The following is a 115,343-nucleotide window of genomic DNA, read 5'->3' on the forward strand; positions in this document are numbered from 1 at the left end:
AAATGGAAACCGCCGACACGCCGTACCAAAAAAACCGCCGAAACTCCAAAGCCAAGCTCGCCCCCAAGTCAGAAACGAGTTTTGCAACACAATCCACTGAAAAGCGGACATCACCGGATCGGCCCTTCAGTTTCTTCGGTCGCCGGATATAGGGTCACCAGCGGCTCCACCGCACCGAAAACGTCATGATCACCGCCTGCCCTGGCCACCGCCCGGCTCTCGTGCGGCTCGGTGCTCATCGCGCGGGGCAAGCACGGCTTTCCTCGATCTGCGCCATCCGCCTCGCCATCTTGGCATGCGTGAAGTTGCGGTCGCGCTTGTTCACCGCCTTAAACTTGCTGCCGTCGATTGCGACGCTTGGGGTCTGCAACAGGCCCATTTGCCGGCATAGGGCAACGAACTTCGCGCAAACTTTCCGGATCGCCGCGCCATTGTCGTTCCGAAAGTCCGCGATTGTCTTGTGATCGGGAGCCAGGCGCCCGATCAGCCACATCACCTCGATATCGCGGCAAGCCTCACGTTCCAGGCGGCGACTGGATTGCACCCGATTGAGATAACCGTAGATGTAAAGCCTCAGAAGGACTGCCGGATGATGGGAGGGCCGACCCGTCTTCTTGGCGATCACACGCTCAAACCCCAGTCCATGCGGGTCGAGCGCCTCGACGAACGCATCAATCACATGGACCGCGTGGTCCTCGCTTACCCAATCCTCCAGGGAATCCGAAGAGCGTCAGCTGGATCTGTCCGCGCCTCCAACGAAGCGTCCCATCCGTATCCTCCAATCAGGAAGCGGAGGAATAGTAGCCGACTCGTGGCTTTTCACAGCCAGGGTCAATAGCAGCCATACATTTGATAAGGCTCGCGAACAAGCGATTTCGCGACTTCCCGCGTACAGTTGATGAACGCTTCGACCGGCGGGCTGAGCGTTCGATTTTTCAGGAATACGATCTCGGCCGAAATCCGGGGACCAGCGGTTTTTAGCGGCAGAACTTTTAACGCGGCCCGATGCGCGCTCAGTGCCGCTACCGATGCGGGAAGAATTCCGACGAATTGTCCGCTTGCAATCAGCGATACCGTGAGCTGAATGGCGATAGTTTTGACCCGTGGCTTCGGTGGTGAAAAACCATTAGCTCGAAATACCTCGCCGACGATCGCGCCTGGCGCGCTGTCATAAGGCGGCAACACCCAATTGCCCATGATGATGTCCGTGAGGGAGATTCGGCGCTTTCGCGCCAATTCACCGTGGGCCCCCACAACAAAGACAAGGGGCTCATCGAACAAAACTTCGGAATGGAAATCGTCCTTCAGTACCGTGGCTCTCGTAATCAGCAAATCGATCCTTCGCTCACGTAGCTCCAGGATCTGATGTTCGCCCGGATTGGTCAATTTCACATCGAGCTGGACCCCGGGATGTTTCGTCGAAAATTCCCGCACGATCGACGGCACCAGGCTATGCAGGATGATGTCGGTGCACCCCAATCTCACCTCGCCGGAGTTTGGATCGGACAAATGCTCAAGCGAGCGAAGCCCTTGCTGCATCTCGTCGAAGACATTGATGCCGCAGCGAAGCAACACCTCGCCATGGGACGTGAGCTCGGCGCCCTGCGAACCGCGATCGAACAACCGGACGCCGAGCGCGCCTTCGATTTCGGAGATCGCCTTGGAGACAGCGGGATGGGAGATTCCCAGCCTGGCGGCTGCCTTCGCCATGCTGCCGGTATCGGCGATCGCCATCAGGATATGGAGGTCGCGCAACTTGATGCGCTGGCCAATTCGATCCGACCAGTCCATGGCGAGCCTTAACCTTGGGGTTACAGGGATGCCGCAATTTTCGGTCTACCAGATAACACCCCGGTGGACCAGAGTGACAGCGGTTTGATGAGGGCCGGGGCCGGAGACGAGGACGATCCCATGATCACGAAGCGAAGACTCATAGCGCTGGCGTGCACCGGCGGCCTCGCCGCCATTTTCCCCGACGCAATCCGCAGCGCGTCCGCCGAGAGCGCGTCGCGCATGCTGGTGGGCTTCGGCGCCGGCGGCGCGATCGACGTGATTGCCCGAATGCTGGTCGATGGAATGAAGGGATACTCATCTTCTTTCATCGTCGACAATCGCCCCGGTGCCGGCGGCCGGCTTGCACTCGGCGCGCTGAAAACCAGTTCGGCTGATGGCACGGTGATAATCCTGACGCCCGCCTCCAGCGTCGCCGTATTCCCCCATGTTTACAAGTCGCTTGGCTATGACGCGTTCAAGGATTTCGCTCCGGTCACGACCGTCTGCTCCTTTCCATTTCTGATCACCGTCGGCCCGATGGTGCCGGCCGAAGTCAGGACGCTGGCTGACTTCGTGACATGGTGCGCGGCCAATCCCAGGCTGGCGACCTACGGCACGGCGGCGGCCGGATCGATGTTGCATTTCACCGGCGTGAGCCTGGCCAAGGCCGGCCGGTTCGCTTTCGTGCACCTGCCTTATGGCGGCCCGGGCGGCATCCAGGACTTGATCGGCGGTCGCATTGCCGCGACGATCTATCCGATCGGCACCGCGTTGCCACACGTGCAGTCCGGCGCCATCCGGGCACTGGCTACAACCGGGCCGCAGCGATCGCCACAGCTTGCCGATGTGCCGACGGTCCGTGAGGCTGGATATCCTGCGCTGGAGGCCAATGAGTGGATTGGCGTCTTCGTCCCGGCAAACACGCCTGCCGCAACGGTGAGCCGCCTCAATGAGGCGATCCGCACGGTGGTGAACACCGAGGCCTTTAAGATGGCCTTGGCCAAGCTTGCCATGGATCCCGCCGGCGAAACGCCGAAGGAATTTGCGCAGCTGATCAAATCCGATTTCGACCGTTGGGGACCGATCGTGCAGGCCTCCGGCTTTACGCCAGAAGATTGAGGCGCGTCATGGACAACTCGACCGGCATGCGCCGGCACCGGACGCCGGATCAGTTTCTCGGTCCCTACTTCCCAACGGGACATACGCCGGTGATGCAAGCCGACCTGACCTCGGTCAAGGGTGTCGAAGAGCACGCCCAGGGAGAGATCATCGAGGTCACCGGAAGAGTGCTCAATCTCGACGGCGAACCCGTTCGCAGTATCCCCATCACCGTGTGGCAGGCCAACACCTTCGGTCGTTACGCACACGGCAACGACCCCAATCCCGCGCCGCTGGATTCCGGCTTTGTCGGTTGCGTTGGCATTCGATCAGATGACGACGGGGTTTATCGGATCAAGACCGTCAAGCCCGGCGCGTATCCCGCAGGACCGGACTGGATGCGCCCGCCGCACATTCACTTCGAGATTCACGGACGGTTCGAGCGGCTGATCACCCAAATGTATTTTCCTGACGAGCCGCTCAATGCCTGCGACAGACTGCTCAACGCCGTGCTACGCCCGGATTTGCTAATCGCAAAGCCCGTTCCATCGGAAGATGGATGCGATTACCGCGTGCTAAATTTCGATATCGTGCTGTCAAGGGGCTAGAGGCTGCTAAACACTAATACTTCGAAGCTTCACGAGTTTAGGGGAGGACCGGATCTCCGCATCGGGTCATTGGCGTCGATTTGCTCGCTTCTTGCCAATGTCCGGTCTGGCTTCGACTGTCGGCGTGCCGGACACGATGGCGATCTTGGCCTTCGGCGCCACAACCAGACTTCAGGCGACGCGTCAACCTGCTGGCAACCGACGCGAACCAAGCTATAAAGACTGGCATGGATTGCCACTTCGTCTAGCGCTAAGTCTCACTCGGGCTACGGAAAGCGCAACAATAACGCCCGCAGATTATATTTTGGGTCTGGCTCTCGCGCTCGGCCGTGTACCTATAGACCCGGCGGCATCATGCGACTGGTGACTACGTCCGCTTTGCTCCTATAGCGACCAAATTCGTGCGGCAGCGCAGTATGTCGTGATGGGCCATGAGCTGAATTGCGCGGTCTGACAGGTTTGCCGCTGCGGACGTGTTGTTGCGCTATTGCGGAACTCGTGACGTGGTGTGCAACACCATGAACCAACGTCCATCCCGCTTTTCGTACATGTTGGTCGTGAAGGCCGTGAAGCTCACGGCATCCCCGTTCTTGAACTTCCCTTCAGCACTCTCAATTCCGACAATCCATGCCATGTTCTGGGCCACATTAATTTGCGGCTCTTTCATCGACACTGAAATTTCGGCGAAGCGAGCAAAAGTGCCCTCCCAGCTCTTGCGAACCGCATCCCATCCGACAATCAAGACTTTGCTGGATGGATGCACGGCGATGACGTAGGTCTCAGCCGCCCAAACCCTTTCCATCGCATTGATGTCGCGAGCTGAAAGGGCCGTATCGAAGGCAAGATTGGCCGCAGTGACAGCTTCGATGTCGGAGTTCTGCTCTGCGTGGAGATTGACCGTTCCGAAAATGAAAATGAGGCCGGTGGCGATCACCAATTGCCGTAAGGAAAAGCTCCAGATCATTACTTTCTCCTGAAAACGATGCAGTTAGGCCCGGGGGTTCTGCGATCTATCATGCCTGCCCCCGTTGTGCCGTGACAGGTCAAGCTGATACCAATCGATGGTCAAAAATGGACAGGCGTGTGCGCCGTGAAAGGTTTGTCGGAACAGTCGGTATTCGGAGTCGATTACGACAATCCCAAGTTTCCGACGCTTGGCATTGAATCATTGCGCTTGTCTGAGCTTTTAGGACGCGTACCGCCAGCCCACTTTGCCTCGCCACAGCGGCCCAGTTTCCATCTGTTGATGCTATTTACTGCCGGCAGGGGAAATCACTTCCTCGATTTTCGTCGTGTGAGGTGCAAGGCGGGTACGCTTGTCCATGCTCGCCCCGGTCAGGTTCAGCAGTTTGTCCTTGGACAAACACTAGAGGCGGATATCCTGCTGTTCACCTCAGAATTCATCTTTCCCGCGTCTTCAGCGGCGGACGGAGCGGCTTTTGGAACCTTGATCGATGATATCGTTCCTGAAGACGTTACGGACCTACGGCCTGATGCGTTGGAGAGCGTCGTCAGCGTCATGTCGGCCATAAAGCGGGCATATCATAAAGCAGATGGCTCGAAGCTATCGGCCGCTATCCTCGAGCACCTCCTCTACGCAATGCTCCTGACGATCGCAGGCTATTACGGCAAGAGCGACGCGCCCTCCATGACGGATAGTCATCGCAGGACGTTCCGGAGATTCCGTCGAGCTGTGGACGCGAAGTTCGCACAAACGCGGACCGTTGAAGATTACGCGGAAGCTATTGGATGCTCAGCGAAGTCACTCCGCCGAGCTTGCATGATGGCGTGTGGTTCCTCACCGAAAGCTCTGCTAGAGCAACGCCTGATCTTGGAAGCAAAACGATTGCTTGCACACACCGGCCTCTCGGTTGAAGCAATTGCCACCGAGGTAGGGTTCAGTGAGCCAACAAACTTCGTGAAGTTTTTCAGACGGCACGGAGGGATGCGACCGCTTGACTTTCGAGCAAAGTTCCCGGGCGCTCATTCAGGCTGACACCGTCTTTACTGCTCAACGGCTTAGAGGTCCGTTCTGAACCAAAAGCCGCCCTCAGCGCGCTCTGCGACTTCGCACCGAACTGACAATTTCCGATGCAGCGTCCTGAAGTTCTTCGAGATGTCGGGCGGCGAAGACCTCCACCGAAAAGGCGGTCCTGAGCCAGACAATGTTGATCGAGCCCAGAACGCGCGCGCCATCGCGCAGGGGAACAGCAATTGAGATCAAGCCGTCAGCATGCGGCGGCTTGCCATACCAGCCGCCGACATGGGTAGGGTCGCGCGTTGCGTAGCCGCGTGCTCGCACCCCCGCGAAAATCGTGTTCAGACGCGCGGGCTCTCGCGCCAGACGATCTTCGGCCTTGTTCGAAGTCCGCAGCATCTCGATGATCTCCTGCCGCTCCTTGGCCGGACAATAGGCCAGATAGGCTCGTCCAACACCGGTCAGCAACCAGTTCACCTGCAGACCAACCCTCTCCTCTTGCAACAGGATCGGGCTGCGCGCACGGGTGGTCTCTCGGATTTCCATGTGGTCTCCTGCCGGCACCATAAGATCCGACGGCCACGAAACGCGCCGACACAGCCGCTCGAGCACCGGAGCGGCGGCTTCCGCGATCCGATCGCGACGCTCCCGGCGTGACGGCGCGCGCGAAAGCGTCGCGCCGATGCGATAGCGTCCATCCGCAAGCCGCCGGGTGACCACGCCGGACCGCGCCAGCGTGTGAAGAATGCGGAGCAGGCTTGGCTTGGAGATACCAGTGAAGACGTAAAGCTGCTGCAGCGAGGAATCGGGCTGCATCTGCAGAGCCTGCAGGACACGAAGGCCCCGCTCCAGGCTCTTGATGATTTTCGGACCCGCCACCCGCCATTCCCCATTCCACACTGTGGAACACATCGTTCCACAGTGTGGAACATACGTCGATTTTTGTGGCAAATCCAGATAGCGCGTCAGAAGGTGGCGTGCCTGCAGGTTGCACTTTGGAATTGGCATCGAAAATTTCAGCGTTTGATGGAGACTTCCATGAGACCCCACCTGTTCTTCCGCAGCGCCTCATTGTCCGTCGCGACCCTGGCCCTGCTCGCACTCTCAGGATCACAAGTATCAGCGCAGACCTCGTTCCCCACGGGGACGATTCGTTTCGTGGCGCCGTTCTCGGCCAGTACGCCGCCCGACATCATCAGCCGCATCGTCTCCAAGGAGCTGACGGAAGCCGAAGGCTGGCGCGTCATCGTCGAGAACCGGCCCGGCGGCGTGACCACCATCGCGGCGACCGATGTCTTGACCCAGCCGGCGGACGGCAACAGCCTCTATGCGATGTCGGTGCCGTCGGTTGCAGCACCCTCGCTGGTCCCGAACATCTCGTTTAATCTGGACAAGGATTTCGACCCGGTCATCAAGGCGACAGTCTCTTACAACGTGCTGGTGGTGAACCCCTCGGTGCAGGCCAAGACGGTCGCGGACCTGGTGGCATTGCTGAAGAGCCAGCCCGACAAGCTGACGTTCTCGTCCGGCGGCTTCGGCACGCCCGCCCACCTGATCGGCGAGCAATTCAAGCAGCAGACCGGCGCGCGTGCCCAGCACGTTCCCTATGCGCAATTCCCGCAAGCGATCGGCGACCTGCTCAACGGCACCAACGCCTTCATGTTCATCACCATGTTGCCGGTCGTCGACCTGATCAAGACCGGTAAGCTGCGGGCCCTTGCGGTGACCGGACCGAAGCGTGTGCCACTTCTCCCTGATGTGCCGACCATCGTCGAAGCCGGCTATCCTTCACTGGTGGTCGAGGACTGGACCGGCTTCGCGGTCAAGCATGGCACGCCGAAGGAAACCGTCGAGCGACTCAACGCTGCCATCAACAAGGTGCTGGAGAAGCCGTCGGCGCGCGAGGCCCTTGCAAAGATCGGCGCCGAACCGGCGGGCGGCACGCCCGAGCAATTTGGCCGGCTGGTCGGCGATCAGGTTTCGCACTGGCACAAAGTCGTCGCCGACGCCGGCATCAAGGTCCAGTAACGGTGACATCGGATTTTCGCGTGACACTCCTAGGGACGGGGACGCCAATCCCCCGTCCTGATCGTTTTGGCCCGAGCACGCTGATCGAAGCGGGCAGTCACACTGTGCTGATCGATGCCGGCCGAGGCGCGGCCATGCGATTGTTTCAGCTCGGCGTTCCGATCGGCCGGATCGATGCGCTGTTGCTCACGCATTTTCATTCCGATCACACGGTCGGCATTCCAGATCTCTGGCTGACGGGCTGGCTAAGCTCGCATTTTGGCAACCGTCGGCGACCATTCAACGTGATCGGCCCGGTCGGCACAGCGAGGCTCATGCATCATCTGGAAGCAGCCTATGCGCACGATATCGAGATTCGTGTCGAGGACGAAAAGCTCGCCCGCGAGCATGTCGCAGTCACAGTAAAAGAATTTGGTGAGGACGGGGTCGTCTATCAAGCCGGCGACCTGCGCGTCATCGCCTTCACCGTCGACCATGGCGACGCGATCAAGCCGGCCTATGGCTTTCGCATCGAATATGAAGGCCGGGTCGCGGTGATCTCCGGCGACACTCGCTACAATATGAACTTGCTCCGCTACGGCGCGGGCGCCGATCTGCTGGTACACGAGGTTGCGATGGCTCCGGCGGAACTGCTGGGCCAAGCCGACATCCAGCGCATCCTCAATCATCACACCTCGCCGCAGGAAGCCGGATACGTGTTTGCGCAGACACGGCCGAAGCTCGCCGCCTTCACCCACCTCGTCATGCTCGCCAGTCAGACTGTAATTGCCCCGAGCATCGAAGCGCTGATCGCGGCAACGCGTGAAATCTATGAGGGGCCGCTGGAGGTCGGCGAGGACTTGATGAGCTTCGAGATCGGCGAGAGCGTTACGGTTCGAAAACCTGCAATCTAGACTCTGATCGGCTGGCCGATGTCCGCTTCTTCCCCCGAGAAAATGACTATCTAATTCAGCACCGTGCACATACTGCGTGCATATTCGAAGCCGGGTCGACATCTCCCAGCGCGGTCACGCGCGCGGCACGAACGAAGAAACCCGCTGAGGATGGTCGCAGGTTTCAATTCTTGGCGCTGGCATCATGAGTGATTTCTAGCGTGATTTGACGCCTGTCCTCAAGGTAGTGTTTGACGCTATTTTTTCGGCGCGGAGCCGTCCTTTAGAGAAGCATTGTAGTCGGCCTGCGAACTGTTGGTGCTTGATTGGCCACTGGATGTACTGCTTCCGGTGGTAGTTCCTACTGTGCTGGTTGTTTCCCCTAGCGCGTGAGAAGCCGCGCCAGGCTTGTCCTGATTGGCAACATAGCCAGACTCGCCGGAATTGCGGTTTTGATGCCTTTATCGGCTTCAGTTTGCACCTTTTGGTCCACACCAGCCTGGGACGTTGCGCCCGTTTGCTGGGCGGCAGCGGGTATCGAGATGAGTGGAAACACGGCAAGAAACGCCAAAGAAAGCGGTCGCATGGCTGTCCTCCATCTAAACCCTGCCACTGCATCAACGTTCGCACCTCCGAACATTTCCGCGAAGCTGCTGAAAACTTCTGACTGCAACGTTGACATGTTTTAGACAGGAGACGGCATATCGCGTTAGCACACGGTACTCTTTGGGCGCTGGGAATCCCTCAATTTTCACCATGTCCCCGCGCGGGCTCCAGGCAGACAGTCAGAAAGTTCTGCTTGGCACCCTGATGTCAGCGCACTCCCGGTCTGCCATGATAACCAGACGTACTCGGTTTCGGCAGCTCCTTCGTGAAAGATTAAATCCGGTCGCCTCCCGACCTCACTCAATCAGTTCATCGGCCTCTATGAGAATGGATGGTGGTACTGTGAGGCTGAATGCTTTCGCAGTTCGCATGTTGATGACCAGCTCGAACTTCGTCGGCCGCAGGACTGGAAGATCGACCGGTTTAGCTCCGCGTAGGATCTTGCCCGCATACACGCCCACCTGCCGGTAGGCGTCGGCGAGGCTGGCACCATAACTCACTAGCCCTCCGTCAGCCGGAAACTCCCGAATGTGGAAGATGCCGGGCAATCGTTGACGAGACGATAGAGCAATGATCTTGCTCCGCCGAGAGTCGAAGAATGGATCGTTCTGCACCATCAGCGCCCCGGCACCAGCTTATTCAGGGCCGCGAAACCGGACTCGATCTCAGCATCCGATCTTGCGCTCTGCACGATCACCTCGCGGCCGAGCGACTGAGCTGCGCTGACCACCGACCCTCGGAACTCCTCGAAGGCTTCCATTCCGAAGGCCGGGTTGAGCAAAAGCCCCACAACACGAGCCGAAGGGACTAATGTGCAGAGAAACTCCAACCGTTTGGCGCCCAGATCGCCCGTAAAGAAGTTTACACCAGTGGCCGTGCCTGGCCGACTCATACTTGCGACCAGACCGGCGCGCACCGGATCCTGGCCGACGACAAAGACAAGCGGCACGGCGACGCCCGCCGCCTTAGCTGCGAGTGCGGCCGGATCGCCGGTGGCAATGATGATCGAAAGCGGTCGGCTCCGCAGATCGGCGACAAGGGGTCCCAACTGACTGTAATCGCCGTTAGCCCAGCGATACTCGATAGCGACGCTACGCCCTTCAGCATGCCATTTCTTCGAGCCCGCGGCGGAAGGCTTCCATGTGAATCGTCGCTTCTTCAGGAGAGCGCGTACTAAGGAATCCGATCAACGGCTGCGAAGGTACTTGCTGCGCGCGCGCAGCAACCGGCAACGTTGCCGACAGAGCCGCAATTCCTCCAATGAAATCTCGCCGTCGCATTTGTCGCTCCTAGATACGCCCGAGCAATAGGGCAGCGAGCATAATATCAGGACCCGGTTCGAAGGTGAATTCGCGCTGAAGTTTGCAAGCTGTGCATGTCACATGCGGCTCGATCGCCTCGCCCCTGAGCTCGTGATATCCGAGCTACTGCTGCGGTGCCCTGCCCCAATTGACGGGAGCTAATAATAATGGAAGTGGCTGCCCTTCCTCGTAATGCTGGCGAGCACTCGGAATGGCCGCAGTGACTCCTCCGGCAGTTCGGCGTAATAAGGGTCGCAGAAGGTCAGCTTGGGCAAAAAGAGCCCTGCCTAGCTTGCAGGGCCTCCCTTGGGCTCACCTAACGGAAGCAGCCGCTGCTGTATTCTGAGCTAAGTCGGCCCCGGGCAAATCCGGATTAAAGCGCAGCAGACTGGTTTAATCACGTTTAGCTCGGGTCAAGGCTTGGCAACTCTTTGGACCTCAACCTTCTCGCCAGCGCGGACATGCTGTGCCCCTCCAGAAGCGGTCTATTCGATCACTTCATTGGCGCGCGCGAGCAGTGACATCGGAACGCTTATACCGAGCGTGGCGGCAGTTTTGAGGTTGACGATCAGCTGAACTGCCGTGGATTGTATTACCGGCAGATCTGCCGGCTTGTCACCCTTCAGGATCCGCCCCGTGTAAGTGCCCGCCAGACGATAGACATCTTCAACATTTCCCCCATAGCTCACCAGCCCTCCGGCCTCGGCATACTCACGCCTGTCGAAAATCGTGGAAATTGCGTAGCGTTTTGCCAGATCGACGAGTTGGGCGCGCCGGCTGAATAGAAACGCATCCGTGTCGACGAGAAGAGCGCTTCTCCCTCGTTCCCCGAGTTCGGCAAGAGCTACATCGATCTCGCTTTCAGTTGTTGCATTCACCGTCTCGAGTTGCAGCCCGATGCTGCGAGCCGCCGCTTCCAAGGCCCTGGACTGCGTTTTCGCGTTTGGATTCACCGGGTTAACCAGCGCGGCAACAACGCTTGCGTTCGGGAGCAGTTCATGAAGCAGCTCCAGCCGCTTCGAAACCACCTCGACATTCAACGTGACCGCGCCGGTCACGTTGCCTCCGGGTCGGTCCAGGCTGGCAACAAGGCCTAACTCAACAGGGTCACTGCTGGTCGTAAAGACGATGGGAATTTGCGCGGTTGCCTTCTTTGCCACCAGGTTCGCAGGGGTGCTTGTCGCGACGATAACGGCGACGCGCCGGCCAACCAGATCAGCCGCCAGCGCCGGCAGCCGATCGTAGTGGCCTTCCGCCCACCGGTACTCGATCGCGACGTTCTGCCCCTCAACGTAGCCGGTTTCGGCAAGCCCACGGCGAAATGCCGCGACGAAGTGGCCATATCCCTGCGGCGATGTGCCATTGATGAATCCAATGACTGGCATCATCGGCTTCTGCGCCCACGCTGCAAGCGGCCAAACGGCAGCAGCGCTGCCGAGTAACGAGACGAACTCGCGCCGCTTCATGTGATCATCCTGTTGGGATTGCCGGTGACGCAGCACCTTGCGCTTAAAAAGCGGAAAATGGAACAGCTTATAAGGAAAGCCGCGGTTGCGCGGTCCCAAGAAGACGCTTCGGGCCAAACTGCGGAGGGAGTTGGCGGAGCAACTATAGTCCGCCCTCGCCTTCCTAAGCTGACCTCAACGAGGTGCGCGGCTGCTGCGCTGATGGGCCAGAAGCGGTTATCGCGAGACTACGGAAACAGGAAGGTGGACGCGGCTGCGATCGAGATCTTACCATGGCGCCAAATAATTGTTGAAGCGTGGACAATCTTTGAGCGCGGTGCGGGACTTCTACTCAAACTGAATGCGGGCGCCCTTGGCACCGTTGAGTAACCGCTTGAGATGAAATCCGGCCAGCGCGTCGTCGGCATGTAGGCCGACCAGTGCAGCAAAGGCTGGCATCGCCGTTGCATCAACGGCCTCCAGTTTGGCGAAGGCCTCGACATATTGCGCGGTGGAAGGCGCCCTGAATGCCACGTCCTGAAGCGGCTCAAAAGCGCGAAGCGGCTCGCTGCGCCCGCGCAGCATAATCTCACCGATTGGTCGTCCCCGAAAATTCCCCGCGGCTGCGGCAGCCGCTGCGCTGACGCAAATGCGGGTGCCGAGATACTTATTGGCGGCCTCGAGCCGGGCTGCAATATTGATGGTATCGCCATAGGCGGTGTAGTCGAAGAACCGACCGCCGCCAAAGTTGCCGACCAGCGCAGCCCCCGCATGGACACCGATGCGCGTGGCACCAAAATCGACCCCCATCTTTTTCCAGCGTTCTCGGAACATTTGGGCCCAGATGTCGAGGTCATGAGCGCAGCCAATAGCTCGTCGTGCATAATCGGGCTGTTCGCCTGGCGCATTGAACAGCACCTGGATCGCGTCGCCTATGACCTTGGCGACTGTGCCCTCATGAGCGAACACGACGTCGGTCATACCGCCCACATATTCGTTGAGCAGTGCGCCCAGCACTTCCGGGGCTACGGTCTCCACCAGCGAGGTGAAGTTGGTGATATCGGTGAAGATAGTCGCAATCTCCCGCCAGTGCACTTCCATACCGTCGCTGTCGCCTATAGCCGCGAGACGGCTCGCGATCTGTGGCGAAAAATAACGTGATAGCGATGCGTGAGCGCGTTCCGCTTCGAGCTGGCGGCGGCGCGCATCACGCATGGTCTGGACATGACTGAGGGTCTTGTTGATCGTCATTTCAAGGTCGCCGAAATCGATCGGCTTCGTCAAAAAGTCGAACGCACCGCGGTTCATGGCCGTCCGAATGTTGCTCATGTCGCCGTAAGCAGAGACGATGATGGTCGATTTCTTGTCCTCGTGCTCCTGCAGCTTGGCCAGCAGCGACAGCCCGTCCATCCTGGGCATATTGATGTCGGATACCACCATGTCGACATGCGGATGCTGCTCGATCGATGCTAACGCTTCGATGCCGTCATGCGCGAATACGAACGCCATTCCTCCTTCACGGATCTGGCGACGAAATTTCTGCAGCACCAGCGTCTCGAGATCAGGCTCATCATCGACGACCAGGATAGTCGCGGTCATGCAGCTTGACCCAGTCGATTATCGATTTCGATCCGGAGCAGCGCGAAGTCGATCGGCTTGGTCAGCAGGCCGACCGCGCCGTTCTCGATGGCCTTGCGGCGCGTTTCAGCATCGCCGTAGGCGGTGATCATGATCACGGGCACATCAGGGCGCTGGGCACGGACTTTTGGCAACATCTCGAGTCCGCTCATGCCAGGCATGTTTATGTCGGAGAGGATCAGGATCAGCGAGGGGTCTCTGACCTCGGCGGCACGCGCCAGCGCTGTGGCCGCCGACGGGGCAAATTCCATTGCGAAGCGGCCAGATTTCAGATCGCGGCGGAACTGCTGACGGAACATGGGCTCGACGTCGGGCTCGTCGTCCACGACCAGTATGTAAACGCTCAATTTTTTCCTCCGCTAGCCGTCGGTCCGGTCCTGCTTCTGGGCAGCGTAATAACGAATTCGGTAAATGCGCCGGGCTCGGTGGCGACGTCGATTGTACCGCCGTGCTGCTTCACGATGATGTCGTGGCTCATTGACAGTCCCAGGCCGGTGCCTTCGCCCGCCGGCTTGGTTGTGAAGAAAGGATTGAAGATCTTCTTTCTCACCTCGGGAGGAATGCCGGTGCCGTTGTCGCGGAACCGTATCTCTACCTTGTTGCCCAAGCTCCTGGTCACGGCGCTTAAGATGGGCTCGAAGTTTTCGTCACACGTCTCCTTGCGCTTGGCGGCGGCATAGAACCCGTTCGAGATCAGGTTGAGGAAGACCCGAGTAATCTCCTGCGCATAGACGTCGATCTGGCCCGCGGCGGGATCGAGGTCGCGTTCGAGCGTGATGTTGAAGCCCGCCTTCTCGGCGCGTGCGCCGTGGAAGGCGAGATTGAGGCTTTCCTCTACGATCGCGTTGATGTCGGTGGGCCGGTGCTCACCCGAGCCTTCGCGGGAATGCAGCAGCATGTTCTTGACGATCGAATCGGCTCGCCTGCCGTGCTGCACCACCTTTTCCAGGTTGCCCTTCAGCATAAGGGTGAGTTCATCGACTCCCTCGCGGGTCTCGCCATCGAGCGCCGCCGGCTGCAGAAGGTCGTTCAGCTCCCCAATCAATTCCCCCGACAAAGCAGCGAAATTGTTGACGAAATTGAGCGGGTTCTTGATCTCATGGGCGATGCCAGCGGTCAGCTGGCCGAGCGAAGCGAGCTTTTCGGTCTGCACCAGCCGGTCCTGCGCAGTGCGCAACTCCTCGAGCGACCGTGCGAGTTCTTTGGTCCGCGCCTGAACCTCGTCGAACAGCCGGACGTTTTGAATGGCGATAACGGCCTGGTCCGCGAAGGTGGTGATGAGCTCGATCTGCTTTTCGCTGAAGGGGCGCTTCTCCCGCCGCGTCAGGACGAACACGCCTATCGGCACGCCCTCACGTAGTAACGGAACAGCAATCCTGGATTGCGCTGGATCCGGATCTCCTCGCAGTGGCGAAAGACCATCGTTGAGTACTGTCGTTTTAGCTTCGGACAAAGCGCGTCCAACTGCGGTTGCTCCGCCCGGCGTGAAACGATAGCCTTCCAGAAACTTCCGTTTTTTAACGCTAAGCCCGCAACTTGCCGCCAGTCCGAAGGCACCGTCTCTGGGTTGCAGAATGAGCCCTTCATCTGCCTCGCACAGTCGTGCTGCCGACTGCACAAGCGTATCGAGCACCGTTTGTAAATCGAATGTCGAGCGGCTGATGACCTTGAGAACGTCGGCCGTTGCGGTCTGCTGTTGCAGTGCCTCGCTCAATTCCGAAGTGCGCTGCTCGACCTTGTTCTCAAGGTCCGCATAGGATTCCTGAAGCCGCGTACCCATCTTGTTGAATTGATTCGCAAGACTTTCGAGTTCATCGCCGGTCGTGATCGAGATACGCTGAGCGAAATCGCCATCGCCAATTCGTTCCGCGCCAGCGCTTAATGCCCTGATCGGACCAACCATACGGCGGGCCAGAAAAACTCCGGCTAGAATGGCAAAGATCAATGCGCCGGCGAGTACGATGGAAAGGCGCTGCAGCGCCAGATACAGCGACGAATAGGCTTCATTGACCGGTAGCTCTACAAACATGGTCCAGCCCAGCGGCACGATCGGCGCGGACGCTGTCAGCACCTCTTGGCCCTGAATATTCAGCGAGCCCTGCAGCGCATCGGCGTCGTTTGCACTGCCGGCCTGGGCAGCCTGCACCTGCACCAGCTTCGACATGTCGGTGTTACGCAGCACCAAACTGATGTCTGGGTGCGCAATCAGCCGTCCTTCCGAACCCACCACATAGGCATGCCCGCGTTCGCCGACCTTGATTTGCGAGACCACTTCCCAGATGAGCTTCAGATTGACTTCGGCGATGCTGACGCCGGTGTCCTTGCGCGTGCCGGCCAGCGACAGAGTCATGTAGGGCTCCGAGTCCCGGCGGAAGTAGACCGGGCCGTAATAGACCTTGTTGGCAACCGCTTCGGTGAACTTCGGATCCTTGGACAGGTCGAGGCCGGAGTCCACGACATCCATGGCGAGGCGCGAGACCCGCAAACGCTCCTTGCCCGTCGAGTCGATTTGCGACAGTTCGGTAACGGCCGGCACCTGCCGCAGCAGCCTAAGGGCATCAAAACGCCGGTCCTGCAGCGAGCCCGCCGACCACGGTAGCTGCGTGGTCCAGCCGAGCTGGCTTTCGATTTCCTTGATAAATTGGCCGATCTTGGCCGCGGCGGCCTCGGCCTGCTCGTGCTGAATCCGGATCAGGGCCGCCTTGTGCTCGCGGTAATAGAAGAAAACTTCGAAAATCCCGTTCGAAAGCAGCGCGACTCCCACCACCACCACGAACAGCGCGACGTATTTGGCGAACAGGCGGGCACGGACTTTCGGCGGCGCTGACTGCACAGCAGGTGCGTCCGGCCGGGCGGAAGCCGCCAGCGTTGGTCCTTCCGACGTGTCCGGTTGGAGGGAAATGCTCATCCCAGCCACGTTATCAAGAGGAATTGGGATTGTCGTCCGCGGGCCCCACGAAAACGCCTAAGCCGCGACGAACCGACCTGGCCGTTCACCAATAGCTTGGCGGCTCCCACCAACCCGGGAACAATTGCTTTCACTCGAGTACCCCGTCGGCGCGAGCGAGCAGCGCGGCAGGAATTTCGATGTCAAATGTCTTTGCAGTTTTGAGGTTGATGAAAAGTTCAAACTTGGTGGGTTGTTCGACCGGCAAGTCAGCAGGCTTTGCGCCTTTAAGTATCCTATCCACGTAGGCGACGCAGCGCCGGTTGGAGTCGATAATGTCCGCTCCATATGACATCAACCCGCCGAGTTGTACAAACTCTTTTCCCATGGCCATTATAGGAAGCCGATGCTCTGTCGCGAGGTCGACAATGCGCTTTCGTTGATTGAAAAGCATCGGGCTCGGAAATATGAGAAGGGCATCGGCACGCTCTCCGGCAACCGCTGAAAACGAGCGATCCAAATCGTCGGGGACGTGCACAGCAACAAGTCGAAGGTGCACTGCCAAGGTGAGTGCCGCCTCGTTTGCTTCGTTCATCATGTCGTTCATCGTGCGCTCGCCGTAGGCGCCGGGATGCCATAATGCCGCGACTTGCGAAGCCGTGGGTAGCGCTTCCTTGAGCAGGGCTAGGCGCTTAGGGACAAGCTGCGGTCCAAGGAAAGTTAACCCAGTGATGTTCCCTCCCGGTCGAGCGAGACTAGCAACGAGCCCGTCTCCAACAGGATCGCCCATAACCGGAACGACAATGGGAGTATTGCTGGTTGCTTGCTGCACGGCACGCGCGGCCAGCGAATTTGATGCGACGATGAGATCCACATTAAGGCGTATCAGTTCACTTGCGAGAACCGGAAACCGATCGACGTTCAAGTCCGCCGCTCGGACCTCTACGATCACGTTCTGACCAGCGATATAGCCGTATTCGCGCAGTCCCTGATCGAAGGCTTTCAGGATTGCGCGCGCCTCGAGAGATTCAAGCGAACCCGTCACCAGGAAGCCAATTCGCGGTACGTTTTTGGGCTGCTGCGCCCAAACCACGAGCGGCCACGCTGCTGCTCCGCCAATAACACCAAAAACGTCCCGCCGCTTCATGGGCTCCCTCATCGTCGGGAAGCAGCATCGTATCGGCTAAAACGAGTACATTGATAGGCGGAACCCAGCTTCGCTATCCCAAATTGGGACCGCTCACGTCTGGTCAAATGGACGCGTTCACCCGTCGGGAGTGGATCGTTACCGGTGCAGCAACCCGAGCCGGTCCAAAAAATGTTTCGGGGGCGACGCTGCAAACCTGGCATTTGGTCTCGTCCAGCCACTCCCTCTTCATGTCGCTCTGCTTAAGGTCTTCCTTGGACAGGGCGAGATGGTTCGGAACTTCCCGGGCCAGCTCTTGTCATGGTGGCCGATGTGGCGGCCCCCAGAGGGGTAGGTCAGGCTTCTGGCGCGGTCACCCCCGCAGACCGCCGCTGAACTTGCACACGCGACGCCGCGGATTTCGCAACTTTTTTTGCCCGTGACACTTTTTGGAAACTTGCGGCCTAAACTCTATGACTGAGCGGCCGGTCTCCGGCGCGAAATTTCTAGTAAGTTGCCTATACCCCTACCCTCTGTTGCAAATCGGCCCCGTGGCCAACGCAATCAAGCGCTTACGCGCTAAAACAGGCGCGAAGGAAATCAGTGGAAGGCAAGTGGGACAGGCCGCCAAAAGTTGGCGGGCAGTCTCTCGGATGGCCGGAAGATGCTTGCGCCAGTGCTCTAGTTCTAACGTACCTACACTGGCGCACAGCACCAGCTGTGCCAGTCCCCCTAAGGGTGGTACTGGCGCACTGGCGCAAGTGCAAAAAGGGAAATTACTGGCGCACTGGCGCAGGTACTGGCGCAAAGTTATCCTGGCCCAGGGCGGACCACATTTTTCGGGTGACGGCGGTGGTCTTCTTCCTCCCTGACCACCAGCGCTCCATTGGCAATCAGGCCGCCGAGTATCTTCGCGGCATGATCGCGGTCCCCCTTACTCTCGCGGTTCAGCCCGAGGGCGTCCATCACATGGAAGCCAGCCCAACTACTGGAGTTTCGAGCGACTAAGGAGGTCTGGTTTTTTAGCCTAACCAGAATATTTTCCATCTGGTTCGGCGCCACATCGCCGACAGCCTTCTCTGCGGTCTCGGCTCTTGAGGGCCAGTTCCATGGCGTCACAACACCAACATGGTCCTGAGGCTTCTGCAGGCCATCACTATTGCCAAGTCCAACGCTCTCCAGCTTGCGCCAGGTGCGGCGATTGTCTTGCTTCGTCATGTTCGCTTTGCCGCTGATGACATAGAAGTGGCTGGAGGTATCTTGCGGAGGAACGCCCGCCTCCTTCGCCTGCTCCGGCGACATTCGGTTTAGCAGCCTCACAGAACGGGCGGCGCCGATAAGCGCCACAGCTCCTCGGGCATCATCGATCGTGGCTTCTTTATTCTCGTTTAACTTGCGTAGGTGGTGGACAAGCTCAATCGAACAATTCGTGCGATCGGCAATCTGTCCCCACAGCTTCGCGACCCTATCAATCGCGCCGTTGTCGTTTTCATTCACCCTGTGCGATGACACAAACGGGTCGACAATCATGGCATCGATCTTGTTCGCCATGATGTGTTCAACCACCGCCTCCACGATGGGCTGGCAAGGATCGACGCCCCTTCTGGTTTCTTCCATAAGGACAAGCTCCTGCTCCCGGCCGACGTCCAGGAATAGACCAACAATGTCATCCGGTTTCAGTTTGTAATGAAGGCGAGTAGCCTCGATACGCCGCTCCATCTCGTCGCGCGGATCTTCGCCATTGAACAGTGCGACACGCAGCCGTTCTGACAGCCCACCATCGCCATCATACGCCAGAAGCGGCTTGCCGGACACCATCGCCAGCGCCTCAACGATGCTGTTGGATGTCTTGCCCAGCCCGCCGGGCGAGACGGTCACCGAGACATATTTACGGATGTAATGCTGCGCGAACAGCCAATCGCGGCGCGGGAGTTTGGTGGGGTCCCGCGGCACGTATGGGGTTAGGGCGAAGGCAGGCTTGCTGGTGCCGCCGCTGTTGTTGTCGTTGGCGGGATCGGTGGCCGGAGTGGCCTCGGCCTCGACAATATCGCGCGCGGCAATTGCCTGCCTGACAATCTTGAATATCTCGGGATCGATCTCTTCAAATGTGGGATCATCGGCCGTCATGCCGATCGGCTCAAGTGTCGCCGGATCCTTCCACTCAAACGGCGTGATGAGTCTAGCTTGCGAGGCGGGCATTGTGCGATGGTCCATTCACGGTCATGTACTTAATTGTTGCGTCGGCGATTGCCTCGACTGCGTCACGGTCGAAGGCGCATGTACGGCCGTGGTCGTTGCTGAGTCCAAAAACCCGGAATGAGCCATCCACGGCGCGCGATACGCGTAGACCGTAGAGTCTGATGCCGGGTGATGTCTCGACGTCGATATGTCCGACTATTGGTGCTCGCCCGGGTCGGGCAGACAGTATCCTCAAATGTACCTCTCCTCTGTGTATCGGTGCGCACGGCCGCAGATCACTCGCTCGCCGTCAACAGCGTAGAACGCGTACTCCTCCCGGACGACAACACGATCCGGCTCGCGCTCACGTGGCGGGAACATGCGGTAGTAGTCGGCAATCACCTGCTGTCCTGCGGTCATGCACTTCACCTCCGTTGGCTGCGTTCAAGAACTAGTGCGGATCCAGCGGCAAAACACTAAAAGCCGCCCCTTAGCTATTTGGTGGCCGGCGCGGCAAAGCTGCGGGTGCTCTCGGCTAGGGCCGATCGTGCAGTAGGAATAAATACGGCCGGCGAGGAAAATACTCAGGGTGCCCTCAAAAAAGAGGGTCGGGACAAGACCGGCGGCGCCCCTAGACGCGTCGCGCGCGCCAAGGACGGCGATACTTTTCGTCGATAGGAAATTTACGGATGCCCGCGCCTTGAGGCGCGCCAGTAACCGACCAGCGCGCGCCACTCAAACACCACGACTATGATGCCAATCAACGTCGTCCCGAGGCCGGACATTATCAAAATCGTTTCGAGCATCGAATCACCCCGCAATGGGCGAGGTTCCTAAATACAATAGATCGTTGTTCCGAGCATTATCTCGGTGCTTGCAACCCCGGCGAGGTCAGCCACTGGGTCATGTGTGAGCCAGTCTCCGCCTGTCGCGCTCTACGAAGCGCGGCTTCGCGCAGTGGGCCATGGGGGAGTAATTCGGCCTCTTCACGGAGGCGCCTGGCTTCTTCGGCAAGCCGTTCTTCAAGTGAGCTGGTCTGCTTCACTTTGCGGCGCTCTGTCATGGGGCGCTCCTTGAGCCATTAAAACCAACTCCATAACGGCACCATCTACAATCAGTTCCATTAGCGAAACTGCGCGGTGCACCGAGGCCGTCCTCGTTTCGTTCCGCTCAAGTCGTGCCTCGGTTTGAAATTTGACGGCTTCTAAGAAAGTTCGCGGCGGCTTCCGATTGCCTTAGAATCTGCTGGCTTTGCTCTATGATTTGCCGGGTCTGTTTCACCGTTTCAGAGATTTGCTGCGCGGATTGCCGGACATCGAGGACAAGCCTTCGGATCTGTATCGCTTGCCGGTCTTCCTGATCAGCCATAATGAGTTCTCGTCGAGCAACTCGCTAATCCTGCACAGTTTGAGCCGTTCCTATAGGGGGCACGATGAGGCACCCGAACGCATGCGGAACGCCTCGAACGATTCCGGGACTTTTTCCGGGACTCTACGTCTTCAATCCCGGACTTTTGCCCAGTTTTGAGCGGCTTTTGTCCACAGCGTCTCCAATGACCACGCCAAAAAAACCAAGCGATTCAATGGCTTTACGGGTGGAAACACGGCTCACGCGTTTGGTGCGTTCAATCTCTGGAAGCTCGGATGCACCAGCGCTTCCGGCGCGACCGCGAGCACGATCAGCGCGGCGACAGCAAGCGTGCGGAAGGTGATGGCGCGGCGATCGACCATCACCGCGATCAGCACTACCGCGGTCATGAAGAACGACCTTTGCGTCGCGACCTCCGCGCCTGACAGCAGCAGGTAGAACGCAGCGGCGACCAGCGCGGCGGCGGCCGACCATTTCTTGATGGCGAAGCCGGCCGCCAGTCCGGGGATCAGAGCGAGCAGCGCGCGCACCGCGAAGAACACGACACCGGCCACCACGGCCATGTGATAACCGGATATCGAGAGCACGTGGCCGAGCCCGGAGATGAACATCGCATCGTTGACGGGCGTGGTGATCGCATCGCGCCGCTCGGTGAGCAGCGCGGTCGCGATCGCCCGGTTGTCGCCGTCGAGCGTCGCGCGGATGCGGGCATCGATCGCATCGCGCAGGCCTTGCATGAAGGCCGCGTAACGCAGCCGCAAGCCGCCGGTCTCAGGCGGCGGCGCCACCGTGATGGCGCCCATCGCGAAGCCGGAGGCGCCGATGCCCTGGAAGAACATGTCACGCGAAAAGTCGTAGCTGCCGGGCCGCACCGGCGCGAGTGGCGGCATCAGCCGCGCCTTCAGCTGAACGAAGCTGCCGACCTCCGGCGCCGTGCCCTTGCGGACCGACAGGCGCACGCGCTCGAGCCTGACGTCGCTGCGCTGCGCCTCCATCGCGGTGACGCGCAGCACGAACCTGTCGGTACGCTCGCGGATGTCGCGGGCTTCGACGAAGCCCGACAACGATACCGAATAGAGCGACTTTGCCAGCACCGGGTGAGCGATGCGCGCCGTCTTCCAGGTCGCGACGGCAAAGCCGGCCGCGACCGCCGCGATCATGATGGCCGGGGCGAACAGCCGGCTCCGCCGCAACAGAGCCGCGCCAAGCAGGAGCGCGATGGCGGTCGCAGCGACGACCCACAGCACCGGCTCATGATCGGCGGAGAAATAAAGCGCGATGCCGCAGCCAAACGCTACGGGCACCCACGGCAACAGCCGCCCGGCGCCGGCCTCGGCGCGTAGCCACGCGCGGAGGGTCTCGGCCAGCGATGTCCAGAGGTCGAGGCCTGCAGGCGCGAGGCCGCCCGCGGACGCGGCGCGGCCCGCGGGCCACGTCCCCGCAATCCCCTGCGACCGTACTGGCCGGCCCGGCTCCGCCATTCCCTGCACTCGATGATACGCAACGAAGGCCGAAGCTACCGGAACGTGCAGGCGGGCGGATAGCGGTACGGATCAGGAACGAAAGGGCGCGCCCCCTACTTTTCCTCTTCCATCGTCACCGCGACATCCGCCTTGGCCGACAGCCGGACCTTGTTGCCCTCGATGTCGGCGACGAGGCCCTTGTCGATGAAGTGATGATGCCCCTTGTGGCTGCCCTCGCCGCTGTCCTTCTTGGTCAGCTTGATGCGATTGCCTTCGACCTTGTCGACCGTGCCGATGTGGACGCCGTCGGCGCCGATGACTTCCATGTGTTCTGCGATGTTCTGCATGGTGGGTTCCTTGTTGGGCCCACCCCAACGCGCGAGGTGCACATTCGTTCTCTCACGAGAATGACGAAGCCGTGTGCCCCGCTGGTCAGATCAGCGGCGTCTGCGACGAAGCATGGTGATTGACGATCTTCCAGTCGCCGTCCTCGCGCATGATGACCCAGCTCATCTTGACCGAGAAATCGGGGCGTTCGCCGGCGAGATTGAACGAGATGGTTGCGGCCATATTGATGAGATCAGGAGCTGCCTGCGCCGCATACACCTCGGAGAAGACCGCGCTCGGCTGGCGCCAGCGCGGCAGGCCGTTGAATAGTCTGCGACGCCATCCCTGCCCCGATAGAGCTTTGGGTTGGAGCCGAAGAAGAAGGCGTTCTTCGAATACAGAGACGAGAGCGCCGCGGCGTCGAGCCTTGCGAAGCCGGCGCGCCATTTCGCGATGATGGCGGAAACGGTGGCGTCGGCTTCGTCGCTCATTGTGGTCTCGCAGCCCTTTTCAGCCCTTCGCGACTTCCTTCGCGAACGTGTCGCGCAGACCAATGGTCCTGGAAAATACCGGCTTGCCGGGCGTCGAGTCTTTGTCGCGCACGAAATAGCCCTGACGCTCGAACTGCATCGGCTCGGTCGAATTGCTCTCGGCGACCGATGCTTCGACGCGGGCATCAGCTAGAATTTCCAGCGACTGCGGATTGAGATCGGCGGCGAAGTTCGAGGCGTCCGGGCTCGGGTTGGCAAACAGCTGGTTGTAGATGCGGATTTCCGCGGGCACGGATGTCGCCGCCGACAGCCAGTGCATGGTGGCCTTGACCTTGCGGCCATCGGGCGCGTTACCGCCTTTGGTCGCGGGATCGTAGGTGCAGCGCAGCTCCACCACCTCGCCGGCATCGTTCTTGATCACGCCGGTGCATTTGACGAAATAGGCGTAGCGCAGCCGCACCTCGTTGCCTGGCGACAGACGGAAGAACTTCTTCGGCGGGTTCTCCATGAAGTCGTCCTGCTCGATGTAGAGCTCACGGCCGAACGTGACCTTCCGGGTGCCGGCAGAGGGATCGTCCGGATGGTTGATCGCCTCGAGCTCCTCGGTCTGCCCTTCCGGATAATTCTCGATCACGACTTTTAGCGGCTTCAGCACCGCCATCCGCCGCTGTGACGTCCGGTTCAGCTCCTCGCGAATGCAGAACTCGAGCATGCCGACGTCGACGACGCTGTTGGCTTTCGCCACGCCAATGCGCTTGACGAATTCGCGAAGGGCGGCCGGCGGCACGCCGCGGCGGCGCATGCCCGCCATCGTCGGCATGCGCGGATCGTCCCAGCCCGCGACATGGCCCTCGCGGACGAGCTGGGTCAGTACGCGCTTGGACAGCAGCGTGTAGGTCAGGTTCAGCCGCGCGAATTCGTACTGGTGCGGCTTCGATGGCACCGGCAGCTTGTCGATGAACCAGTCGTAGAGCGGCCGATGGTCCTCGAACTCCAGCGTGCAGATCGAGTGCGTGATACCCTCGATCGCGTCCGACTGGCCGTGCGCATAGTCGTAGCTCGGATAGATGCTCCACTTGGTCCCGGTGCGCGGATGGTGCGCATGCAGGATACGGTACAGCACGGGGTCGCGCAGATTGATGTTGCCCGCACCCATGTCAATCTTGGCCCGCAGCACGCGCGCCCCATTCGGGAATTCGCCCGCCTTCATGCGGCGGAACAGGTCGAGGTTTTCATCCACGGTGCGATCGCGGAAGGGCGAGTTCTTGCCGGGCTCGGTCAGCGTGCCGCGCGCAAGACGAATCTCCTCCTGGGTCTGGTCGTCGACATAGGCGAGCCCGTCGCGGATCAGCTGCTCCGCCCATTCGTAGAGGCGGTCGAAATAGTCCGAGGCGAAGAACAGGTTCTTGCCCCAGTCGAAGCCGAGCCAGCGCACGTCTGCCTGGATGGAATCGATATATTCCTGCTCTTCCTTGACCGGGTTGGTGTCGTCGAAGCGCAGATGGCAGCGGCCCGGAAACTCCTGGGCGATGCCGAAATTGAGCGCGATCGACTTGGCGTGGCCGATATGGAGATAGCCGTTCGGCTCCGGCGGGAACCGGGTCACGATCTCCTTGTATTTGGCCTGATCGAGGTCGGCCTGGATGATGTCACGAATGAAATCGCGCCCAACCTCGTTCGCCACCGGTTCTGTCATTACGAAAATCCTGTAGGGAAATCAGCGGCCCTTCTGCCAAATTCGAGCCCCTAGGCCAAGCCCCATGCCCACCGTCCGGTCAAACTTCGGCGATTTTGGCACGCACGCGCTCGATGAAGGCAGCCCGGGATGCCAAGGTGGAGCGATCCATATCGTAGTGCGCCAAATAGAACGACCGAACGCCGGATCCACACATCGGTTTCAGTGCCCTAAGCAACACCTTGCGGCCGGGGTCTTGCATGACGATCCGGCTCAACCACCACGGTGAGCCGTAGCTCGTCACAACGCCGAACAGGCGGATGTTGGTCAGCAGCGGCTTGATGCGCCCACCCTTCAGATCGTGGGCGAACGCCGTACCCGGCGCCCAGACCCGGTCGAAATAGCCCTTGAGCATGGCAGGCATCGAAAACCACCAATGCGGAAAGCAGAAGATAATGCCGTCGACGCGCCGTACGTGCTCGATGAGGCTCGCCACCGCGTCCTCTGCATAGGGGCCGTGATAGTAGCTGCGCCGCTCCGCCTCGGTCATCTCCGGGGAAAACCCCTCGCGGTAAAGGTCAGTCGCGATCACTTCGTGTCGAGTTTTCAGCGTCTCGACGATGGTATGGAACAGTGCATGGTTGTAACTGTCCGCGAGCGGATGGCTATGAACGACCTGGATTAGCATTGGCACAATCTCCCGCGCCTATGATACACGGTCGCCAATCAGCCACCTCCCTTATCCCGCGCGGTCAATGAACACCTCTCCCGTCGTCACCCGCTTTGCTCCCTCGCCGACCGGCTTCCTCCATATCGGGGGCGCGCGCACGGCCCTGTTCAACTGGCTCTATGCGAAGAAGCACGGCGGCAAGATGCTGCTCCGGATCGAGGATACCGACCGGGAGCGCTCCACGGAGGCGGCGATCGGCGCCATCCTCGACGGGCTGAAATGGCTGGAGCTCGGCTGGGATGGCGATGTCATCTACCAGTTCAGCCGCGCCGCCCGCCACCGCGAAGTCGCCGAGCAGCTGCTCGCCGAGGGCAAGGCCTATCGCTGCTACGCCACCGCCGAGGAGCTCACCGCGATGCGCGAGAAGGCGCGCGCAGAGGGGCGCACCCGCCTCTATGACGGCCTGTGGCGCGACCGCGATCCGGCGACGGCCCCAACCGACGTGAAGCCCACCATCCGGCTCCGCGCGCCCCAGACCGGCGAAACCGTGATCGAAGACCAGGTCCAGGGTCGCGTGGTCTGGCAGAACGAAAACCTCGACGATCTCGTCCTGCTGCGCGGCGATGGCAACCCGACCTACATGCTCGCAGTGGTGGTCGACGACCACGATATGGGCGTCACCCATGTCATCCGCGGCGACGACCATTTGATCAACGCGGCCCGCCAAAAGCAGATCTACGACGCGATGGGCTGGACGCTGCCGAGCATGTCTCACATCCCCCTGATCCATGGCCCGGACGGTTCGAAGCTCTCCAAAAGGCACGGCGCGCTTGGCGTCGATGCCTACCGCGCCATGGGATACCTCCCGGCCGCGCTCCGCAACTATCTCGTCCGGCTCGGCTGGAGCCATGGCGACCAGGAAATCTTCTCGACCGAGGAGATGATCGCAGCCTTCGACCTCGCCAGCGTCGGCCGCGCAGCAGCGCGCTTCGATTTCGCCAAGCTGGAAAACCTCAACGGCCACTACATCCGCAATGCCGACGATCAATCACTCGTGAAGATGTTCGAGGACGTGCTCGACCACGTCGTGCCCAGCCGCGACGAGATTAAGGCCAAGTTAAACGACGCCACGCGCGCGCAGCTCCTGAAGGCCATGCCGGCCCTGAAGGAGCGCGCCAAGACGCTGATCGAGCTGATCGACAGCGCCTATTTCATCTTCGCCGACCGGCCGCTGGAGCTTGATCCAAAGGCGGCAGCGCTGCTGACGCCCGAGAACCGCAAGCTGATCGGCCAGCTTCATTCCGCGCTGGAGAAAGTCGAGACTTGGAGCGGCGCCGCCACGGAAGCCGCGCTGCGCGCCTTTGCCGAGGAAAACAGTCTCAAGCTCGGCGCGGTCGCCCAGCCGCTGCGGGCGGCGCTGACCGGACGGACGACGTCGCCCGGCATATTCGAGGTTTTGGACGTCCTGGGACGCCAGGAAAGCCTGGGCCGGCTTAAAGATCAGGCCACGGAATAGGCCGAGGACCGCGCTAAGGACCGGGGCCAAGAACCAGGCTACGACGTAAGTCGACCATGCGTGGCGCCATCTTGCAGCGCACACAGCAATAATATACCCATCTCAGCCGTACCTTCTGGAACATCCGGCCTGCCCCGCGATATCTCATCGGGGCCTCCGGGTCCGGCCCGTTTCACCATACATCGGGGACCTCTGATGGACGCAAAACCAAGCAATAAGACCGCCACACTGACGGTCGGAAACAAGAATTTCGATCTTCCGATCCACAGCGGCAGCGTCGGGCCCGACGTCATCGATATCGGCAAGCTCTACGGCCAGTCCGGCCTGTTCACCTACGACCCGGGCTTCACCTCGACCGCGAGCTGCCAGTCCAAGATCACCTATATCGACGGTGACGCGGGCGTGCTGGAATACCGCGGCTATCCGATCGAGCAGCTCGCCGAGAACGGCGACTTCCTCGAGACCTGCTATCTGCTGCTGTTCGGGGAGCTTCCCACCGCCGCGCAGAAGAAGGATTTCGACGATCGCGTGATCCATCACACGATGGTGCACGAGCAGATGGCCCGCTTCTTCCAAGGCTTCCGCCGCGACGCCCATCCGATGGCGATCATGGTGGCGGCTGTCGGCGCGCTCGCCGCGTTCTATCACGACTCAACCGACATCAACGATCCGAAGCAACGCATGATCGCCTCCATGCGCATGATCGCCAAGATCCCGACGCTGGCTGCGATGGCCTACAAGTACACAGTCGGCCAGCCCTTCGTGTATCCGAAAAACTCGCTGAAGTTCGCCGAGAACTTCCTGCACATGTGCTTCGCCGTGCCGTGCGAGGAGTACAAGATCAACCCGGTGCTGGCTGACGCGCTGGACAAAATCTTCATCCTGCACGCCGACCACGAGCAGAACGCCTCGACCTCGACGGTGCGTATCGCCGGCTCCTCCGGCGCCAACCCGTTCGCCTGCATCGCCGCCGGCATCGCCTGCCTGTGGGGCCCGGCGCATGGCGGCGCCAACGAAGCAGCGCTGGCAATGCTCGCCGAGATCGGCTCGGTCGACAAGATCCCCGAATTCATCGCCAAGGTGAAGGACAAGAACTCTGAAGTCCGCCTGATGGGCTTCGGTCACCGCGTCTACAAGAACTATGATCCGCGCGCCAAGATCATGCAGAAGATGTGTCACGCCGTGCTCAAGGAGACCGGCCATGGCGACGATCCGATGCTGAAGGTGGCGCTCGAGCTCGAGAAGATCGCGCTCAGCGACCAGTACTTCATCGACCGCAAGCTCTATCCGAACGTCGACTTCTATTCGGGCATCACGCTGAAGGCGATGGGCTTCCCGGTCTCGATGTTCACCGTGCTGTTCGCGGTCGCCCGCACCGTCGGCTGGATCAGCCAGTGGAGCGAGATGATCGAGGATCCGCAGCAGAAGATCGGCCGTCCGCGCCAGCTCTACACCGGTGTCACCAAGCGCGACTACGTCGCGATCAACAACCGCAAGTAAGGTCGAGCCCATCACGGCTTTCGAAGCGGCGCCATCTCCGGATGGCGCCGTTTTTGTTTTGCGCCGACACAATCTTGCTGCCGCGCACAACAACAAGTCGGCGCAATGCGTCGGCGATCGCTTGACAGCCGAAATGCTCCGCGCGCATTCTTACACTAAGTAAGAATGCCGACAGGGATGGAAATGCCGGAGCAGCCGAGAAGTCGGCGGCAGACGCGTGCTGCCATTTTGACTCATCTGCTTCAGTCAGGCGGGTCGTTTCGCCCGCCGCTGGCCAAGACCGTGCGCCTGTCGGAAGCGAGCCTGTCGCGCATCCTGTTCGACCTGAAGGCCGAAGGCCTGATCGAAGAAGTCCGGCGCCCTGCCCCTTACGTCGGTGGCCCGACCGGCCTCGTGTCGCTCGATAAAGCGGTGGCGCTCGCGGCGTTTGAGCTGACCACCCAGCGGCTCAGCGTCGGCGTCGGGGGCCTGTCGGATGAGCTGCGCTATACCGGGCATGTGCCGCTGCCGAAGACGCCGACCGTCGCGGCCGTAGGCCAGGCGTTTCGCGAGGCGATGACATTGCTGCGCGAGTGGACGCGGCGCCGACGCATCCCCCTCGCACAGATCGGTGTCTCCATTCCGGGTCTCAGCCGGCTGGGCGCGCCAAGCAATCCGATCATTCCCTGCGACATCGGGCGTATCAACGAGATGTTCGGCGAGGCGTTTGCCGGGGTGCCGGTCGAGTTCACCAATTCGGTCGTCGCGCACGCCATCTTTCACCGCTGCCGCACGGAGAATTATCCCTTCAGCGGCGCACATCTCTTCGTCTTCGTCGGCCAGGGCGTTGCGGGCACCTGGATGGATGATCCGGTCGAGGACGATGCCCTCCAGCCGGTCGAGCTCGGCCACATGGTGTTCGAAGCCGACGGACCAATTTGCCGCTGTGGTCATCATGGCTGCGTCGAGGCCTATACGTCGCTTCCCGCCCTGGCCGAGCTTCTTGGCGTCGCGGAAGCCGAGTTGCTTCAACTCGGCAGCGAATGGGTGACCGCGATACCGCTCTCGTCGCGCGTGCGGCAGGAATTGCGCCAGCGGCTGTTCCGGCTTGGACTTGCGATCGGCAACACGCTGAACGTGAAGCCATGCAAGGGCGTCGCGATCAGCGGCTGGCCGTCGCTCCTCGCCGAGGACGATCGCAGCGCGCTCGTCGAGGGGATCGACGCCTGTCTGTTGGGCGGCCGCAATCACGCGCAAGTGTCGCTCGCTTTCGTACCGCCGTCGAATGGCAACGATCCGCGGGCGGCGCTGGCATTCGCGGCTTTCTGCCTCGCTTGCCGCGGCGGCATGCCGGGCGCATCGATCGAGGCCGCCTGAGACACCTGATGCCGCGCGGCTCTCGCGCGAAAGAGTTCACACCGGGAGGAACTTGCCATGCCGATCACCACAACAAGGCGCCAACTGCTCGCCGGATCCGCTGCTGCCCTTGCGCTGCCGGCATTTGCCCGCGCGCAAGGCGCGATCAAGCCGCGTCTGACTGCGATCTCGCAATGGTCCGCAGGCAGCGATGGGGCCGCCATCACGGCGCTCGGCAAGAAGTTCGAAGAGAAAGGCGGGGTTTGGCAGCACTCGCCCGTCCCCGGCTTCACCACCGAGATGATGAACAAGCTGCGTGCCCAGATCATGGCCGGCGACCCACCGGCCTGCTCGCAGCTCAAGGGCCCCGAGATCGCGGCCTGGTCGAAGATTGCCCCAACCGTCGATCTCGATGCCGTCGTCGCTGCCGCCGGCTACGAAAAGGTTGTCGCGCCTGACCTTGCAAAATTGCACAAACCGGGAGGCAAGTGGATTGCACTGCCGTTGCAGATCTACAGCACCAACATGCTGTTTCTTTCCAAACGCGCGATGGACAAGGCCAAGGCTGACAAGGTCCCCGTCACATGGGCTGAGTTCAACGACCTCGCTGAGAAGATGAAAGCAGGCGGAGTCCCCTATCCCATCGCCAACGGTGGCACCCGCCCGGACGACGGCCAGAAATTCGAGGCCGCTTTGGCAGGCATCAGTCCCGCCGCATACCGCGCAGCCATCATGAATCTCGACAAGAAGGCCCTGGAGGGCCCCGAGATAAAGGCTGCCTTCGTCCAGGTCCGCAAGATTGCCGACTGGATGGACCCCAACGTCGGCGCCCAGCACTTTTCGACCAACCTGAAGCGCTTTGTCGAGGGCGACATGGGCATGATGATCATGGGCGGGTGGGCCCAGGGCGTCTTGCGCAACGCCGGCTTCAAGTTCGAGGACTTCATGATCGCTCCCGGCCCGAGCGACAACAGCAAGCCGGTCTTCCTGTTGAATGCCGATGCCTTCATATTCTGGCAGCGGAAGGAGCCCGACCTGCAGGCCGGCCAGACGCTGATGGCCCAGCTCGTCATGGATCCTGCGATCCAGACCATGTATTCGCAGATCACGGGATCGATCCCCGTGCGCACCGATGTCGATCTGTCGGGCGAAGGCTGGTCGGACGGTCAACGGCGGACCGCAGCAGCCCTCAAAGACGCGATCGCCAGCAATCAGGCCGTCCTCAGTCTTGCGCACAACATGGCGCAGGAAAACGGCATGACCGCAGCGATGATCGACGTGATCACGGAGTACGTGAAGAACAAGACGATCAAGCCGGAGCAAGCGGCCATACGCCTCGCCGAGGCCGTCGAGAGCTCACGTTGACCATCGCCGTCTCGACAACACCGCGCCGGCCGGCGGCCCCTGACTGGGTACGCCGGCTGCCCGAATATTTGACGATCTGGGTGCCGCTGCTGCTGTCCGCCGCGCATCTCATTGCGTTTACGCTGTGGACGATCTGGATATCGTTCACGCCGTCCACTCTGGTCCCGGTCTCGGGCTGGGTCGGTTTGCGTAACTATTCTTCGGTTGCAGCATCGCGGAACTGGCAGATTGCCTTGGACAATCTGCTGCTGTTTGGCAGCGCCTTCGTATTACTGAGCCTGGCGACCGGTCTCATTCTTGCGATCCTGCTCGATCAGCGTATTCGCGGCGAGAACCTGCTGCGGTCGATCTTCCTCTATCCTCTGGCGGTGTCATTCGTGGTCACCGGCACGGTCTGGAGTTGGTTGCTCAATCCCGGCCTCGGGATCCAGAAGCTGGTTCGCGACCTAGGTTGGACCACCTTCCGGTTCGACTGGCTGATCGACCGCGACATGGCCATTTGGACCATTGTCATCGCCGCGATCTGGCAATCTTCCGGTTTTGCCATGGCGCTGTTCCTGGCCGGCCTCCGCTCCGTCGACGCCGACCTGATCAAGGCCGCGCAAATCGACGGCGCCGGACCGATCCGAATGTACCGGCGGGTCATCCTGCCGACCCTTTGGCCGATCACCATCACCGTCATCGTCATCCAGCTGCAGTTCGCGATTTCGACCTTCGACCTCGTCCGCGCGCTCACCAACGGCGGTCCCGGGATCGCCACCCAGCTGCCGGCCCTCGTCGTCTACGACCTCATGTTCCAGCGGAGCCTGCTCGGACGGGGAGCGGCGGCGGCGGTGCTCATGTTGCTCATTCTTCTCGCGGTTCTGCTGCCCTATGCAGCGTGGCGTTATGTCCAGCGGCGGCGGGCGATCCATGCGTGAGCGAACCATCGCGCCAGGCCGGATTCTGATCTATTTCGTGGTGTCGCTGATCGCTGCGGCATGGCTCGCGCCATTGGCCGTTGTCGTGCTGAACTCGCTCCGCACCAACGAGGAGATCGCGCAGGCCTCGATGATCGGCTGGCCGAAGCAATGGGCATGGAGCAACTACGCCGCGGCCTGGAGCGGTTTCTGCGTCGCCGAGACCTGCGCCGGCATCCGGCCGTACATGCTGAACTCCGCGCTGGTCACGATTCCCGCGACGATCTTCTCCACCCTGCTCGGTGCTGTCGCCGGTTACGCCATTTCGCTCTGGCGTTTTCGCGGCGATAGCTGGATCTACGGCATCGTGACTCTTGGCCTCTTCCTTCCCCAGCAGATGCGCTTGCTTCCCTGGACCATCGTGTTGCGCGATACGGGCCTGATGAACACGCTCACGGGCCTGGTCGTGATCCACACGATCCAGGGACTCTCCTTTACCGTCTTGTTCTGCCGAAACTACTACACTGCCATCCCGCAGGATTTGATAAGAGCTGCGCGCATCGATGGCGCTGGGTTCTTTCGCATTTTCTGGCGCATCATCCTGCCGCTCTCGCCGCCTATTCTGGTCGTCACCGTGATCTGGCAGTTCACGCATATCTGGAACGAGTTTCTCTACGGCGTGACATTCACGACCGGTCAGCAGCAGCCGGTCACCGCCGCACTGATCGCGCTATCGGCCGCCGTTGCCGACATCCCGCAGCATGGCGTGCAAAGCGCGGCGGTGATGATCGCCGCCCTGCCAACCCTGCTGATCTATCTGATCGGCGGCAAGTATTTCGTGCGCGGCCTCACCGCCGGCGCCGTGAAATGATCGGATCGTCATGGCAGCCCTAAGCATTCGCGCCCTGTCCAAGCGTTACGCCAATCTGGAGGTGCTGAAGGGCATCGATCTCGACATCGAGAGCGGTGAATTCACCGTGCTCGTCGGCCCATCCGGCTGCGGCAAGTCTACGCTGCTCAACATCATCGCCGGGCTCGACCTCCCGAGCTCAGGCACCGTGGAAATCGGCGGACGTGTCGTCAACGACATTCCGCCGAAGGACCGCGACATCGCCATGGTGTTCCAGTCCTACGCGCTCTATCCGTCGATGACGGTGCGCCAGAACATCACCTTCGGCATGGAATGCCGCCACGTAGCGAAGGCGGAGCAGGAAAAGGCGCTGGCGAATGTGGCAAGGCTGCTCCAGATCGAGCCGCTACTCGGCCGCAAGCCGTCGCAGCTCTCCGGCGGCCAGCGCCAGCGTGTGGCGATGGGCCGGGCGCTGGTGCGCGATCCCCTGCTCTTCCTGTTCGACGAGCCGCTCTCCAACCTCGACGCCAAGCTGCGTGTCGAGATGCGAATGGAAATCAAGCGTCTGCACCAGCGCATCGGCGCCACCATCGTCTATGTCACCCACGACCAGATCGAGGCGATGACGATGGCGACGCGCATCGCCGTGATGCATCGAGGCGTGGTGCAGCAGTTTGCCGATCCGGACACCGTGTATCGCTATCCCGCCAATCTGTTCGTGGCCCGTTTCATGGGTTCGCCGCCGATGAACACGATGCCGGCACGGCTGGAGGCTGACGCCAGCGGGCCGGTGGTCGTGATCGGCGCGGGACGGCCGGACGAGGTCCGCCTCCGCCTTGGCCAATATGATGCGGCGGCCCCCTTTGTCGGCCGAGACGTGGTGGTCGGGATCAGGCCGGAATGCATCGCCGAGGGCAGCCGCGTATTTTCCGCCGATCCGCCCGTCGTCGTCAACGCGCCGGTGGAGATGGTCGAGCCGACGGGAGCCGAAACGATCGTGCTGCTGCGGCTTGGCGGCGAGCCTGCGCTGGCGCGCATCACGCCGGATATCCGCCCCACACCGGGCGCCGCCGCCCCGTTCGCGCTCGACACCCGCCGCATCTGCCTGTTCGACCCCGAGACGGAGCGACTGATCGCATGACAAGAACGAGCTATGCCGGTCTTAGGGATCGCGTGGTGTTGATCACCGGTGGCGCCAGCGGCATCGGTGCCGCCTTCGTGCGGGCGTTCGCGGCGCAAGGAGCGCGCGTCGCGTTCCTGGATCTCGATGAAGCAGCCGGCCGTGCGCTGGTCGCGGAAGTGAAGGCCGCGGCCGGGACCGTACCCTTGTTCGTGCCGTGCGACCTCCTCGACATCGACGCCTTGCGCGGCGCCATGGCGCAGGTGCACGGATCGCTTGGCGATGCCGCGGTCCTCGTCAACAACGCCGCCAATGATCAGCGTCAGGTGCTGGGCGAGGTCACCCCGGCCGAGTTCGACTGGATGATCGGCGTCAACCTCAAGCACGTATTCTTTGCCGCGCAAGCGGTGGTGCCACAGATGCAGGCCCGAGGCGGCGGTTCGATCATCAACATGTCGTCGATTGCCTGGATGCGCGGCGCGCCAGGGCTGCCGGTCTACGCCGCGGCAAAGGCCGCGATCGTCGGCTTCACCAACTCCCTGGCCCGGTCGCTCGGGCCCGACCGCATCCGGGTCAACGCGATAGCGCCGGGGATGGTGATCACGGAGCGTCAGCGCCGGCTGTGGTATCCGGACGACCAGGCGATCGCCGAACTGCGCACCCGCCAGGCCATTCCCGACGCGGTAACGCCCGACGACATCGCCAACATGGCGCTGTTCCTCGCCTCCGATGAGAGCCAGCGCATCACGCGCCAATGTTTTCAGGTCGACGCTGGTCTCGGCTAGAGCGTGTACTGACACACCCGAGCTCCCTCATAGAGGTCCGCTCCGTATCCGATAGCAGTCGGGTTGGCGTATCTCACCTTGGGTCCGAGTTGGGCCACAGGAAGACTAATGCAAGACAACATGATGGCTTGAGCGGAAATCTGGCCTATACTCGCTAGAGCCGCCGAGTTGGCGACGTCGCGGCGGCCCCGGAAGGCTTTGCGCGTCAGGGATATGGGCCCAGACGAGTGGTGGAAGGCATTGGGGATTACCGCAAAACAGATGGTGGCTCGCCGCCCGCTCGCAAGCGGCGCAGACGTTCTTTTGACATTCGCAGTGGCACTCGCCTATTTTCTCACCGCGCGGCTGAGCCTTGCATTGCTGGACCCGGCCGATGGTGTTGCCCTATTCTGGCCAGCGGGGGGGGTGGCTTCGGGGATTTTGATCGCGCTTGGTCCTGCGGCACAGCTGCCTGTCGTGCTCGGAGTGGTCGCTGCAACGATTGCGGCTAACCTGCTAGGCGATCGCAACATCTGGAGTTCGTTGTTCTTTGCTGTCACGAACTCCGGTGAAGTCGTCATCATCGCGGGCCTGATCCACCGCTTTTGTGGATCTCCATTCGAGTTGAATGAACTGCGCAGCGTACTTGCGCTATTTGCCGCGACCGGTATTGCAGCGAGCCTTTCCGGCCTTGGTGGTACGGCAGTATTTGCGCTGTTTCACGGGTCGGCTGCGTCCCCGGCGGTGATCTGGCTTCACTGGGTTTCATCTGCCGCAACAGGGACGATTGCGGTGACGCCGCTCGCAATTGGCCTGGCGTCGCTAGCGCGCGCTCCCCCGCCGCGGGGGGAAGTTGCGGAGGGCGTTCTTGCGCTCGGCGTGGTGTCTCTCATATGCGCGCTGCTGGCTTTCTTGCGCAATGAGCCCTGGACTGCGGTGCTGGCGGTCAGCGCACTTTGTCCACTTCTGCTCTGGATCGCGGCTCGCCTTCGTTCAGCGTTCACGGCGATTGCCACGTTCTTATGCTCGACTACGGTCGTCTGGACGACAATCTTCACCATCGGCATTTTCGGGGACGCACGTCTGTCGATCGAAGATCGCGTGCTGACTGCTCAAGCTACCATTCTGGCGATCACATTAGGTGCTCTTGTTCTTGCTGCCCTGTTTAGCGAGCGGAGGCTTCACCATCACGCCATTCTGGAAAGGGAGTCCCGATTGCAGGGCGCTTTAGAAGCGGCAGAATTAGCCGATCGCGCCAAATCGAGCTTTCTTGCTGCGGCAAGCCATGACATGCGCCAGCCATTGCAGACCCTGAAGCTTCTGCAGGCAGCGCTTGAATCGCTCCATTCAAGCGGTGAAGCGCACAATCTTGTCGCTGACATTCGGAAATCGCTGGATACCATGACCAGCATCCTCTCCAGCCTGCTCGATGTGAACAAGCTGGAATCCGGAAAACTGCGTCCATCCGTGAGTGAATTTTCTCTAGTTGAAATTTTCGAGCCGCTCGCTAGAGACTTCGCCGCGTCTGTGCAGGAAAGAGGACTCCGACTGCGCGTTGCACGTTCCGGGCTCATCGTCCGCAGCGACAGCCGAATGCTTGCGGAGATGATCCGCAACCTCTTATCAAATGCAGTCCGATACACTGACCGGGGACAAATTTTGCTTGGATGCCGACGAGTCGGTGACAAGGTTCGCATCGAAGTGTGGGACAGCGGAATCGGTATCACCGAAGATCAACTTCCGCACATATTCGATGAGTACTATCAGGGGACTGATGGCGCGGAACGGGGCGGATTTGGGCTGGGCCTCGCGATCGTAAGGCGGCTTGGAGAAATGCTGGATCACAAGGTCGAGGTGCGTTCTATCGCAGGGAGGGGCACACGGTTTTTCATCGAGGTTCCGCGCGCTCGATCCGGCGCCAATGCGCCAGAAGCGGCGTCGCTGGTGCCCCCTTGCAGTGGTGCCTTCCTGGGCAGCGTTCTCGCGATAGAGGACGAGGCGTCCCTGCGATCGGCGCTGCAGAGATCGTTGAAGGCAAGAGGGATTGACGCCACCGTTATCGCAACGGCGAGCGAAGCCTTGACCCTGATCAAAGAGCAGGGTCTGCGCCCGGATGTACTGCTGTGTGACTACAACCTTCGTGGCTCATCGGATGGCATCGAGACCATTAAGAGCCTGCGTGTCGCCCTTGGCTTGAACCTACCGGCCGTCGTGATGACGGGCGACATCAGGTCGCAAACGATGAAATTGATCTCCGCGCAAGGTCTCACTGTCCTGATCAAGCCCTTCTCGGCCGACGAACTGCTGGACGCTCTGAGAGGCCAGGAGAAGCTATTAACCACTGCGAGGACATCATCCCATTCAGTTGCTGGGCTACCGCAGCGCCATTGATATTAAGAATTTGGATATCCGCGATGTCCGTTCAGGGGCACGAGTCCTCGACCGGCTGCGCGAGGCAGGTCAGCCCTGGCGCCACAAGGAGACACCGACCTCAATTCTAATGTGGCTTCAAGCTCGGATTAACGCCTCTTTGCCAAATCGGATAGCGAGGGTTTGAATGCTGGAATGGCTGGATCCAAGCGGACTAGGGCCGCTTGTGAGTACACGTCCTAGCTAGCCCGCCTGCCCTTTCGCATCGTCGCCAGCACGATGTCGGCGGCGAGCACGCTCGGCGATTTGTTGCCGGTCGACATGATCGTATCGAGCTGGGCGAACGCTTCCACCTGCTGCCGGCGCAGTGGTGAATCGGTCAGAAGCTCCGAGAGCGCGGGCGCCAGCTTCTCCGGCGTGCAGTCTTCCTGCAGGAACTCCGGGATGACATCCTTGCCGATCACGAGATTGGCGAGGATCACCGAAGAGACGCGGATCGCGCGGCGCAGGATGAAGGCTTCGATCGCGCCGACGCGATAGGCCGTCACCATCGGGATGCCCGACAGCGCGAGCTCCAGCGTCACCGTGCCGGATTTTGCCAGGGCCGCGCGCGCGATGCGGAAGGCGGCGCGCTTCTCGTTCTCGCCGACCACGATCTGAGGCTTGACCGGCCAGTTCGCGATGCCTTCGCGAATACTGGCTTCGAGATGCGGCATGGTCGGCAGCATCAGTTCGAACGCGCGGCCGTCCGTCTGCAATCGGCCGAGCGTCGCGCCGAACACGTCGAGATGGTGCCTGATCTCGCTGCGGCGGCTGCCGGGCAATACCAGCAACACCGGCGGCTCGCCGTCGCGGCGCGCCCGCTCGTCGGCGTTCGGCCGCAACGAGGGCAATTGCTCGATCAGGGGATGGCCGACATAGCTGCATGGCGGACCGCCGAGCTTGCGATATTCCTCCGGCTCGAACGGCAACAGGCCGAGCACATGGTCGACATAGCCGAGCATGGTCCGCGCCCGCCCCGGCCGCCAGGCCCAGAGCTGCGGCGAGACGTAGTCGACGATCGGGATCGCCGGATTGCGCGCCCGCACGCGGCGGGCGACACGGTGGGTGAAGTCGGGGCTGTCGATGATGACGAGCGCGTCCGGCGCGGCTTCGGTCACGGCCTCCGCGGTCTCGCGGATCAGCCGCAGGATCTTCGGCAGTTGCTGCACGACCGCGGCGAAGCCCACGATCGAGAGCTGCTCGATCGGAAACAGCGTCTCCAGCCCCTGGCGCGCCATGGTGTGGCCGCCGACGCCCACGAACTGCACGCCGTCGCCGAGGCGCTGGCGCAGCACCTTCATCAAGGCGCTGCCGAGCCGGTCGCCGGATTCCTCCGTGGCGATCAGGAAGATCTTGCGCTTGGGATCGCGGCCTTGCATCACGCCGGCAGGCCGATGACGAAGAGATATTTGGCGTCGGCGAGCGCGATCATCGCCTCCGGCTCGGCGGCGATGGTGTTGCCGGCAACGACGGCGATCCCGGCCAGCCCTGCGGCGGCGACGCCCTCGAGGGTGCGCGGGCCGATCGTCGGCAGGTCGAAGCGCAGATCCTGCCCGCTCTTTGGGACCTTCACCAGCACGCCCCGCCCGGTGGCGGCGCGGATGCGGCCCTCTTCGCGCAGGCGCGCCACGCGCGCGAGCAGCGCATCGGTGCCCTCGATGTCCTCGACCGCCACCACATGGCCGTCGATCACGACCGCGGCCTGGCCGATGTCGAACGGACCGAGCGCGGTCAGCACCGCGCGCCCGCGCTCGATGTCGGTCTTGCCGGTGTCGCTCGGCCAGGCGCGGCTGATGCAGCCCTCGGGCATCAAGAGATCGGGCGCGACATCCTTGATGCCGACCATGCGAAAGCCGCCCTGCTCGAGAATGCGCCCGACGCCGGACAACAAATGATCGTCGCCGCCGCGGAAAGCGCGGATGACATTGCCGAGCAGCCGGAGCGTCGTGAAGTCGACCCGGACCTCCGAGAGCGAAGGCCGTACCAGCGTGCCGATGAAGATCAGGTCGCGGCAGCCCTCCTCGCGAAACAGCCGCATGGCGCGGCCGAGCTGGCCGACCGAGATCCAGCGATGACGGAATTTCTCCACCCGTGCCGGGTCACAGGCGCCACGAAGAGGAAACAGCACCGGCGTGATGCCGCGGGCGGCGAGCGATTCGGCAACAGCGAACGGCATTGCGCCGCCGCCAGCGACGACGCCGACCGTCGATGAAATTTCCGAAGCCGCCGATGTCATGCCCGGGGCCATCCCATCATCACTTCGCGATGGCGGGAAGACAGAGCGGGCGCTTGCCCTTGCCGATGAAGTCGAGGATTTCACCGATCGCCGGATCTTCACCGGCGAGCGGCCGCGCCGCCTCCAGGCGTTCGGCAAAGGTAGCGGGGCCATGGAAGAGCTTCTGATAGAACGCGCGCACGGTCGCAAGCCGCTGCTTGGTGAACTTGCGCCGCTTCATGCCGATCAGGTTGAGGCTCTCAAGCACCGCATATTGGCCGTTGACCAGCCCGTACGGGATGACGTCGTCGCGCACGCCGCAGACACCGCCAACCATCACATAGGGGCCGATGCGGGTGAACTGATGCACTGCGGACAGGCCGCCGATATAGACGGCGTCACCGATCTCGCAATGGCCGCCGAGCGTCGCCGAGGTTGCGAAGATCACGTTGTTGCCGACCATGCAGTCATGCCCGACATGACTGTTGTTCATGAAATAGCCGTCGTTGCCGACGCGCGTCAGGCCACCGCCCTTGATGGTGCCGACATTCATGGTCGCGCCTTCGCGGATGGTGCAGCCCGAGCCGATCTCAAGCTTCGTGGGCTCGCCCTTGTAGCTGAGATCCTGGGGCGCGCCGCCCAGCACCGCGAACGGCGAGATCACGCAGCCATCTCCGATCGAGGTGTGGCCGATGACGGTGACCTGTCCGATCAGCTTGCAGTTACTGCCGATCACGACATGCGCACCGATGATGCAATAGGGTCCGATCTCGGTGCCCTCGCCGATCACGGCGCCGTCCGCGATCCGTGCGGTGGGATCAATCTTACTCATCAAGCAATCTGACTCATCAAGAAGGTCTGATTAGGTGTTGAAGTCGCTCGGTTTTCCGCTGGTTAGCGCGACTATGCCCGATCTGTCCAGTGACGTATGATCTCTCCCTGTTTCAAGTGCCGGATGAGGCAGCCTTCCCAGTTCGTCATCAAGTTCACGCGGAGCTTCAGGTATCGTGGTCGGGGCCCTGGCACTTCTATTCGCACAGCTCGCCGTCGCGCCGATCGTGCCCGAGACGATCGAGACCGGCGAACACCGCCTCGTCGATCTCAAGACATTCGAATGCCGCGACATTACCCGCAGCACGGTGCTCCATCGGGTCTGTTACGACCGGGCGCAGCAGGCCCTCGTCGTGGCAGTGCACGGCGCTCATGACCGCTATTGCGGCGTGCCGGTCGACACGGTTGAGCGCCTGCTGGGCGCACCGTCCATGGGCCAGTTCTTCAACCAGAACATCAAGCGCGAGGTCAGCGGCGGCCGCTACGCGTGTCCTGCACGCCAGCGCATCCAGAGGAGTTGATCCCGCTCAGTCGGTCAGCATGGCGCCGACATCGGCCTCCGCAACCACCTGGCCGTTGACCTTGGCGTCGCCGTGAAACCACCACATGGCCTTGCGGCGGCCGATCGAGCGCATGTGGTATTCGATGGTATCGCCGGGCAGCACCGGCTTGCGGAACTTGCACTTGTCGATGGTCAGGAAATACACCGCGCGCGGCTTGTCGGTGCCCTCGACCGACTTGATGCCGATCACACCGGCAGTCTGCGCCATCGCTTCGATCATCATGACGCCGGGGTAGACCGGGCGATCAGGAAAGTGGCCCTGGAACGGCGGTTCGTTGAAGGTGACGTTCTTGATGCCGATGCCGCTGTAATCGGTGCGGATGTTGATCACGCGATCGATCAGCAGCATCGGAAAACGGTGCGGGAGCGTTTGCAGGATCATGTTGATGTCCACAAGCTCGAACCTGATCGGTGCTTCGTCCGTCACTCCCGTTCCTCCTGCTTCGGATCGGCCTTGCTGTCGCGCGCCAGGCGCTCGACCGCCAAAATTTCCTTGAACCACTGCCTGGTCGGCTTGGCAAAAAAACCACCCCAACGTCCGTTGGGAGGGACGTCGTCCTTGACGCCGCTCATGGCAGTCACCTGAGCTCCATCCCCGATCTTGACGTGATTGTTGATGCCCACCTTCGCTCCCAGCGCCACGTTGTCGCCGAGGGTGAGGCTGCCGGCAAGGCCGATCTGGGCTGCCAGCAGGCAGTGCCGGCCAATGGTCACATTGTGGCCGATCTGGACCTGATTGTCGATTTTGGTCCCCTCGCCGATCACGGTGTCGCGCAAGGAGCCCCGATCAATGGTGGTGCCGGCGCCGACCTCCACGTTGTTCTGAATCAGCACGCGGCCGGTCTGGGGCACTTTCAGGTGGCCCTCGGGGCCGAAGAAGATGAAGCCGTAGCCGTCCTGGCCGATCGAGCAGCCGGGGTGGATCAGTACGTCGTTGCCGATCAGCGCGCACTGGATGGCGGTGCGTGCGCCGACATTGCAGTCCCGGCCGATCTTGACGCCGGGGCCGATCACGGCCCCCACACCGATCACCGTGCCACTGCCGATCTCCACGTCAGGACCGATCACGGCCAGGGGATCGACGATCACGCCGTCCTCAAGCCTGGCGGTGGGGTCGATGATGGCCGACGTCGCGATGCCGTCGTTGCCGGTCCAGGATTGCGGCCGGAGCGCATCGCCATGCCACTCCCGCGCGATCCTGACGAAGGCGCGGAACGGCTGTGGCGCCCGCAGCACGGTGACATGCGCGGGCACCCGGGCCTCGAAGCGTGGGCTCACCAGGCAAGCACCGGCCTTGGTCGCCTTGAGCTCATCGGCATATTTGAGATTGTCGAAGAACGTCAGGTGCATCGGGCCGGCTTCGTCGAGCGAAGCAAGGCCCCTGATGATTTGGCCGCCCCTGGCGGGATCGACCAGCTCCGCCTTGGTCAGCGTGGCTATGTCGGCCAGCGCTGAGGCGGGCGGCTGTGTGAAGAAGGTCGGCTGCGCCATTCCACCCCGTCGCGGTCCGGCTTCGGCATGAAGCGGCCAAGCTGCATCATGCCTCATCTCCTGGATTGGCACGATCCCTTTCGGAAACCGGCTCCGGTGGTCCGGATCGTGCCGTGCTGTTCGAATTAGAACGAGGTGCCGCCGCCGAACCGGAACTCCTGCGTACGGTCGTACTTGCCCTTGGTCAGCGGCACGGCGTAGTCGAAGCGCAGCGGACCGAACGGCGAGGCCCAGATCAAGCCGACGCCGACCGACGACCGGACCGCATTGCCGTTGTCATACACCAGGCCGGTGCAGGTTCCAGCCGAAGCTGGATTGACGGTCGACGGCGTGCAGCTCGAGTTCTTGGTCGTGGTCATTTCGTTGGTCACCGACCACGTCGTCGGGCCCTGATAGTCGAACAATCCGCCGGCATCAGCGTAGACGGCGCCCTTCAGACCCACTTCCTTGGGCAGGAACCAGAACGGCATCTGCAATTCGAGCGAAGCACCCCAATATTTGGTGCCGCCAAGCGCGTCCTGCGTACCGAAGGGGTTCAAATCGCGCGGTCCGATGCCGTTCGGGGCAAAGCCGCGGACGAGGTTCGGGCCCATCTGGAAGTGATCGAGCATGCGCAGATCGCTGCCCATCTTGTTCAGCATGCCCCCCTGGATGCGAGCGAGGCCGACGATATCGGACACCAGCGGAGTGTAGTACTTCGCGTCCACCACAGTCTTCAGGTAGGAGACGTCGCCGCCGACACCGGCGAAGTCCTGCCGGAAATCGACCAGCAGACCGTCGGTGGGGTTCTTGTTGTTGTCGAGCGTGTTGTAGCTCAGCGTATAGCCAAGCGCCGAGGTCAGGGTCTTGCCGTTGGCAAGTTCCTTGCGCACCGGCAGCGAGGCTTCACCGTCGCTGTAGCAGCCGAGGCCGTTGGTGGAGCTCAGGTCGATGCCGTTTGCATTGGCGAAGGCCGGGCTCGGATTGAAAGCCGCCGAACCCACATTGTTGTTACAGTTCGCCAGGTAGGACGGCAGCGTGATTTCCTGCCGGTAGATCGAGTAGCGCACCTGCAGCGACAGATCTTCACGCAGCGAGAAACCGAGGCGCGGCGAGAAGCCGAGCGTCTTGGTGCCGTACGAGATGTAGCTGTTGGACTTCTGCTCGCGCTGATAGAGGTCGAGACCCAGCGCGACCCGGTAGTCGAGCAGATAGGGTTCGACGAACGACAGCGAGTAGCCGCGGGCATACTGGCCGTAGGTCACCGCCGCCTTGGCGAACAGGCCGCGGCCGAGCAAATTGCGTTCGGACACCGAGACTTCGGCCAGCGCGCCGTCGGTGGTGGAATAACCACCCGAGACCGAGAAGTCGCCGGTCGATTTCTCTTCCATGTCCACGAGCAGGATCACGCGGTCGCTCGACGAGCCGGGCTCCGTCGTGATCTTCACGCTCTTGAAATAGTCGAGGTTCTTCAAGCGGCGCTCGGCACGGTCGACCAGCGCGCGGTTGTAGGCATCGCCCTCGGAGACGTCGAACTCGCGACGAATCACGTAGTCACGCGTGCGGGTGTTGCCGCGCAGGTTGATGCGCTCGATATAGGTGCGCGGGCCCTCGTCGATGTTGAACACGACCGACACGGTGTGCGCCTCGAAGTTGCGGTCGCCGCCGGGACGGACCACGGCAAAGGCATAACCGCGCCGCGAGGCTTCGATCTGCATCTCCTCGACCGATTTCTCGACCGATTCGACGTTGTAGAGCGAACCGACATTGACGCGCGAATAGTTGCGCATCGAGGTGGGATCGAAGTTGGGAATGCTGGAGCGGAAGTCGATCGAGCCGACCCGGTATTGCGAGCCTTCCTCGATCTTGAAGGTAACGTTGAAGCCCTTCTTCTCCGGATCGTATTCGGTGAGCGCGGCCACGACCTGGACGTCGGCGAAACCGTTCTTGAGATAGAAGCGGCGGATCAGGTCGCGGTCGGCCTCGACCCGATCGGGATCGTAGATGTCGCTGCTGGCGAGGAAGCTCAGCAGGTTCGATTCGTGCGTCTTGATGACGTCGCGCAGGCGGTACGACGAGTACGCGTTGTTGCCGACGAACTCGATCGACTTGACGCCGGTCTTGGCGCCCTCCTCGACCGTGAAGACGAGATCGACGCGGTTGTTCGGCTGCTCGATGACTTCAGGCGTGACGCGGACGTCGTAGCGGCCGGAACGGCGATAGATTTCGGCGATTCGCAGCGTGTCGGACTGCACCATGGCGCGGGAGAAGGTGCCGCGCGCCTTGGACTGGACTTCACCAGTGAGCTGCTCGTCCTTGATCTTCTTGTTGCCCTCGAAGGCAATGCGGCCGATCACCGGGTTTTCCACCACGGAGACGACGATCTGGCCACCGGCACCGCGGTTGATCCTGACGTCCTGGAACAGGCCGGTCTCGATCAACGCCTTGAGGCCGTCGTCGATAGCGCCTTGATCGAGGCGACCGCCGGGACCCGGCTTGAAATAGGAGCGGATCGTCTCCACCTCGACCCTGCGATTTCCTTCAACGGAAATCGACTGCACGGTCTGAGCAAGCGCAGACGAAGACACAAAGGCAGCCCCAACCGGGGCAAGCACCGGCGCGCCGAACATGATCAGGGTTGCGAGCAAGCCCCCCCGGAGTCGCAGTCCAAACTTCATTGCGCAACGCGCCCTTATCATTCCGTACCAGACCCAACCCCGGTCTGGAGATTCCCCAAGTTCAAGCCGCTTGTAGACAATTTCACCGACGCCGCAAACGGTCGAGCGCGCCGTAATTTCATTTTCATTCCAAGACGTTGCCCAAGAGCAACGCCCGACAACGCCACAAAAAAGCCCCTATCAGGATGAGGCCATCCGGAGGATGTCGTTATAGGTCGCAAACACCATCAACATCAGCACCAAGCCGAGCCCGATTCGGAACCCCATCTCCTGAGTCCGCTCGGACAGGGGCCGACCACGGGCGACCTCCGCCGCATAGAACATAAGGTGACCGCCATCGAGCAGCGGGATCGGGAACAGATTCAACAGACCGATCGACACCGACAGCACCGCGCAGAGGTTGATCACGAACTGGAACCCGGCGCTGGCCGCCTGCCCCGACATCTTGGCAATGCCGAGCACGCCGCTGACCTCGTTCGGATTGCCGTTCCCCACGAACAACGAGCCCAGGAATTTGAAGGTGCTGGTGATGATGAACCAGACCTGTTCAACCCCGATCTTGAGCGCTTCGCCGACGCCGACCGGCGAAGTCGAGACTTCACCGGCCTGAGACTTGTGCTCGATGCCGAGCACGCCGAGACGGTGGCTGTTGCCGAAGGGATCCTTGCGCTCGAGCAGCGCCGGCGTCGCGGTCAGCGACACGATGGTGCCGTCCCTCTTGACCTGGAAGGCAAGCGGCGAACCGGCATTCATCGCAACCATGCGCTGCATATCGGCAAAGCTTTCGATCGGCTTGCCATCGATCTGGACGACGACGTCGCCAATCTTGAAGCCGGCTGCCGCCGCAGCGCCGTCGGCGACGACACCGTCGACGCGCGCGATCGTGCTCGGCTTGCCGTAATACAGCGCCATGCCGGCGAAGATCAGCGCGCCCAGGATGAAATTGGCGATCGGTCCGGCGGCAACGATGGCGGCGCGCGGGCCGACCTTCTTATGATGGAAGCTGCCGGCGCGCTCCTCGGCCGTCATGGCCGCAAGCTTCTCCGGCGAGGGCGTCGAAGCCTCGCTCTCGTCGCCGAAGAACTTGACGTAGCCGCCGAGCGGGATCGCCGAGATCTTCCACCGGGTGCCATGACGGTCGTTGAAGCCGACCAGCTCAGGTCCGAAACCGAGCGAAAAAGTTAACACGCGAACGCCTGCCCAGCGCGCGACCAGGAAATGGCCGAGCTCATGGAAGAACACGACGATAGTCAGGACGAACAGGAAGGGAACCGCGTAGCCGAGGAGCCCATGGCTCAACGTATTGAAACTATGGACGAAAAAGTCAATCATCGAATTCCCTCATCCAGCGCCGCAAGGCCCTGGCCCCGAACCATCTAGGATGCCTTTAAGGCAATTTGAGGCAATAGGGCGGCAGCCCTATTTCGCGCAACATGGTCAACAGCGATTGCATCGTCCGCTGACGTCAGCGGGGCTTGATTCCCGCCACGAACCCAGTCGTCCAGCGTCGCCTCCACCAGCCGGGCAATCGCGCCGAACCGGATCTTGCCCGCGATGAAGGCGGCGACCGCGACCTCGTTGGCGGCGTTGTAGACGGTGGTCGCCCCCTTCCCGGTCCGGAGCGAATCGAAGGCCAGGCGCAGGCCGGGGAAGCGCTCGAAATCCGGCGCCTCGAAGGTCAATTGGCCGATCTTGGCCAGATCGAGCTTGGCGGCCGGCCCCTTGATGCGGTCGGGCCAGCCGAGGCAATGCGCGATCGGCGTGCGCATGTCGGGTGCGCCGAGCTGGGCCACGACCGAGCGATCGGAGAACTCGACCATGCCGTGAATGATTGACTGCGGATGAACGAGGACGTCGATCTCGTCGGGCGAGAGCGCGAACAGATAGGAAGCCTCGATCACCTCGAGCCCTTTGTTCATCATCGAGGCGGAATCGATCGTGATCTTCTGGCCCATGCTCCAGTTCGGATGCTTCAGGGCTTGCTCGAGTGTCGCCTGCTCGATGTCGGCAGGCTTCCAGGTCCGGAACGGGCCGCCGGAGGCCGTGATGATGACACGGACGAGCTCGTCGCGATTGCCCGAGGCGAGCGCCTGGAACAGCGCATTGTGCTCGGAATCCGCAGGCAGGATGCAGGCGCCCGCTTTCGCCGCGCGCTGCATGAAGAAATCGCCGGCGCAGACGAGACATTCCTTGTTCGCAAGCGCGACATGCGCGCCGCGGTCGACCGCCGCCAGTGCCGGCTTCAGCCCGGCCGCGCCACTCACGGCGGCCATCACCCAATCGGCCGGACGCGCGCCGGCCTCGATCACTGCGCTTTCACCGGCGCCGCATTCGGTGCCGGTGCCCGCGAGCGCGGCCTTGAGCTCGGCAAATTTTGAGGTGTCGGCGATCGCGACGAAGCGCGCCGAAAACTCCTTGGCGAGCTTTGCCAGCGCTTCGACATTGCTGTTCGCCGTCAGCGCCTCGACACGGTAGCGCTCGGGAGAGGCGCGCAGCAGATCCATCGTGCTGTCGCCGATCGAGCCGGTGGCGCCGAGAACCGTGACGCTGCGGACGGTCGATGCCGCAGCCTTGTTGTTACGCAATGGAACCGCGCTCATATGTTCACCAAACCATAAGACCGCTTCCGGCGCTATGCACACCATGGCGAAGGAAGCCGATAATCCATGCCACCAGGATGGCAGCGACAAAACCGTCCAGACGGTCCAATAGCCCGCCGTGGCCAGGAATTAAATGACTGGAATCCTTGACATCGAAGCGCCGCTTGACCGCGGATTCGAACAGATCGCCGCAGGCCGACACGACCGACAGAGCCGCGGCGACGAGCAGCAATGGAGCCATCTTTCCGATCCCGCAAGCGGCAAAGCCGGCCGCGACCAAAAGGCTTGCGGCAAAGCCGCCGAGCGCCCCTGCCCAGGTCTTCTTCGGGCTGACGCGCGGCCACAGCTTCGGTCCGCCAATGCCGCGGCCGGCGAAATAGCCGCCGATATCGGTCGCCCACACCACGAGCAGCACGAACATCAGCGCGGCGAAGCCGTTCACGAGATCCTTCCGCAGCAGGATCGAGGCCAGTAGCGCCGCCGACGCATAGGCGAATCCGGAGGCCGCCCAGACGAACTTGCCCCGCGCGATCACCGTCACGATCGCCCCGCCAATCAAGCCGGTGATGATTGCGGTCTTCAGCGCGCCGAAGGCAACGCACAAGCCCATCGTGGCGATGACGATCGTTCCCGCCCCGGTCAGCGCGGTCGAGCCTGCGCCCACCACCATCAGCCATTCCGCGAACAGTCCGATCGACACCAGGGTGACGAGAAGCGCCCACAGCCAGCCGCCGGCATAAGCGAGCGCAATGGCGAGCGGCGCCAGCACCAGCGCTGCGAGGATTCGCATCACGAGATTGCTCGGGGCAGGCTGAGAGCCGGCCGGTGCGGAGTCGGGTTCGCTCACGAGGCGGTTTTCGCGACCAGGCCGCCGAAACGGCGCTCGCGCCTGGCGAATTCGGCGATTGCGCCTTCCAGCGCCGCCTTGTCGAAATCGGGCCAGTGAATCGGCACGAAGACGAGCTCGCTATAGGCGGCCTGCCACATCAGGAAGTTCGACAGCCGCTGCTCGCCACTGGTGCGGATGATGAGATCGGGGTCGGGAATGTCGGGCGCGTCGAGATGCGCCCCCAATGTCTCGGCATCGATCGTGTCGGGATTGCGCCGGCCCTCGGCGACTTCGCGCGCGAGCTTCTGCGCCGCCTTCGCGATCTCGTGCCGCGAGCCGTAATTGAAGGCGACGACGAGCGTGAGGCGCGTGTTATCGCGCGTCAGCTCCTCCGCCTCGTTGAGAAGCGCGCAGATGTCGCCCTCCAGCCCGTCCCGCTCGCCGATGATACGTACCCTGACGCCGTCGCGATGCAGGCTCGCCAGATCATTGCGGATGAAGCGGCGCAACAGGCCGAACAGATCGCCGATCTCGCTCGCCGGGCGCGACCAGTTTTCCGAGCTGAAGGAGAAGATGGTGAGATAGCGGATGCCAAGCTCATGCGACGCGCGAACCACGCGGCGCAGGGCCTCCACGCCGCGGCGATGGCCTTCCGCCCGTGGCAAGCCGCGCGCGGCCGCCCAACGTCCGTTGCCATCCATGATGATGGCGACATGCGCAGGCGCATCGGACCGATCGGGTCCTTCCGTTGCGGGCGCGGCGGCGTTGGACATGAGGCTGCCTTAAAGCATGATCCGGAAGAGTGCGACGCGGTTTTCCGAAAAGATCATGCGCGAACAATAACCTAAAGCGCGATCCATCGCGTTTAGACGGTGAGGATTTCTTTTTCCTTGGCGGCCAGCAACTGGTCGATCTCGGAGATCGTGCCGTCGGTCGCCTTCTGCACCTCGTCGGCGTGACGCTTCTGATCGTCCTCGGACATCTCGTGATTCTTCTCGAGCTTCTTGAGAACGTCGAGACCGTCGCGACGGACATGGCGCGCGGCGACTTTGGCGGCTTCCGCATATTTGTGCGCGACCTTGACGAGCTCCTTGCGACGCTCCTCGTTGAGCTCGGGGATGCGCAGGCGCAGCACCTGGCCTTCGGTCGCCGGCGACAGGCCGAGATTGGAATCGACGATCGCCTTTTCCACCGCCTTGACCATCGACTTGTCCCAGACCTGCACCGAGATCAGGCGCGGCTCCGGCACGCTGACGGTGGCGAGCTGGTTCAGCGGCATGTGGCTGCCATAGGCGTCGACCTGCACCGGATCGAGCATCGAGGCGGAGGCGCGACCGGTGCGCAGGCCGCCAAGTTCGTGCTTGAGCGACTGGATCGCCCCCTGCATGCGGCGCTTCACTTCGTTGAGATCGAAATTATCCGTGGCCATCACGTTTCTCCTTCAAAATCCCGGCGACCTCTCCGCACCCCTTCTCTTAGGGTGCAACGACAAGCCGTCAGCCGGCGACAATGGTTCCGTGGCCGCCGCCACGCAGTACAGCGCCGATCGAACCCGGCTCCGCAATCGAGAACACGATGATAGGCAGCGACGTCTCGCGGGCAAGTGCGAAGGCGGTCGCATCCATCACCTTGTAGCCACCCTCGATCGCCTGCGAATGCGTCAAACGGTCGAATCGCGTCGCCGTCGGGTCCTTCTTCGGGTCGGCCGAGTAGACGCCGTCGACATTGGTCGCCTTCAGCACCGCCTGGGCGCCGATCTCGGCCGCACGCAGCACCGCGGTCGTGTCGGTGGTGAAGAACGGATTACCGGTTCCGCCACCCAGCAACACGATCCGGCCCTCGGCGAGGTATTTGTGTGCCGCGGTGCGGGTGAACAGTTCGGAAATCTCGGGCATGACGAAGGCCGACAGCGTGCGCGCAGGCGTGCCCTTGCGCTCGATCGTGGCCTCCAGCGCGAGGCAGTTCATCATCGTCGCGAGCATGCCCATGGTGTCGCCGGTCGGGCGCGACACGCCGCGCGAGGAGACCTCGACGCCGCGAAAGAGATTGCCGCCGCCGATCACGACGGCGACTTCGGTACCGAGATGGCGGGCTGCGATCAGATCGTCGGCGACCCGGTCAATGGTCGGCTGATCGATGCCAAAACCCTGCGATCCGGCGAGATATTCGCCGGACAGCTTGATCACGACGCGACGATAGACCGGATCAGTCATGAGCACTTTCCTTGTCCGGCCGCTGCTTCCGGCGGCACGCCGGGAGGAACGTTCCGGCGCTTACTTCTTTCCGCTGGCCGCCGCGACCTCGGCCGCGAAGTCGCTTTCCTGCTTCTCGATTCCCTCACCGAGAGCATAGCGCACAAAGCCCGCGATCTTCACCGCGCCGCCGACCTTGCCTTCGGCTTCCTTCACCGCCTGCGCCACCGACTTGCCGGTGTCGTGGATGAAGGCCTGCTCGAGCAGGCAGACTTCCTTGTAGTAGGTCTTCAGGCCGGACTCGACGATCTTCTCGATCACGTTCTCGGGCTTACCCTGCTGGCGATATTTGTCGGCGAGCACGTCCTTCTCGCGCTTGACGACCGCCGGATCAAGACCGGACGGATCGAGCGCCAGCGGGTTGGCGGCCGCGACATGCATCGCGATCTGGCGGCCAAGCGTTGCGAGCTCGTCGGCCTTGCCCGGCGATTCCAGCGCCACGATCACGCCCATCTTGCCGGCGCCCTCGACGACCGCGCCGTGGACGTAGCTCGACACCACGCCCTGGCTGACTTCGAGCGAAGCTGCGCGCCGCAGCGTCATGTTCTCGCCGATGGTGGCGATCGCGTCATTGATCGCGGTTTCGATCGTGACGTCGCCGACCTTGGCGGCCTTGATCTTGTCGACATCGGCGCCGACGTTGAACGCGACCTGGGCGATCATCTTGACGAGGCCCTGAAACTGGCCGTTGCGCGCGACGAAATCGGTCTCGGAATTGACCTCGACCACGACGCCCTTGTTGCCCTTGGTGAGCGCGCCGATCAGACCCTCGGCGGCGACGCGGCCCGACTTCTTGGCGGCCTTCGACAGGCCTTTCTTGCGCAGCCAATCCTGCGCCGCTTCCATGTTGCCGTCGTTTTCGGTCAGCGCGGCCTTGCAGTCCATCATGCCTGCGCCGGTCGACTCGCGCAGGTCCTTGACCATCGCAGCTGTGATCGTTGCCATCGTTCAAAATCCTTTTTGCCTGCCGGTTTGCCGCGGCGCGGCCAGATCGCCTCGCCGCGGTCCATCTCAGGAATTCGCGTCAACTGAAATGGTGGCCGGAACTTGTCCGGCCAACCCATCGCTCTTTTTGACTATTCCGCTTCCGCGGTCAGGGCCTTGGCCTTGGCCACCCAGGCGTCCGCGCGGCTCGGCAAGCCGACTTCTTCGCCGATCTTGTGCGCGGTGTCGTGATCGAGCTCGGCCAGCTGCCAGAAGTGGAAGATGCCGAGGTCGTTGAACTTCTTCTCGATCGCGCCCGACACGCCCGGGAGCTTCTTGAGATCGTCGGAGGTGCCACGCGGGCCGGCGAGGCCCTGGAAGCCGCTCGTGGCGGGCAGCTCTTCTGCGACCGGCCGAACCGAAGCACCGACGTCGATGCCGGAATCGCCCTGGGCGCGCGAAATGCCGTCAATCGCAGCGCGTGCGATCAGATCGCAATAGAGCGCGATCGCGCGGCCGGCGTCGTCATTTCCCGGCACCACATAGGTGATGCCCTTCGGATCCGAATTGGTGTCGACGATCGCCGCGACCGGGATGTTGAGCCGCTGGGCTTCCTGGATCGCGATGTCTTCCTTGTTGGTGTCGATCACGAAGATCAGGTCGGGCAGACCGCCCATGTCCTTGATGCCGCCGAGCGAGCGATCGAGCTTGTCGCGCTCGCGCTGAAGCGTCAGGCGCTCCTTCTTGGTGTAGGAGGAGGCATCGCCGCCGGCGAGGACGTCGTCGAGATGACGCAGGCGCTTGATCGAGCCCGAGATCGTCTTCCAGTTGGTCAGCGTGCCGCCGAGCCAGCGCGAATTGACGAAATACTGAGCGCAGCGCTTGGCCGCGTCGGCAACGCCGTCCTGCGCCTGGCGCTTGGTGCCGACGAACAGAATGCGGCCGCCCTTGGCGACAGTGTCGCTGACCGCCTGCAAGGCGTTATGCAGCAACGGCACGGTCTGCGCGAGGTCGACGATGTGGATGTTGTTGCGAGCGCCGAAAATGAACGGCGCCATTTTCGGATTCCAGCGGTGAGACTGGTGACCAAAGTGCACGCCGGCTTCGAGGAGCTGACGCATAGTGAAATCGGGTAGTGCCATCGTTCTAATTCTCCGGTTGGTTCCTCCGGAAGCGTGTGAGCAGAACGGAGCGTTGTCGCCCCGGCTGCCACCGGACGGCCTTGTGAGCCATGCTTCCGTGTGAGATGGCGCGGTGTATAGCGCGATTTCGACCAGAAGCAAGGAAATAAGGGCCTTTCGGGGCGGCTTTCGCCCGCGAAAGGCCCTCTTCCGTAAAGATCACGCTGCGCCCGCGGACCCCACTAGCATTTGGGCTGGTTCGGCGGGCACTTCTTTGCCGCCGGCGGCGGAGCCGGAGGACGCGGTGGGGGCGCTGCTGGGCGCGGCGGCGGCGGTGGCGCGACGGCCATCCGAGGCGGCGGAGGTGGCGCCGGCCGGGCGACCGGCGGCGGCGGCGCGGGACGCGCCATTGGCGGCGGCGCCGGCCGAGCGACCGCGGCCGGCGGAGCCACCCGTGGCGGTGGCGGCGGTGCAATACGCGGTGGAGGCGGAGGCGTCGGGCGCGCCACGGCCTGAGGCCGCGGTGGTGGTGGTGCCGGCGGCCGGGCAGCCTGGGCGGGAGCAGCGGTCGGCTGATGCTGCGGCCGGATCGGCTCCCGCACCGCCGAGGGCGGCGGCGTGACCGGTCGTCCAACTGGGCCAGGAGGCGGAGGCGTGCGGGCAGCCGGCGGCGAGCCAGCCGGCTCCCGGGTCGCGGACTTGCCATGGTCCCCAGGCCCGGTCCCGGGCGGGGCCTGGGCAACCGGCGGCTTCGGCAGTTGGCCGGGCACAGCGGCCGGGCTTGTCGCCGTGGGCGCAGTCGCCGGCGCGCCGGTCGGTGCACCGGGATGGGCTGGCGGCGTGGTGCCGGGAGCAGCAGTCGTCGGCGCTCCCGCAGGCGCTCCCGCAGGCGCTCCCGCAGGCACTCCCGCAGGCACTCCCGCAGGCACTCCCGAATGGGTCGGCAGCGGCGCGCCGGGAGCAGTGGCTGTCGACTGCCCGGGTCTGCCGCCCGGCAGTGGCTCGGCTCCCGCTGACGGTACAGGTGGACCGCCATGGGTGCCGGGAACCGGCAGCGTGTTGGCTTGGGGCAGCTTGGCCGGTGGCGTGGCAGATGGACTGGCAGGCGGAGCGGCAGGTGGCGTACCGGTCGGCGCGGCATTGGCGGGCGTCGCCGGAGGCGTTCCTGGCCTCGCCGTCGGCCGCATCGTCGCGCTCGGCGGCATCGGCGCCTTGCCCTGCTGAATCAGGGCGGCACGCTGCAGGACCGCCTGCGGCATGGCTGGACCAGCCGGATTGGTGCGCCCGGCAATGGCCGGTGTGAGATTACCCGGTCCCGCTCCGGTACCCGCACCCGCACCCACACCCACCGGCGGTGCCGGCGGCTGGTTGATCACTGTGTTGATGACCGTCGTATTATGGATGTTCTGATAGATGATGTTGTTCGGCGGCGGTGCGACATAGACCGGCGGCCTGACGAACACGGGAATCGGCACGAACATCGGCTGCGGCAGCACGAACAGGCCGATCACCGGCATCGGCGGCGACAGCACGACGAAATCCGGCGGCGGCGGCGGCAGATAGTAGACCGGCGGCGGCGGTGGCGGCGCGAAGCCAAAATCCGGATCGCTGAAATACAGTACGGGACGATCGACATAGACCACCTCCTCCGGCGGCGGTGGCGGCACGTCGTAGTCGATCATCGCGAAGCTCGGCGGCGGCTCGGGCGGCGCGGTGAGAATCGCCAGGCGCCGGCGCGCATCCGCCGCATGCGGACCGCGCGGATAGCGACGCAGATACGACCAATAGGCTTCCGGCGTGTCGGTACGATAGGTCCGCCGCCAGGTGATGGCCTCGCGGCGCGCCGCGACGATCACCAACACGCGCTTCGACAGCGGGTCGCCGGGATAGGCGGAGAGAAACTCTTCGTAGGCCGGCAGCGTGTCGCGCGTGAGCGCGGCGGCATAGGCATCCTGCACGCCGAGATCGCGGATCGGCTTGTTGCGGATCGCAGCGACTTGGTCGGGCGCGGCCTCCGGCGGCGGCGCGTCGGGCCCGCGCTCGAAGAACGAGAATTGCGCCGATATCTTCTGCTCGTTCCAGGGCACCTGCGCGCCCTTGCTGGCCTCGTTGACGCGCAGGCGAACGCGGTCGAACACTTCAGGCAGCGGCAGGCCGCCGGTGCGGATCATCTCCGCTAGCGACTGCGCATAGATGCCGTAAGGTCCGGGCTCCTCGGGCGCCACCGTGCCGGGCGCGGCGTTGAACGCGATCAGCATGTTGGCGTCGGGCTCGACCAGCGCAAGTCCGCTCGCGATCTGCTGGCCGCCCTCCACGAAGGGCTGCGCCCGCGCGGCGTCGAGCACGACGATGTTGGCCTTGAGCGGAACGGAGGCGAGCTGGCGGAGATAGTCGCCGATGCGCAAGCCTTCGGTCGGAATGTCGGTGTCGCGGGTGATGTTGGAGTCGACCGGGATGAAATAGTTCTCACCCGCAAGCTGCACGCCATAGCCGGCGAGATACACCATCGCGACGGTGCCCGGTCCGGAGGCCTGCGCCTTCTGGATGAAATCGCGAAAGCTCTTGCGCAGCGTGTCGCCGTCGAGATCGCGGGCGCCGACGACGTCGAAGCCCGCCGCCTGCAGCGTCTGCGCGATCAGGCCGGCATCGTTTGCCGTCGTCGCCAGCGGCGACTTGGCATAAGCGCCGTTGCCGACCACGAGCGCGATACGCTTTTCCTGCTGCTGCGCACGGGCCGGCTCCGGCGCGCCCGCGGCAAGGACCGCGATCGGCAGGAGAAGGCAAATGAAGGCTCTGAGCGTCCCACGCATGGCTTGCTTGCCCGTTTTGTTGTTGAGGTGCCGCCACGCATCAGACGCGCGGCCAGCTGAATGGCACTTGAACGAAAGGCTTCCAAATAGCGAAGGCTTGGATTGAGGCGGCGGCATGGCCACCCCGCTCCGGCGTCAGCTCCGCGTAAGTGACGCGGCGACGCACCGGCGTGAGGCGAAGTCAGCCGGTTCAGCCCTGCGCGATCAGGTCGACCGTTCCCGTCGTGAGCCGATAGATGCCGCCGACGATTTTCAGCTTGCCCTGCTCCACGGCCGCGTTGAGGATCGGCGCCGCCGATTTCAGCTTCGCGACGTTGTCGATGACGTTCTGCCGGATCGCCTTGTCGAGGACGTCCCCGCCCTGCTGCATCGCAGCCTTGGCGGCGGGCGTGATCGCATCGACCAGCGAGGGAATATGGCCCGGCGGCGGCTTGTTGTCCTTGATCGCCTTCAGCGTCGCATCGACCGCGCCGCAAGCGTCATGGCCGAGCACGAGGATCAGCGGCGTATTCAGTACGGCCACCGCGTATTCCATGCTGGCGATGGTTTCGGTGCCGGCAAAATTTCCGGCGACGCGGCAGACGAACAGGTCGCCGCGGCCGGTGTCGAAGGCATATTCCGGCGCGATGCGCGAATCGGCACAGCTCAGCACGGCGGCAAACGGGTTCTGTCCGCCGACCAACGCCTCGCGCTCGTGCTTGAAATCATGCCGCCGCGACACGCCGTCGACGTAGCGCGCGTTGCCTTCCACCAGGCGTTTCAACGACCCATCGGGTGACAGCACGTTCTGCGGCTTTGGCGGCGTCTTGGTCTCTTTGGCGAAGGCATTGCCGGCGAAGGCAAGGCCGAACGCCGCGGCGCCAAACAGCATTGCGGACCGCCGCGACGGCCCGGTATTTCGCTGCAGAGCTTCAGAGCATTTGTCGCACATGTCGCGTTTCCTCCCGGCGAGGTGGACGATGGCATCGCCGTGATCATAGCCGCAATGACGTGACGAAACCACAACATCCGCCGGGAGCACGCAGGACGTTCAGCGCCGATCAGAGCTGCTGCACGTCCACCACGCCGGCGACCGCCTTGATGGCGCCGGCGATCTGCGGCGAGACCTTGAAGCGGCCGGGCAGCTTCATCTCGACCTCGGTCTCGACGTCGAGCATCATGACCAGCGAGACCTCGCCGTCGCCGTTGGAGCGGGGCGCGGTGCCCGGACTGCCGACCTTCGGCGCGGCGCCGTTCGAACCGGCCATGTCGGGACCGGCGAGACGCTTGGCGATCGATTCCAGCGGCTTGGTGTCGCGCACGAAGATGCGCAGGCCCTTCTGGGTCTTGGCCGCGGCCTCGTCCAGCGGTTCGGCGTGGAGCACGCGGGCGCGGACGTCCTCGCCCTGAAGCTCGGCGCCGAGCTGGAGCAGCACCGCGGCGCCCGGCTCCAGCACGTCGCGATATTGCGCGAGGCCTTCGGAGAACAGCACCGCCTCAAAGTGACCCGTGGGATCAGAGAGCCCCATGATGCCCATCTTGTTGCCGGTCTTGGTCCGCCGCTCCATGCGCGACACCACCGTGGCGGCGACCTTGCCTGCCGTGGCGCCGGTCTTCACCGCGCGCGAGAACTCGGCCCAGGACTGCACGCGCAGCCGCTTCAGCACGGTGGCGTAATCGTCGAGCGGATGCCCCGACAGGAAGAAGCCGATCGCGTCATATTCGCGGCGCAGCCGCTCGGCCGGCAACCAGGGCTCGATCTGCGGCAGCATGATCGTCGGCGCGTCGGCCGAGCTGCCGAACATGTCGTTCTGGCCGATGGTTGCAGCTTCGTTCGCCCGCTGGCATGCGGCGAGAATCGAGTCGGCGCCGGCGAAGACCCGCGCCCGGTTCGGCTCCAGGGTGTCGAAGGCGCCCGCAGCAGCGAGGCTTTCGATGATGCGCTTGTTGATCGCGCGCGGCGACACTCGCGCGGCGAAGTCGGCGAGCGAGGTGAACAAGCCGTTTTTGGTCCGCTCCGCGATGATCTGCTCGACGGCCGCAATGCCGACGCCCTTCAGCGCCGCGAGCGCGTAGTAGATGGTCTTGTCGCCGACCTCGAAAGTCGCGCCGGAGCGATTGACGTTGGGCGGCTCGACCTTGATGCCGAGGCGCTGCGCCTCGGCGCGGAATTCGGACAGCTTGTCGGTATTGTTGAGATCGAGCGTCATCGACGCCGCGATGAACTCCACCGGGTAATGCGCCTTCATGTAGGCGGTGTGGTAGGACACCAGCGCATAGGCCGCCGCGTGGCTCTTGTTGAAGCCGTAGTCGGCGAATTTCGCCAGCAGCTCGAAGATGGTATCGGCCTGCCCCTTCGGCACGCCGTTCTTCACTGCGCCTGCGACGAAGATCTCGCGCTGCTTCTCCATCTCGGCGCGGATCTTCTTGCCCATGGCGCGGCGCAGCAGGTCGGCGTCGCCGAGCGAATAGCCCGACATCACCTGCGCGATCTGCATCACCTGTTCCTGGTAGATGATGACGCCGAAGGTCTCTTTGAGAATCGGCTCCAGCACGGGGTGGAGATATTCCGGCTCCTCGTCGCCGTGCTTGCGCGCGCAATAGGTCGGGATGTTCGCCATCGGACCCGGTCGATAGAGCGCGACCAGCGCGATGATGTCCTCGAAACGGTCGGGGCGCATGTCGACCAGCGCGCGCCGCATGCCCTGGCTTTCAACCTGGAACACGCCGACCACCTCGCCACGCGCCAGCATCTGGTAGCTTTCGGCATCGTCGATCGGCAGCGTCGCGAGATCGACATGGATGTCGCGCGGCTTGAGCAGTTTGCACGCGACGTCGAGCACGGTCAGCGTCTTCAGACCGAGAAAGTCGAACTTCACGAGGCCCGCGGGCTCGACCCATTTCATGTTGAACTGGGTCACCGGCATGTCGGATTTGGGATCGCGATACATCGGCACGAGTTCGCTCAAGGGGCGATCGCCGATCACGATGCCGGCCGCATGCGTCGAGGCGTGACGGGTCAGGCCTTCGAGGCGCTGCGCGATGTCGAAGGCGCGCGCCACCACCGGGTCCTCGTCGCGGAACGCCTGGAGCTTCGGCTCGCTCTCGATCGCGGCGGCCAGCGTCACCGGCGCGGCCGGATTCTGCGGCACGAGCTTGGTGAGCTTGTCGACCTGGCCATAGGGCATCTGCAGCACGCGGCCGACGTCGCGCAGCACGCCGCGCGCCTGCAGCGTACCGAAGGTGATGATCTGCGCGACCTGGTCGCGACCGTAGCGCTCCTGGACGTATCTGATCACCTCCCCCCGGCGGTCCTGGCAGAAGTCGATGTCGAAATCCGGCATCGAGACGCGTTCCGGATTGAGGAAGCGCTCGAACAGCAGACCAAACTTGATCGGGTCGAGGTCGGTGATGGTCAGCGCCCACGCAACCAGCGAGCCCGCGCCGGAGCCACGGCCTGGCCCGACCGGAATGCCCTGGCCCTTTGCCCATTTGATGAAGTCGGAGACGATCAGGAAGTAGCCCGCGTACTTCATGCGCATGATGACGTCGAGCTCGAACGCAAGCCGCGCGTTGTAGTCTTCTTCCGTCGTGCCCTGCGACAGCCCGTGCACGCGCAGGCGGTTGGCGAGCCCCTCCTCCGCCTGCCGCTTCAATTCGGCCGCCTCGACCGCGGCGGCATCGGAGCTTGCGGCAGCGCCGACCGTGAAGAACGGCAGGATCGGCTTGCGCGTCATCGGCCGGAACGAGCAGCGCTCGGCGATCTCGACCGTCGAGGCCAGCGCCTCCGGAATGTCGGCGAACAGCACCGCCATCTCGGCGCGGGTCTTGAAGCGGTGATCGGGCGTAAGCTGCTCGCGCTCGGTCTCCGCGATCAGCCGCCCGCCGGCGATGCAGAGCAGCGCGTCATGGGCTTCGTAATCGTCGGTCGCGGCGAAATACGGCTCGTTGGTCGCGACCAGCGGCAGGCCCTTGGTAAAGGCGATGTCGATCAGGCTGCTTTCGACCCGCCGCTCCTTCTCGATGTTGTGGCGCTGCAATTCGACGTAGAGGCGGTCCCCGAACAGGCTGGCCAGACGCTCGCAGCGCGCCGCCGCGAGCTCGCTATAACCGCCGGCAAGCGCCAGCGAGATCGGCCCGTCCGGACCGCCCGTCAGCGCGATCAGGCCTTCGGTCTCGCCTTCGAGCCAGTCGAACTTGATGTGGGGAGCATGAGTGTCGGGCGTCTCCATGAAGGCGCGCGAGTTCAGCCGCATCAGACTGCGATAGCCGCGCTCCTGCGCGGCCAGCAGCACCACGCGCGAGGGCAGCAGCACGTTACGCGCAGTGGGATCCTGGTCGCCGAACTCGATCGCGATCTCGCAGCCCACGATCGGCTGGATACCGGAGCCCGCCATCTTGTCGGAGAACTCCAGCGCACCGAACATGTTGTCGGTGTCGGTCAACGCCAGCGCCGGCTGATGGTCTTTCTTGGCAAGCTCCGCGAGCTTGGCGATCTTGATCGAGCCCTTGAGCAGCGAATAGGCCGAGTGAACGTGAAGGTGGACAAATCCGGCGCTCGGCATGGTCGCGTGACGGCCTCTTGCAGATGAGATGGAGCGGTCACCGGCACGGGAGGCATCCTGCACTCGCCCGGCCGACTCGCCTCATAATGGTGGGGCGTCACGCTGCCAGAGTCCACGCCAGAGCGGCCAATCGGCCGCGTCGTCCTGCTTTTCCCCAACCTGGCCAGCGCCTAGAGCTGCGGGAGCACCTGGGCCCAGATCGCGATCATCCCGACAAACAGCGCGATCGAGGCTAGCGCGGCGGCTTCTTCGACGAAAATCCTGAACATGGCTTACTCCATGGTGAGAACGTATGAAGAACATTGTTCTCATTTCGTTCTCAGGAGTCAAGCCATCTCGACCGTCTCGAAACGGAATGGTTAACCCGCTGAAGTCCAACAACAAAAAAGCCCCGGCCGATGGCCGGGGCTTTCGCCGACCGCTCGAAGTCGAGCGATCGATATCAGGCATCTACTCAGTAACGGCCGAGGCTCGGGCCGCCGAACTTGTAGTTCAGGCGGACGAGGCCCATGTCGACGTCCTGACGGATGCGATCGGTCGAGGGCACCAGCGCGAAGGTGACGTTCTTGTCCTGCAGGAAGATGTGGTTGTACTCGACGCCAACCGACCAGTTCGGGGCGAAACCGTACTCGAGGCCGGCACCGATCGTGCCACCCCAACGGGTCTGATCGTTCGAGGACAGCAGCGCGCCGCCAAGGGTCGAGACTTCATACTTGCTGCCGGCGACAGCCGCACCGCCCTTGGCGTAAACGAGGACGTTGTTCCAGGCGTAGCCGATCTGACCGGTGATGAGACCGAACGAGTCGATCTTGGAGCGGTTGCGCGTCGCAAACAGCGCGCTGACGTTGTCGCCAGAGAAGTCAGCCCAGTTGCCCTGACCTTCGATGCCGAACACCCACTGGCCCGACTGCATGCGGTAGCCGATCTGGCCGCCGACCGTGCCGCCGGTCGCATCGTGCGAACCCTCGCGGCCACCGCCGACGAGATCCCAGGTCGAATGGGCGGAACCGCCGCCGCCGTTGATACCGATGTAGAAGCCGCTCCAGTCGTAGATCGCGGCAACCATCGCCGGCGCCTTGGTGTAAGGCCGCGCAGCGAGGTCAGCAGCCAGCGCCGGTGCGGTCGCGCCGAGCGCGACAAGGCTCACAGCAGCAAGCAACAGATTCTTGTTCATTTGATTCCCGTTCCAGTTTCGTCGTTAGGCCCCCGGGCCGTGGCGTCGTCATACCAGCGCGCGACGGAATTGCTGTAACCTCGACGCCACAGTCCGCGCCAAAGGATCGCGCTTCATTAATGAAGATTTACCAGCGCGCGCTGGAAGCCCTTTGAAACAAGTGTTTTCACGAGTTCCATTGTCGATTACACGACATCTGCGGCACACGCGCGTGACAACGTCGCGCGCACGTTCGCGTGATTGGAGAATTGAATGCGCAGACGAATTGCCCTCCCCATTGTCGCCATATTTTCGCTCGCCCTCGCCACATTTGGGCTCACGCTCAGCGCAAGCGTGCCTGCGCGCGCGTTCGGGACCCACCATGCCTTCTGCCTGACCGGCGATGAATGGCCGGGGCTGAGCAATTGCACGTTCGACAGTTACGCGCAGTGCCAGGCGAGTTCGTCGGGCCGCGCCCTCACCTGCATCGCGAACCCTTATTTCGCAGGTCAGAGCGATGACCCCTATGCGTATCAGAACAGGCCGCGCGCGCAGGTGCCGGGTTATTCACCCGGTTACTACGTGCCGCGCTGAGATGCGTCGCACTCGCCTCGCGCTCCTCGCGATCGGCCTGCTCCTCGCGGGCGCGCCTGCGCGCGCGCAGACCTATGATCCGAGCTATCCGGTCTGCATGCAGATCTACGGCCCCGTTGGCTATTTCGATTGCCGCTACACCTCGCTCGAGCAGTGCAGATTTCTAGCAGTCGGTCGGTCGGCGACGTGCGTAGCGAACCCGTATTTCGCGCAGAAGAAGCCCCCTCGCCACTCGCGGCGCATCAATTAAATCGGGACTCTGATATGCGGCCCGCCTTTTGGATGCGGCCCGAGATCCGGTGGCTTGAGGACGCCTCCTTAACCAGCCATCGTCACGATCAACGGTCCGCTTCGCGTGGCGATCACCGTGTGCTCGTATTGAACGGTCGGCGCCTCGGGGCTGCTGTAGAGCGTCCAAGGATCATCGCCATCCTGTGCCCATTCGGCGCCGAGAGACAGGAACGGCTCGACGGTGAACACGAGGCCTTCGCTCATGATGCGGCGTTCGGAGCGGTCGGGCCATGTTGCGATCTCCGTCGGCTCTTCGTGGAGCGACAGGCCGACACCGTGACTGGCAAGGTTCCTGACCAGGCTGTAACCGTTCTTCCGCGCAAATGTCCCGATGGCCTGACCGATTCCGGCGATCGGCTTGCCGGCTCCAACCTGCTGCAGGCCCGTCCACATTGCGCGCCGGCCATCCCTGCAAAGACGTTCGACCACTCGCGTTGCGGGTGGAACGGCGAACGATGCTCCCGTATCCGCAAAGAAGCCGTTCTTCTCGGCTGACACGTCGATGTTCACGAGGTCCCCACGCGCGATCCGCCGATCGCCCGGGATGCCATGAGCGATCTCCTCGTTCACGCTGATGCAGGTTGCGCCCGGAAAGTCGTAGGCCAGCTCCGGAGCCGAACGTGCGCCGGCAGCCTCCAGCAGTACACGCCCGATCCGATCGAGCTCGGAGGTGGTCATGCCCGGCTCGAGCGCCTTCCCCATTGCCTCCAGGATATTGGCGACGATGCGCCCGATTTCTTTCAGGCGCGCGAGGTCGTTGTCATCCGAGATTGTCATGTCATGCTCTTCCGAAAGCCGGGACATAGCCCTTGTGACGGCGGCTTGCAAACGGGAGAGATCGTTTCCAAAGCGCGTTCAGATATCGTCAAGCAAGCTGCGGACTTTGGCAGCCAGGTCTTCGATAGCGAAGGGCTTCGGAAGCAGATGCTTGCCGGCATCGAGCACGCCATTGTGAACGATTGCATCGCGCGTGTAGCCGGTGGTGAACAGCACTTTCAGCGCCGGGAAACGTCTCGACAGCTCGGCCGCCAGCTCGGCGCCGGTCATGTCGGGCATGACGACATCCGTGAACAGCAGATCCGGAACGAAACCATTTTCGATCGTCCTGATCGCCTCTTTGGCGCTGGCTGCCTCGATGACGGTATAGCCAAGTTCGCGCAGGCTTTCGGACGACATGCTGCGGACGCGCTCGTCGTCTTCCACGACGAGAATGGTTTCGTTCTGATGGCTCGCACCGGCGGGTGTCTCTTCCTGCGACAGATCTGAGCCCGCCTCCTCGCCGGCGAAGCGTGGAAGGTAGATCTTCACGGTCGTGCCAACATCGACTTCCGAGTCAATTTTGACATGGCCGCCCGACTGCCGCACGAAACCATAGACCTGACTGAGGCCGAGGCCGGTCCCCTTGCCCACGACCTTGGTCGTGAAAAACGGATCGAACACCTTGCCGAGCACATCGGCCGGAATTCCCGTGCCGTTGTCCGTCACGGCGACGAGAACGTACTGCCCGGGTGCGAGTGCATACTCGCGAGCATATTTTCGGTCTATCGAGGCGTTGCTGGTTTCTATCGTCAGCCTGCCGCCCTTCGGCATGGCATCGCGCGCATTGACCGCGAGATTGATCACGGCGCTTTCGAGCTGGGCCGGGTCTGCCTTGACCCGCCAGAGGCCCGCCGTCAGCACCGTATCGAGGCGGATTAGCTCGCCAAGCGACCGCTCGAGCAGCTCGCTCATCCCGCCGACCATCTTGTTGATGTCCACGACTTCAGGCGCGAGCGGCTGCTGGCGCGAGAACGCGAGCAGTCGCTGCGTCAACGTAGCTGCGCGATTTGCACCGTCGATGGCGCCCTCGATGAAGCGGTCTATGCTGACCTCTCCCCTGCTGAGCCGCCGCTTGGCAAGGTTCAGGCTACCGAGAATCACGGCCAGCATATTGTTGAAGTCGTGAGCAATGCCTCCGGTCAATTGACCGACGGCTTCCATCTTCTGGGATTGCCGCAATTGCTCTTCAGCTTTCATGCGCTCGGCGATTTCGTCGGCAACACGTTGCTCCAATCCCGCATTGAGCGCCTCGAGCCGGGTCAAGAGCTGGGCGTTATCGATAGCGGTGGCGGCATGGCCCGCAATACCAAGCAATGCGGATTCATGCTCGGTCTGGAATTTACCCGTCTCGGCGTGACCGAAGAAAAGTCCGCCGAAGACTTCGCCGGTGCGCGAGATCACAGGGACCGCCAGATAGGATCGGACCGGAAGATAGCCCTCGGGCATGCCTTTCCGCGGCGCGTTCTTGCCATAGCGGGGGTCCTGCAGAATGTCGTCGGACCTCACCACGCCGGAGCCCTCGAAAGTCGGGCCAAAGAGGGCGGTGTTGCGCGGCATCGGAAAGTTTTCAAACGCGGATGGCGAGGCACCGGACAGCGAATACAGCATATAGCTGCCGCCATCCGGCGCCAGAACGTTGTAGAAAAAGGCGCCGAATTGAGCACCCGTGAGTCCGACGCCGGCATCCGTGACGATCTGGACGATCTTGTCGAGGTCGCGTTCGCGAGAGACCGAGGCCCCGGTATCATTCAGTATTCTGAGATGACGCTCGGTTTTCTTTTGCGCGGTGATATCCAGAACCGTTCCGATGAACCGAACAGCCTGGCCGTCGGCAAAGATGGCTTGACCGGTCGCGGCGATCCAGCGTTCGACCCCATCCTCGATACCAATGGTCCGGTATTCCATGTTGTAGTTTGGCCGAGAGTGCGGCGTCAGCGCTGCGGAGACGGCCTCGTGGGCGCGCTGCCTGTCCTCGGGATGAAGCCCCTTCAGGAACGACCCTTCATAGCTGACTTCGGCGTCCGGTGATAAACCGAACACCTCCTTGCAGCGGCTATCCCATCGAAGAACGTTGTTGACCGGGTCGTAGTCCCAGGTGCCGATACCAGCCGCCTTGTTGGCAAGCGTCAGTCGTTCGGCAGCCTCCCGCGCCGCCTGTTCCGATCGGACGCGCTCGATGTGGGCCCACGATCGCTCGGTCACTTCGGTGAGCAAGGCGAGTTCGCGCGGCGTCCACTGGTGCGGGCCGCGGTGATGAATCGCCATCAGGGCGGTCAGTCGCCCTTCTTTCACCAAGGGCATGCAAATCGTCGAACCGATCCCGATGTTCTGGAAAGTGGCGGCTTCGTCCGGCGCAATCTCCCTTAGATTGTCATTGATGATGAGCGGCCTGCCCGCACTCAACTCTCGCACCGCCTGCTTGCCAAAATCGGCCAGACTGTAGTGACCGATGATATGCATTGCGCCGGGCGCGGCCCAATCGCCGCGTATGGTGAAGCCGTCCTGGTCCGGATCCATGTCGGCGTAGGCGCAGTTCGAGACGCCGAGATGCTCGCCGACCATTTTGGTCGTGACCGCCATCACGCCGTCGGCATCGCGAGTCCTGGCCGTCTCCTTGTTGAGTGCGTCCAGGAAAAGCAGGCGGGCTTCGTTCTCCCGCACAGCCGTTTCCGCACGGCGGCGCTCGACGGCCGTGCGTGTGCGCTCGGCAACATCGCGAATAAGCTCCAGCTCTTCGGGGCTCCATTCGCGCGGCTTGGCATCGTTCAGATAGAGCAGCGCCACGACCCCGTCGGGCTCCGAGATCGGCATGTTGACGAGCGCGCGCGCAGAGATCGCCTCGAGAGCATTGGCACGATCGCCGACGCGAGGGTCTTTCTCCGCATCGGCACAGACGACGGTCTCGCCCCGCTTGAGGTCTTCGATGTAGCTGCCATAGTCGCGAAACTGCAGCACGCCTGCGAGGCTCAGGATGCCCGGTGCGTTCCAGTCGCGGACAATGGTGATGGTCTCGGCTGAGGTGTCGACCGTGCCGTAACCTGCCCTGCTGACGTTCAGGCTGCGGCCGAGCAGCTCCGCCGCGGCGTAGGCGAGATCGTCGGGATTGCTGATCTCTCGGATGTAGTCGCCGAGTGTGGCTAAGACGGAATTGCGATCGGCCGAGCGGACCCCGGTCGCTGTCGTCATTGGTCTTCCCCTGCCACTTCCCTAGCTCCACGAGGAGCCAGCCGTTTGATCGTCCCGCTGCTGTTCGCTTCGACCACAGGTAGCCCGCCTGACTTTCTGAGTGATGCAGCCGGGTCGCGCAAATTGTCTGCGCGATAACCGCATGATGGCATTTAGGTTCCCGTCGTCACCGTCCCCTGGGAGGCTGCCGTTCTGCCTGCTCCCACCTGGTCGCCAGATTACCAATCCAGACGTGGCGGACGGACCCTGGAAACTGGAAAACGAAGCGCGCCCCTTCGTCCGCAAGATCGCGATGCTGAAGAAGGAGAACGGCGCTTCGTTCCGGCCTATGGAGAATGGCGTCTGTCTTGCGAAAGCGGAAAGCGCGTGCCGCTGACATTCGCGGGCGAGATCGACGAGACGGCCGTCGGCAAGAGCACCATCCTGGTGACGGCGAACGCCGCTCCGGACAAGACGGCCGGAGGGTCTGCATTGCGGGCCGGAAAATATGAGGTCTGGCGCGGCAGCATCGATCCCGAGATGGTCAAGGCGATCCTGGCGTCCCGCTCCCTGCATGTCCGCGAAACCATGCTGCTACCCGACGACAAGGCGGACATCACGAAATTCGACATCGACCTGACGGGCCTGACGTCAGTGTGGCCGCAGCTTGCGACGTCATGCGCGGCGGCGACGCCGGCTCCCAAGAGCCCGTGGCCGGCCATTCAGCAGCCGAACGCCAGCGTAACGCCCCCGGCCGCAACGTCGCCATGAGTCAACGTAGCGCAACTCGAACATCGCGCCGACGGTCAGCTCTGCCAGGGCGTGTTGCGGATGCGAGTGCATGCGTTCGGCTTGTGAAATGTGGGGTCGTGATCTTCGATGTAATCGAAATTAACAGTCCCGAACGTGGTCTGCGGCTTCTTCAAGGCTGAGCAGGTTTGTATCTGAAGGAACTCGTTCTTGAAGTCACCGCGCGGAAATGCGGTGGTCACCTGGTCGCGCTGCTCCGGCGTGTACTCATCATAGCCAATCCCCACGACGTCGACCAAAACGCCCGCATTCGTGAGAGCGATTTCCGGCCGCATGTATTGTGGAATTCCAGGCGTCGTATGTAACGCGATCGCCTCCCAAACCAGATCGGCCTTTGGCTCGTCAATGCCGTGTCCCCTCAGAAATTCGCGGGCGGCATCGGCGCCATCAACTTCAAATCGCTTGGTCTGTGTATGGTAATGGTCGACAAGCCCGAGATCGTGGAACAGCGCCGCGATGTAGAGCAGCTCGGAATCGAATTTTAGATTTTGCCGATGTCCCTTGATCGCGCCGAACACAAAGACGCGGACCGAGTGGTTGAACAACATGTCGTTTTCGTACTGGCGCACCAGCTCGGCGGCCTCCCATGCGATCTTACTGTCGGGAATCTTCACGCCGGAAATTGCGATGGTCATATCAAGCTCCTGCCTTGAATCGCCGATTTCTCAGGACATGCCGTCGCAGTCGAAGGCATGTCTGTACCCTCTTGCCGTCTGGCACCGCGGTCAGGCTGCCATCTCCTCCTTCGCGGCCTGTGGCGTATTTCGGAAGCTGATTGCCATGCGATTGTACGCGTTCATCAGGCCGATCGCGATGGTGAGATCGACGAGTTCGCGCTCCTGGAAGACGGCGCGGGCAGCCTCGTAAGCTTGATCCGGGATGCCGGTTTCAGCCACAAGGGTCACCGTTTCGGCCCATGCGAGGGCGGCACGCTCCCGCTCGTCGAAGAGATGACCGCCTTCCGCCCAGGTCTGCACCAGCGCGATCTTTTCGATCTTCTGTCCGCTCTTCAGCAGATCGCGCGTGTGCATGTCGAGGCAGTAGGCGCAGCCGTTGATCTGCGAAATGCGCAGATAGACCAGAGTGACGAGCGTGGCAGGAAGATTGCTCTGCATGACATAGCCGTAGACGCCGCCGAGCGCTTTCATCCCTGCGGGTGCGATGCGGTCGTAATCGAGACGCTTGGCCATTTTCATACTCCATGATCGGTTCTGTTCGGCGGCGGTCGCCGGATACATTCCTTGCCCGATAAATGTCCTCGCACTGGTCTACAAAAAAGCACCAAGAATGGACAAAAATCGTGTACCACGAAGGCATGGTCAAACCGCTGCGGCTGGAGCTCGATCGATCTGCGAAGACGCCATTGGCGGAACAAATCCGCAGAGGTATCGGAGCTGCCATCGAGAGCGGCGTGCTGTCGCCGGGAGCTCGTCTGCCGTCCTGGCAGGATTTGGCGGCTCAGCTGGGTGTCGCGCGCGGCACCGTGCGTTCGGCTTACGAAAAGCTCTCCTCCGCGCAATTGATCGTCGCGTCGCGCGCGACCGGAACGCATGTTGCGGATCGGCCCGCCTTTCCCCCTCGGCAGGAAGCAGCTCCCCACCCCGGCTCGTTCATGGAGATGTACCAGGAGCTCACTGCGGGACCGGCCGTTTTCCAGATGGGTGTGCCCGCTCACGAGACCTTTCCTGCCAAGCTGTTCGCGAGGATGCGCATACGGGCGGTGCGCGCGGAGACGAGCGCACCGGCTATCTACCGGGATCCCCGCGGCGAGCTGGAATTGAGGCGCGACATCGCTGCGTATCTGGCGCTGGCGAGGGGGATCGAATGTGCACCGTCGCAGATCATCATCACCGGCGGCTTCAGCAGCGGGCTCGGACTGGCACTCCGGGTTCTCTGCCTCGAGCAGAAAAAGGTCTGGATGGAGGACCCGGGCTTCCCCTTCACACGGCACGGGCTTGAGCTTGCAAGGTTGTCGATCACGCCGATTCCGGTTGACGCGGACGGCATCGACGTCGGTTACGGCCTGAAACACGCACCTGATGCTGCATTGGTCGTCGTGACCCCGGGACAGCAGGCACCGCTTGGCTCCACATTGTCGCTGGCCAGACGTTCACGCCTTCTCGACTGGGCCGCCCATGAGCGGGTGTGGGTGATCGAGGACGACTATCTGAGCGAGCTTCAGCTGAGGGGCCGGGCCACACCGGCGCTCGCCTCTCTCGATCGTTTCGGGCGCGTCATTCACATCGGGTCTTTCAGCAAGACCCTGACTCCTGCCTTGCGGCTGGGCTTCGTCGTTGCACCCGCCTCTCTGGCTTCCCGTTTTGCCGGGGTTGCGGCATGCCTCGCTCCGGCGCCCGGGCCCTCCGTACAACTCGCAACCGCCGAATTCATCCGCGACGGCCACTATCTACGGCATCTTCGACGCACGAAGCGGGCCTATGCCGCGCAAGGCGATGCGCTGCTGAAATATTTGAAGGCACGTGCCAAGGACATTGCGAAGGACGTTGCGATCGCCGGATTGGCCGCGGTCCTGAGACTGCCGGACGGAACCTCCGACGTCGCGATCGCGCGGGAAGCGGCATCGTTTGGATTGGCGCCCACGCCGCTGTCGCTATGGCATGCGTCTGCGGCCTCGGCGCGATCCGGCCTGTTGCTGGGCGTCGCCACATCTCCCCACAAGAGGATCGAGGCATCCTGCGACCGGCTGCTTCAGATCATCGACCGTCATACATGACGAACTCGGACCCTGTGCTTCCGCAATCTAAACCGGCGTGTAGATCACGAGCTTCAGCGCCGGATCGTCATTGGCCTGAAAGCTGGTGTGCTCGAACCGGAGCACGCCCTTGGTCGGATGGTTCATGGTCTTGAGGCCCGCGGCAGTGCTGCGGATCTCGTGCGCTTCCCACCATTTGACGAATTCCGGACTGCCCTGGCGCAGCCGCGTCAACAAGTCCGTAAAGGCGGGATCGCCGGCCCAGACGTCGTGAGTGGCGCGAAACATCGCGACCATGCTCTTGGCGACGTCGGCCCAGCCGGCACCGTAAAATTTTCGCGTCTGCTTGTTCGTCAGCACCAGCAGCAGCGTGTTGCGGTCCTGCTCGGGCAATTGTCCGAACCCGAAGATCTCCTCGGCGGCGTCGTTCCAGGCCAGCACGTCCCAGCGCCGCCCCGTGACGTAGGCCGGCTGCGCCAGGCTCTCGATCATCCGCCGAACGGGCGGCGGCACGATCTCGCGCGTGAACGCGCGCTTGTCGCCGTCGCGCGCCAGCGCCTTGAGATGGGCGTGCTCGGTCTTGCTGAGGCGCAAGGCGCGGGCAAGCGCGTCGACGGTGGTGACTGAGGGGCTGACGGTGCGGCCCTGTTCGAGCCGGATGTACCAGTCGACGCCGATGCCGGCGAGCTGCGCGACCTCCTCGCGGCGCAGGCCCGCGGTGCGGCGTCGCCGGCCGGCGGGAAGCCCGACCGTCTTCGGCGACAGATTTTCGCGGCGGGAGCGGAGGAAGTCGCCGAATTCGACGCGGCGTGGGTCGGCCATGGTGACGTGCCTCGATGGAGGACTAGGGGAATACTAGGATAATACCAGGCCTTCCCGGGCCTGGAAAGGCGGCGCATATGGGCTTCACTCCACTTTGAGGTGAGATCATGAAAGCTGCCGTATTGAAGTCATTTGGATCGCCGCTTGCGATTGAGGAAGCCGCGGACCCTGTGCTCGGCACGGGCGAGGTCATCGTGGACGTCATCGCAACGCGGGTGCTGTCCTACATGAACGAGGTCTTCAGCGGGGCGCGCAACTATGCGCTCGAGCTGCCGATCATCCCCGGGCCCGGCGGCATCGGCCGGGTGCGCGCCGTCGGCCCGGACGCGACGAAGCTCAGCGTTGGCGACTGGGTGTTCTGCGATCCGACGGTGCGCTCGCGCGACGGCGCCACAGAGCCCGACATTGCCCTGCAAGGACTCACCGCCCCCGGTGCCGGCGCCATGCGCCTGCAACGGCATTTTCGCCACGGCTCGTTCGCCGAGCAGATGCGGGTGCCGACGGAGAACGTGAAACGGCTCGGCACGATCACGCCGGAGGACGCCACGCGATGGTGCGCGCTGGGGACGCTGCTGGTGCCCTATGGCGGCTTCCTTGCCGCCAATCTTCAGCCGGGCGAGACCGTGCTGGTGAGCGGGGCCACCGGCAATTTCGGCAGCGCGGCCGTCTCGGTCGCGCTCGCAATGGGCGCGGCCTGCGTGGTCGCGCCCGGCCGCAACGACAAGGTCTTGGCCGACCTCGTCCGCCGCTTCGGCGATCGCGTCAGGCCGGTCAGTCTCTCCGGCAACGAGGACGACGACCGCGAGCGCATGAAGCGCGCGGCACCCGGTCCGATCGACTGCGTGCTTGATATCATGCCGCCCTCGGTGAGCACCAATGTGGTGCGCGCGGCGATCATGACGGTGCGCGCTTACGGCCGCGTCGTGCTGATGGGCGGCGTCGGCATGGCGGGCGGCGCCGGCCTCGAGCTGCCCTACCCCTGGATCATGCGAAACTGCATCAGCATCCACGGCGTCTGGATGTACCCGCCGGATGCGGCAAGCCGCCTGATCGCGCTGGTGCGCGCGGGACTGCTCAGGCTGGAGGAGTACGAGGCCACAGCCTTCGATCTCGATCATGCCAATGAGGCGGTGGACCATGCCGCCGCCAATGGCGGACCGTTCAAATTGACGGTGATCCGGCCTTGAACGGCTCCAGGAGAGCCATTTTTTTCGTCAATCCGGCCAAGCACTTGGCTACTGTGCATGGGGTTGTTTTCGCGGTTTTTACTCGAGCTCGACCACCTGGCCGTTCGACAGCGACACGCGGCGGTCCATGCGGCCGGCGAGCTCCATGTTGTGGGTCGCGATCAGCATGGAGACCTTGGTCGCCTTGACGAGCTGCATCAGGGCCTGGAAGACGTGGTCCGCGGTGTGCGGATCGAGATTGCCGGTCGGCTCGTCCGCGAACAGCACCCGCGGCGCATTGGCCACGGCGCGCGCGATCGCGACGCGCTGCTGCTCGCCGCCCGACAGCTCGGCCGGGCGGTGCGTGATGCGCTCGCCGAGGCCGAGATAGCCCAGGATCTCCTTGGCGCGCTTGACGCTCTCGGACTTCTTGAGACCGCGGATCATCTGCGGCATCATCACATTTTCGAGCGCCGAGAACTCCGGCAGCAGCCGGTGCGACTGGTAGACGAAGCCGATGTCGGTACGGCGAAGCTGGGTGCGCTCGATGTCGGGCAGTTGCGAGGTCGGCGCGCCATTGACGTAGACCTCGCCGGAGTCCGGCGCTTCCAACAGTCCCGCAATGTGCAGCAGCGTCGACTTGCCCGAGCCGGACGGCGCCACCAGCGCGACGGACTGGCCCGCCCACAGCGCGAGCTTGGCGCCGTCGAGGATCGTCAGCGGCACCTCGCCCTGCAAGTACTGTCGCTTTATCTCGTGGAGATAAATGACCGGTACATCTTCCGCCCCCTGGCTCTCCATCAGCCCCTCACTCGTACCGCAGCGCTTCGACGGGATCGAGGCGCGCGGCGCGCCAGGACGGATACAGCGTCGCCAGGAACGACAGCGTCAGCGCCATGATGACGACGGCCGAGGTCTCGCCGATGTCGATCTCGGCGGGCAGCTTCGACAGGAAATACAGCTCTGGCGAAAATAGCTCGGTGCTGGTCAGCCAGGACAGGAATTGCCTGATCGATTCGATGTTCAGGCAGATCACCAGCCCGACGATGAAGCCGACCATCGTACCGACCACGCCGATCGAGGCGCCCGTGATCAGGAAGATGCGCATGATCGAGCCTTGCGAAGCCCCCATCGTGCGCAGGATCGCGATGTCGCTGCCCTTGTCCTTCACCAGCATGATCAGGCCGGAGACGATGTTGAGCGCCGCGACCAGCACGATCATGGTGAGGATCAGGAACATCACGTTGCGCTCGACCTGGAGCGCGTTGAAGAAGGTCGAGTTGCGCTGGCGCCAGTCCACCAGGAACACCGGCCGGCCCGCCGCCTCCGTCACGGCCTGGCGGAACGCGACGATCTGATCCGGATTGGTGGTGAAGACCTCGATCGAGGTGACGTCGTTGCTGCGGTTGAAATAGGCCTGCGCCTCCGCGAGCGGCATGAACACGAAGCCGAGATCATACTCGGACATGCCGATCTCGAACACCGCCGCGATCTTGTACGGTTTTATGCGCGGTGTCGTGCCCATCGGGGTGACCGCGCCCTTCGGCGCCACCAGCGTGATGCTGTCGCCGGCGTGCAGCGACAATTGGTCGGCGAGGCGCCGGCCGATCGCGACCCCCTGCCCGTCATCAAAGCCCTCGAGCGAACCCTGCTTGATGTTCTTGGCGATCGAGGTGAGGTTGTTGAGGTCGTCGGAGCGGATGCCGCGCACCAGCACGCCGGAGGCGTTCCACGGCGATGACGCCAGCGCCTGGCCATCCACCACGGGCGCTGCGAGCCGGATGCCCTGGACCTGGCTGAGGCGGTCGGCGACGTCCTTCCAGTCGGTCAGCGGCGACTCCAGCGGCTGGACCAGGATGTGGCCGTTGAGCCCGAGGATCTTGTCGAGCAGCTCCTTGCGGAAGCCGTTCATGACGGCCATGACGATGATCAGCGTCGCCACGCCCAGCATGATACCGAGGAAGGAGAACCCGGCGATGACCGAGATGAATCCCTCCTTGCGGCGCGCCCGTAAGTAGCGCGCCGACAGCATCCACTCGAATGGCGCAAAAGGCGCAGTTTGAACGGTTTCGGTCATGGTCTCATCCATCGCTCGATAGTCCCATGATTCGGGGTCAAATGTGGCCGGATTGGCGGCCGCAATCTGGGGCGATGAACAATATTCAGCCGACCAGCCTTATCAGCCCACAAGTCTTGCGACCACGTCCGCAGGCGACATGGTCTCACGGGCGCCGTCACTTCGCCGCTTGAGCTCGACCTTGCCGTCGGCGAGCCCTTTCGGCCCGATCATGATCTGCCAGGGAATGCCGATCAGGTCGGCGGCGGCGAATTTGGCTCCGGCGCGCTGGTCGGTGTCGTCGTAGAGCACGTCGACGCCCTTGGCGGACAGCTCCGCATAGAGCTTCTCGCAGGCCGCATCGACCGCCGCATCGCCCTGCTTGAGGTTGAGAATCGACACGCGGAACGGGGCAACGGCCTCCGGCCATTTAATGCCGGCATCGTCATGGCAAGCCTCGATGATGGCACCGAGCAGGCGCGAGACGCCGACGCCGTAGGAGCCGCCGTGGATCGGCACGTCGACCCCGTCGGGGCCCGCAACCAGCGCCTTCATCGCGTCGGAATATTTCGTGCCGAAATAGAAGATCTGCCCGACCTCGATACCGCGGGTGTTCACCCGCTTGTCCGCGGGCACTTCCTGCTCGAAGCGCGCCGCGTCGTGAACGTCTTCCGTCGCCGCATAGACCGAGGTCCATTGCTTGATGATCGGCGTCAAATCGCTCTCGTAGTCGACGTCCTCGCCCGGCACCGGCAGGTCCAGCACGTCGCGATTAATGAACACGCCGGATTCGCCGGTTTCGGCCAGCACGATGAACTCGTGGCTGAGATCGCCGCCGATCGGGCCGGTCTCGGCGCGCATCGGGATCGCCTTCAGCCCCATCCGCGCGAAGGTGCGCAAATACGCCACGAACATCTTGTTGTAGGCGACGCGCGCCGCGGCCTCGTTGAGGTCGAACGAATAGGCATCCTTCATCAGGAACTCGCGGCCGCGCATCACGCCAAAGCGGGGACGCTGCTCGTCGCGGAATTTCCACTGAATATGATAGAGATTCAGCGGCAGGCTCTTGTAGGACTTCACATAGGCGCGGAAGATCTCGGTGATCATTTCCTCGTTGGTCGGCCCGTATAGCAGCTCACGCTTGTGCCGGTCGGCGATGCGCAGCATCTCGGGGCCATAGGCATCGTAGCGGCCGCTCTCGCGCCAGAGGTCGGCAAGCTGCAGCGTCGGCATCAACAGCTCAAGCGCGCCGGAGCGGTCCTGCTCCTCGCGTACGATCTGCTCGATCTTCTTCAAGACGCGGAAGCCGAGCGGCAGCCAGGCATAGATGCCGGCGGCCTCCTGCCGGATCATGCCGGCACGCAGCATCAGCCGATGCGAGACGATCTCCGCCTCTTTCGGATTTTCCTTCAGGATGGGCAGAAAGAACCGCGACAACCGCATGGCAATACTCGAGGAATCAGTGATGGCTTGCAGTGAAACCGGATTGGGAGCCAAAACACAAGACCGGGAATGAGGAAAACCCGCTAACACAGCGGAATTCCTGTCATTTTTCCGTCGACTTCAGATTCGAGGTGATGTGCCGAAGAGCCCGATTCAGGGCGCCGCCACCTCGAGCTCGTCCTCCAGCGTGATCTTCTCGAAATCGGTCACCAGCGCGTCGATCCGCACATGCCAGCGGCCGGCAAAGGGCAGTTCGACCTTGCGCACGTGCCAGTAGCGGTCCGGCCCGAGCGAGGCGTTCCGCTCCATCGGCTCGATGCCGCGTTCGGGCAGGCTCAGCGTCAGCGTCACCTCCTTGGCCTCAAGCACCGCCCCCTCGCCGGTCATGAGCTGCAGCACGAAATCGTCGACACCCGCCTTACCCGGCGCGACCAGGACCTGGAACATTGCCCTGTCTGTATGGATGTGGATCGCCAGCGGCGTCTCTGGAACGATCGTCCGCGGCGGCGGCGTGAAGCGCCAGCCGGCGACGACGGCGAAGATGCCGAGCGCGATGGCGCATTCGAGCACGATCGAGCGCTTCAGGCTCTGCGCGGCCTTGTGATCCCCCGCCAGAGCCGGAGTCAGGCGAAAGCGGTTGAGCGCGGCAAGCGCCAGCAGCAAGAGGACCAGCGCAAGCTTGATCGAGAGGATTAATCCATAGCGGGTCTCGACCAAAGCAGACGGCTTCTCAAGCTGGACGATGGCGAGCGCGAGGCCGGTCAATGCCAGAACGCCAACGGCCAGCGCGGCGATGCGAGCAAAGCGGTTCACGACGGGCAATGCCGCGGCCGATGTCTTTGACAACAGGGCGACCAGCGGCGCGAGGGCCCCAATCCAGAAGGCCACACCGAGACCATGGAGAAAGATTGCCAGCCGGGTCAACAGTTCGGGCGGTGCCGTAGCGGCGTGCCCAGTCATGGCCAGCGACAAGCCGACGCCGACGAAGGCAATGATCGCCAGAGTGCGCGCGCACCACGCGTTGCCTAGCGCCAGCAACGCGAACAGCGTGGCAGCGATGGCCACGAGCGAGGCCGGGCCCGCGCTGGTCCCGGATGCGACTTTCCAGGGAGCCATCGTCGCGAGAGCGGATAGCGGTAGGCCGAGGAGATCCAGCCCCAACACGCCAATGGACACCACCGCGCTCGTGAGGCCTATGGCGAGCGCCACGCGCGGAACGGTCATGCCGGTCATCGACCACGCAACCCAGCGCGCAAAGAACACGCCGCCGACGCCGACGAACAGGCCAAGATAGAGACCGACCCGCGCCAGCCAAATCAGCACGTTCAATCCGCCATCGGCGTTTGCGGGAGGTTGCGTCCCCGTCGGCGTGCCGATCGAGAAGATCACCGATCCCGCGACGGGATGGCCGTCCTGCGAAATGACGCGATAGCTGACGACGGCCGTGCCCTGCGGCAGGTCCGCCGGCATCGCGACCGAGATGGTCTCGCCCGATGCGTTGACGCGCACATCATCCCGCGCCCTGCCCGCGCCGTCGATCAGCCGGATCGCGCCCGGCGTCACTGTCTCGTTGAAGCGCAACTCCACCGCCTTTGGCGCGCTCGCGAGCATGCTGCCGCTCGCCGGCTCGACCGCGACCAGCGCCGCGTGCGCCGAGACGCCGGTTGCGAAGCCGACGACGAGGAGCAGCGTCGCGAGCGCGGCGAGCAGGCGCATCAGGGTTTCGGCAGGAGTTTCACGCCAGGTGCCGGCGATTTGTTTTCGCGCGAATGCCCGGCCCCCTCCGCTGGAATCTCGATCCAGCGGCTGACGCCGGTCTCGCATTCCTGGACGACGGGGAAGTATAGGATCGTGTTCGGCTTGAGCGTGTCGGTCAGGGCCGTGTGCATGACGAACTCGTCATAGTTCTTGTCCGGCAGCTTGCCGCCGGACCAAGTCACCTCCTTGACGCCGGAGGAGAGCCTGTTGCCGTGATAATCGTATTCGCCGGCGTATTTGCCCTCGACCACGTCAACACTCCAGCCCGCCTTCGGCATCGGTTTCACCGCGATCACGCCTTCCGGGATCTGCACCCGGATTTTCACCGTGGGCGAGCCCGCGCAGCCGTGCGGGACGGCGAAGACGGCCTTGTAGGAAGCACCGACCGTGGCCTGCTTGCCTTCGAGGAAGACGTGCGCGGTCGCTGGCGTTGCCGCAAAGACGCTCAGAACAATCAGCCAGGTTCGCTTCGACATGTTGGGTCTCCCGACGGTCCAGATCATGCTCGTCACATCTTCATTCCCGAATGATCAGGCATTTTCTTCATCATGTGCCCACTGTCGCCGGGCGCCTGCGCGCCGACGCCCTGGACGTCGAGGGAGACGGCGACCTTGCCGGCCTTCTCGAACTGAAGCGTCACCGGCACCTTGTCGCCCTGCTTGAAGGGGCCCTTCAGCTCCTGGAGCATCAGGTGGTAGCCGCCGGGGGCGAACTTCACCGTCTTGCCGGGTTCGATCACGAGGCCCTTGTCGAGCAGACGCATCTTCATCACGCCATTGTCCATCGCCATCTCGTGGACCTCAGCCTTCCCCGCGATATCGGCGGAAACGCCGACCAGCTTGTCGGCCACTGTGCCCTTGTTCTCGATGGTCAGATAGCCGCCGGCCACCTTGGCTCCGCCTGGTGTCGCTCGGCTCCACGCCTGCGAGATGACGAGATCGCCGGCCTTGACCTCGTCGGCCTGCGCGACGGCATAGCCGGTCAGCAACAGTGAAATTGCAAGGAGAGCTCGTCCGATATTCTTCATGTTGATTGCCTCTTTCTCGATTGATCGGGCCGAGAACGGCCCTGCATTCTTCCACGACGACCTTCCGCCGCCGTCAGCATCGGCATTCGGAACGCCAGCCTGCCGCGGAGCCGAACATAGACTCGAGTGCCATTTGCACGTCACCATCGACACCTCATTCCAGCATACACTGCTCTTCCCGTGCCCGGCTCAAACAATGCTGACGTCGCCGTCGCTCGATCGATGATGCTGGCGCTGGCTATGTAGGTCTTGTTCGTGAGATTGCGCCCCTCGATGTAGGCAGACATCGGGCCGCCATTGTCGAAGCCGGCTTTCAATCCCAGCAGGGCATAAGGCTCTGTCGTCAGCGTGTTCATGCTGTCGACGAAGTAGGCCTGTGGCACCCATTCGACGTTGGGTCCAACATAGAAACCGGTAGGGTGCTTGTAGAGAAGCTCCGCGCGCAAATAGTGAGTTGGGGCTCCCGGCAATCGATTGTTTCCGAAGGTCGGATCTTTGTCGAAGCGGAAGTCGTTGAAGGAATAGGCGACATTCAGCCAGATCTTGTCCGGCGCCGGGCCATTGACGAAGATGTCACGAAAGATTGCTGCGCCCGCGCCGGCCTCGATGCCTTGATGGATGGTGCGGTCGGCATTGGTCACATTGCAATTGCCGAAAGCACTATAGAGGCATTGCAATTCGTCGCGAATGTTGGCCCGGTAGGCCGTCAGTTCCCAGGCGTAATCAGGTCGCTTCATGCGAGTCCCGATTTCGTACGTGGTCGCAATCTGCGGGCGGATGCTGGTGAACGGGATCGTCGGAATGCCAGGACCAATCGCGCTTTCGCCGAAGCTCGGCACCTCGGCACTCCGCGAGACATTGGCGAAGGCCTGCCAGGCCGGATCGATTTGCCACAACAGACCGCTTTTCGGCGACCAGAGATTAAAGCGCGTTGCCCCCGATTGATTCCCATCGCTGAGGAAACGATCCTGCCGATTGCGGGTCGCGTACAGAAATTGCGTGCCGCCGATCACTGCAAGATTTGGAAGGACGTAGAAGCTGTCTTCGACATAGGCGGAAGTATTCTCCGACCGATCGATCGAGGAAGAAAGCAGAGCGCCCTTCTGCCCGCCAACGTTGGCGAACTGCTGGTTGTCGATGCTGCCGTTTAGCACATAGACGCCCGCGACCAACCTGTTGCGGAAGCCGCCAATGGTGCGGTCATCCGTGATCTTCGCGAATCCCCCATAGTCCTTGTAACGGTAGTCCAGCCACTGAAAAATCGGATGCATCAAATGGCGATCGACGCCAAAGGCGCCGAATTCGACTTTGGTGTCATCGAAACGAACGGTGGTTTTGTTGGCGAGCCTGACAGTATCGATATTGCGCTGCTGATCCATCGCAACATTCGCGGGTGCAGCAGCTTCCGGATCGGTCAAAGCGGATGTCTTGGTCACGGTACCCGGGATTCGCTGCCGCACTTCGTTGGCATTGAGGTAGAACCGGGTCTCGACATCCGGTGAGAACTGATACCCAACATTACCGCTCAAACGGTTGCTCGAGCCAAAACTGTGATCGCGAAATCCGTCTGCGGCCTGCGTGGAAGCGGTAACGAAACCGTCCCACGGCCCGTTGACGCCTCCTGCGTTCGCCTGAAGTCGTTTGTAGCCGAATCCTCCGACGTCGAAGGACACACCATTCGGAAACGAGTCGCGGCCGGTCGGGGTCACGAAATTGATCGCGCCTCCCAGCGAATTGGCGCCAAACTGAAGCGCGTTGCCGCCCTTGAAGACTTCGACATATTTGTAGGCGCTCGGATCGATCTCCTGGAAATCGCCATAACCATCCGCGGTGTTGATCGGAATGCCGTCCATATAGAGCTGCACGCCGCGCAGATGAAAATTGCGCGACAGGCCGGACCCGCGAATCGAAAGGCGGGTGTCGTCGCCCCATTTGGGCTGGGCGTACACGCCGGGCACGTAATCCAGAACATCCTTGATCGTGTTGGACGGCGTCGAGTTCCTGTACGCCTCGGCCGACACGAGCGCCACGCCGCCCGGAGTATGGTCAATTTCCGCCAGCGCTTGTTGCGCCGTCAGAACCGTCAGGGCACCCGGAGCCCCGGCACTCTGTTCGCTCGCGGTTTGCTGCGGCGATGGGGTCGTTCGCGGGCTTCGCGTGACGCGCGCCGATCGCGCCGTATTGCGTGGCGGGCGGACCGCCGACGCGCGCTTCTGCTGAGGCGCCTCTACAGTGATTGGCGGCAGCACTGCGCTGCTGCTTTGGGCAAAGGCTCCGCTCGACGATGCAAGCAGCGCGGCCTGAATGGCAACGACGCTCACGCCACGGCGGGCATGACAACATAACATGAGGCATTCCTGACGCCGGGCTTTCTCTCCGGCCATTCGACAGCATCAATCGCCTGCGGCGAACCGCGGCGATCACGAGAGTCGTCAGGAAAATTGAGGCGGCGCGCGCGCCTGGGCGTTTGTGCCTTTATAGGCCGCGCCGGCGAATGCCTCCGCCGCGTGCCACACCACGCGCTCGGCATGGCGGAAGGGAACGGAGAGCGCGGCGTGCGGCGGCGAATCGAGCGACGCGCCCACCTGCGCCAGGCAACAGAGGGCGCATGCACCGGCATGTGCGACCGGCGTACCCGCCGGATCGTTCAGGCCGCCCTGCTCGCTCGCGCTGTGGCAGATGACGGCTGCAGAAAGCGGATCGGCCACGGCCTGGCCGGCCGCCAGACAGGCGGCAATCGGCGCCAGCACCTGCATCACCAGGGCGAGCAGGACCAGAGGTAGGAATTTTTGCAGCCGTCCGCGCATCCACCGAACCATTCGTTCGTCTACTAACTAAACACCGCGCGGATGGCCGAGTCGAGCCCGGTTCCGCCGCTCTCTTGGTCCAGCGCAAATTTCCCAGAAACTGTGGTCCGACCGCCCGCGGAAGGGAACCTCCGCCATTTGAGGCAGTCGCACACCCTGGCCCATCCATAGATTTCTTATATTTGTCATATGCTTACGAGCTCGAATGCCCGATCATTTCGTTAATTGCTCGAATTTTGAACATTCGTTGCCGAAAATGATGACAAGTGAGAAAAGTTGATCTAGCATCCTCTTGCTCAGGCTGGCCGCGAGGTCGAAGTCTGGTGGTCCAAGTCTCGGGAGGAGCCCCTGACGCGCAAAATGCAGCGTCGCCCCGCCAATCAAGATCAAATCTTAGAATCGGGGATAATAGGGTCGACACAATTTTCGAGCGGGGCTAGGGCCCCGCTCTTTTTTTGTCTGAATGGCCACGGCGCCGATGAACCTGTCTCCCAATCCGATCGAACAGAGCTTTGAACTTGCAGCCTCGCGCTGCACTGATCTCACGCCACACGTCTATCAGCGGCTGTTCGAACAGCATTCCGAAACGCGGGCGATGTTCCGCACGCAAGGCAGCGAACTCGTGATGGGATCGATGCTGGCTCTCACGATCGATGCGATTCTCGACTTCGCCGGTGATCGCCGTGGGCATTTCCGGCTGATCGCGTGCGAGGTCGCCTCGCACGATGGCTACGGCACGCCGCGCGAGCTGTTCACTGCCTTCTTCGCCGTCGTCAGGGACACGCTGCGCGATCTTCTCGGCGATGAATGGTCGTCGGACATCGCGCAGGCCTGGGACCGACTGCTCATCGAGATCGACGCGTTCGCCGGCGCCCCGGCCTGACGCTTTGCGCTGCACCAACGCGTCTCGCGGCGATCCCGCCGTTGATTGCGGATTGAGTGGCGCCAACTCTTGTGAGACACTTTCGGACATCGGTCGCGCAATCAATGACGCGTCGAAAATAGAATTGTATGGGAGCGAGCGATGTCCGGGACGAAAGATTTCTCGACGACGAGGCGCGATCTTCTTCAGGCGGCAGCAACCGCCGGCGCCGCGACTGCCATCCTCGGCAGCATGGGCATAAACCCCGCCCTCGCAGCCGAAGTCGGACGCAGCGAGAAGCCGCTGAAGGCGGCGTTCTCCAACGCGGGCCTCCAGGCGACCTGGTGCGCGCAGGGCAAGCAGGCGGCGGAATTCTGGGGCAAGCTGTTCAATGTCGAAGTCACCTGGTTCGACGGCCAGCTCGATGCCGTGAAGCAGCGCGCGGCGATCGACAACATGGCGTCGCAGAAATGGGACTTCGTCGCGATCCAGGCTTTTGGCATCGGCACCCTCACCCAGCCGGTGCAGAAGATGATCGACGCCGGCACGCCCGTGATCGACATGGACACGTTGATCGCGCCGCTCGACCAGATCAACGTCCACTCCTTCCTCGCCCCTGACAACGAGTTCATGGGCGCCTCCGTGACGCAGGCGCTGTGCAACGCCATGGGCGGCAAGGGCAAGATCATCATGACGCAAGGAGCCCTCGGCCACACCGGCGCGCAGGGCCGCGCCAAGGGCTTCAACAACGTCGTGAAGCAATTCCCCGGCATTGAGGTGCTGGACACGCAGCCGGCCGACTGGGATGTGTCGAAGACCGCACGTCTTTGGGAAACCTACCTGACGAAGTACCCGCAGATCGACGCGGCGTTCTTCCACAATGACGACATGGCGCTCGCCGCCGCCAATATCATGAAGGCGCGGGGCCGCACCAACATCCTGATCGGCGGCGTGGACGCGATGCCGCCGGCGATCCAGGCGGTCAGCGAAGGCCGCATGTTCGCCACCGTCCGCAATCCGTCCTGCCGCATCCATGGCGGCGCCATTATCGCGGGCGTCTCCGCCGTAGTCGGCGGCGAAAAGAGCGGACAGGGCATTCCGAAGAACGTCGTTACCGACGGACCGGTCGTCACCAAGACCAACGCCGCCGGGATGCAGTGGATGCAGGATCATTTCCTGATCTGAGTCTCCATGCGAGAGGATCGTTCGCCCATCCTGGAACTGCAGGGCATCACGAAGAGCTTCGGCGGCGTCGAGGCGCTTCGTGGTGTTGACTTCGCGCTCTCACCCGGCGAGATCCACGGTCTCGTCGGCGAGAACGGCGCGGGAAAAAGCACGCTGATGAAGATCATCGCCGGCGTGCACACAGAATTCTCCGGCCGCTTCCTGATCGACGGACAGGAGACGCATTTCCGCTCGGCCCGCGACGCGCACAGCGCCGGCATCGCCATGGTGCACCAGGAGCTGTCGGTCGCGCCCGACCTCACGGTCGCGGAGAACGTGTTTCTGGGCAACCAGCCGACCAACCGGCTCGGCCTGGTGCAATGGCGGCGGATGGCGCGCGAGGCCGGCGAGCAGCTCGCCCGCTTCGGCATCGATGTCGATCCGATGAGCAGGCTGGGTGACTTACCGATCGGGCTCCAGCAGCTGATCGAGATCGCCCGCGTGCTGTTCTCCGGCGCACGCATCGTCATCCTGGACGAGCCGACCTCCGCCCTCTCCCCACCCGAGGTCGAGCGACTGTTCGCGACGCTGCGGCGCCTGCGCGAGGAAGGCACGGCGATCGTCTTCATCTCGCATTTCATCGAGGACATCTTGCGCGTGTCCGACACGGTGACTGTGTTCCGCAACGGGCGGAAGGTCGCGGAGACCGCAAGTGCGGCGACCAGCAAGGGCGCGCTGATCGAGGCCATGATCGGTCGCGGCGGCGAAGCGCTCGAGCACAGCTACAGCGACGATCTGATGCTGCCGCAGCCGAGCGACAGCTCGGTGGTCCTGAAGGTCAACCAATTGTCGCTGGCCCGCAGCCTGAAGGACATCTCCTTCGAGGCGCGCGCCGGCGAAGTGCTCGGCATCTACGGCTTCATGGGCTGTGGCCAGCAGGAATTATCCCGCATCCTGTTCGGCAAGCTGAAGCCGGACGGCGGCACGCTCGCGGTCGAGGGCAAGCCCAAGACTTTCGCGAGCACGGCAGCGGCGCGGCGCGCCGGCGTGGCGCTGGTGCCGGAGAGCCGGCGGGCGATGCTGTTTCACCAGGAGCCGGTCTACAAGAACATCTCGATCAGCATCCTCGATCGCATCTCGGCGTTGCTGCTGAAGCCGGCGCAGGAGCGCGACATCGCAAAGCGCCAGGTCGAGCAGCTCCAGATCAGACCGCCGGTGGTCGGCCTCGATCTCGGCATGCTCTCCGGCGGCAATCAGCAGAAAGTCGCGCTGGCGAAATGGCTGACCTATCCGCCCAAACTCCTGGTGCTGTGCGAGCCCACCCGCGGCATGGATGTCGGCGCCAAGAACGACGTCATCAACATCGTCCGCGATCTCCGCGCCAAAGGGCTTGCGATCATCGTGCTGTCGACCGAGCCGGAAACGGTGCTGTCGCTGGCTGACCGCATCCTCGTGCTCAAGCGCGGCGCATTGGTGCGGGAGTTCACGAACGAGCCGGTCAGCAAGGACCGCCTGCTGGAAGCGGCATGACGGAGAAGCATCATGGCGAGCAGTGACACGGCTTTGGCGGCGGGGCAGCGGGCGCGCGGGTTTGCGCCGTTCCTGCGCTCGCAGATGCGCAACATCGCCCCGTTCCTGACGCTGATTTTTCTGTCCGGCTTCTTTGCACTGGCCAGCCCCTCCTTCGCGACGCTGGACAATCTCGGCAACATCCTGACGCAGGTGTCGGTCACGGGAATCATCGCCGTCGGCCTCACCTTCGTGATCCTCTGCGCCGAGATCGACCTCTCGATCGCCAGCATCGCCAACGTCACGGGCATCGCGGTCGCCTACTTCACGCTCCAGGAATCCTACGTCAACATTCCCAACATTCCCCTGCCCGGCGCCGCGGCAATCCTGCTGGCCATTTTGCTCTGCGCAGCTCTCGGCCTCGTCAATGCGCTGGGACTGACCGTGATCGGCATTCCCTCCTTCATCATGACGCTGGCGATGATGCAGATCGCGGCCGGCATCTCGGCGCTGCTGGTGCGCGGCCAGATCGCCTACAAGGTGCCCGGCGTGATTACCACGCTCGGCTCCGGCTCGATCGGCGGCATCCCATGGATCGTCATCGTCGCCGCGATCATGCTGCTTGGCGGCCATCTGGTGCTGACCTACACGCGCTTCGGCCGCTACGTCTACATGGTCGGCGGCAACCGCGAGGCGGCCGAATATTCCGGCCTCAACGTCAAGCTCATCCTCGGCGCGGTGATGGTCATTTCGGCGGTGTGCTCCGGGATCGGCGGCATGCTCGGCGTCGCTCATTTCGGCAGCGCGCAGCAGAACGAGTTCGACACCTATCTGCTCGACTCCATCGCCGCCGTGGTCGTCGGCGGCACCAGCCTGTTCGGCGGCCGCGGCGGCATCGGCAACACCATCGTCGGTCTGTTCGTTCTCGGTGTTCTCAACAACGGCCTCGACCACGTCAACATCGACAGCTTCCTGAAGATCCTGATCCGTGGCCTGATCCTGCTGGCAGCGCTGGTGATCAATGTCTATGCGCAGCGGCTGAGGGAAAAGGCGGTGGAGTAGCCGCCCCTCAAAACCAAAAGCGCGAAAACAACCCCATGCACAGTAGAGACTGTGAGGGACTTCAACGACTTACAAAAACCCGAAATTGTGTAGCAGCGACCGTGGCGGCGTTTGACTCGTCGGGCAAAACAGGAGCATGATGTCATCGTGGCGGTGTGCGCAGGTCGGCTCCGGACAGCGCCCCAACCTCCGTCATTGCGAGCGCAGCGAAGCAATCCAGACTGCCGCCGCGGAAAGATTCTGGATTGCTTCGCTGCGCTCGCAATGACGACGTGACCGCAGGGGCAATCCAGCCTCACCTTCGATCGCGGAGCATGAGACCGCGGCCTAGCTCTCGGCCTACTCATCCGACCCAAGCCGCGAGAACCGGAAATTGCAGTGGCTCGCACCGCCCGCGAGCGTCTGTGTCCTCTCCAGGCGGATGCCTCGCGCTGCGTAGGCGACGAAATCGAGCCCGCAAATATTCGGCAGGATGTCCTTGTCGCCATGGCGCGCCGCGAGCTTGCAGAATCCGCAAGCCTTATAGTTGATGCCGAACTCAAAACTGTCACCCGTATCCGGCTCGACGAAATCGTAGACGAAATCTTCCGGGAACTCGGCCTGATGGCTTTCAGTCGCGCTTCTTGCCGCCTGCTCGCGAAGCAGGGCCTGGTTCTCCGGCGACATGAACTGACGCCCCGAAGCGAGACGTTCCGATTCCGACACAGTCAGCAATTGCGCCTTGTAGGTTTCCCGCTCGATTTCGCCGATCACAGGCACCGGCACGCCGTGGCGCCGCAGCACCCGGCTGATCGCCGTGAAGCCCATCAGACGCATGAAGAAATCGCTCATGCGGCTCGCCGCGCCGCCGACATAGGGCATCTGGGTGAGCACGATTTCGAATTCGTCCATCACCTCCCGCCTGATGCCGTCGATCTCCGAAAGCTGCGCGCGCTCGCGCAACATCGCTTCGGCCAGGTCGAGCCGCTCGCGCATGGCGGCCTCCATTGCACCGCGATGCGCCTCGTAGAAGGGGTGGATGATCTCAGCCATGGGACACCTGATATGATTGGCTCATTGCAAAGTCGGCCGGTTTCACTCGGCGGCGATCGCCTCGATCTCCAGCAGCCATTTGCTGTCGACGGTCTCGACAATCACGACCGTCAACGCGGGCTGGTGTTCGCCCAGCATCGCGCGACGAATGGAGCGGTTGGTCACGAGTTGAGCGCGGTCGGTCAGGAACGTGGTGACCTTGACCAGATGCGCGACGCCAAGGCCCGCGGCGGCGAGCACCTCGATCAAATTGCGCCAGGCCTGCTCGCACTGCGCCTCAAAACCGTCAGGGACGGTGCCGTCGGATCTCTGGGGCACCTGGCCGCTGATGAACAACAGGCGGCGATGCTGCGTCAGTTCAAGTCCCATGCAGTAGCCGCCGGCGGGAGCCTGGACCGTTGCGGGATTGTGGCTGACGATGTGAGCTGGGGACATAGGATTTCTCCGGATTGCAGGTCGACCGTATCCGGCGCCGTCACCGCTTCGCAAAGCATCATCGCTGCGGCTCAGCGCAAGAAAATCTATTGCAAGGCCACAGCCCATCAGTGTCAAAATGGAGACCGATGACCTACATCCTTCCCCCACTCAACGCGCTCCGCGCGTTCGAAGCCGCCGCCCGGCATCTCAGCTTCAAGCTGGCCGCGCACGAGCTACACGTGACGCCCGCCGCCGTGGGGCAGCAGGTGAAGGCGCTGGAGGCGCGCCTCGGCGTGCAGCTGTTCGAGCGGCTGCACAAGCAGCTCATCCTCACCGTCGCCGGTCAGGCCTATCTGCCCGGGGTCTCCGAAGGCTTTCGCCACATTGCGGATGCGACCTCACAATTGAGGCCGGCAGGTGCGGTGCTGCTGCAATTGGGCATCCATGGCAGCTTCGACCTCCGCCGCCTCGATCTCGCGGCGTTTCGCAGCACGCATGCGGAGATCGGCTTACGGGTGCTGCATCCGGCCGGCCTGCACGAATTGGTCGAAGGCAAGGTCGACCTGCTGATCGCTCGCGGCCTCGGCCACCATCCGGGCTATCGCTGCGACCGGGTCGATGAGGGATCGGGTCTGGGTGATTGGCTCGTTGCGCCTGAAGGCACCGCGGACTGCCCGGAGGTCGTCAGTTTTCGCGCGTGGCTGCGTGCCCTGCCCGTCGGGAAGGCGCTCGCAAATCCCCGCCCTCGTCTGGTCGGCGTCAGACGATAGGCTCAACCGACAATCGATAGCCTCGCCGCGACGCCATTTCACATGTCGTTGGCGGATATCGATAGCACCAGACATCATAGGTTCTGGAGAGCCGAAACCGTCGACCGCCTCCGTCGCGTCAGGTCGAAGCCGATTCCGTTCCACGCCTCGCGTGCCAACCAGATTTTCCCTCAACACGACTGCCGCCCATGCACTCCACAAGATAGTCCACGAATACTCGGACGCGAGCAGGCATGTTCGGCCCGCCGACGAAGACGGCGTGGAAGATCTCCTTGTCACCAGGATTGAACGGTTCGAGAAGCGGGACCAGGCGCCCCTCCGCGATCGCGTCCCCGAGACTGAAATTGCCGACACGGGCGATGCCGACGCCGTCGAGCGCCAGCTGGCCCAGTGTCTCGCCACTGTTCGCCTCGATGGCGCCTCGCACCTTCAGGGCGAAGTCGACTCCGTTCCGGCGGAACGGCCAAACCGGCTCGGCCCGGCGAAAACTGAAATTCAGGCAATTGTGGTTGTAGAGGTCTTCCGGCGTTTCGGGCACGCCCCAGCGCGCCAGGTAGTCCGGCGAGGCGACGATGGTTCGGCCGTTCTCGCTGAGGCGCCGCGCCGTGAGCGCGCTGTCAGTCAGCGGACCGCCGCGAACCGCCACATCCGCCTGCCCCGCAGCGACGTCAACGATCCCGTCGCCAAGATTGATGTCGACCACGATGTTCGGATAGCGGCGCACGAACTCGCCAAGCAGAGGCACGATGCAAAGACGCCCGTGGGAGACCGCAGCGCTGACCCGGATGCGGCCGCGCGGCGAACCCTGGTCGGAGATCGCCTGCTCGGCTTCGTCGAGATCGGCGAGAATGCGGCGGGCCGCGCTGAGATAGGCGCGGCCTTCCGCGGTCGGCGTCAACGCGCGCGTCGTCCGCAACAGCAAGCGTACGCCGAGCCGCTGCTCGACCCGGTCCAGAGTGCGGCTCACGGCCGACGGCGTCAGTCCAAACGCGCGGCCCGCAGCCGAGAAGCTGCCGCCGTCGATGACCGCGCAGAACACTTCCAGTTCCCGGGCACGGTCCGCGGTATCTGCTGCCACCTTTGCGCTCCAGTCAAAAATGCTTGGCCTTGGTAGTAGCTAATCCCAACGATCTTCCTCGTCTAGCTTTGCGTCTACGAAAAAGGCCAACACAGGAGATCGCCCATGAACGTCCCCGACCAGCTTCGCCGGTTTGCCCTCACCGGAGCCGCGCTCGCCATCCTGGCCGGCACCGCCGCCGCGTCAGCGGCCGACGGGCCCACGGATTTCCCGAATACCTTCCACACCGAAGAGGTCGCGACCAATGGCACGACCCTCCACGTCCGGGTCGGCGGGTCTGGACCGACGGTCGTGCTGCTGCATGGCTATGGCGAGACCGGAGACATGTGGGCGCCGCTCGCGACGAACCTTGCTCGCAATCACACGGTGATCGTGCCCGATCTGCGGGGCATGGGCCTTTCCGCCCGCGCCGAGGCCGGTTTCGAGAAGGTCAATCAGGCGGAAGACATCGTCGGCGTGATGAACACGCTGCAAGCGCCGCGCGCTGACATCGTGGCGCACGACATCGGCAACATGGTCGCGTTCGCTCTGGCCTCACGGCACGCCGGGCGAGTGACGAACCTGGTGCTGATGGATGCGCCGGTGCCGGGCGTCGGGCCGTGGGAAGAAATCCTGAAGAACCCGTTGCTGTGGCACTTCCGGTTCGGCGGGCCGGATATGGAGCGCCTGGTGGCCGGCCGCGAGCGGATCTATCTCGACCGGTTCTGGAACGAGTTCTCGGCCAATCCGGCCAATTTCCCGGAGGCGTCCCGAGCCCACTACGCGCAGCTTTACGCCGCGCCGGGGCGCATGCACGCCGGCTTCCGCCAGTTCGCCGCCTTCGATCAGGACGCGATCGACAACCGCGCCTGGCTCTCGGCGCACGGCAAGCTGCTCATGCCGGTTCTCGCGATCGGGGGCGGTGCATCCTTCGGCCCGGCAATGGCGGCGGTGATGCAGGCCGGCGCGGTCGACGTGCAGGAGCGGGTCATCGGAGGCTCCGGGCACTGGCTGATGGAGGAGCAACCCGCGGCTACGTCGGCCGCGATCGAGGCCTTCCTCAACGAACGGCCCGTCGCCGCGGAGAACGGGCACCTGGGTCAGACCGCTCTGACGCTGGAGCAGACGCAGGCAATTCCGCAGTCCGGCGCAGGCGTCGGCACCTCCGGAGTTGCTGCTATCCGTACCGTGCTGCTCTCGGGCGACCCCGCCAAGGCCGGCCCGTATGTGCTCGAAATTCACGTGCCGCCGAACACCGCGATCGCATCGCACACCCACCGCGACGACCGCTTCGCCACGGTGATCTCCGGCACCTGGTACTTCGGTTACGGCAGCAAGGTTTCCGACGCGCCGGTCAAGCCATTGACGGCAGGCGGCCTCTACACCGAGCCCGGCGGCGTTGCGCACTTCGCCTTCACACGGGCCGAGGGTGCGGTCGTCCGTCTGACCGGGATCGGCCCCAGCGACACGGCTTTCGTCCCCCCGCCCGCATCCCACTGACCTGCTCCAGAGCACTTCAAATCCAAAGGAAATTCCGATGACGTCCTTCCCCACCATCCGCGATCCCAAGACCGACCAGCTTTTGACCCCGCATAATGCGGCTTTGGTGATCATCGACTACCAACCGGTTCAGGTCAGCTCGATCCAATCGATGCCCAAGCGGACCCTCGTCGCCAACATCACCGCGGTGGCCAGGACCGCGAAGCTATTCGCCCTGCCGACGGTGATCGCTACCGTGAATGTCGCCACCGGTCGCAACCAACCCACCATCCACCAGATATCGGATGTTTTTCCGGATGTCGTGCCAATCGACCGGACCTCGATCAACGCGTGGGAGGACGCGGACTTCGTCGCCGCAGTCCGCAACACGGGCCGCAAGAAGCTGATCATGACGGCGCTCTGGACCGAGGTATGCCTCGTGCAGCCGGCGCTGGACGCGCTACAGGAGGGTTTCGAAGTCTATCCGGTGATCGACGCGGTGGGTGGCACCTCCCGCGAGGCGCACGACGCCGGCCTGCTGCGCCTGGTCCAAGCCGGTGCCCAGCCCACCAGCTGGGTGCAGCTGATCTGCGAACTGCAGCGGGACTGGAACCGCGCGGCAACAGTGACCGGCTTTTCGGAGATCCTGTTCGCGGTCGAAGGCCACTGATCATGATCATGGAGACCGTCGACGCTGCGATGATCGAGCGGACCAACGCATCGCAGAAGCCGCCGGTCATCTTCATCCATGGCCTGTGGTCGAAGCCCAGCTCGTGGGACCGATGGGCCGAAATGTTCGAGGCCGCCGGCTATGCTCCGTTGGCGCCCGGATGGCCGGCGGAGCTGGGCGGCGCCGCGGCACCGGAAACCATCGGCGAGGTGGCGGCGCATTTCGCCCGCATCGCCGGGGCGCTGGACCGCCGCCCGGCGCTGATCGGCCATTCGTTTGGCGGGCTGATCGCGCAGACCCTGGCCGGGCGCGGGCTTTCGGCTGCGACGGTGGCGATCGAACCGGCTCCGTTTCGCGGGATGCTGGAGCTGCCCGTCTGGACCGAGGCTCCCGTCGACGTCGAGGCCGCCGGGCGTGGACCGCTGCTGACGATCTCCGGCGAGCGCGACCACACCGTGCCGCCATCGGTCACCCGCGCCGCCTACGAACGGCAGAAGCGCAATAAGCACCCTGTTACCGAGTTCGTCCAACTTCCGCGACGCGACCGCTCGCTGCCCATAAACAGCGGCTGGCGGGAGGTGGCGCAGACGGCGCTGACATTCGTGAGACGCTTTCTGTGCCTTCCATAGCGTTCAGTCGCTCGTGTTTGAGGGCAGCTCAACTGCTGCTTCTGGCCACGCAGCGGATGGCTCACCAACTTTTCCGCTTCGGTCGCCGCACTCCTTCCTAAAAATGTTCGCCCTCGATCGACACCAACGCCGCCTGCCTCGCAATCTCATCCGCTCGCCAGCATCGCACCGCATGTCCGTCAGCACGCGTCTCCAGCCCCGGCCCGGGCTCGCGGCGACACGCCGCCTCCGCATACCGACATCGCGGACTGAACGCGCATCCGTTCGGCGGATTGAGCGGGTTGGGAAGGTCGCCGCCTGTCGTCGCCAGCGGCGCGTGGCGCAAGGGATCGGGGATGGCGGCGATCAGGGCCTGGGTATACGGGTGCGCGGGCCGCTCGAAGATCTCGCGCCAGTGGCCGTTCTCGACGATGCGGCCGAGATACATTACGGCGACCCTGTCGCTCATGTGTTCGACCACGCCGAGATCGTGGCTGATCATGATGTAGGAGAGACCGAGGGTCTCCTTCAATTCCAGCAGCAGATTGATGATCTGGGCGCGGATCGAGACGTCGAGCGCCGAGACCGGTTCGTCGCAGATGACGATTTTGGGATTGAGGATCAGCGCACGCGCAATGCCGATGCGCTGGCGCTGACCGCCCGAGAATTCATGCGGGTAGCGGTCGGCCTGCTCCGGCCGCAGCCCCACATGCCGCAGCATCTTCGCGACGCGGTCCTCGATCTCGCTCTTGGCCGTGACGCCATGCACACGCAGGGGATCTTCCAGCGTGCGGCGAACGGTCTGGCGTGGATTGAGCGAGGCGTAGGGATCCTGAAACACGATCTGCACGATGCGGGCCAGCGCCTTGCGATCGCCGGATGGCCTGTTCGTCACGACCTGTCCGTCCAGCACGATGCGGCCGCGCGTCGGCGTCAAGAGGCCAAGGATCGACAATGCGACCGTCGACTTGCCGGAGCCGGACTCGCCGACGAGGCCGAGGCATTCGCCGCGCTTCAGGGTGAGGTCGACGCCGTCGACGGCACGGAGCAGCCGACGGCCGCGCCCCAGCAGGCCGCCGCCGAGCGGAAAATGGACCGCGAGATCCCGAACGCTGAGAATGACATCGTCGTCCGGCCGTGTCTCACCCAACCCGTCTTGCGGCTCATGCATGGTGATGACACCTGACCAGACCGCCGGCCTCCAGCAAATCCGCGCCCGGCGCGGTGGTCCGGCAAATATCGGTCGCCTGCGCGCAACGCGGATTGAACCGGCAGCCGTCGGGGAAATTCGTGATGGCCGGGACCACCCCCGCGATCTCCGTCAGCCGGCTGCGGCCAAGCGCAGCGCGACTGCCGAGCCGCGGCAGCGAGGCAACCAGGCCTCGCGTATAGGGGTGCGAGGGTGCCCGGAAAATATCGGCGGAGCCGCGCTCCTCGACGATGCGGCCGGCATACATCACGGCCACGCGGCGACAGACATTGGCGACCAGCCCGAGATCGTGGCTGATCATCAGGATGGCGGTTCCCCGCTCGGCGCACAAATTCCGCATCAGCTCGATGATCTCTGCCTGCACGGTGACGTCGAGTGCCGTCGTCGGCTCGTCGGCGATCAGGAGATCCGGACCGCAGGCGAGCGCGATGGCGATCATCACGCGCTGGCGCATGCCGCCGGACAGCTGATGCGGATAGTCCTTCACGCGCCGCTCCGGCGCGGGAACGCGCACGCTCGCCAGCGCCTCGATCGCCAGTCTGTCGGCTTCCCGCCAGCTCTTGCCCTTGTGCAGCACGAACATCTCGGCGATCTGCCGGCCCACCGGCGAGACCGGGTTCAGCGCGGTCATCGGCTCCTGGAAGATCATGGCGATGCGATTGCCGCGCAGATCCCGTTGCCGAGCGGCTGAAAGGTGCTGGATCTCCCGCCCCTCAAACCGGATGACGCCGCCGCCGATCGACAGCGGCTGCCGCAACAGGCCGATCAAGGCAAGCGCCGTGATGCTCTTGCCGCAGCCGGATTCGCCGACCAGGCCGAAGGTCTCGCCGCGATCGATGCGGAACGAAATGCCCTCGGCCGCCGCAACGCGCCGCGACCCATCGTCGAGATCGATACGCAAATCCTCGACTTCGATCAGCGGCGTGCCGGTCATGTGCGCCGGCTCCGCGATTGAGGATCGAGAATGTCGCGCAGGCCGTCGCCGAGCAGATTGAGGCCGAGCACCGTCAGGAAGATCGCAAGCCCCGGAAACACCGAGAGCCACGGCGCCGTCGTGATCTGATCGCGGGCATCCGACAACATGCTGCCCCAGCTCGGAAACGGCGGGCGCACGCCGAGGCCGAGGAACGACAACGCGGCTTCCGACAAGACCGCGCTGCCCATGCCGAGCGTGCCGATGACGACGATCGGCCCCAGCATGTTCGGCAGCAGCTGGGTGATCATGATGCGCAGATCGCCGTAGCCGAGCACGGTCGCGGCCTGCACATAGCCCTGGCTCCTCAGCGACAGCGCCGAGGCCCGCGCGATCCGGCACGTGAAGGACCAGTTGGTCAAGCCGAGTGCGATCAGCAGGCTGGTCAGCCCGGGCCCCAGCACCGCCATGATGGCCAGCGCGAAGATCAGCGAGGGAATCGCGAGCATGAGATTGGTCAGGCCGTTGACGACATCGTCCCACCAGCCGCCCCAATAGCCGGCGCTCAGGCCCAGCGCGACGCCGATGACGCTGTTGATGAGCTGCGAGACGATGCCGACCGTCAGCGAGACGCGCGCGCCATAGACGACGCGGGAATAGATGTCGCGGCCCTGGTCGTCGGTGCCGAACCACCAGGTCCAGCTCGGAGGCTCTTCCGCGTTGAGCAGATTGGCGTCCAGGACAGGATCGGTATGCGCCAGCCAGGGCGCGAGCAGGCCGACCAGGATCGCAAGCGCGAACAGCGCCCCACCGATGATGAGATTGGCGCGGAGCTTCATGCGTATCTGATCCTGGGATCGATCACGCCGTAGAGCACGTCGATCAGCAGATTGATGGCGAGAAAGGACAGCACCACGACAAGAATGGAGCCCTGGACGGCCGGAATGTCGCGCTGCAGGACACTGTCGACCAGCAGCGAGCCGATGCCCGGCCAGGAATACAGTTTCTCGACCACGACCGCCTGCCCCATCAGCGCGCCGAACTGCAGGCCGACGGTGGTGAGAATGATGACGAGCGCGTTGCGCATCACATGCCACTTCACGACCCTTGTCTCGCTCATGCCCTTGGAGCGCGCGGTGCGGACGAAATCCGCGGTCATGATCTCGAGGACCGCGGCGCGTGTGGTCCGGGCGAACAGCGCCATCGGCGAGACGCCGAGCGTCACGGCCGGAAGGATCAGATATTTCAGTCCGCCATCGCCATAGCCGAAACTCGGCAGCCAGCCGAGCTTCAACGCAAACAAGTACATCAGCACCAGTCCGAGCCAGAATTTGGCGATCGAAAGTCCTGATACCGCCACGACCATGGCCAGCGTGTCGACGATGCCCCCCGGCTTCAGCGCGGCGATGAAGCCCAGGGGAACACCGATCACGACGGAAAACGCCATGGCGGTGAAGATGAGCTGGAGCGTCGGCCATATCCGTTTGGCGATCATGAACGTCACAGGCTCGCGCGTCCGGAACGAGGTTCCGAAATCGCCGGTCGCAAGCTTGGCGATGTAGGCGCCGAAGCGGACATAGACGGGATCGTCGAGCCCGAGCTGCTTCTTCATGCGCAGCTCGACCTGCGGATCGGCATCGTCACTCATGGACGAGACGATGCTGCCCGGAACGACGCTGAACAGCACGAACACCAGGGCCACCACGGCGAGCACGGTCGGAATGGTCTGCAGCAGGCGGCGGAACAGGAAGGAGAGCATCGGCAGTTTTCCTCTCTCCCTCCGCCGTTCATGGCGACGGAGGGAGCCCGAGAGCGCGTGTCACTTCGCGGGCGAGGTCTCGTCGACCCAGAGGTCTTCGACGTTCTGATGGGTGAGTTCCGTCGCGTTCAGCTGAATTCCCTTGAGCCACGGCTGCACCGCCATGACCGCCTTGTTGTAGTTGAAGAACCAGACCGGCGCCTCCTCGTAGAGGAGCGCGTTGGCCTTTTGCAGCAGCTGGGTACGCTTTGCAGCGTCATCGGACTGTCCGGCCTCGTCGATCAGCTTGTCGAACTCGGGATTCTTGAAGTTCATGTAGTTGCAGGCTGATTGCGGCGTCGCCGAGTGGAAGCATTTGAGGGCGGCCTGGGGATCTGGTCCGGTCGCCTGCGAGTAGATGAAGGCCTGGTAGTCGCCGCTGCGAACCACCTCCGCCAGCACCGCGGTCTCGACCTGCTTGACCTTGGCCTTGATGCCCACCCTGTCCAGCATCGGGATCACGGCCGAGACGATCGGCAGGCCCCAGCTCTCGTTCTGGCTGGTAGTCCATTCGAATTCGAAGCCCGAGGGATAGCCGGCGTCGGCGAGCAGCTGCTTGGCCTTGGCGGGATCGAAGGCGTAGGGCTTCATGGCCTTGTCGTAGAGCGGAGAGGTCAGCGGCAGCCAGCTGGTGGCGCGGTAGGCCTTGCCCTTGACCAGCTTGTTGATGATCAGATCTGTGTCGATCGCGTAGTTGATCGCTTGCCGGACCCGCTTGTCGGCGAACGGCTTGAACGCGGGATTCATCCCCATGTAACGGGTGAAGACCTCGGCGACCTCGACCACGGTGCCCTTGAGGTCGGCGTCGTTCTGGTAGGCGACATATTGCGCCGGTCCCAGCACCGAGGTGTCGATCTCCTTGTTGCGGAAGGCGACATCGCGTGCCGCGGCCTCGCCCATGACCGACACGATGATCTTGTCAGCGTAGGGCTTGCCGGGCTTGTAGAACCGGTCCCACCGCTCCAGGACGATGCGCGATCCCGGCACGTGCTCGACGAATTTGAAGGGCCCGAGACCGATCGGCTTCTGGAGAAAACTCTCCTTGGCGGCTTCGTCGGCGGGATAGATCGACGTGATCGCGTTCCAGAAGTAGAAGCCCGGATCGACTTTCTCGGTCAGCTTCATCTCGATGGTGAAGTCGTCGATCTTCTTCAGGCCGGAGATCTCCTTGGCCTGCCCCTTCTCGACCGCCGCCGCGCCCTCGATCACGCGGACATAGCGCGCGCCGGGATAGGCCTTGGTGCCATCCATGATGCGGTTGTAGGTCCAGATGACGTCGTCGGCCGTCATCTTGCGGCCGTTGTGGAAATAGGCGTCGTCGCGCAGCTTGAAGGTGTGAACGAGACCGCCGCCCGAGATCACATCTTCCTTGGCGAGCTCCAGAACCGGCTTGCCTTCCGCGGAATTCCAGATGTAGAGCGACCGGTGCAACGCCTTGGCGTAGATCTCGTCCTGGGCGCGCTGCGTGGTAAGAATGTCCAGGCTGGTGAAACTCGAGCCATAAGGCGCGGTCATGCGGATGGTTCCGCCCTTGCGCGGCGTCTGGGCCTCCGCCGAAGCCGCCAGTGCCAGCCCCAAACCAGCGACGATCGCCACTATCCTGAACATCATGGTCCCTCCGACAACGCAAGCCGTGCTCTGGTCCGAGAGTTGATCATCCGCGGCACGTCGAGCGCAAGCGCCTTGAAGGGGTTGACGTATGCGAGCGTCGCGCGCGGGCCCCGCCGATTTGCGAGGAAGCCCCGCTAGAACTCCGGCTGCCAGTCGCGCGATTGTCGCGCTGCGGCGGTGACATCCGCGATGGTCGGAAACGTCCCCGCCTCCAGCATCATCGTCCTTGCCAGCCGCACGGCGCGTGCTTCGCTGATTGCGCGCCGGCGCGGATCCACGATCAGCTCGAAGTCGATATTGTGGGCGAGACCGAAGATACGGCGGATGGTTTTTGCCGCGGCGAAGCCGACCGTGTCTGCGAACAGCCGCTGCATGTAGGCCTGCCGCTCGGCCTCCAGCCGCGCCGCGCCTGTCTCGCCGGCGAAGAGTGAGGCGGGATAGGCATCGCCTGCGGCGCCGGCGCGCCAGAGCTCGAGGAACTTGCGCGCGAACTCGGTCCAGACCTGCTCGACCGTCTCCAGCACCCAGGCCTCGAACGCACGCCGCTCGCCCGGCACGCGTTCGTGACCGGCGGAGGCAAAATAGGCCATCAGGAGGTTCGCCAGCACGGCACCGACATCGAAACCCATCGGGCCGTAGAATGCGAATTCCGGGTCGATCACCCGCGTCTCGCCGTCCGTGACCATGATCGAGCCGGTGTGAAGGTCGCCGTGGAGCAGCGCCTCGGGGCTCGCCATGAACTTCAGCTTCAGCCGGGAGATCGCGACATGCAGATCCATGTCGTCGCGCAGCTCTGCGGCGAGCGCATCGAGATAGGGCGAGGTCCAGCGGTTCTGCTCGGCGACGCGGTAGGGATCGGTGAAGATCAGATCCTCGGTGATCTTGCACAGTGCATGGTTGCCGGCGAAGGCGGCGATGCCTTGCTTCTTCTCGGCCGCCGACAGCGCAAGGTCGGAGGTGAAGAACAAGGTCCGCGCCATGAAGGTGGTGATGTCATCGACAAAGCGCGGGTACTGAGTCCCCGCAACCATCCCCTTGCGCATGATGATGTGGGGCTCGAGCAGCTCCATCACTGTCAGCGCCAAGGCCTCGTTGTGATGCAGCAGCGCCGGCACGAGGCCGGGCGCGAGCTCGGCCTGCCGCGACAAAGCGAGATATTCGTAATGAGCCCGGGACAGCGGCAGTGGCCAGCTTTCGCCGACGAGGCGGACATAGGGCAGCGCCTGCTTGACGGCGACGCCGCCGCGGCCGCCCTTGACGATGAAGACGAGATTGAGATTGCCGTCGCCGACTTCGGTGATCGACCAGGAGGCCGGCTCGCCACCGAGGGTCCCTGCGAGGTCCGGAACGCCTGCGAGATAATCCCGCAAGTCAGCCTCATGCAGAATCCGATAATCCCCTGCCCCGTCTCCGGTCATGACGATCCCATCCCATCTAGGGGCCGGATCGTTACTCCCGCTCCAGGAAGCTCGAGCCGATCTCGGCCTTTCTTTTGATCGGATCGTAATCACAATAGACGCCGTCCGCCACCAGCGTGTAGCTGGCGCTGACGGTGTATTTGTCTGTCTTGACCGAGTTCAGGCCGATCACCGCGGTGCTCTTGCCGCCGTTCCATTTGAACGGCGTCGAGCTCTTGGCCTGCTCGCAGGCGATCACGGCCTCGTTGAAGACGTAGCCCTCGACGAACGCCTTCAGGGTGCGCACCTGCACGGCCATCTTCCACTCGAAATAGCCGATGGCACCGAAGCCCGCGACGATCAGCACCAGAAGCGCGACGACGATCCTCTGAAAAGTCATTCGTCCCTCAACAAATACAACAGGAAATCTTAAAACGGCATGCCCATCAATTTCGACAGGCGTTCGATCGAGAGATAGCCGGCGTGATAAGCAACCATGGCGATCCCGTAGATGATCGCCGAGATGATGGTGGTCCAGATCAGCTTGCTCCTCATCCGCGTCAGGATCGGTGCGCCGGGGTCGCTGCCCGGCACTCCGACGCCGTCCTCGTGCTGGCTGCGCACGCCGAACGGCAGCGTCAGGAACAGCGCGATCCACCAGATGACGAAGTAGATCGCGATTCCCGTTGAGATCTGGATGGCCATGGCTTCGGCCTATGCCTGCTCGATTTCGACCAGCGCGCCGGAAAAGTCCTTCGGGTGCAGGAACAGCACCGGCTTGCCATGGGCGCCGATCTTCGGCACGCCGTCGCCGAGCACCCTTGCGCCCTCCTTCACCAGCGTGTCGCGCGAGGCGATGATGTCGACCACCTCGTAACAGACGTGGTGGATGCCGCCGTCGGCGTTGCGGTCGAGGAACTTTGCGATCGGCGAGGCCTCGCCGAGCGGCTCGATGAACTCGATCTTGGTGTTGGGCAGCGTCGCGAACACGGTGGTGACGCCATGCTCGGGCAGCGCGACGGCCTCCGAAATCTGGGCCCCGAATGCGGCGCCATAGATCCTGGCGGCCTTGACGGCGTCCTTGGTCGCGATCGCGACATGATTGAGCCGGCCCAGCATGTTTCTCTCCCGTTACACTGTCAGGACGTGTACCAGACAGGGGGGCTTTTTGCCCCAATGTTCGTTGATCACGGAGCGGACAGCGCGGCGCACCGACTCAGCCAGCGCATCCGCGTCGCGACGGCGCGCCTTCGGCAGACCTTCGATGGTGGAGACCACGGCGTCGAAGACGATGTCGTCGAAGGGCTCGCCCGCTTTGTTCTTCTCGGGGATGCCGATCAGATCGACCTCGGGATCGTCGACGAGTTCGCCTTGCTGCGTCATGGCGATGGCGACGAAGGCGCAGCCGGAGAACGCCATGCGGCGCCGCTCGACCACCGCACGGGACTTGGAATCCTCCAGAATCGTGCCGTCCTTGTAGAGACGGCCCGCAGGCACTTGCCCAATGATGCCGGGATCACCGGGGCCGAGCTTCACGAGATCGCCGTTGCGGCAGACCAGCACGCGCGGCACGCCGGCGGCACGCGCGAGCTTGGCGTGCTCGTTGAGGTGCAGGGCCTCGCCGTGGACCGGGATCAGGAGCTGCGGCCGGGTCCATGCGATCATGTCGCGCAATTCGTCGCGGCGGGGATGACCGGAGACATGGACCAGCTGGTCGCGGTCGGTGATGACCTCCACGCCCTGCAAGACCAGGCCATTGATGATCGCGCCGACCGCCTTCTCGTTGCCGGGAATGGTGCGCGAGGAGAAGATCACGCTGTCGCCGCGGTTGAGCGTGATCTCGGGATGGTCGTCATTGGCGATGCGCGCCAGCGCGGCTCGCGGCTCGCCCTGGCTGCCGGTGCAGAGCGCCAGCACCTTGTCCTGCGGCAGATGACCATAGACCTCGGCGGAGCGGAAACTCTGCACGCCATCGAGATAGCCGGTCTCGCGCGCGACCTGCACCACGCGTTCCATGGCGCGGCCGACCACGACGACCTCACGGTCGGCGGCCTTCGCAGCGATGGCAACGGCCTTGAGGCGCGCGACATTGGAGGCAAAGGTCGTGACCGCGACGCGGCCCTTGGCGGCCTTGACGAGCTCGGTGATCGATCTGGCAACCTCGGCTTCCGAGGGCGAGCGGCCGTCGCGCACGGCGTTGGTGGAATCGCCGATCAGGGCGAGCAGGCCCGCATCGCCGAGCTCCCGCAGCCGCTTTTCGTCGGTCGGGCGGCCGATGATCGGGGTCGGATCGATCTTCCAGTCGCCGGTGTGCAGCACCGTGCCGACTTCGGTGTGAATCGCCAACGCATGCGACTCCGGAATCGAATGTGCGACCGGGATGAACTCGACGTTGAACGGACCGATATCGACGCGTCCACCCGATGGCACCACCGTCACCGGGATCTTCGGCGCATTGCGCTCGGCGGCGCACTTGGCCTCGAACAGCGCGGCGCTGAACTGCGTCGCGTAGATCGGGCATTTCAGCTTCGGCCAGAGGTCGATGATGGCGCCGAAATGGTCCTCATGGGCGTGGGTCAGCACCAGGCCCATCAGGTTCTTGCGTTCCTTCTCCAGGAAGCTGACGTCGGGCATGATCAGGTCGATGCCCGGCAGATGCTCCTCGTCGCCGAAGGAGACGCCGAGATCGATCGCGAGCCAAGCGCGCTGCTGGCGGTTGCCGAGGCCGTAGATCGACAAATTCATGCCGATCTCGCCGACCCCGCCGAGCGGTGCAAATACCAGTTCTTCAGGCTTCGCCATCACGCAGCTCCCACGGAGGCGGCCGTGCCGAAGAACACCTCGCCCGCGGCCACCGGCACGCGCCGGCCCTCCGCAGTGCGGACGATCAGGCAGCCGGTGTCGTCGATCGTGTCAAAAATGCCTTCCAGCGTCATCACTCCCGTGTGGATCGCGACCCGCTCGCCGAGGCCGGCGGCGCGCTCCAGCCACAATTTGCGAATTTCGGCAAAGCCGCGACCATTGTCCCAGATACCGCGGAATTCCACCCAGGCGTCCGAGAGCGCCGAGAACAAGTCCTCCGCGCTGATCTGGACGCCGAGCGCGGCCAGTGACACCGCCGGCGTCGGCGTGCCCTCGGGCGCGGCGACGACGTTGGTGCCGATGCCGACGACGATGGCAAGGCGGTCGCCGATGGCTTCGGCCTCCAGGCCGATGCCGACCAGCTTCTTGCCGCTGGCCAGCACGTCGTTCGGCCATTTCAGGGTGTAGCGGGGACGGCCCTCGCCGAGACGCAGTGCAGCCTCCAGGCTGACCTTCTCCAGGGCGGCCTCCTCGGCCAGCCCGGCCGCAAAGCCGATCGTCGCGGCGACAGAAGGGGCGACGTCCAGCACTTCGAGGACGCTGGCTGCGAGGTTACCCTTCGGTGCGATCCAGGCGCGTTGGCGGCGGCCACGGCCGGCGGTCTGCTCCGACGTCACGAACCACATCGGGCCGCGTTCGCCGCCCCTCGCGTGCTCGATCGCCTCGGTATTGGTCGAGCCGGTCCGTTCGAAAGCTGCGAGCTTGTAGCCCGCCGACGCCGCACGAGGACCGAGCGCGAATGCCATCCTAGAACAGCGACTTGGCCGCGGCGGAGGCGACGCTCACCACCGGGCCCGCGAACAGGGCGAAGAGGATGTTGAACAGACCCGCAACCGCCAGCACCGTCTTGACTTCGACGCGCACCGGATCGACCTGCCCGGCCGGCTCGTCGAAATACATCGTCTTGACGATGCTGAGATAGTAGTAGGCGCCGACCACGCTGGTCAGCACGCCGATAACGGCGAGCGTGAACAAATTCGCCTTGATGGCGGCGACGAAGACGTACCATTTGGCAAAGAAGCCGGCCAGCGGCGGGATGCCGGCGAGCGAGAACAGCAGCATCGCGAACATGAAGGCGAGCAGCGGATTGGTCCGCGAGAGACCTGCGAAGTCGCTGATCTGCTCGACCGGCTGACCGTTGCGCTTCATTGCCAGGATGATGGCGAAGGACCCCAGCGTCATCGCGACATAGATCACGATGTACATCAGCACGCCCTGCGCGCCCTCGACCGTGCCTGCGGCGAGGCCGACCAGGGCAAAGCCCATATGGCCGATCGAGGAATAGGCCATCAGGCGCTTGATGTTGCTCTGGCCGATTGCGGCGAACGAGCCCAGCGCCATCGAGGCGATCGACACGAACACCAGGATCTGCTGCCACTGCGAGACGATGCCCGGGAATGCGGTCAGCGTAACGCGGGTGAAGACCGCGAGCGCGGCCACTTTCGGAGCCGAGGCGAAGAAGGCTGTCACGGGCGTCGGTGCGCCCTCGTAAACGTCAGGCGTCCACATGTGGAACGGCACGGCCGAGACCTTGAAGCAGAGGCCGGCCAGCAGGAACACGAGACCGAACACCAGGCCGACATTCGAGATCGTCGCGGCCGCGGCGATGCCTGTGAAGGCGACCGTGCCGGTGAAGCCATAGATCAGCGAGGAGCCGTAGAGCAGCATGCCCGACGACAGCGCGCCGAGCACGAAGTACTTCAGGCCGGCTTCGGTCGACTTGGCATTGTCGCGGTTGGAGGCCGCGACGACGTAGAGCGCCAGCGACATCAATTCGAGGCCGAGATAGAGCGAGATCAGATCGCCGGCCGAGATCAGCACCATCATGCCGAGCGTCGAGAGCAGCACCAGGATCGCGTATTCGAAGATGCGGCGCGACGGATCCGACAGGAACTCGGTCGACAGCACCAGCGTCACGGCCGAGCCGATCAGAGCCAGGATTTTCATGAAGCGGGCAAAATCATCGACGATGAAGCTACCGCCGAAGGTCACGTGCTTGCCCGCGGGCAGCATGTATTCGAGCACGCCGACCACGATCAGGAGCAGCACCGCAAGCGTCGTGACCGTCTTGGTGGTCTCCTGCCCGCGATAAGCGCCGAGCATCAGGAGTGCCATGGCTCCGACCGCGAGCACGAGCTCGGGCAGCACCGGCGCCAGTTGATAACCTGCAGTCTCAAAGCTCATGGCGATATCCTGACCTGCCCGCTCACTGGAGCAGTGCGGCGGCCTTCACGGCCGTCACAGCGGTGTTGTAATTGTTGACGAGTTGCTGGACCGAGGCCGCCGACATGTCGAGCACCGGCTTCGGATAGATGCCGAACAGGATCGTCAGCGCGATCAGCGGGAACAGCGTCAGGCCCTCCCGGAAGGTGAGATCCTTCATGCTCATCAGCGACGGCTTGACCAGCGCCCCGAACACCACCTTGCGGTAGAGCCACAGCGCGTAGCAGGCCGACAGGATCACGCCGAAGGTGGCGAAGAACGCGGTCGGGATCGAGACCTTGAAGGTACCGAGCAGCGTCATGAATTCGCCGACGAAGCCGGAGGTGCCGGGCAGACCGACATTGGCCATGGTGAAGACCATGAAGGTCAGCGCGTAGAGCGGCATCCGGTTGACGAGGCCGCCATAGGCCGCGATGTCGCGGGTGTGCATGCGGTCGTAGACGATGCCGACGCAGAGGAACAGCGCGCCGGAGACGATGCCGTGCGAGATCATCTGGAACACGCCGCCGGCGACGCCCTGCATGGTGCCGGCAAAGATACCCATGGTGACGAAGCCCATATGCGCCACCGAGGAGTACGCAATCAGCTTCTTCATGTCCTCCTGCATCAGCGCCACCAGCGAGGTGTAGATGATGGCAATGGCCGAGAGGGTGAACATCAATGGCGCGAAGTCATGCGAGGCCAGTGGGAACATCGGCAGCGAGAAACGCAGGAAGCCGTAGCCGCCCATCTTCAGCATAATCGCCGCCAGGACCACCGAGCCTGCGGTCGGCGCCTCGACGTGGGCGTCGGGGAGCCAGGTGTGCACCGGCCACATCGGCATCTTCACCGCGAACGAGGCGAAGAAAGCAAGCCACGCCCAGGTCTGCAGCGAGCGCGGCACGGCGGTGTGCATCAGGGTCGGGATATCGGTGGTGCCGCCGTTCCAGTACAGCGCCATGATGGCGAGCAGCATCAGGACCGAGCCGAGCAGCGTGTAGAGGAAGAACTTGAAGGACGCATAGACCCGGCGCGGACCGCCCCAGACGCCGATGATCAGGAACATCGGGATCAGGCCGCCTTCGAAGAACAGGTAGAACAGCACGAGATCGAGCGCCGAGAAGGTGCCGACCATCAGCGTTTCCAGGATCAGGAACGCCATCATGTATTCGCGGACGCGGTTGGTGATCGCCTTCCAGCTCGCGATGATGCAGAACGGCATGATGGCGGTGGTCAGGATCACCAGCGGCAGCGAGATGCCGTCCACGCCCATGTGGTAGGTGATGCCGGTGGCGAGCCAGTTCGCCTTCTCGACGAACTGGAAGTCGGCGTTCGACGCATCGAACCGCATGACCAGGATCACCGACACCGCGAAGGTGATCAGCGTGGTCCACAGCGCGATCCAGCGCGAGTTGCGCCGCGCCGCCTCGTCATCGCCGCGGCTGAGATAGACGATCAGCGCGCCGACCAGCGGCAGGAACGTCGTGACGGATAGAATTGGCCAGGTCGTCATTTACTGGCCTCCAAAGCCGAACATGAACCAGGTGATCAGGCCGGCGGCACCGATCAGCATGGCGAACGCGTAGTGGTAGAGATAACCGGTCTGGATCTTCACGACATTGCGGGTGACATCCAGCACCCGGGCCGAGACGCCGTCGGGACCGAGCCCGTCGATGATGAAGCCGTCGCCCTTCTTCCAGAGCTGGTAGCCAATCCACTTCGCCGGACGGACGAAGATGATGTCGTAGAGCTCGTCGAAGTACCATTTGTTGAGCAGGAACTTGTACAGCATCGGCTGCGTGTTCGCGAGCTCGACCGGCAGATAGGGCCGGCGGATGTAGAACAGGTACGACACCAGGAAGCCCAGCACCATCATCACCGTCGGCAGGAAGGCGATGGTCTCGGGGATGTGGTGCATCTCCTCGATGATGTGCGGGTTCATCTTCACGGATTCGCGGAAGAACTCCTCGATGCCGTGACCGGCGAACAGCTCCTTGAACGGGAAGCCGGCCAGGATGGAGCCGACCGCGAGCACACCGATCGGAATCAGCATCCAGATCGGCGCTTCATGCGCAGCCTCGTAGTGATGCTCGTCATGCGGCTCGCCGTGGAAGGTCTTGAAGATCAGGCGCCACGAGTAGAACGAGGTCAGGCCGGCCGCGATGACCGTCATCAGGAAGCCGTACATCGCGAATGGATTATGCGAGGCGTAGGCGGACTCGATGATCGCGTCCTTGGAGAAATAGCCGGCGGTCAGCGGGAAGCCGGTGAGCGCGAGTGTGCCGACCACCATCACCGCGTAAGTGTAGGGGATCTTGCGCCACAGGCCGCCCATGTTGCGGATGTCCTGCTCGTGGTGCATCGCGTAAATCACCGAGCCGGAGCCCAAGAACAACAGCGCCTTGAAGAAGGCGTGCGTGAACAAATGGAACATGCCGACCGAATAGGCCCCTGCTCCCATCGCCACGAACATGTAACCGAGCTGCGAACAGGTCGAGTAAGCGACGATGCGCTTGATGTCGTTCTGGACGAGGCCGATGGTCGCCGCGAAGAACGCCGTGGTGGCGCCGAAGAACATCACGACGGCCTGCGCGTTCGGCGCGAGCTCGAATAGCGGCGACAGGCGCGCCACCATGAAGACGCCGGCGGTGACCATGGTCGCGGCGTGGATCAGCGCCGACACCGGGGTCGGGCCTTCCATCGCGTCCGGCAACCAGGTGTGCAGCAGGAACTGCGCCGATTTGCCCATCGCGCCCATGAACAGCAGCAGGCAGGTCAGGGTCAGTGCGTCGGCGTGCCAGCCGAGGAAGTCGATGGTCTTGCCGGTCAGGCCGGGCGCAGCATGGAAGATGGTCTCGAAATCGGTCGAGCCGGCCAGCAGGAAGATCGCGAAAATGCCGAGCGCAAAACCAAAGTCGCCGACGCGGTTGACCACGAAGGCCTTGATGGCGGCAGCGTTCGCCGACGGCTTCTGGTACCAGAAACCGATCAAGAGGTAGCTCGCCAGACCCACGCCTTCCCAGCCGAAGAACAGCTGCACGAGATTGTCCGCGGTCACCAGCATCAGCATGGCGAAGGTGAACAGCGAGAGATAGCCGAAGAAGCGCGGCCGGTTCGGGTCCTCGTCCATGTAGCCGATGGAATAGAGGTGCACGAGCGAGGACACGGTGGTCACCACCACCAGCATCACGGCGGTGAGCGTGTCGACCCGCAGCGTCCAGTAGACCTGGAGATCGCCGGAGAGGATCCACGGCAGCAGCGGAATGCGCATGTCATGGTGCATGAAGCCGACATCGACCAGCGTCATCCAGGACAGCGCCGCCGACACGAACAGCAATGCCGTGGTGATCAGCTCGGCGCCGCGCGAGCCCGCCGCGGGCGGCTCGGAGACGTGGTGGTCGTCGTGGCCGTCGCCGGGCTCGTGATGTGTCTCGTGGATGACCGACGCATCCTCATTGATCGTGTCGGACGCATGGGCGTGTGCGCCATGGCCGTGATCATCGTGATGCTCCACCGTGTCGCCCGAGGGGTTGCGGGCATGCGCGCCGAAAAGCGCGATCAAGCCGGCCAGAATGGCGCCCAGCAGAGGCAGGAAGACGATTGCCTGGACCATGATTTAATCTTTCCGCATGATCTGGTCGGAAAACCGGTATCCACTTTTCCGGATCATGCGATCAGCCCTTCATCAGATTGACGTCCTCAACCGCGATCGAGCCGCGGTTGCGGAAATAGACCACCAGGATGGCGAGACCGATCGCGGCTTCAGCGGCCGCGACGGTGAGCACCAGGAGCGCGAACACCTGCCCGACGATGTCGCCGAGGAAGGTCGAGAACGCCACGAGGTTGACGTTGACCGCGAGCAGGATCAGCTCGATCGACATCAGGATGACGATGATGTTCTTGCGATTCAGGAAGATGCCGAGGATCCCGAGCGTGAACAGGATCGCGCCGACCGCAAGATAGTGTCCGAGCCCGATCGTCATTTCACCCACTCCGCCGCGTCAGAATCCTGGAGCCCCTGCCCCGGCGTCACCTTGCGTATCGCCATCGCTATTTCGGGCGTGCGCGCGTTCTGAACGTTGATGTCCTGCCGCTTGACGCTCGCCTTGTGCCGCAGCGTCAGCACGATGGCGCCGATCATCGCGACCAGCAGCACCATGCCCGAGAGCTGGAAGTAGTGGATGTACTTGGTATAGAGCACCAGGCCCAGCGCCTCGGTATTGGAGACGTTGGTCGGGATCGCCGCCGTGATCGTCTTGGCGACGCCGGGGTTGATGACCCAGAAGCCGACCGTGAGCAGCAGCTCGAACAGGAAGATGCCGCCGATCACGAGGCCGACCGGGAGGTACTCGATAAAGCCTTCGCGCAGCTCGAGGAAGTCGACGTCGAGCATCATGATCACGAACAGGAACAGCACCGCAACCGCGCCGACATAGACGACGATCAGGATCATCGCGAGGAATTCGGCGCCCATCAGCACGAACAGGCCGGAGGCGTTGACGAAGGCCAGGATCAGGTACAGCACGGAGTGCACGGGATTGCGCGAGACAATCACCATCACCGCCGAGGCGACGCAGACGCCGGCGAACAGATAGAAGAACAGCGCGGGAAGGATCATGCTCTCATCTCACCGGTACGGCGCGTCGAGTTCGATCGCTTTCGCGATCTCGCGTTCCCAGCGGTCGCCATTGGCGAGCAGCTTGGCCTTGTCATAGAACAGTTCCTCGCGGGTCTCGGTCGCGAACTCGAAGTTCGGACCTTCGACGATGGCATCGACCGGACAGGCTTCCTGGCAGAGGCCGCAATAGATGCACTTCACCATGTCGATGTCGTAGCGCACGGTGCGGCGGGTGCCGTCGTTGCGGCGCGGGCCGGCCTCGATGGTGATGGCCTGGGCCGGGCAAACCGCTTCGCACAGCTTGCAGGCGATGCAGCGCTCTTCACCGTTCGGATAGCGCCGCAGCGCATGCTCGCCGCGGAAGCGTGGCGAGATCGGCCCCTTCTCGAAGGGATAGTTCAGCGTCGGCTTCGGCTGGAAGAAATAGCGCATGGCGAGGAAGAACGCCGAGACGAATTCCGACAGCAGAAGCGAGCGTGCAGTGGCGTTGATGTTGATACCCATGACGGCCCTCACTTCGGCGCGATGCCGGCAAAGTGCAGCACACCTGCCACGACGATCACCATCGCCAGCGACAGCGGCAGGAAGACTTTCCAGCCGAGGCGCATCAGTTGATCGTAGCGGTAGCGCGGCACGATCGCCTTGGCCATCGCGAACAGGAAGAACATGAAGAACAGCTTTAGCGAGAACCAGATGATGCCCGGCACCCAGTTGAAGGGCGGCAGGTCCACCGGCGGCAGCCAGCCTCCGAGGAACAGGATCGTCGCCATCGCACACATCGTGGCAATCGCGACATACTCGCCGAGCATGAACAGAAGATACGGCGTCGAGCCGTACTCGACCATGAAGCCGGCGACGAGCTCGGATTCCGCTTCGACGAGGTCGAACGGCGGACGGTTGGTTTCAGCCAGCGCCGAGACGTAGAAGATCACGAACATCGGGAACAGCGGCCAGACGTACCAGTTCAGGATGGTGAGCTGCGGCAGCCCGATCAGGCTGGCGAGGCCGCGGACATGCTGCGCCTCGACCACGGCCGAGAGGTTCAGCGTGCCGGCGCAGAGCAGCACCGTGATGATGACGAAGCCGATCGAGACCTCGTAGGAGACCATCTGCGCCGCCGAGCGCAGCGCCGCGAGGAAGGGATATTTCGAGTTCGACGACCAGCCGGCCATGATGATGCCGTAGATCGACAGCGACGAGATCGCGAAGATGAAGAGAACGCCGACATTGATGTCGGAGATCACCCAGCCGAGATTGGTCGGGATCACCGCCCAGGCCGCGAGCGCGAGCACGCATGAGACCAAGGGGGCAAGGAGAAACACGCCCTTGTTGGCGCCGGACGGGATGATCGGCTCCTTCAGCACGAACTTCAGGAGGTCGGCGAAGGATTGCAGCAGGCCCCAGGGACCGACCACGTTCGGGCCGCGGCGGATCTGCACCGCCGCCCAAATCTTGCGGTCGGCGAGCAGGATGTAGGCGATCGCCACCAGCAGGACGACCAGCACCAGGACGCTCTCCGCGATCATGATGATCAGCGGCCAGAGGAACCCGGTCCAGAATGCGCTTTCGAAGAATTCCATCGGCTCACTCCGCTGCGGTCAGCATCTGCCCGGAGGCAAGCCGCGAACACTCCGCCATCAGGGCGGACGCACGCGCGATTGGGTTGGTCAAATAGAAGTCCTCGACAAGCGGCTTGAACGGAGCCTTCTCCGTTGTGCCGCCCTTCCCCGCGAGCTTCTTGATCTGATCGGCCGAGCCGGCCTCGATCTGATCGAGACGGATCAGATGCGGCACGGCCTTGAAGATCGCTTGGCGCAGGGCCGAAAGCGAGTCATAGCCGAGCTTCTTGCCGAGCGCCTCCGACAGCGCGCGGACAATCGCCCAGTCCTCGCGAGCCTCGCCCGGCGGGAATGCGGCCCGTCCGGTCATCTGCACGCGGCCTTCGGTGTTGACGTAGATCGCCGACTTCTCGGTATAGGCGGCTGCCGGCAGGATCACGTCGGCGCGATGGGCGCCGCGGTCGCCATGGGTGCCGATATAGACGACGAAGGTGCCGTCCGACGGCTTGATCTCGTCGGCGCCGAGCAGGAACAGCAGATCGAGCGTCCCGAACGTCGTCATCTGCGCCGCGTTCAGCCCGCCCTGACCGGCGACAAAGCCGATGTCGAGCGCACCGACGCGCGAGGCACTCTCATGCAGCACGCCAAAGCCGATCCAGCCGTCCTTGAGCGCGCCGACGTCGAGCGCGAGCTTGGCGGCGGCTGCGAGAATGGCGGCGCCGTCGTGGCGCGAGGCGGCGCCGGCACCAACCAGGATGATCGGGTTCTTGGCGTTCTTCAGCACGTCCATGAAGGAGTGCTTGCCGGCCGCGAGTTCACCGAGCGTGTCGGTGCCTGCGCCGAGATGGTCATAATCGTAGGTCAGGTCGGTCTTGGCGCCGATCACGCCGACCTTGAAACCGCCGGCGCGCCAGCGCTTGCGAATGCGGGCGTTGAACACGGCCGCCTCTTTCCGCGGATTGGCGCCGATGATGAGCAGCGCATCGGCCTGCTCGACGCCGGCGAGCGTCGGATTGAAGATGTAGGAGCCGCGGCCGAGCGCGGGATCGAAGGCATCGCCACCCTGCACCGCCAGATTGGCCGAGCCGTAGCTGGCCAGCAAATCCTTCAGCGCAAACATCTCTTCGACGCCGGCGAGGTCGCCTGCGATCGCGCCGATCCGCTTGCCGTCGGTGCGGGCCGCCTTCGCGGCGATCGCGGCAAAGGCCTCGGGCCAGCTCGCCGCGCGCAGCTTGCCGGCTTCGCGGATATAGGGCCGGTCGAGGCGCTGCGTGCGCAGGCCGTCGACGACGTGGCGGGTCTTGTCGGAGATCCACTCCTCGTTCACGGCCTCGTTGATGCGCGGCAGGATACGCATCACTTCGCGGCCGCGGGTGTCGACGCGGATCGCAGAGCCCACGCCGTCCATCACGTCGATCGACTGGGTCTTGCCGAGCTCCCACGGGCGCGCGGCGAAGGCATAAGGCTTCGAGGTCAGCGCGCCGACCGGGCAGATGTCGACGAGATTGCCCTGGAGCTCAGACGTCAGCGCGTGCTCGAGATAGGTCGTGATCTCCATGTCCTCGCCGCGGCCGGTCGCGCCCATTTCGGGGGCGCCGGCCACTTCCGCCGAGAAGCGGACGCAGCGGGTGCACTGGATGCAGCGGTTCATCGAGGTCTTGACCAGCGCGCCGAGATATTTGTCCTCGACGGCGCGCTTGTTCTCGGCGAAGCGGCTGGTGTCGACACCATAGCCCATCGCCTGGTCCTGCAGGTCGCACTCGCCGCCCTGGTCGCAGATCGGGCAATCCAGCGGATGGTTGATGAGAAGGAATTCCATCACGCCTTCGCGCGCCTTCTTCACCATCGGCGAACGGGTGGAGATTTCCGGCGGCTCGCCCTTGGGACCCGGACGGCAATCGCGCACGCCCCAGGCGCAGCTCGCGACCGGCTTCGGGCCGCCCTTCACCTCGACGAGGCACATCCGGCAATTGCCGGCGATCGACAGCCGCTCGTGATAGCAGAAGCGCGGAATCTCGGCGCCGGCCGCCTCGCACGCCTGAAGCAGCGTGTATTCGGCGGGGACATCGATCTCTTTACCGTCGATGATGAGCTTGGTCATTGTCTCTACTCCGCCGCGACCATGTTCACGGGATCGCGGACGCCGGCATCGTCGATGTCGGCCTTGTGCGAATATTGGTCGATGCGCGCTTCGATCTCATGACGGAAATGCGCGATCAGGCCCTGGATCGGCCACGCCGCCGCGTCGCCGAGCGCGCAGATGGTGTGGCCTTCGACCTGTTTGGTGACTTCCAGCAGCATGTCGATTTCGCGCTTGTGGGCGCGACCGTCGGCCATGCGGGTCAAGACGCGCCACATCCAGCCGGTGCCCTCGCGGCACGGCGTGCACTGGCCGCAGCTCTCGTGCTTGTAGAAATAGGAGATGCGGGCGATGGCGCGGATCAAGTCGGTCGACTTGTCCATCACGATCACGGCCGCGGTGCCGAGACCGGAGCGCAGCTTGCTCAGGCTGTCGAAATCCATCGGCGTGTCGATGATCTGCTCGGCCGGCACCATGCGCACGGAGGAGCCGCCCGGGATCACGGCCTTGAGGTTGTCCCAGCCGCCGCGGATGCCGCCGCAATGCTTCTCGATCAACTCACGGAACGGAATGCCCATGGCCTCTTCGACGTTGCAGGGCCGCTCGACATGACCGGAGATGCAGAACAGCTTGGTGCCGACATTGTTGGGACGGCCGATGCCGGCGAACCACGCCGCGCCACGGCGCAGAATGTCCGGCGCAACCGCGATGGACTCGACATTGTTGACGGTGGTCGGGCAGCCGTACAGGCCGACATTCGCCGGGAACGGCGGCTTCAGCCGCGGCTGGCCCTTCTTGCCTTCGAGGCTCTCGAGCAGCGCGGTTTCCTCGCCGCAGATATAGGCGCCGGCGCCGTGGGCGACATAGATGTCGAACGGCCAGCCGTTGATATTGTCCTTGCCGACCAGCTTGGCCTCATAGGCCTGGTCGATCGCCGCCTGGAGATGCTCGCGCTCGCGGATGAACTCGCCGCGGACATAGATGTAGCAGGCATGCGCGTTCATCGCGCAGCTCGCGATCAGGCAGCCCTCGATCAGGAGATGCGGATCGTGCCGCATGATCTCGCGATCCTTGCAGGTCCCGGGCTCGGACTCGTCGGCATTGACGACGAGATAGCTCGGCCGGCCGTCGGTCGATTCCTTCGGCATGAACGACCATTTCAGGCCGGTCGGGAAGCCGGCGCCACCGCGGCCGCGCAGCCCTGACGCCTTCATCTCGTTGATGATCCAGTCACGGCCCTTGTCGATGATGTTCTTCGTGCCATCCCAGGCGCCGCGACGCCGCGCGCCCTCGAGCCCCCAATCGTGGAGGCCGTAGAGGTTCTTGAAGATGCGGTCCTTGTCCTCGAGCATGTCAGTGCTTTCCGATCAACGGTTGGCTTGCTTGTAGGCAAGCCCGGCGGCGCCGACGGCGAAGGTCAGCGCCCAGAGCAGACTGGATTCCAGCGACGCGTTCAGGGCGAAGCGCTGAAGCAGGAAAATGAATGTTGCCGCCACGGCGGAATGCATTGCGACGAAGCCCCACTTCTTCACAACACTGCTCCCTTCAGCTCGCGGCGAGGCGAGATCACGCATCAGGTGATCTCCTTCAGCGTGGTCGGCCCACCGGTCGGCGCCGAGAACTGGCGGCCGTTCTGCGGACCGGGCTTGGGCGGATTGCCCGAGGCAAAGCCGTCAAGCACCTTGCCGAAGCTTTCCTTGGTCAGATCCTCATAGGTGTCCTTGCCGATCAGCACCATCGGCGCATTCACGCAGGCACCGAGGCACTCCACCTCTTCCCAGCTGAAATTGCCGTCCTTGGAGAGATGGAAGGGCTCGTGATGGATGCGGTGCTCGCAGACGTGGATCAGATCCTCGGCGCCGCGCAGGCGGCACGGCGTGGTGCCGCAGACCTGGACGTGGGCCTTCTTGCCGACCGGGGCCAGCTGAAACATCGTGTAGAAGGTCGCGACCTCGAGCACACGGATATAGGGCATGTCGAGCATGTCGGCGACGGCGCGGATCGCGGCCTCCGACACCCAGCCCTCGTGCTGTTCCTGAACGCGCCAGAGGATGGCGATGACGGCCGAAGCCTGGCGCCCGGCCGGATATTTCGCGATCTGCTGCTTGGCGAACGCGAGGTTCTCTTCCGTGAACGCAAAGCTCGCGGGCTGGACTTCCTTCGGTGCTAATCGGCGAACGGACATCTCTTCAATCTCTCACTGCATGCGGCGCGCGGTTTTCGCATTCAGGGCATTGATCCTGTCCTGCCAGAATGCGCTTGCGGTGCCGAAAACATTGTAGCCGACGTGGGTGGAGACCTTGATGCGGTCGAGGATCGACAGCTCGGTCACCGTCTCCATACGCCTTGTGCTGGGATCGTAGACGATCAGCTTCAGCGGGGTGTGTTCGAGGATGTAGCGCGATACTGCGTGCGAGCGGTCGCTGCCGTGCTCCTCGCACATGACGACGCTGTCGGCCTGGAGCAGCCGGGCGCCGCCCTTGATCGCCTCGATCTCGACGCCCTCGACGTCGAGCTTGATCAGGTACTTGCCGGTGCTAGCGACCTTGCCGTCGTCGATCAGATTGTCGAGCGCGATGACCGGCACGTCCTCGCCGACCGCCGACGCATCGCCGGCAATGCTGAAGGCCTCGTGCTTGGTGCCTGACAGACGCGCGGTGCCACGGGCCGCGCCGATCGCGCATTTCATGGTCTCGAAGCGGCTGCCGTTGATGCGGGCGTTGTTGGCGAGCTTCGGATAGTTCTGCCCGGACGGCTCGATCGCGATCGCCTTGTGCGAACCGAACGGCTTGCTCGACACCAGCACCGACCAATAGCCGTAATTGGCGCCGCAATCGAGCAGCGTATAATCGACGTCGATGGAGTCGGCGAACAACAGCTCCAGCTCGTCCTCATAATTGTAGGAGCGGTTCAGCAGCTTGCTCCAATAGCCGTCGCCGTAGGGAAATTCGAACACGGCGTCGGGGTTGAGCTTGATCGCGATGTTGCGCTCGGGCAGCGTCTTCCGCAGCAGATTGGCGCAGGCGATGTAGCCCATATGCGAGAAGTGCGACGAGATCTTCGATCCCGTCACCAGCGCCAAGGCAGCCGTCCGCTCCCACAGGTTGGCCCCTTCAAGGGCCCCCGAGGCGCGGTCAAACTGGATCGGCGCCTGCGCCATCACCGATCGACCTCTCCGAACACGATGTCGAGCGAGCCGAGGATCGCCGAGACGTCGGCGAGCAGATGACCGCGGCAGATGTGGTCCATGGCCTGCAGATGCGCAAAGCCCGGCGCGCGGATCTTGCACTTGTAGGGCTTGTTGGTGCCGTCCGAGATCAGAAAGACGCCGAACTCGCCCTTGGGCGCCTCGACCGCGGCATAGACCTCGCCGGCCGGCACGTGGACGCCTTCGGTGTAGAGCTTGAAGTGGTGGATCAGCGCTTCCATCGAGCGCTTCATCTCGCCACGGCGCGGCGGTGCGACCTTGTTGTCCTCGACGACGACGGGGCCCTTCCCGTCGGCTGCGTTCAGCTTCTGGATGCACTGCTTCATGATGCGCACGGACTGGCGCATCTCTTCCATGCGGATCAGATAGCGGTCGTAGCAGTCGCCGTTCTTGCCGATCGGGATGTCGAAATCCATCTCGGCGTAGCATTCATAGGGCTGCGACTTGCGCAGATCCCAGGCCGCGCCCGAACCGCGCACCATCACGCCGGAGAAGCCCCACT

The 115,343-nt window shown here is 63.2% G+C and carries 102 protein-coding genes and 4 pseudogenes (1 of these 106 running past the window's edge); 28 read left to right on the forward strand and 78 right to left on the reverse strand.

The window, feature by feature from the left end:
- Positions 1-256: 256 nt before the first annotated feature.
- A pseudogene (locus tag ABIB90_RS17895) lies at positions 257-769 on the reverse strand (transposase); the annotation flags it as partial.
- Positions 770-831: 62 nt separating this feature from the next.
- Positions 832-1,791 carry a LysR family transcriptional regulator gene (locus ABIB90_RS17900; protein ID WP_354164293.1) on the reverse strand — a complete coding sequence of 320 codons (960 nt, stop codon included), beginning with the start codon at positions 1,789-1,791 and terminating at the stop codon, positions 832-834.
- A gap of 63 nt (positions 1,792-1,854) precedes the next feature.
- Between ABIB90_RS17900 and ABIB90_RS17905 the strand changes: the two genes are divergently transcribed.
- Complete coding sequence (locus tag ABIB90_RS17905) at positions 1,855-2,892, forward strand: tripartite tricarboxylate transporter substrate-binding protein (protein WP_354201174.1); 1,038 nt, start codon at positions 1,855-1,857, stop codon at positions 2,890-2,892.
- Positions 2,893-2,900: 8 nt separating this feature from the next.
- Complete coding sequence (locus ABIB90_RS17910) at positions 2,901-3,479, forward strand: dioxygenase family protein (RefSeq protein WP_354164287.1); 579 nt, start codon at positions 2,901-2,903, stop codon at positions 3,477-3,479.
- Between the two features lie 484 nt (positions 3,480-3,963).
- Here the strand turns inward: ABIB90_RS17910 and ABIB90_RS17915 are convergent, their stop codons facing one another.
- Positions 3,964-4,443, reverse strand: a complete 480-nt coding sequence (locus ABIB90_RS17915) for a YybH family protein (protein WP_354201175.1) — start codon at positions 4,441-4,443, stop codon at positions 3,964-3,966.
- Between the two features lie 126 nt (positions 4,444-4,569).
- Here ABIB90_RS17915 and ABIB90_RS17920 point away from each other — a divergent pair, with 126 nt between their 5' ends.
- Positions 4,570-5,475 carry an AraC family transcriptional regulator gene (locus ABIB90_RS17920; protein WP_354164281.1) on the forward strand — a complete coding sequence of 302 codons (906 nt, stop codon included), beginning with the start codon at positions 4,570-4,572 and terminating at the stop codon, positions 5,473-5,475.
- A gap of 54 nt (positions 5,476-5,529) precedes the next feature.
- Here ABIB90_RS17920 and ABIB90_RS17925 read toward each other — a convergent pair whose 3' ends face one another.
- On the reverse strand, positions 5,530-6,465 hold the full coding sequence (locus ABIB90_RS17925; RefSeq protein ID WP_354164278.1) for an IclR family transcriptional regulator domain-containing protein: 936 nt from the start codon (positions 6,463-6,465) through the stop codon (positions 5,530-5,532).
- A 30-nt stretch (positions 6,466-6,495) separates the two neighbouring features.
- Here ABIB90_RS17925 and ABIB90_RS17930 point away from each other — a divergent pair, with 30 nt between their 5' ends.
- Positions 6,496-7,485 (forward strand): Bug family tripartite tricarboxylate transporter substrate binding protein, encoded by a 990-nt coding sequence (locus ABIB90_RS17930; protein WP_354164275.1) that lies wholly within the window; start codon positions 6,496-6,498, stop codon positions 7,483-7,485.
- Between the two features lie 20 nt (positions 7,486-7,505).
- Positions 7,506-8,378: an MBL fold metallo-hydrolase gene (locus tag ABIB90_RS17935; protein WP_354201176.1), complete on the forward strand. Its 873-nt coding sequence runs from the start codon at positions 7,506-7,508 to the stop codon at positions 8,376-8,378.
- 361 nt (positions 8,379-8,739) lie between these two features.
- On the opposite strand, the gene ABIB90_RS17940 is transcribed toward ABIB90_RS17935, so the two are convergent.
- The 16 genes and pseudogenes from ABIB90_RS17940 to ABIB90_RS18015 form a co-directional block, all read right to left on the reverse strand.
- Entirely contained in the window at positions 8,740-8,943 is a 204-nt protein-coding gene (locus ABIB90_RS17940) for a hypothetical protein (RefSeq protein ID WP_354164269.1), read from the reverse strand.
- Positions 8,944-9,259: 316 nt separating this feature from the next.
- The gene (locus tag ABIB90_RS17945) at positions 9,260-9,580 is read right to left on the reverse strand and encodes an ABC transporter substrate binding protein (protein ID WP_354164266.1); all 321 of its coding nucleotides are present in this window, start codon (positions 9,578-9,580) and stop codon (positions 9,260-9,262) included.
- Entirely contained in the window at positions 9,580-10,125 is a 546-nt protein-coding gene (locus ABIB90_RS17950; RefSeq protein WP_354164329.1) for an ABC transporter substrate binding protein, read from the reverse strand. Before ABIB90_RS17950 ends, ABIB90_RS17945 begins: the two co-directional genes overlap by 1 nt.
- 624 nt (positions 10,126-10,749) lie before the next feature.
- Positions 10,750-11,829 (reverse strand): ABC transporter substrate-binding protein, encoded by a 1,080-nt coding sequence (locus tag ABIB90_RS17955; protein ID WP_354164263.1) that lies wholly within the window; start codon positions 11,827-11,829, stop codon positions 10,750-10,752.
- A 228-nt stretch (positions 11,830-12,057) separates the two neighbouring features.
- On the reverse strand, positions 12,058-13,308 hold the full coding sequence (locus ABIB90_RS17960; protein WP_354201177.1) for an adenylate/guanylate cyclase domain-containing protein: 1,251 nt from the start codon (positions 13,306-13,308) through the stop codon (positions 12,058-12,060).
- A complete protein-coding gene (locus ABIB90_RS17965) occupies positions 13,305-13,694 on the reverse strand; it encodes a response regulator (RefSeq protein ID WP_354164257.1) in 390 nt (129 codons plus the stop codon). Before ABIB90_RS17965 ends, ABIB90_RS17960 begins: the two co-directional genes overlap by 4 nt.
- On the reverse strand, positions 13,691-16,255 hold the full coding sequence (locus tag ABIB90_RS17970; RefSeq protein WP_354164254.1) for an ATP-binding protein: 2,565 nt from the start codon (positions 16,253-16,255) through the stop codon (positions 13,691-13,693). The genes ABIB90_RS17965 and ABIB90_RS17970 overlap by 4 nt, the downstream gene beginning before the upstream one ends.
- A 130-nt stretch (positions 16,256-16,385) precedes the next feature.
- Entirely contained in the window at positions 16,386-17,381 is a 996-nt protein-coding gene (locus ABIB90_RS17975; RefSeq protein ID WP_354164251.1) for an ABC transporter substrate-binding protein, read from the reverse strand.
- A gap of 789 nt (positions 17,382-18,170) precedes the next feature.
- On the reverse strand, positions 18,171-19,559 hold the full coding sequence (locus tag ABIB90_RS17980) for an AAA family ATPase (protein ID WP_354164248.1): 1,389 nt from the start codon (positions 19,557-19,559) through the stop codon (positions 18,171-18,173).
- A 231-nt stretch (positions 19,560-19,790) separates the two neighbouring features.
- Positions 19,791-19,958, reverse strand: a complete 168-nt coding sequence (locus tag ABIB90_RS17985) for a hypothetical protein (protein WP_354164245.1) — start codon at positions 19,956-19,958, stop codon at positions 19,791-19,793.
- Positions 19,959-20,708: 750 nt separating this feature from the next.
- A complete protein-coding gene (locus ABIB90_RS17990; protein WP_354164242.1) occupies positions 20,709-20,906 on the reverse strand; it encodes a hypothetical protein in 198 nt (65 codons plus the stop codon).
- A 263-nt stretch (positions 20,907-21,169) separates the two neighbouring features.
- Positions 21,170-22,387, reverse strand: a pseudogene (locus tag ABIB90_RS17995) (ComEC/Rec2 family competence protein); the annotation flags it as partial.
- Between the two features lie 95 nt (positions 22,388-22,482).
- Complete coding sequence (locus tag ABIB90_RS18000; RefSeq protein WP_007610829.1) at positions 22,483-22,716, reverse strand: DUF2171 domain-containing protein; 234 nt, start codon at positions 22,714-22,716, stop codon at positions 22,483-22,485.
- Between the two features lie 85 nt (positions 22,717-22,801).
- Positions 22,802-23,187 (reverse strand): annotated as a pseudogene (locus ABIB90_RS18005) (YybH family protein).
- A 19-nt stretch (positions 23,188-23,206) separates the two neighbouring features.
- A complete protein-coding gene (locus tag ABIB90_RS18010; protein WP_354164238.1) occupies positions 23,207-24,883 on the reverse strand; it encodes a glutamine--tRNA ligase/YqeY domain fusion protein in 1,677 nt (558 codons plus the stop codon).
- A 79-nt stretch (positions 24,884-24,962) separates the two neighbouring features.
- Positions 24,963-25,550: an NAD(P)H-dependent oxidoreductase gene (locus ABIB90_RS18015; RefSeq protein ID WP_354164235.1), complete on the reverse strand. Its 588-nt coding sequence runs from the start codon at positions 25,548-25,550 to the stop codon at positions 24,963-24,965.
- A 67-nt stretch (positions 25,551-25,617) separates the two neighbouring features.
- Here ABIB90_RS18015 and gltX point away from each other — a divergent pair, with 67 nt between their 5' ends.
- The 9 genes from gltX to ABIB90_RS18060 all read left to right on the forward strand — a co-directional run bounded on the left by gltX (position 25,618) and on the right by ABIB90_RS18060 (position 37,272).
- Complete coding sequence (gene gltX, locus ABIB90_RS18020) at positions 25,618-27,048, forward strand: glutamate--tRNA ligase (protein WP_354164232.1); 1,431 nt, start codon at positions 25,618-25,620, stop codon at positions 27,046-27,048.
- Between the two features lie 195 nt (positions 27,049-27,243).
- Positions 27,244-28,548: a citrate synthase gene (gltA, locus tag ABIB90_RS18025; RefSeq protein WP_007603656.1), complete on the forward strand. Its 1,305-nt coding sequence runs from the start codon at positions 27,244-27,246 to the stop codon at positions 28,546-28,548.
- 177 nt (positions 28,549-28,725) lie between these two features.
- Positions 28,726-29,904, forward strand: a complete 1,179-nt coding sequence (locus tag ABIB90_RS18030; RefSeq protein ID WP_354164326.1) for an ROK family transcriptional regulator — start codon at positions 28,726-28,728, stop codon at positions 29,902-29,904.
- Positions 29,905-29,961: 57 nt separating this feature from the next.
- The gene (locus tag ABIB90_RS18035) at positions 29,962-31,248 is read left to right on the forward strand and encodes an ABC transporter substrate-binding protein (protein ID WP_354164227.1); all 1,287 of its coding nucleotides are present in this window, start codon (positions 29,962-29,964) and stop codon (positions 31,246-31,248) included.
- A complete protein-coding gene (locus ABIB90_RS18040; RefSeq protein ID WP_354164224.1) occupies positions 31,245-32,168 on the forward strand; it encodes a carbohydrate ABC transporter permease in 924 nt (307 codons plus the stop codon). Before ABIB90_RS18035 ends, ABIB90_RS18040 begins: the two co-directional genes overlap by 4 nt.
- Positions 32,161-33,018 (forward strand): carbohydrate ABC transporter permease, encoded by an 858-nt coding sequence (locus ABIB90_RS18045; protein WP_354164221.1) that lies wholly within the window; start codon positions 32,161-32,163, stop codon positions 33,016-33,018. The genes ABIB90_RS18040 and ABIB90_RS18045 overlap by 8 nt, the downstream gene beginning before the upstream one ends.
- Before the next feature lie 10 nt (positions 33,019-33,028).
- A complete protein-coding gene (locus tag ABIB90_RS18050; protein ID WP_219682189.1) occupies positions 33,029-34,138 on the forward strand; it encodes an ABC transporter ATP-binding protein in 1,110 nt (369 codons plus the stop codon).
- Positions 34,135-34,902: an SDR family NAD(P)-dependent oxidoreductase gene (locus ABIB90_RS18055; protein ID WP_354164218.1), complete on the forward strand. Its 768-nt coding sequence runs from the start codon at positions 34,135-34,137 to the stop codon at positions 34,900-34,902. Before ABIB90_RS18050 ends, ABIB90_RS18055 begins: the two co-directional genes overlap by 4 nt.
- 240 nt (positions 34,903-35,142) lie before the next feature.
- A complete protein-coding gene (locus ABIB90_RS18060; protein WP_198288288.1) occupies positions 35,143-37,272 on the forward strand; it encodes a sensor histidine kinase in 2,130 nt (709 codons plus the stop codon).
- A 218-nt stretch (positions 37,273-37,490) separates the two neighbouring features.
- Here the strand turns inward: ABIB90_RS18060 and lpxB are convergent, their stop codons facing one another.
- Genes lpxB through lpxA form a run of 3 tightly spaced genes read right to left on the reverse strand, consistent with a single transcriptional unit; the run spans position 37,491 to position 40,340 of the window.
- Complete coding sequence (gene lpxB, locus ABIB90_RS18065) at positions 37,491-38,675, reverse strand: lipid-A-disaccharide synthase (protein WP_354164215.1); 1,185 nt, start codon at positions 38,673-38,675, stop codon at positions 37,491-37,493.
- Positions 38,672-39,529, reverse strand: coding sequence for an LpxI family protein (locus ABIB90_RS18070; protein ID WP_354164212.1), 858 nt, complete (start codon positions 39,527-39,529; stop codon positions 38,672-38,674). The genes lpxB and ABIB90_RS18070 overlap by 4 nt, the downstream gene beginning before the upstream one ends.
- A gap of 19 nt (positions 39,530-39,548) precedes the next feature.
- Entirely contained in the window at positions 39,549-40,340 is a 792-nt protein-coding gene (lpxA, locus tag ABIB90_RS18075; RefSeq protein WP_354164209.1) for an acyl-ACP--UDP-N-acetylglucosamine O-acyltransferase, read from the reverse strand.
- 175 nt (positions 40,341-40,515) lie between these two features.
- Between lpxA and ABIB90_RS18080 the strand changes: the two genes are divergently transcribed.
- The gene (locus ABIB90_RS18080) at positions 40,516-40,860 is read left to right on the forward strand and encodes a KTSC domain-containing protein (RefSeq protein WP_354164206.1); all 345 of its coding nucleotides are present in this window, start codon (positions 40,516-40,518) and stop codon (positions 40,858-40,860) included.
- Positions 40,861-40,866: 6 nt separating this feature from the next.
- On the opposite strand, the gene fabZ is transcribed toward ABIB90_RS18080, so the two are convergent.
- The 15 genes from fabZ to ABIB90_RS18155 form a co-directional block, all read right to left on the reverse strand.
- Positions 40,867-41,328, reverse strand: a complete 462-nt coding sequence (gene fabZ, locus ABIB90_RS18085; protein ID WP_354059046.1) for a 3-hydroxyacyl-ACP dehydratase FabZ — start codon at positions 41,326-41,328, stop codon at positions 40,867-40,869.
- Positions 41,325-42,392, reverse strand: coding sequence for a UDP-3-O-(3-hydroxymyristoyl)glucosamine N-acyltransferase (lpxD, locus tag ABIB90_RS18090; protein ID WP_354164202.1), 1,068 nt, complete (start codon positions 42,390-42,392; stop codon positions 41,325-41,327). The genes fabZ and lpxD overlap by 4 nt, the downstream gene beginning before the upstream one ends.
- Before the next feature lie 125 nt (positions 42,393-42,517).
- Complete coding sequence (gene bamA / locus ABIB90_RS18095; protein WP_354164199.1) at positions 42,518-45,049, reverse strand: outer membrane protein assembly factor BamA; 2,532 nt, start codon at positions 45,047-45,049, stop codon at positions 42,518-42,520.
- Between the two features lie 180 nt (positions 45,050-45,229).
- A complete protein-coding gene (rseP, locus tag ABIB90_RS18100; protein ID WP_354164196.1) occupies positions 45,230-46,381 on the reverse strand; it encodes an RIP metalloprotease RseP in 1,152 nt (383 codons plus the stop codon).
- Between the two features lie 44 nt (positions 46,382-46,425).
- Complete coding sequence (gene dxr, locus ABIB90_RS18105) at positions 46,426-47,649, reverse strand: 1-deoxy-D-xylulose-5-phosphate reductoisomerase (protein ID WP_219682195.1); 1,224 nt, start codon at positions 47,647-47,649, stop codon at positions 46,426-46,428.
- Between the two features lie 4 nt (positions 47,650-47,653).
- On the reverse strand, positions 47,654-48,496 hold the full coding sequence (locus ABIB90_RS18110; RefSeq protein WP_035994818.1) for a phosphatidate cytidylyltransferase: 843 nt from the start codon (positions 48,494-48,496) through the stop codon (positions 47,654-47,656).
- Entirely contained in the window at positions 48,493-49,251 is a 759-nt protein-coding gene (locus ABIB90_RS18115) for an isoprenyl transferase (RefSeq protein WP_007603629.1), read from the reverse strand. The genes ABIB90_RS18110 and ABIB90_RS18115 overlap by 4 nt, the downstream gene beginning before the upstream one ends.
- 92 nt (positions 49,252-49,343) lie before the next feature.
- On the reverse strand, positions 49,344-49,907 hold the full coding sequence (gene frr / locus ABIB90_RS18120; protein ID WP_007603628.1) for a ribosome recycling factor: 564 nt from the start codon (positions 49,905-49,907) through the stop codon (positions 49,344-49,346).
- Positions 49,908-49,974: 67 nt separating this feature from the next.
- Complete coding sequence (gene pyrH / locus ABIB90_RS18125; protein ID WP_007603627.1) at positions 49,975-50,691, reverse strand: UMP kinase; 717 nt, start codon at positions 50,689-50,691, stop codon at positions 49,975-49,977.
- 60 nt (positions 50,692-50,751) lie between these two features.
- Positions 50,752-51,675 (reverse strand): translation elongation factor Ts, encoded by a 924-nt coding sequence (gene tsf / locus ABIB90_RS18130; protein WP_007603626.1) that lies wholly within the window; start codon positions 51,673-51,675, stop codon positions 50,752-50,754.
- A gap of 131 nt (positions 51,676-51,806) precedes the next feature.
- Positions 51,807-52,796, reverse strand: coding sequence for a 30S ribosomal protein S2 (locus ABIB90_RS18135; RefSeq protein WP_007603625.1), 990 nt, complete (start codon positions 52,794-52,796; stop codon positions 51,807-51,809).
- A gap of 221 nt (positions 52,797-53,017) precedes the next feature.
- On the reverse strand, positions 53,018-55,585 hold the full coding sequence (locus tag ABIB90_RS18140; protein ID WP_354164188.1) for a caspase family protein: 2,568 nt from the start codon (positions 55,583-55,585) through the stop codon (positions 53,018-53,020).
- Positions 55,586-55,775: 190 nt separating this feature from the next.
- Complete coding sequence (locus ABIB90_RS18145) at positions 55,776-56,516, reverse strand: carbonic anhydrase (RefSeq protein ID WP_354164185.1); 741 nt, start codon at positions 56,514-56,516, stop codon at positions 55,776-55,778.
- A 109-nt stretch (positions 56,517-56,625) separates the two neighbouring features.
- Entirely contained in the window at positions 56,626-60,129 is a 3,504-nt protein-coding gene (gene dnaE, locus ABIB90_RS18150) for a DNA polymerase III subunit alpha (protein ID WP_354164182.1), read from the reverse strand.
- Positions 60,130-60,583: 454 nt separating this feature from the next.
- Positions 60,584-61,303 carry an outer membrane protein gene (locus ABIB90_RS18155; protein ID WP_007603620.1) on the reverse strand — a complete coding sequence of 240 codons (720 nt, stop codon included), beginning with the start codon at positions 61,301-61,303 and terminating at the stop codon, positions 60,584-60,586.
- Between the two features lie 252 nt (positions 61,304-61,555).
- Between ABIB90_RS18155 and ABIB90_RS18160 the strand changes: the two genes are divergently transcribed.
- Both ABIB90_RS18160 and ABIB90_RS18165 read left to right on the forward strand, forming a co-directional pair.
- Complete coding sequence (locus ABIB90_RS18160) at positions 61,556-61,876, forward strand: DUF3551 domain-containing protein (protein ID WP_219682201.1); 321 nt, start codon at positions 61,556-61,558, stop codon at positions 61,874-61,876.
- A gap of 1 nt (position 61,877) precedes the next feature.
- Positions 61,878-62,126, forward strand: a complete 249-nt coding sequence (locus ABIB90_RS18165) for a DUF3551 domain-containing protein (protein ID WP_219682202.1) — start codon at positions 61,878-61,880, stop codon at positions 62,124-62,126.
- Positions 62,127-62,194: 68 nt separating this feature from the next.
- Here the strand turns inward: ABIB90_RS18165 and map are convergent, their stop codons facing one another.
- Both map and ABIB90_RS18175 read right to left on the reverse strand, forming a co-directional pair.
- On the reverse strand, positions 62,195-62,944 hold the full coding sequence (gene map, locus ABIB90_RS18170) for a type I methionyl aminopeptidase (RefSeq protein ID WP_354164177.1): 750 nt from the start codon (positions 62,942-62,944) through the stop codon (positions 62,195-62,197).
- A 78-nt stretch (positions 62,945-63,022) separates the two neighbouring features.
- Positions 63,023-66,172: a GAF domain-containing protein gene (locus tag ABIB90_RS18175; protein WP_354164174.1), complete on the reverse strand. Its 3,150-nt coding sequence runs from the start codon at positions 66,170-66,172 to the stop codon at positions 63,023-63,025.
- Positions 66,173-66,538: 366 nt separating this feature from the next.
- On the opposite strand from ABIB90_RS18175, the gene ABIB90_RS18180 reads away from it, so the two are divergent.
- The gene (locus ABIB90_RS18180; protein WP_354164171.1) at positions 66,539-66,922 is read left to right on the forward strand and encodes a hypothetical protein; all 384 of its coding nucleotides are present in this window, start codon (positions 66,539-66,541) and stop codon (positions 66,920-66,922) included.
- A 35-nt stretch (positions 66,923-66,957) separates the two neighbouring features.
- Here ABIB90_RS18180 and ABIB90_RS18185 read toward each other — a convergent pair whose 3' ends face one another.
- Both ABIB90_RS18185 and ABIB90_RS18190 read right to left on the reverse strand, forming a co-directional pair.
- On the reverse strand, positions 66,958-67,596 hold the full coding sequence (locus ABIB90_RS18185; protein ID WP_354164168.1) for an HD domain-containing protein: 639 nt from the start codon (positions 67,594-67,596) through the stop codon (positions 66,958-66,960).
- A 90-nt stretch (positions 67,597-67,686) separates the two neighbouring features.
- Positions 67,687-68,151, reverse strand: a complete 465-nt coding sequence (locus ABIB90_RS18190) for a carboxymuconolactone decarboxylase family protein (RefSeq protein WP_007603613.1) — start codon at positions 68,149-68,151, stop codon at positions 67,687-67,689.
- A 125-nt stretch (positions 68,152-68,276) separates the two neighbouring features.
- Between ABIB90_RS18190 and pdxR the strand changes: the two genes are divergently transcribed.
- Positions 68,277-69,695: a MocR-like pyridoxine biosynthesis transcription factor PdxR gene (gene pdxR, locus ABIB90_RS18195; RefSeq protein ID WP_354164323.1), complete on the forward strand. Its 1,419-nt coding sequence runs from the start codon at positions 68,277-68,279 to the stop codon at positions 69,693-69,695.
- Between the two features lie 27 nt (positions 69,696-69,722).
- Here the strand turns inward: pdxR and ABIB90_RS18200 are convergent, their stop codons facing one another.
- Entirely contained in the window at positions 69,723-70,496 is a 774-nt protein-coding gene (locus tag ABIB90_RS18200; protein ID WP_354164165.1) for a helix-turn-helix transcriptional regulator, read from the reverse strand.
- A gap of 107 nt (positions 70,497-70,603) precedes the next feature.
- Here ABIB90_RS18200 and ABIB90_RS18205 point away from each other — a divergent pair, with 107 nt between their 5' ends.
- Complete coding sequence (locus ABIB90_RS18205; protein WP_354164163.1) at positions 70,604-71,683, forward strand: zinc-binding dehydrogenase; 1,080 nt, start codon at positions 70,604-70,606, stop codon at positions 71,681-71,683.
- 78 nt (positions 71,684-71,761) lie between these two features.
- On the opposite strand, the gene ABIB90_RS18210 is transcribed toward ABIB90_RS18205, so the two are convergent.
- The 8 genes from ABIB90_RS18210 to ABIB90_RS18245 form a co-directional block, all read right to left on the reverse strand.
- On the reverse strand, positions 71,762-72,463 hold the full coding sequence (locus ABIB90_RS18210) for an ABC transporter ATP-binding protein (RefSeq protein ID WP_354164161.1): 702 nt from the start codon (positions 72,461-72,463) through the stop codon (positions 71,762-71,764).
- Between the two features lie 7 nt (positions 72,464-72,470).
- Positions 72,471-73,751 (reverse strand): lipoprotein-releasing ABC transporter permease subunit, encoded by a 1,281-nt coding sequence (locus ABIB90_RS18215; RefSeq protein WP_007603606.1) that lies wholly within the window; start codon positions 73,749-73,751, stop codon positions 72,471-72,473.
- A 90-nt stretch (positions 73,752-73,841) separates the two neighbouring features.
- On the reverse strand, positions 73,842-75,161 hold the full coding sequence (gene proS, locus ABIB90_RS18220) for a proline--tRNA ligase (protein ID WP_007603605.1): 1,320 nt from the start codon (positions 75,159-75,161) through the stop codon (positions 73,842-73,844).
- A 153-nt stretch (positions 75,162-75,314) separates the two neighbouring features.
- Entirely contained in the window at positions 75,315-76,877 is a 1,563-nt protein-coding gene (locus tag ABIB90_RS18225) for a copper resistance CopC/CopD family protein (protein ID WP_354164158.1), read from the reverse strand.
- A complete protein-coding gene (locus tag ABIB90_RS18230; RefSeq protein WP_354164156.1) occupies positions 76,877-77,395 on the reverse strand; it encodes a YcnI family copper-binding membrane protein in 519 nt (172 codons plus the stop codon). Before ABIB90_RS18230 ends, ABIB90_RS18225 begins: the two co-directional genes overlap by 1 nt.
- A gap of 32 nt (positions 77,396-77,427) precedes the next feature.
- A complete protein-coding gene (locus ABIB90_RS18235; RefSeq protein WP_354164154.1) occupies positions 77,428-77,946 on the reverse strand; it encodes a copper chaperone PCu(A)C in 519 nt (172 codons plus the stop codon).
- A gap of 140 nt (positions 77,947-78,086) precedes the next feature.
- Positions 78,087-80,294: a TonB-dependent receptor family protein gene (locus tag ABIB90_RS18240; protein ID WP_354164320.1), complete on the reverse strand. Its 2,208-nt coding sequence runs from the start codon at positions 80,292-80,294 to the stop codon at positions 78,087-78,089.
- An 84-nt stretch (positions 80,295-80,378) separates the two neighbouring features.
- Complete coding sequence (locus tag ABIB90_RS18245; RefSeq protein WP_354164152.1) at positions 80,379-80,753, reverse strand: DUF2946 family protein; 375 nt, start codon at positions 80,751-80,753, stop codon at positions 80,379-80,381.
- 478 nt (positions 80,754-81,231) lie between these two features.
- Between ABIB90_RS18245 and ABIB90_RS18250 the strand changes: the two genes are divergently transcribed.
- From ABIB90_RS18250 to ABIB90_RS18265, 4 genes are all read left to right on the forward strand, one after another.
- On the forward strand, positions 81,232-81,636 hold the full coding sequence (locus ABIB90_RS18250) for a globin (RefSeq protein ID WP_354164150.1): 405 nt from the start codon (positions 81,232-81,234) through the stop codon (positions 81,634-81,636).
- Positions 81,637-81,777: 141 nt separating this feature from the next.
- Complete coding sequence (locus ABIB90_RS18255; protein ID WP_354164148.1) at positions 81,778-82,800, forward strand: sugar ABC transporter substrate-binding protein; 1,023 nt, start codon at positions 81,778-81,780, stop codon at positions 82,798-82,800.
- A 6-nt stretch (positions 82,801-82,806) separates the two neighbouring features.
- The gene (locus ABIB90_RS18260) at positions 82,807-84,309 is read left to right on the forward strand and encodes a sugar ABC transporter ATP-binding protein (RefSeq protein WP_007603595.1); all 1,503 of its coding nucleotides are present in this window, start codon (positions 82,807-82,809) and stop codon (positions 84,307-84,309) included.
- Positions 84,310-84,321: 12 nt separating this feature from the next.
- Positions 84,322-85,350, forward strand: a complete 1,029-nt coding sequence (locus tag ABIB90_RS18265) for an ABC transporter permease (protein ID WP_354164145.1) — start codon at positions 84,322-84,324, stop codon at positions 85,348-85,350.
- Positions 85,351-85,689: 339 nt separating this feature from the next.
- On the opposite strand, the gene ABIB90_RS18270 is transcribed toward ABIB90_RS18265, so the two are convergent.
- Both ABIB90_RS18270 and ABIB90_RS18275 read right to left on the reverse strand, forming a co-directional pair.
- Positions 85,690-86,382, reverse strand: a complete 693-nt coding sequence (locus ABIB90_RS18270) for an L-2-amino-thiazoline-4-carboxylic acid hydrolase (RefSeq protein ID WP_354164143.1) — start codon at positions 86,380-86,382, stop codon at positions 85,690-85,692.
- A gap of 42 nt (positions 86,383-86,424) precedes the next feature.
- Positions 86,425-86,817 (reverse strand): RidA family protein, encoded by a 393-nt coding sequence (locus ABIB90_RS18275; RefSeq protein WP_354164141.1) that lies wholly within the window; start codon positions 86,815-86,817, stop codon positions 86,425-86,427.
- 128 nt (positions 86,818-86,945) lie between these two features.
- On the opposite strand from ABIB90_RS18275, the gene ABIB90_RS18280 reads away from it, so the two are divergent.
- Positions 86,946-87,569, forward strand: coding sequence for a LysR family transcriptional regulator (locus ABIB90_RS18280; protein WP_354164139.1), 624 nt, complete (start codon positions 86,946-86,948; stop codon positions 87,567-87,569).
- A 118-nt stretch (positions 87,570-87,687) separates the two neighbouring features.
- Here the strand turns inward: ABIB90_RS18280 and ABIB90_RS18285 are convergent, their stop codons facing one another.
- Positions 87,688-88,647 carry a LysR family transcriptional regulator gene (locus tag ABIB90_RS18285; RefSeq protein ID WP_354164137.1) on the reverse strand — a complete coding sequence of 320 codons (960 nt, stop codon included), beginning with the start codon at positions 88,645-88,647 and terminating at the stop codon, positions 87,688-87,690.
- Positions 88,648-88,752: 105 nt separating this feature from the next.
- Here ABIB90_RS18285 and ABIB90_RS18290 point away from each other — a divergent pair.
- The 3 genes and pseudogenes from ABIB90_RS18290 to ABIB90_RS18300 form a co-directional block, all read left to right on the forward strand.
- Positions 88,753-89,691, forward strand: a pseudogene (locus tag ABIB90_RS18290) (alpha/beta fold hydrolase); the annotation flags it as partial.
- Positions 89,692-90,163: 472 nt separating this feature from the next.
- A complete protein-coding gene (locus ABIB90_RS18295; RefSeq protein ID WP_354164133.1) occupies positions 90,164-90,775 on the forward strand; it encodes a hydrolase in 612 nt (203 codons plus the stop codon).
- 2 nt (positions 90,776-90,777) lie between these two features.
- A complete protein-coding gene (locus ABIB90_RS18300; protein WP_354164131.1) occupies positions 90,778-91,404 on the forward strand; it encodes an alpha/beta hydrolase in 627 nt (208 codons plus the stop codon).
- A 97-nt stretch (positions 91,405-91,501) separates the two neighbouring features.
- On the opposite strand, the gene ABIB90_RS18305 is transcribed toward ABIB90_RS18300, so the two are convergent.
- The 24 genes from ABIB90_RS18305 to ABIB90_RS18420 form a co-directional block, all read right to left on the reverse strand.
- Positions 91,502-92,554, reverse strand: a complete 1,053-nt coding sequence (locus tag ABIB90_RS18305; protein WP_354164129.1) for an ABC transporter ATP-binding protein — start codon at positions 92,552-92,554, stop codon at positions 91,502-91,504.
- Complete coding sequence (locus ABIB90_RS18310) at positions 92,547-93,527, reverse strand: ABC transporter ATP-binding protein (RefSeq protein ID WP_354164127.1); 981 nt, start codon at positions 93,525-93,527, stop codon at positions 92,547-92,549. The genes ABIB90_RS18305 and ABIB90_RS18310 overlap by 8 nt, the downstream gene beginning before the upstream one ends.
- The gene (locus tag ABIB90_RS18315; protein ID WP_007603580.1) at positions 93,524-94,345 is read right to left on the reverse strand and encodes an ABC transporter permease; all 822 of its coding nucleotides are present in this window, start codon (positions 94,343-94,345) and stop codon (positions 93,524-93,526) included. The genes ABIB90_RS18310 and ABIB90_RS18315 overlap by 4 nt, the downstream gene beginning before the upstream one ends.
- Positions 94,342-95,265, reverse strand: a complete 924-nt coding sequence (locus tag ABIB90_RS18320; protein ID WP_085384783.1) for an ABC transporter permease — start codon at positions 95,263-95,265, stop codon at positions 94,342-94,344. Before ABIB90_RS18320 ends, ABIB90_RS18315 begins: the two co-directional genes overlap by 4 nt.
- A gap of 60 nt (positions 95,266-95,325) precedes the next feature.
- Positions 95,326-96,915, reverse strand: a complete 1,590-nt coding sequence (locus ABIB90_RS18325; RefSeq protein ID WP_354164124.1) for an ABC transporter substrate-binding protein — start codon at positions 96,913-96,915, stop codon at positions 95,326-95,328.
- Positions 96,916-97,049: 134 nt separating this feature from the next.
- On the reverse strand, positions 97,050-98,333 hold the full coding sequence (gene mtnK / locus ABIB90_RS18330) for an S-methyl-5-thioribose kinase (RefSeq protein ID WP_354164122.1): 1,284 nt from the start codon (positions 98,331-98,333) through the stop codon (positions 97,050-97,052).
- Between the two features lie 31 nt (positions 98,334-98,364).
- The gene (locus tag ABIB90_RS18335; protein WP_354164120.1) at positions 98,365-98,712 is read right to left on the reverse strand and encodes a hypothetical protein; all 348 of its coding nucleotides are present in this window, start codon (positions 98,710-98,712) and stop codon (positions 98,365-98,367) included.
- 29 nt (positions 98,713-98,741) lie between these two features.
- Positions 98,742-99,017 carry a DUF1467 family protein gene (locus ABIB90_RS18340; protein WP_354164118.1) on the reverse strand — a complete coding sequence of 92 codons (276 nt, stop codon included), beginning with the start codon at positions 99,015-99,017 and terminating at the stop codon, positions 98,742-98,744.
- Between the two features lie 9 nt (positions 99,018-99,026).
- Positions 99,027-99,431: a methylmalonyl-CoA epimerase gene (gene mce, locus ABIB90_RS18345; protein WP_106944962.1), complete on the reverse strand. Its 405-nt coding sequence runs from the start codon at positions 99,429-99,431 to the stop codon at positions 99,027-99,029.
- Between the two features lie 12 nt (positions 99,432-99,443).
- Positions 99,444-101,114: a ribonuclease J gene (locus ABIB90_RS18350; RefSeq protein WP_354164115.1), complete on the reverse strand. Its 1,671-nt coding sequence runs from the start codon at positions 101,112-101,114 to the stop codon at positions 99,444-99,446.
- On the reverse strand, positions 101,114-101,920 hold the full coding sequence (locus ABIB90_RS18355) for a biotin--[acetyl-CoA-carboxylase] ligase (RefSeq protein ID WP_354164113.1): 807 nt from the start codon (positions 101,918-101,920) through the stop codon (positions 101,114-101,116). The genes ABIB90_RS18350 and ABIB90_RS18355 overlap by 1 nt, the downstream gene beginning before the upstream one ends.
- 1 nt (position 101,921) lies before the next feature.
- Positions 101,922-103,358: an NADH-quinone oxidoreductase subunit NuoN gene (nuoN, locus tag ABIB90_RS18360; protein ID WP_007603562.1), complete on the reverse strand. Its 1,437-nt coding sequence runs from the start codon at positions 103,356-103,358 to the stop codon at positions 101,922-101,924.
- Between the two features lie 22 nt (positions 103,359-103,380).
- Entirely contained in the window at positions 103,381-104,889 is a 1,509-nt protein-coding gene (locus ABIB90_RS18365) for an NADH-quinone oxidoreductase subunit M (protein ID WP_354164111.1), read from the reverse strand.
- Positions 104,890-106,989 (reverse strand): NADH-quinone oxidoreductase subunit L, encoded by a 2,100-nt coding sequence (gene nuoL / locus ABIB90_RS18370; protein WP_007603560.1) that lies wholly within the window; start codon positions 106,987-106,989, stop codon positions 104,890-104,892.
- 61 nt (positions 106,990-107,050) lie between these two features.
- The gene (gene nuoK, locus ABIB90_RS18375; protein WP_007603558.1) at positions 107,051-107,359 is read right to left on the reverse strand and encodes an NADH-quinone oxidoreductase subunit NuoK; all 309 of its coding nucleotides are present in this window, start codon (positions 107,357-107,359) and stop codon (positions 107,051-107,053) included.
- Positions 107,356-107,994, reverse strand: coding sequence for an NADH-quinone oxidoreductase subunit J (locus ABIB90_RS18380; protein ID WP_007603557.1), 639 nt, complete (start codon positions 107,992-107,994; stop codon positions 107,356-107,358). Before ABIB90_RS18380 ends, nuoK begins: the two co-directional genes overlap by 4 nt.
- A gap of 9 nt (positions 107,995-108,003) precedes the next feature.
- Positions 108,004-108,492 carry an NADH-quinone oxidoreductase subunit NuoI gene (gene nuoI, locus ABIB90_RS18385; RefSeq protein WP_026232873.1) on the reverse strand — a complete coding sequence of 163 codons (489 nt, stop codon included), beginning with the start codon at positions 108,490-108,492 and terminating at the stop codon, positions 108,004-108,006.
- A 14-nt stretch (positions 108,493-108,506) separates the two neighbouring features.
- Positions 108,507-109,574: an NADH-quinone oxidoreductase subunit NuoH gene (gene nuoH / locus ABIB90_RS18390; protein ID WP_007603555.1), complete on the reverse strand. Its 1,068-nt coding sequence runs from the start codon at positions 109,572-109,574 to the stop codon at positions 108,507-108,509.
- 4 nt (positions 109,575-109,578) lie between these two features.
- Positions 109,579-111,654, reverse strand: coding sequence for an NADH-quinone oxidoreductase subunit NuoG (gene nuoG / locus ABIB90_RS18395; protein ID WP_354164107.1), 2,076 nt, complete (start codon positions 111,652-111,654; stop codon positions 109,579-109,581).
- Between the two features lie 5 nt (positions 111,655-111,659).
- A complete protein-coding gene (gene nuoF / locus ABIB90_RS18400) occupies positions 111,660-112,985 on the reverse strand; it encodes an NADH-quinone oxidoreductase subunit NuoF (RefSeq protein WP_354164105.1) in 1,326 nt (441 codons plus the stop codon).
- 15 nt (positions 112,986-113,000) lie between these two features.
- Positions 113,001-113,207, reverse strand: a complete 207-nt coding sequence (locus ABIB90_RS18405; protein ID WP_354164103.1) for a hypothetical protein — start codon at positions 113,205-113,207, stop codon at positions 113,001-113,003.
- Positions 113,207-113,818, reverse strand: coding sequence for an NADH-quinone oxidoreductase subunit NuoE (gene nuoE / locus ABIB90_RS18410; protein WP_354164101.1), 612 nt, complete (start codon positions 113,816-113,818; stop codon positions 113,207-113,209). The genes ABIB90_RS18405 and nuoE overlap by 1 nt, the downstream gene beginning before the upstream one ends.
- A gap of 12 nt (positions 113,819-113,830) precedes the next feature.
- Positions 113,831-114,793: an FkbM family methyltransferase gene (locus ABIB90_RS18415; protein ID WP_007603550.1), complete on the reverse strand. Its 963-nt coding sequence runs from the start codon at positions 114,791-114,793 to the stop codon at positions 113,831-113,833.
- Positions 114,793-115,343, reverse strand: the end of a protein-coding gene (locus tag ABIB90_RS18420) for an NADH-quinone oxidoreductase subunit D (protein ID WP_007603549.1). It continues 646 nt past the right edge of the window; the window shows 551 of its 1,197 coding nt (coding positions 647-1,197); the start codon falls outside the window, past its right edge; the stop codon is at positions 114,793-114,795. Before ABIB90_RS18420 ends, ABIB90_RS18415 begins: the two co-directional genes overlap by 1 nt.

Source organism: Bradyrhizobium sp. JR4.1 (assembly GCF_040548605.1).
In the GTDB taxonomy this organism is placed as follows: domain Bacteria; phylum Pseudomonadota; class Alphaproteobacteria; order Rhizobiales; family Xanthobacteraceae; genus Bradyrhizobium; species Bradyrhizobium canariense.

Excerpts from the sequence above, each read along its gene's own strand:
- nuoL (WP_007603560.1), bottom strand. The coding sequence starts at position 106,989 with ATGGTCCAGGCAATCGTCTTCCTGCCTCTGCTGGGCGCCATTCTGGCC.
- ABIB90_RS18070 (WP_354164212.1), bottom strand. The coding sequence starts at position 39,529 with ATGACATCGGCGGCTTCGGAAATTTCATCGACGGTCGGCGTCGTCGCT.
- ABIB90_RS18365 (WP_354164111.1), bottom strand. The coding sequence starts at position 104,889 with ATGACGACCTGGCCAATTCTATCCGTCACGACGTTCCTGCCGCTGGTC.
- ABIB90_RS18210 (WP_354164161.1), bottom strand. The coding sequence starts at position 72,463 with ATGGAGAGCCAGGGGGCGGAAGATGTACCGGTCATTTATCTCCACGAG.
- ABIB90_RS18295 (WP_354164133.1), top strand. The coding sequence starts at position 90,164 with ATGACGTCCTTCCCCACCATCCGCGATCCCAAGACCGACCAGCTTTTG.
- ABIB90_RS17910 (WP_354164287.1), top strand. The coding sequence starts at position 2,901 with ATGGACAACTCGACCGGCATGCGCCGGCACCGGACGCCGGATCAGTTT.
- ABIB90_RS18255 (WP_354164148.1), top strand. The coding sequence starts at position 81,778 with ATGTCCGGGACGAAAGATTTCTCGACGACGAGGCGCGATCTTCTTCAG.
- nuoG (WP_354164107.1), bottom strand. The coding sequence starts at position 111,654 with ATGACCAAGCTCATCATCGACGGTAAAGAGATCGATGTCCCCGCCGAA.
- ABIB90_RS18155 (WP_007603620.1), bottom strand. The coding sequence starts at position 61,303 with ATGAACAAGAATCTGTTGCTTGCTGCTGTGAGCCTTGTCGCGCTCGGC.
- ABIB90_RS18300 (WP_354164131.1), top strand. The coding sequence starts at position 90,778 with ATGATCATGGAGACCGTCGACGCTGCGATGATCGAGCGGACCAACGCA.
- ABIB90_RS18035 (WP_354164227.1), top strand. The coding sequence starts at position 29,962 with ATGCCGATCACCACAACAAGGCGCCAACTGCTCGCCGGATCCGCTGCT.
- dnaE (WP_354164182.1), bottom strand. The coding sequence starts at position 60,129 with ATGCCGAGCGCCGGATTTGTCCACCTTCACGTTCACTCGGCCTATTCG.
- ABIB90_RS17900 (WP_354164293.1), bottom strand. The coding sequence starts at position 1,791 with ATGGACTGGTCGGATCGAATTGGCCAGCGCATCAAGTTGCGCGACCTC.
- ABIB90_RS17985 (WP_354164245.1), bottom strand. The coding sequence starts at position 19,958 with ATGACCGCAGGACAGCAGGTGATTGCCGACTACTACCGCATGTTCCCG.
- ABIB90_RS18245 (WP_354164152.1), bottom strand. The coding sequence starts at position 80,753 with ATGCGCGGACGGCTGCAAAAATTCCTACCTCTGGTCCTGCTCGCCCTG.
- ABIB90_RS18340 (WP_354164118.1), bottom strand. The coding sequence starts at position 99,017 with ATGGCCATCCAGATCTCAACGGGAATCGCGATCTACTTCGTCATCTGG.
- proS (WP_007603605.1), bottom strand. The coding sequence starts at position 75,161 with ATGCGGTTGTCGCGGTTCTTTCTGCCCATCCTGAAGGAAAATCCGAAA.
- lpxA (WP_354164209.1), bottom strand. The coding sequence starts at position 40,340 with ATGAGTAAGATTGATCCCACCGCACGGATCGCGGACGGCGCCGTGATC.
- ABIB90_RS18275 (WP_354164141.1), bottom strand. The coding sequence starts at position 86,817 with ATGTCCCCAGCTCACATCGTCAGCCACAATCCCGCAACGGTCCAGGCT.
- ABIB90_RS18325 (WP_354164124.1), bottom strand. The coding sequence starts at position 96,915 with ATGATGTTCAGGATAGTGGCGATCGTCGCTGGTTTGGGGCTGGCACTG.
- nuoH (WP_007603555.1), bottom strand. The coding sequence starts at position 109,574 with ATGGAATTCTTCGAAAGCGCATTCTGGACCGGGTTCCTCTGGCCGCTG.
- gltX (WP_354164232.1), top strand. The coding sequence starts at position 25,618 with ATGAACACCTCTCCCGTCGTCACCCGCTTTGCTCCCTCGCCGACCGGC.
- frr (WP_007603628.1), bottom strand. The coding sequence starts at position 49,907 with ATGGCCACGGATAATTTCGATCTCAACGAAGTGAAGCGCCGCATGCAG.
- ABIB90_RS18200 (WP_354164165.1), bottom strand. The coding sequence starts at position 70,496 with ATGGCCGACCCACGCCGCGTCGAATTCGGCGACTTCCTCCGCTCCCGC.
- lpxD (WP_354164202.1), bottom strand. The coding sequence starts at position 42,392 with ATGGCGCAGCCGACCTTCTTCACACAGCCGCCCGCCTCAGCGCTGGCC.
- mce (WP_106944962.1), bottom strand. The coding sequence starts at position 99,431 with ATGCTGGGCCGGCTCAATCATGTCGCGATCGCGACCAAGGACGCCGTC.
- pyrH (WP_007603627.1), bottom strand. The coding sequence starts at position 50,691 with ATGACTGATCCGGTCTATCGTCGCGTCGTGATCAAGCTGTCCGGCGAA.
- nuoN (WP_007603562.1), bottom strand. The coding sequence starts at position 103,358 with ATGAGCTTTGAGACTGCAGGTTATCAACTGGCGCCGGTGCTGCCCGAG.
- ABIB90_RS18010 (WP_354164238.1), bottom strand. The coding sequence starts at position 24,883 with ATGACAGAACCGGTGGCGAACGAGGTTGGGCGCGATTTCATTCGTGAC.
- ABIB90_RS18165 (WP_219682202.1), top strand. The coding sequence starts at position 61,878 with ATGCGTCGCACTCGCCTCGCGCTCCTCGCGATCGGCCTGCTCCTCGCG.
- ABIB90_RS18230 (WP_354164156.1), bottom strand. The coding sequence starts at position 77,395 with ATGTCGAAGCGAACCTGGCTGATTGTTCTGAGCGTCTTTGCGGCAACG.
- ABIB90_RS17970 (WP_354164254.1), bottom strand. The coding sequence starts at position 16,255 with ATGAGCATTTCCCTCCAACCGGACACGTCGGAAGGACCAACGCTGGCG.
- map (WP_354164177.1), bottom strand. The coding sequence starts at position 62,944 with ATGACAATCTCGGATGACAACGACCTCGCGCGCCTGAAAGAAATCGGG.
- ABIB90_RS17940 (WP_354164269.1), bottom strand. The coding sequence starts at position 8,943 with ATGCGACCGCTTTCTTTGGCGTTTCTTGCCGTGTTTCCACTCATCTCG.
- nuoK (WP_007603558.1), bottom strand. The coding sequence starts at position 107,359 with ATGACGATCGGGCTCGGACACTATCTTGCGGTCGGCGCGATCCTGTTC.
- rseP (WP_354164196.1), bottom strand. The coding sequence starts at position 46,381 with ATGATTGACTTTTTCGTCCATAGTTTCAATACGTTGAGCCATGGGCTC.
- ABIB90_RS18015 (WP_354164235.1), bottom strand. The coding sequence starts at position 25,550 with ATGCTAATCCAGGTCGTTCATAGCCATCCGCTCGCGGACAGTTACAAC.
- ABIB90_RS18265 (WP_354164145.1), top strand. The coding sequence starts at position 84,322 with ATGGCGAGCAGTGACACGGCTTTGGCGGCGGGGCAGCGGGCGCGCGGG.
- ABIB90_RS18305 (WP_354164129.1), bottom strand. The coding sequence starts at position 92,554 with ATGCATGAGCCGCAAGACGGGTTGGGTGAGACACGGCCGGACGACGAT.
- ABIB90_RS18000 (WP_007610829.1), bottom strand. The coding sequence starts at position 22,716 with ATGCAGAACATCGCAGAACACATGGAAGTCATCGGCGCCGACGGCGTC.
- ABIB90_RS18145 (WP_354164185.1), bottom strand. The coding sequence starts at position 56,516 with ATGTGCGACAAATGCTCTGAAGCTCTGCAGCGAAATACCGGGCCGTCG.
- ABIB90_RS17925 (WP_354164278.1), bottom strand. The coding sequence starts at position 6,465 with ATGCCAATTCCAAAGTGCAACCTGCAGGCACGCCACCTTCTGACGCGC.
- ABIB90_RS18250 (WP_354164150.1), top strand. The coding sequence starts at position 81,232 with ATGAACCTGTCTCCCAATCCGATCGAACAGAGCTTTGAACTTGCAGCC.
- ABIB90_RS18055 (WP_354164218.1), top strand. The coding sequence starts at position 34,135 with ATGACAAGAACGAGCTATGCCGGTCTTAGGGATCGCGTGGTGTTGATC.
- ABIB90_RS18240 (WP_354164320.1), bottom strand. The coding sequence starts at position 80,294 with ATGTTATGTTGTCATGCCCGCCGTGGCGTGAGCGTCGTTGCCATTCAG.
- mtnK (WP_354164122.1), bottom strand. The coding sequence starts at position 98,333 with ATGACCGGAGACGGGGCAGGGGATTATCGGATTCTGCATGAGGCTGAC.
- ABIB90_RS18225 (WP_354164158.1), bottom strand. The coding sequence starts at position 76,877 with ATGCGCCTGCTCGCCGCGCTCGCGACGCTGCTCCTCGTCGTCGGCTTC.
- ABIB90_RS18350 (WP_354164115.1), bottom strand. The coding sequence starts at position 101,114 with ATGGCGAAGCCTGAAGAACTGGTATTTGCACCGCTCGGCGGGGTCGGC.
- ABIB90_RS18115 (WP_007603629.1), bottom strand. The coding sequence starts at position 49,251 with ATGTCCAACGCCGCCGCGCCCGCAACGGAAGGACCCGATCGGTCCGAT.
- ABIB90_RS17975 (WP_354164251.1), bottom strand. The coding sequence starts at position 17,381 with ATGAAGCGGCGGGACGTTTTTGGTGTTATTGGCGGAGCAGCAGCGTGG.
- nuoF (WP_354164105.1), bottom strand. The coding sequence starts at position 112,985 with ATGCTCGAGGACAAGGACCGCATCTTCAAGAACCTCTACGGCCTCCAC.
- ABIB90_RS18320 (WP_085384783.1), bottom strand. The coding sequence starts at position 95,265 with ATGCTCTCCTTCCTGTTCCGCCGCCTGCTGCAGACCATTCCGACCGTG.
- gltA (WP_007603656.1), top strand. The coding sequence starts at position 27,244 with ATGGACGCAAAACCAAGCAATAAGACCGCCACACTGACGGTCGGAAAC.
- ABIB90_RS17980 (WP_354164248.1), bottom strand. The coding sequence starts at position 19,559 with ATGCCCGCCTCGCAAGCTAGACTCATCACGCCGTTTGAGTGGAAGGAT.
- ABIB90_RS18260 (WP_007603595.1), top strand. The coding sequence starts at position 82,807 with ATGCGAGAGGATCGTTCGCCCATCCTGGAACTGCAGGGCATCACGAAG.
- dxr (WP_219682195.1), bottom strand. The coding sequence starts at position 47,649 with ATGAGCGCGGTTCCATTGCGTAACAACAAGGCTGCGGCATCGACCGTC.
- ABIB90_RS18355 (WP_354164113.1), bottom strand. The coding sequence starts at position 101,920 with ATGGCATTCGCGCTCGGTCCTCGTGCGGCGTCGGCGGGCTACAAGCTC.
- nuoE (WP_354164101.1), bottom strand. The coding sequence starts at position 113,818 with ATGTCCGTTCGCCGATTAGCACCGAAGGAAGTCCAGCCCGCGAGCTTT.
- bamA (WP_354164199.1), bottom strand. The coding sequence starts at position 45,049 with ATGAAGTTTGGACTGCGACTCCGGGGGGGCTTGCTCGCAACCCTGATC.
- ABIB90_RS18405 (WP_354164103.1), bottom strand. The coding sequence starts at position 113,207 with ATGCGTGATCTCGCCTCGCCGCGAGCTGAAGGGAGCAGTGTTGTGAAG.
- pdxR (WP_354164323.1), top strand. The coding sequence starts at position 68,277 with ATGGTCAAACCGCTGCGGCTGGAGCTCGATCGATCTGCGAAGACGCCA.
- ABIB90_RS18185 (WP_354164168.1), bottom strand. The coding sequence starts at position 67,596 with ATGACCATCGCAATTTCCGGCGTGAAGATTCCCGACAGTAAGATCGCA.
- ABIB90_RS18280 (WP_354164139.1), top strand. The coding sequence starts at position 86,946 with ATGACCTACATCCTTCCCCCACTCAACGCGCTCCGCGCGTTCGAAGCC.
- ABIB90_RS17915 (WP_354201175.1), bottom strand. The coding sequence starts at position 4,443 with ATGATCTGGAGCTTTTCCTTACGGCAATTGGTGATCGCCACCGGCCTC.
- ABIB90_RS17930 (WP_354164275.1), top strand. The coding sequence starts at position 6,496 with ATGAGACCCCACCTGTTCTTCCGCAGCGCCTCATTGTCCGTCGCGACC.
- ABIB90_RS17945 (WP_354164266.1), bottom strand. The coding sequence starts at position 9,580 with ATGGTGCAGAACGATCCATTCTTCGACTCTCGGCGGAGCAAGATCATT.
- ABIB90_RS18380 (WP_007603557.1), bottom strand. The coding sequence starts at position 107,994 with ATGATCCTTCCCGCGCTGTTCTTCTATCTGTTCGCCGGCGTCTGCGTC.
- ABIB90_RS18415 (WP_007603550.1), bottom strand. The coding sequence starts at position 114,793 with ATGGCGCAGGCGCCGATCCAGTTTGACCGCGCCTCGGGGGCCCTTGAA.
- ABIB90_RS18190 (WP_007603613.1), bottom strand. The coding sequence starts at position 68,151 with ATGGCCAAGCGTCTCGATTACGACCGCATCGCACCCGCAGGGATGAAA.
- ABIB90_RS18205 (WP_354164163.1), top strand. The coding sequence starts at position 70,604 with ATGAAAGCTGCCGTATTGAAGTCATTTGGATCGCCGCTTGCGATTGAG.
- ABIB90_RS18140 (WP_354164188.1), bottom strand. The coding sequence starts at position 55,585 with ATGCGTGGGACGCTCAGAGCCTTCATTTGCCTTCTCCTGCCGATCGCG.
- ABIB90_RS18235 (WP_354164154.1), bottom strand. The coding sequence starts at position 77,946 with ATGAAGAATATCGGACGAGCTCTCCTTGCAATTTCACTGTTGCTGACC.
- ABIB90_RS18045 (WP_354164221.1), top strand. The coding sequence starts at position 32,161 with ATGCGTGAGCGAACCATCGCGCCAGGCCGGATTCTGATCTATTTCGTG.
- ABIB90_RS18050 (WP_219682189.1), top strand. The coding sequence starts at position 33,029 with ATGGCAGCCCTAAGCATTCGCGCCCTGTCCAAGCGTTACGCCAATCTG.
- ABIB90_RS18160 (WP_219682201.1), top strand. The coding sequence starts at position 61,556 with ATGCGCAGACGAATTGCCCTCCCCATTGTCGCCATATTTTCGCTCGCC.
- ABIB90_RS18175 (WP_354164174.1), bottom strand. The coding sequence starts at position 66,172 with ATGACGACAGCGACCGGGGTCCGCTCGGCCGATCGCAATTCCGTCTTA.
- ABIB90_RS18335 (WP_354164120.1), bottom strand. The coding sequence starts at position 98,712 with ATGACTTTTCAGAGGATCGTCGTCGCGCTTCTGGTGCTGATCGTCGCG.
- ABIB90_RS18215 (WP_007603606.1), bottom strand. The coding sequence starts at position 73,751 with ATGGATGAGACCATGACCGAAACCGTTCAAACTGCGCCTTTTGCGCCA.
- ABIB90_RS17990 (WP_354164242.1), bottom strand. The coding sequence starts at position 20,906 with ATGGCTGATCAGGAAGACCGGCAAGCGATACAGATCCGAAGGCTTGTC.
- tsf (WP_007603626.1), bottom strand. The coding sequence starts at position 51,675 with ATGGCAACGATCACAGCTGCGATGGTCAAGGACCTGCGCGAGTCGACC.
- ABIB90_RS18270 (WP_354164143.1), bottom strand. The coding sequence starts at position 86,382 with ATGGCTGAGATCATCCACCCCTTCTACGAGGCGCATCGCGGTGCAATG.
- ABIB90_RS18030 (WP_354164326.1), top strand. The coding sequence starts at position 28,726 with ATGGAAATGCCGGAGCAGCCGAGAAGTCGGCGGCAGACGCGTGCTGCC.
- ABIB90_RS18315 (WP_007603580.1), bottom strand. The coding sequence starts at position 94,345 with ATGAAGCTCCGCGCCAATCTCATCATCGGTGGGGCGCTGTTCGCGCTT.
- ABIB90_RS17960 (WP_354201177.1), bottom strand. The coding sequence starts at position 13,308 with ATGACCGCGACTATCCTGGTCGTCGATGATGAGCCTGATCTCGAGACG.
- ABIB90_RS18135 (WP_007603625.1), bottom strand. The coding sequence starts at position 52,796 with ATGGCACTACCCGATTTCACTATGCGTCAGCTCCTCGAAGCCGGCGTG.
- ABIB90_RS18310 (WP_354164127.1), bottom strand. The coding sequence starts at position 93,527 with ATGACCGGCACGCCGCTGATCGAAGTCGAGGATTTGCGTATCGATCTC.